This window comes from Ensifer sp. NM-2 (genome assembly GCF_003024455.1).
In the GTDB taxonomy this organism is placed as follows: domain Bacteria; phylum Pseudomonadota; class Alphaproteobacteria; order Rhizobiales; family Rhizobiaceae; genus Ensifer; species Ensifer canadensis.
Genome location: NZ_PVZR01000022.1, coordinates 1 through 113,442 on the forward strand (window position 1 = coordinate 1; position 113,442 = coordinate 113,442).

A 113,442-nucleotide genomic window follows, 5' to 3' on the forward strand; every position below is an offset into this window, starting at 1 on the left:
TTACGCTATCTTCTTTCATGGTTCGCCCTCGCTAAGCGTGGGGCTCGGCTCCGGCCTATCCAGAGCAACCCCCGAATTCAGCTTACCGCGGGGGCGGCCACCTTCACCCCACGAACATACGGTCTAGGGGGACCTCGTAACGAGCGGGGTCCATCAAGCCGGCCGAGGTCAGCCTAGAACCAGACACCTTTTCCCTCGTGGGCAGGGCCAGGCTGTAGCCGTCTTTGTCACCCTGCGCGAAGGGCCACCGGAAACCCGGGTGGAACCCGATTGCGTATGGCAGTGCATCTTCTCCCGTGTTGATCACGTCGAACGTGATCTGAAGACCTCCAGCCGCCAGGAAATAAGTGACCTTCAGAACGAAGCAGAATGGATAGGATCGCAGGCTCTCGTCATTCTCCGCCGTCACGAGGACGACCTGGTCAGACGCCCGTTTCTCGATTGTAAACTTTGCCTGTCTGGCGAAACCGTGCGGCGGCATGGGATATGGCTTCCCGGCAATCCGAACGACCCCATCGTTCACGCGACCGATGACAGGGAAAAGGATCGGGCTCGTGCCGCTCCAGGAGGCCGCGTCTGCCTCCCACAATAGCTCATGCCCGCCGAGACGTAAGGGCAGCAGTTCCGCGCCGAGGAGCGCGATTTCCGCCCGCATGGCGCCAGAAGTGATTGTAACGGTGTCATCCATTGATCCGACTCCTCAAGACGCCGCGTGTTGAAAGATTGCCTGTGCGCCCTTGATGGCCATGTCCCGGCCGGCAGAGACGAGCCTGGCGCCGAAGGCTTCGACAACCACCTCGTAGACATCGACCAGATGGTCATCACCGACGACCGCGATCGGGTCGCCGGGGGAAAACCAGTTCTGCTCGCGCGCTTCCCTGAATTCCCAGCCGACGACCAGTCCCCAGAGGCGGCTGCGCATGTCCTGCTGCTCCAGCTCCCCGGCAAGCCAGGCAGTGCGCAATGAAAACAGACGGGTCAGCAGTCCGCCGGCCCTGCCGCTGTCGTCCATCGCGAGCTTCACGCCATCAAGAAATGCCTGCCCGGTCGCGCTCGCCTCTCCCTTTGCCGCTTTCATCAAAAAGGAATGGTGGGCGACCGTGTTGAACACCTCACTCGTGACGAAGGTGCGGAACCGATGAATTTGGCCGCCGCGCAGCTCCGCCCATTTGGTATGTGTGCCGGGCAGGACGACGACGATGTCGCGCTCCAGTCCAAAACCAACCAGCTGCGTCTCCTCGCCTCGCATGACGTCAGAATGGGGATGGGCCGTGCGGTCGGTCAGGCCGGGCAGCAGGGTGAGTGTGTCGCCATGCGGCAGTTCGATCGTCCGTGCGGCCGCAGCCAGGTCCGCGGCGCTGGCCGGTGTCGGCACATAGGGCATCTCGATCCATCCGTTGCGACTACCGATCATTCCCGACGCGATGATCGACAGTCCGCCGCACCGCGCGCGCCAATCTGCCAGCTCACCGGACAGAACCTTTTGATGCTCGCCATTCGGGACCGATTGAATTCCCAAATCGCCCGTCTTCACCTCGCGAACGTCGCCGCTCTCGTCGAGCAGCGCGGCGGAAAATCCCGTCGTGCCCCAATCGAGGACGACCGTGTGCCGGTATGTCCGATCGCTCACAGCAAACTCCTTCCTACTTCATTGCCGATTGACACCGCTTAACATTTCCGCATAAGGTCCACAATGCAAATTATAAGTCTCACAATATGGACCAAAAGATGCGACTGAGTGGAATATTGCCGGTACTGCCCACACCCTTCGCCGACGATGGCGTCGATCTCGATGCGATGCGTCGGCTTGTACGATTTGCCTTGGAGGGGGGTGTCGACGGCGTCGTCTTTCCGGGCTTCGCAAGCGAGGTCGAGGCGCTGAGTGCAGAGGAGCGAGCAGCCCTCCTGGCAGCCGTGGTGGCTGAGGTCGCCGGCCGGATCCCCGTCGTCGCCGGCGCAAGCGGGGGCACCGTGGCGGAGGTCGTCGCCCATGCGCACCAGGCGGCGGCCCTCGGCATCGATTTGCTGATGATCCAGCCGCCGAAGTCGATTGGCGCGGGTGCCGAGGCCGTCGCGGCATTTCTCGGCGCGGTCGCAGCCCAGGTGCCGAACGCTGAGATCATCCTTCAGAATGCCCCGGCGCCACGCGGATCCGACCTCTCGCCGGAAGCCGTCGTTCACGTCGTCCGCTCGGTTCCGTCGGTGCGTTACGTGAAGGAAGAGACGCTGCCGGCGGGTCCGGCAATCACGGCCATCCTCGCCGAGGCGCCGGAGCACCTGCGCGGGGTCATCGGCGGGGGCGGTGCCCGCTACATTCTCGACGAATACGAGCGAGGTGCCTGTGCGGCCATGCCGGCTCTGGAAATCGCGGACCTGCATGTGTCGCTCGATCGCGCTTTCCGCGACGGCCGGAAAAGCGAAGCCCGTGCCCTCTATATCCGTTCGCTGCCGCTTCTTGTTCTGCAGGCCGTCTACCGTATGCGGTTGACCAAGCATATCCTGATGCTGCGTGGTGTCGCCGACAACCGCATCGTGCGCGCGCCGACCCCTGAAATCGACGCACTTGCCCTTCGAGACATCGACGCATCCTATGCGGAATGTGGGCTGGGACGTCCCGGCGAGGGAGAAAACGCATGATCGATCGGGTCAAGTCTGTCGAAACCTTCACGCTGACCATTCCGCGCGACCGCCCGTACCTTGGAAAGGCGCGCAGCGGAGAGGAGCCGAGCGCACGTGGCTATCTCGTGCGCAAGGGCAACAGGACGGTGTATCCCGTCTTCGATCGCAGCGTCCTGGTGCGCATCGAAACCGTGAATGGCGCAGTCGGCTGGGGGGAAACCTACGGGCTCGTCGCCCCGAAGGCGACGATGGAGATTATCGACGATCTCCTGGCAGACTTCACGATCGGCCGGGATGTCTTCGACGCTGCCGCAATTCACGATGACCTCTATGACCTCATGCGGGTGCGCGGTTATACCGGCGGCTTCTACCTGGATGCGCTGGCGGCCGTCGACATCGCGCTTTGGGATCTGGCGGGCAAGCTCGCGCAACTGCCGCTCTGCAAACTGCTCGGCGGCCAGCGACGCGAGCGCATCGACGCATATGTCTCCGGATTGCCGGAAGACACGCGCGAAAAGCGCGCCGAGCTGGCGCTTCATTGGCGCGAGAAGGGGTTTTCGTCCTTCAAGTTTGCAGCACCGGTGGCCGACGACGGCGTCGCCCGCGAAATTGAGACATTGAGAGCGCGGCTGGGGCCATCAGCGCGTATCGCCTGCGACATGCACTGGACGCATACGGCCAGCGAGGCGATCGCGCTGATCAAGGGAATGGAACCTCATGGCCTCTGGTTTGCTGAGGCGCCGGTTCGCACGGAGGACATCGATGGTCTGGCGCGCGTGGCAAATGCCGTCGCAAGCGCCATCGCCGTCGGCGAGGAATGGCGAACGGTCCATGACATGGTGCCGAGAGTCGCTGTCCGGGGGATGGCAATCGTCCAGCCCGAGATGGGGCACAAGGGTGTGACCGAGTTCATGCGCATCGGACAATACGCCCAGGCCCATCACATCAAGGTTATTCCGCATGCGACCATCGGCGCCGGCATTTTCCTGGCGGCAAGCCTTCAGGCGAGTGCTGCGCTTGCAATGGTGGATTGTCACGAATTTCAGCATTCGATCTTCGAGCCCAATCGCCGGCTGCTCGAAACGGACATGGATTGCGTGGCGGGAGAATACGTCCTGCCGACGGGAGCCGGCCTCGGGGTGGAGCTCTCACGAGAGGCTTTGTCGCTTCTGAAGAAGCAGTGAATGAACAACGGAGGAGTGGAGGAATGATGAAGAGGATCAAGGACCGGATCGCCGCGGCGACCGTTGCAGGCCTGCTGGCCGGATTTGCGCTGCCCCAGACGGCCGGCGCTGAAGCGCTCAAGTTCGTCTCCTGGCAGAAAGACGAACGGGGTATCGGGGACTGGTGGGGCACGGTCATCAAGGAATGGGAGGCGAAGCATCCGGGTGACACCATCGAATGGACGAAGGTGGAGCGAAATGCCTATGCCGATACGATGACAACCCTGTTTGCCGGCGGAACGCCGCCGGACATCGTCCATCTCGCCTCGTTCGAGTTCCAGACCTTCGCGAACAACGGCTGGCTGGAGGATCTCGGCCCCTGGATCGAGAAGGCCGGACTCGATCTGAACGGCTGGAGCGGGCAGAACACCTGCCAGTTCCAGGGCACGACCGTCTGCGTCATGATGCTCTATTACGGCGTTATCTTCGGATACAACGAAGACATGCTCAAGCAAGCGGGCGTGGCGGTACCGAAGAACTACGAAGAGTTCCTCGCCGCTGCACGCGCCACCACCAAGGACCTCAACGGCGACGGTATTCTCGACCAGTTCGGAACCGGCCACGAGACGAGAGGTGGCAGCGGCCAGTACCTGGCGGAAATGGCGAGCTACCTCTTCGATACTGGCGCACGTTTCACTGATGCCGAAGGCAACGTCACGATCGACACGCCCGAAATGGTCGAAGGCCTCAAGCGCTGGAAGACGGTCGTGACGGAAAACCTGACACCGCGCGACCTTTCCGCCGGCGAGGTGCGCAAACTCTTCGCGGACGGCAAGATCGCCCTCAAGATCGACGGCCCATGGATCTACCAGATCATGCAGGACGGGACAGCGAAGGATAAACTGAAGCTCGCTAGCGTGCCCTTCGATCCGCCTCTCGGCGGCTCCTCGAATGTCCTGGCGATGCCGAGCGAAATCCCGGACGAGAAGAAGCAACTGGTCTGGGACTTCATAGCCATAGCGACGTCGCACAAATTCCAGGGGAGTTTCGCGACGATGGCCGCCTCGACGCCGCCGGATCCGAATGCTGATCTGACGGAGGCGAAAGCCAAGCTGCCACACTTCGAACTCATGCTTGAATCGCAGCGGGCTGCGGCCAAGAACCGGATCGACCGCATTCCTGTCGGCCTCGAGGTCCAGTTCAACGAGTTTTCGAAGATGGTCCAGGAAGAGGCGCAGCGGATGATCATCGAGGATCTCGATCCGGCTGTCGTTGCGAAGACGATGCAGGAAAAGGCCGAAGCGCTCAACTAGCGCGAGCCTCTCGCCCTAGAGACACACGAACGTCCAGGCGCCCAACGGCGCTTGGCGCTCCCAACCTGAAAGCAACGCCATGAGCCTACGCTTCTTCGACCTGGCAAGGCCCAGCCGTCAGCATTATCTCGGCTATCTGCTACTGCTGCCGGCCGTCGCACTGGTCGCGCTGATTATCATCTATCCCCTGTTCGTCTCCCTGGATCTGTCGTTTCAGAAGGTCGGGATGGCGACGCTCAGCGCGCCGCGAAAGCCGTTTACTCTTCAGAACTACGAGAAGCTGTTCACATCGCCGGAGTTCTGGACAGCCTGCTGGGTGACGATCAAGCTCGTTGTCGTGGTGACGGTCGCCTGCTTTGCCGTGGGGCTTGCAACAGCCCTTCTGGTCAACAATCGCTTCAGGGGACGCAGCCTTGCGAGGCTCTTCGTCGCCTTGCCTTGGGCGGTTCCCGAGGTCATCGCGGTCGTCATCTTTTCCTGGATCTTCGATTCCTCCTTCGGTCTGATGAACTGGCTCCTCATCAAGCTCGGCCTGACCAGCGGCATGATCAACTGGTTCTCTGATCCGACAGCAGCCTTCTGGGTCGTCGCCGTCACGATGATCTGGAAGGGCTATCCGTTCGTCTCGATCATGACGCTCGCCGGTCTTCAGTCTATACCGGACGACTTCTACAATGCCGCGAAGGTCGACGGAGCCAACGCCTTCCAGCGCTTCCGCTACATCACCGTCCCCGTGCTCATGCCGGTACTGGGCGTGACGCTTGTGCTGGTCGTGCTGTGGGTGTTTCGCGATTTCTCCATCATCAAGGTGCTCACGGATGGCGGACCCCTGAAGTCCACGACGACGCTGTCGATCATGACGTACGACCAGGCCTTCGGCTTCTTCAACATGGGTTACGCATCGGCCATCGGCATCGTGACGCTCATCCTTTGCGTAGTGGTCAGCCTATTGATGCTCGGCCGCAAATCGCAAGCAATGTACTAGGGGGCCATCATGAAACGCACAGGGCTACAATCCCTTGCTCTCTATGCCGGTGTAATCGCCGTCTGTGGGATTCTGCTTTTTCCGATCTACTGGCTCTTCGTCACCGCCTTGTCGACGCTTTCCGAAATTCGGTCGTTGCCCCCGTCTTTCTGGCCGGCCGAGCCGCAGTGGAGCACGTTCGCCAAGGTGGCCACCGAGCGCCCGATCCTCTTGTGGCTGATGAACTCGACGCTGGCGGCCGCCGGCTCCGTAGCGCTATCGATGATCGTCTCGGTCTTTGCTGGCTACAGTCTTTCGCGCTTCAGCGTGAAGGGCAGCCGGCCCCTCGGCTTGTTCATCCTTACGGCGAAGATGCTGCCTGCAACGCTTCTTGTGATACCGCTGTTCGGGATCTTCCGGTCGATGGGGCTGATCGGCAGCCTTTGGTCGCTGGTTCTGGCACATTCGACGCTCATCATCCCCTTCACCACATGGATGCTGAAAGGCTATTTCGACACCATTCCGCGCGAACTTGAGCAGGCCGCCATGGTCGACGGCTGCTCGCCGCTCGGCGCGTTGTTCCGGGTCGTGCTTCCCGTGGCAACACCGGGCCTGGCGGCGACGGCACTCTATGCCTTCGTTCTTTCCTGGGCGGATTACGCCTACGCGCGGACGTTCCTGACCAACGCTCAGGGCAACTGGACGGCCAATCTCGGCATCACCACGATGAAGGGCGAATACGTCACGGATTGGAACGAAATCTCGGCCGCCGCCGTGTTTGTGGCCCTGCCCATCGTCGTCATCTACCTGTTCCTCGAACGTTACTTGGTCGGTGGGCTCACCGCCGGCGCGGAGAAGTGAAATGGCTGGAATAAGCATTCAAGGCGTGCACAAGAGCTACGGCGCGCTCAACGTATTGAAAGAATTCTCGCTCGAGATCACGGACGGCGAATTCGTTGTGTTGGTCGGCCCGTCCGGCTGCGGCAAGTCGACTATGCTCAAGATTCTCGCGGGGCTCGAGGCTGCAAGCGGAGGCAAGATCCTGATCGGCGACAGGGATGTCACCGATCTCGCACCGGGCGACCGCGATATCGCCATGGTCTTCCAGAACTACGCGCTCTATCCGCATCTGACCGTCGGACAGAACATCGGCTTCGGCCTCAAGATGCGCGGCATGGCAAAGACCGAGATCGACAAGCGCGTGCAGGAGGCAGCCCGAATCCTGGCGGTCGACCATCTGCTTGATCGCCGGCCGAAAGCCTTGTCGGGCGGCCAGCGGCAGCGCGTGGCGCTCGGGCGCGCCATTGTGCGCGAACCCCGCGCCTTTCTGATGGATGAACCGCTGTCGAACCTCGATGCCAAGCTGCGTGTTCACACCCGCGCCGAAATCAGCGCGCTCCACAAGCGCATTGGGGTCACCACCGTCTACGTCACTCATGACCAGATCGAAGCGATGACGATGGCGGATCGGGTGGTCATCATGCGCGACGGCCTCGTCCAGCAGATCGCCGACCCGGATACGCTGTTTCAGAAGCCGATAAATCTCTTCGTTGCCAGTTTCATCGGCTCCCCGGGCATGAATTTCCTTCGAACTCGCATCACGGGCGGACACATCGAGCTGTTCGGGCAGACCTTCGCCGCTCGGCCGGGGGTCGCTGACGGGGAGGTGATTGTCGGCATTCGTCCCGAGCACCTCTCGCTGGGGCAGGGCGGCGTAACCTTCCAGGTGAAGCCGGTGCTCGTCGAAAGCCTGGGATCCGAAAAATACGTCTACTTCGAACCAGGCCAGTACGCCTTCCACCAGGGCCGTGAGGACGAGCGCGGCAAGGGGTTGATCGCCCGCGTTCCCTATTCCGGCACGATCCGGGAGGGCGAAGAGCTCTCGCTGTCCTTCGACCCCTCTCACATCCACCTCTTTGACGCACAAACTGAAAAGGCAATCGACAGATGAAAGTGCTTGTAACTGGCTCGGCGGGCAGAGTCGGATCGTTCGTCATACGGGATTTGCTGGCCGCCGGCCATCGCGTCAGGGGGTTCGATCTGCGACCCGCCGGCATCGAGCAGGACGGCTTTGACGAAGTTGTCGGAGCCTTCGACGACGAAGAAGCGGCGCGCCGCGCTTGCTCGGACATGGACGCCGTATTGCACCTCGGCGCCTTCATGTCGTGGTTGCCGGATGACCGGGAGAAGCTGTTCCGCGCCAATGTGGAGGGCACGCGGGTCGTGCTGGAAGCAGCAGTGGCTGAAAAGGTCGGCCGGTTCGTTTTCGCGAGTTCCGGCGAGGTTTATCCGGAAAACAAGCCGGAGTTCCAGCCGATAACCGAGGCGAATGGCACAAACCCGTTGTCGCCCTACGGGCTGACCAAGCTGCTCGGCGAGGAACTGGTGCGGTTTCAGGATCGTGTCTCGTCCATGGAAACCGTGATCCTGCGTTTCTCGCACACGCAGAACGCCTCCGAACTCCTGGATGCGACGAGTTTCTTTTCAGGCCCGCGCTTCTTCCTGCAGCCGAAGATCCGCCAGCAGGAAGGTTTCGGCAACAGGGCGGCGGTCGAGGTGCTGCGGGCAGCGGACCCCGGCCGCCCCGCATTGATCCTGTCTCGGAACGAAAACGGGCGCCCCTTCCGCATGCACATCACGGACACGCGCGACATGGCCCAGGGCGTTCTACTAGCGTTGACGCATGAAAAGGCGCCGGGCGGCACGTTCAACCTCGGCTCCAGCGATCCCGTTGACTTTGCTGACGTTCTACCGGTAATGGCGCAAAGGACCGGTTTGCCACTCGTCACCGTGGACCTGCCCGGCCCCGGTGTGTGGTATCACACCTCCAACCAGCATATATGCGACACGCTTGGCTTCGCGCCGCAATGGCCGATCATGCGGATGCTAGATGAGGCGGTAGAAGCATGGAAGAAAATGCCAGCGTAGGCCTGGAGGATCGCGGGGCACCGGCGGGCGCTGCAGCGCTCGCCAAGGGCCTCGCCCTGCTCGACCTCATCGCGGAAGCCACGAAGCCGCTTCGGTTTGCCGATCTGCAAAGGCAGAGCGGCGTCCCGAAGCCGACCCTGGCGCGTATGCTCAAAACCCTGATGGTCTATCGCCTGGTTCGCCAGGATGATGAAAGCGGTGCCTATCTGCTGGGCAACCGCTTTCTCGAACTATCCCATCGCGTCTGGGACAAGTTCGACCTGTTGAGCGCCGCTCTGCCTGAGCTCCAACGGCTGTCCATCGATCTGGGAGAAACCGTCGCGCTATGCCGTCTCGATGGTTCGCGCGTCGTCTATCTGGAGGAGCGGTCGAGCGGCGGACTTGGCGTCCTGATCGAAGTCGGGCGCAGGGTTGCGATCCATTGCTCGGCGGCGGGCAAGGCACTCCTGGCGTTCCAGGAGCCGACGTTTGCACGCAGCCTGATGGCGCAGCTGTCCTACGACCGCTTCACCCCGAAAACGATAACCGATGCGCAGTCGCTCGAGGCGGATCTGGTGCTGACGCGGGCACGGGGATATGCCGTCTCTTACGAGGAGCATCTGGTCGGTGTGAATTCCGTTGCTGCGCCGATTGCCGGGCGGGACGGCGTACCCATCGGTGCTCTCGTCGTCCTCGCCCCGGCCTCGCGCCTCGACAGTTCCGGAATTCACCCGGTGGGCCGGGAGCTCATCGCCTCCGCCCGCCGCATCACCGGAACGGCCGGAACTGTCGCGATCAGTTCGGGCCCGCGGCCGCGAGAGCGGACGTCCACATCCAGTTTTGTGCACTGCGTGCTGCCGTGGGGCGCTCAGCTGGGCGAGGCACCCGTCTGGATCGAGCGGGAAAAGCGGCTGTACTGGGTCGATATTCTTCATCCCGCCGTCCACCGCTTCGACCCGGTGACCGGCAAGAACGAGACCTGCAACGTTTCCAAACTTGTCAGCGCCGTGCTGCCTGCTATCGATGGAAGGCTCGTCGTTGCATCCCAGGACGGAGTGGAGTTTCTGGATTTCGACCGCGGCACCTTCACCCTCTTTGCCGAACCCGAGCCCGGCATGCCGGAAAACCGCCTGAACGACGCAAAGACCGACGCGCGCGGGCGGCTTTGGGTCGGCTCCATGCGCCTCGATGTCAGCCGGCCGACCGGGAACCTCTACCGGATTTCCGGCAGCGGAGAGGTTCACCGGGCCGCGGCCGGATTGACAGTCGCAAACGGGCTTGCATGGAGCTCCGACGGCCGGATCTTCTACTTCGTCGATACAGTGCCGGGCATCATCTACGCGTATGAATTCGACATTGGGGAAGGCCTCATCGGCAATCGCCGGGTGTTCGCCCGAATCCCGGAATCCGAAGGCCGGCCCGATGGCCTGACGGTCGACGCTGAGGGCGGCGTCTGGTGCGCGATTTGGGACGGATGGCGCGTGGTGCGCTACCATCCCGACGGCAAGATCGATCGTGTCGTGGACCTGCCAGTGCCGCGTCCGACGAGTGTCGCCTTCGGCGGCGACGATCTAGCAACCCTTTTCATAACGAGCGCCCGCACGCGTCTGCCCGCTTCGACGCTCACCGAAGCACCGCTATCGGGGGGCATTTTCGCATGTACGCCTGGAGTGCGTGGCTTACCCGCAGACCTCTTTGGTGGATGAAAGGACTTTGATGACATACCAGGACATGTTCTCGATGAAGGGGCGGACGGCACTCGTCACCGGTTCCAGCCGCGGCATCGGTGCGGCAATCGCAAAAGGGTTTGCCGCCTATGGCGCCCGCGTCGTTGTCCATGGACAAACGGAAGGTGCAGCAGCCGACGTCGAGCGTTCCATTCGGGAGGCCGGGGGACAAGCCGTCCCCGTTTACTGTGATCTGTCTAGCAAACGGGCTGGACGCATGCTCATCGAGCGCGCCGAGGCTGCGGCTGGTCCCCTCGACATTTTGGTGATCAACGCGTCCGCACAGATCAATGGCACCTTTGAGGATGTCAAACCCGAGGACCTTGATCTGCAGATCGATGTAAATTTGCGGTCAACCGTCGACATGCTGCAAGCGGTGCTTCCGTCAATGGCGGAACGCGGCTGGGGTCGCGTCATCAACGTCGGTAGCATCAATCAGATACGGCCAAAGGCGATCGTCTCGATCTACGCCGCCACGAAGGCGGCTCAACACAATCTCGTCCAGAGCCTGGCGCGAGACTACGCCGGCAGGGGTGTGCTTCTCAACACACTGGCCCCGGGCTTGATCGATACCGACAGGAATGCGGACAGACGTGACTCGGATCCTGAAGCGTGGGCGGACTACGTCCGCAAGCTGAACTGGATGGGTCGGGCAGGACGACCTGACGAAATGGTTGGTGCGGCGCTATTTCTGGCGTCTGAGGCGAGCAGTTTTGTAACCGGCGAGACACTCATTCTTTCCGGTGGATATTGAGTTAAAGCGCCCTACGGCTAGGGTGACGTCGAGGCCCTAGACCGCCAGTTTGAGGCCGAGCGACCAAAGCAGACGATAGGGGCAGACTCCTTATCCAGCCGCCATCGAGAATGACTAGCCCAGCCAGTTCCATGCGCCATGTTCTGACCAGCCGTTGCATCATTCTGAGGTTCTTTTGCTTGAAGCGAGCTGGATCAATCTCTGCCAGGCGTTGCTGGCCTCTGCAGGAGTCCACTGCGGCGCTTTTCTATAGCTGTCGCCACGGATCGTGATGACATGGCTGTCCGGGATCGCCAAACACCGTTCCCTATTCTCCGACACTGCGGTTGGAGGTGACGAGCATTGGCACCCATTTCATAGCGCCGGACACGAGCTGGAAGAGCAGATGGGTTGCATTGAGTTTGAACGGAAGATAGCCAAGCTCGTCGATGATGAGCAGCTTGGGAATTGAGATTGCCAGCCGAGCCGGCATTCGCCGACTGACGGCGCTTGTGAAAAAAAGGCGAGGGGCAAAGGCCCCTCGCCGCCAGGATAGAGTTCTGCCGGTCTGTTTACCAGCAGACTGTCCCGCTTAACGCGCGGTTGACACGACGCCGCCGCTTTCGCTGCCGCCGCCGCTTTCAGTGCCGCCGCCGCTTTCAGTGCCGCCGCCGCTTTCGCTGCCGCCGCCGCTTTCGCTGCCGCCGCCGCTTTCGCTGCCGCCGCCGCTTTCGCTGCCGCCGCCGCTTTCAGTGCCGCCGCCGCTTTCACTGCCGCCGCCGCTTTCACTGCCACCGCCGCTTTCGCTGCCGCCGCCGCTTTCGCTGCCGCCACCGCTTTCACTGCCGCCGCTGCCGCCGTCTCCACCGCCGCTGCTGCCGTTGTCTCCACCGCCGCCGCTGCCGCTGTCTCCACCACCGCCGCTGCCGCTATCAGCGCCCGTTCCGCTCGCACCGTCGCTTTTGCCGCCAATTTCGCCGGCTCCGCCGATTTTGCCGCCGTCAGCGAATGCTGGCGCCGTGTAACCCGCCGCAACGATGGCGCAGATAGCAACTGTTTGAAGATACTTTTTCATGCTGGTCTCCCAATGTTGATTCAAGTATTTGCCCAGCCGCCGAGCAATAACTCACTCCTCAACAACGAGGCTAGGCATGTCCTTCCGTGACCTCCACTAAGCATAGGTTGCGTGCACCGCATCCAGAGCCGGAGTTTTGCTGAGGCCGTAACAGAACAAATATCCCGGGACGAAGATAACCCCCTCCGGTGCCACGTTTTTTTCGGGGTCGTCGGAGCCGTCAATTAATCGCTTCGGAAAGCCAATGTTTTTTTCACATTTACTAATAAAATTGCGGGTGACATGACCAAAGCTGCACATTTGAAGCCGATTTCGAACCATAGCGTGTGCAAATAACCCCACCGACGGCGCTGATCCCTGCGAAGCTACAGCATCACCTGAGTGCGTTTCTCGCTTGGCGAAATCATGCGCGGCATTCCCCTGAAACAGGAATCGGATCCAAAAACTGTCGCGCACCTCACCGAATGGTTGTGCGGGCTGCGCCACGACTATGGCGACCGGATGCGTTGAGGGAGGGCACGGCATCGACACGCCATTGGAGCGACAAGGAACTGCAGGCAGCCGGGTGCTCCCGATCGGGTCAATTATCTTCCGGTAATTCATTGGATGCTCCCGTACGGGGCATGGCCAAAACCGGGCCAACGGAAAAGTACCGCCATGGGCCGGGGATTCCGGGCAGGTCGAGCTCCCCGCGTGGATCAAAGGAGAGGTTTGTACCGATGGCGAGATCGCGCACGGTGCGGGAGGCGATGATATCGCCCGGTCTCGCGCAGCCCGCAAGTCCCGCTGCAAGCTGCAGGACCGGGCCGGCATAGAGGCCGTGGTGTCTTCCGCACTCGCCGATGTGGATGGCTGCTTGCACATTCAGGCCGATTTGATTCAGGCGGCTCCGAAGATCGAATGCACAGGCGATCGCCTGGCTGGGTTGCCGGAACACGGCGACAAGCCCGAAATCGTGGAGGTCGATCGCCTCACCGTCGGCAGCATGGGCTGCTGGCCCGGGACACGGCAATGGTCTTCTGTAAGGCTCGGCTGGTGGAGAAGGGTATTCCACCTGAGCAGACATCGTAGTAAGTTGGACTTGGCAATGCGATTATGGCCTCTATTATGGGGGCCGTTTTTTTGACGGGTGCAGCCGCCCCACAGTTAAGCGCGTCGTGCTCGCGAAGCGAGCTGCTATCTGTGAGAAAAGTTTATTCCAGGCGGCCGACAGATGGAGGGAACGACCGCCTGGTCGTCTAGGGGCGCGTAGAGGAACTCTCGACTAGTGCCCACGATTAGATTTTCCCACTGCTCCGAGCTCGGCGACCTTTCGATCGAGGTCGATTTTGTATGGTCCGAATTTCTCGAACAGTTCACGTGCGACAAGGGGCATAAGCCGGTGCGCGCGGATGAACTCTTCCAGGTCGTACCGCTGATTCCAGCCGTGAACCACCTTGCTATACTGTTGTCTGGTGTCTTCGTGTTGCATGGCCGTATTCTCGACGTTGCCTGTTTCGCAGCGTGACCGGGCTGGCTTAATCAGCAAAAATCGCCTCTCGTGAAAAAAGTTCCAGAGATTCGTGATGTCACTGTGCGTCCTCGGCTATCGGCTTCAATGCATGGTGGCCGCACGCGGCGATTCATTCCAAATCGAGCGACTGCTTCAGTTCGTCGATCTTCTTGGATGCTTCCGCCTTGGTCAGATCCTCAGCATAGGCCTCGGGCTGATGCGCCTGCTCCGACAGGGTCTTCAGATAGGACCGCTGCGCACCGGTCATCGGCTCGTCGCCGCTGACCCAATCGTCGGGGTCTTTCTGTGTGTTGGAAGAAGGATCGGTTTTCGGATTGACAGTCATAACACCCTCCTGAATTCGTTCTCTAAACGTTCCAGGGCGCGTGCGGGTTCCAACCATCTGTCGATCGTCGCCTGTGTCGTCGGCCCTTCATTAGAAGTGAGCGCCGCACCCGGTAGAGAGCCCGTTCAGAGTATACCGGCGACCATTAGATGATCCGCACGCGGCGACCAGGTCCTGGGCTCCTCTCTCAGCCAAACGGTTCACGATCTGCAAGCGTGAACGATTTAGGCTGCCCGCCGTCCGGTATGGCAGTCGGAGATCGAAAGCCGGATCTCGACGGAAGTTGTCGTCCGCTCGCCACATCGATTTGCGGAATCGATCGCAGCGTTTCCGCCTGGCTTGGGTGGCAGGGAGGAGGGGCGTTAAAGGGACGGTCCTCAAATCAGCGCGATCGCCCATTTTGAGAGGCGGTTGATATCGGACCGAACGGAGGATGGCATTGCCGAGGCGGGCCCGCGCTGTATGAGCGGGTCGAGGGTCTGGGCAGTAACGTTTCTGGCGAGACCTGTGATCTCCACGAGTTGCGCAAGCGTGGTCGGCGATCCGGTGGCATGCAGCTTTTCGACCACAATCACGGTCATGGGGCAACCTGTTTGAGGCGATCGTGGTGAGCAGGGCAGGTTCAAGCTCCATCGAACGCTCCCTTGAATTCTGGGTCAGCATAAAAGGCGAGCTTTGCGGCGACGACTGGTCGCTGGCCTGCAAGAAACAGCAACTGAGCATGGCCGGGAAGGTTTCGTACCTCGTCTGGCGTGAGCAGTGGGCGGCCGTGTGCTGCTGGCTGTAGGAGATCCCCGACTTCTCGGAATCAAGCGCGCGGGCCATAGTCTGGAAGACGACAGTTTCCTGTCCGAGCAGATCAGAGACGAGGCGCGCGCTGTCGTGGTCGTTGACGCCGAACACCTGCAGCACGCCGGCATTCGAGAGGAAGGTTCCGGCGCGCTGTCCGTAGGTCGCACGAAGCTGGTGGAGATCCTGCAGGATCGGCCAGAGCTGGACACCGTAACCCGCCATCATCAGCCCTCAGCCACTGACGAGGTGCAGCGAAGCGGACAAGGTGTGGAGAGGCCGGCGGAAAAAGTTGAGCCGCTTGTGCCGGCGCTGACAAAACATTCTCGCACCATCGAGGACGTCGCTCGTTAGAAGGCGAAACCCGACCTCGAGCGGGCCATGGCAACGGTGCGTTCCGTAGGCTGCAATGTCTATGTCGATCCGGAGGGTGTCGCCTTTAAGGTCAAGGTCGCCTTAGTGGACAAGGGTATAGACGGTGAGGCTTTGGCGAGGTCGGTCGCTGAACGCCCGAAACGTTCGCGGAGCTGCGCGGCAAGGCTGGCTGTTCGGCGACAACAAGGAGCGCAAGGTCGCCCGCCATTACGCCAGGGCGCTCAGCCATCACGTCGCATCGGCCGGCCGTAGGTGGTGCCGGCGACTTGAAGCAGAGCGTCAGTCGGAGAGTTGGACGCGCGAGAAGCAGGATGTGATCGTGGTTCCCGGGGCGCGTCGCCGTTGCGCGCGCGCTGACAGGGGAAACTTGTTTTGACCTTAGATCGGCTGTCCCCGGTGTTCCTGTCGAACACCAACCGCGAGGGTGCGGCTCGATTAGCGTCATGATCCGCTCGATAGACATCGGCCGAAGCAGACTCCTCCTTATCCGGCCGGTCGAGAACATCGGTCCGTTCGACTGCCACTCAAGATCGCATAATCAATCGTGAGGGTACCAGCTTCGATTGTTGACGGTCCATTGCTGGATCATCCACTTGCGGCGGTGCTGGCGGAAAGGCTCAATCGGCGCAAGCGCGCCGTCACCGGCAGATGGGTGCTCTAATATCTCTGGCAACCTGCAATTTGTGTCATTGACCGAACCGATTGGTCGGCTGCCCACAAACACCTGCCCGCATCCCGAACACAGCTCCCTCGTACGGATTGTCGGCAAGGTGCGCGTCGGTCATCGTGAAGCGTGCTGAGGTAACGAACAGCGTTTCAAGTCCAGGCCCGCCAAAAGCACAGCTGGTTGGCCACGAACAGGGCAGATCGACAATGCGATCTATTATACCGCTCGGCGTGAAACGAACCACGCAACCGCCACCGGCGACGCGACAATTCCAGATGAAACCTTCCGCATCGACGCAAGATCCGTCTGGAAGACCACGACTGAAGCCAGAAAGGATCGTCCGCCGGTCATGAAGAGACCAGGATTTGTTATCCAAGGCGTAACTGTAGATCGTGTTGTCTTCGGTGTCGGCCGTAATGAGCCGATCGTCTTCAGTCCATATCAGTGTGTTGGTGATGCCAAAGTGGTCATCCGAAACCGAGCATAGCTCTCCGCCCGCATAACGATACAGCCTTCCCGTCTTTGCCGTTATCGCCTGCGGCGTGCCATCGAGACCGATATTGTCCTGCATGGTGCCAACCCAGAATGCGCCATCTGGCCCGACAACGCCTTCGTTCAGGCGATTTCGCGGAAGCTCCGATTCAACCTCTGCTATGGCGCGGAGTTGGCCGCCGAAGTCCCATAGCGCAATTGACTTCCTCAATCCGACAATGGCGCCTCCGTCCTTACGAAGGCCAATTGAAGTCACGAGATCATGGAAGTTCCACTTTTCGTGCTTGCCCGAGTTCGGGCGTAAGCGATGGATCGATTTCCCGACGATGTCGACCCAGCATAGCGCATGTTCTCGTTCGTCCCATACGGCACTTTCTCCGACGACGTTTTTCGCGGCGAGAACAACGTCAACCTCAACTCCCATGGAATTCCCCTTTTGGTCTTCGAATTCAATCTTGACATACAGCTTATGGGTAAACTATGAATCGGATTAAGTAAACCTGTCCGACAGGTTTTGGCATTTCGGGAGGCGATGTATGAATCTGCGGCCAGTTGAAGATGAGCAACATATAACCGGCAGCCTGGTTGGCACCGCGATCGGCGCGATCACCCAGCACATCCGGACAAATGAACTCGGCCCCGGCGATCGGTTGCCGAGTGAGGCAACGCTATCGAAGGAACTCAGCGTATCTCGATCGGTGGTCCGCGAGGCGTTCAGGTCGCTTGCCACGATGCGCTTGATTGATCTCAGTGCGGGCAGGCGCGCCACCGTGGCGCAGCTCGATCATGGGGCGATGTCCTTGATGATCGAGCACGGCGTACACACTGCCCAGATCAACATCAATCAAGTCTACGACGTACGCCGAACCATAGAGACCCGTATGGCGACGCTCGCCGCACTGAGGCGGACGGACGCGGAAGCGCGCACCATTCTCGAACTTGCGAGGGCAATGGAGGACAATTTTGTAGACGCGGAGAAAGTGATGGAGAGCGATCTCGCGTTTCATCTCGAGATCGCCCGCGCTTCAAAGAATCCGATCTTCTCGATGATTGTCGGCGCCTTCCAGGGCGTGTCGCGGCAGACTTGGCCGATCGGTTGGCGCAGCCGCGCCTCGGACGCAGAGCGGCACGCAATGAACGCAATCCATATCGAGTTGGCGCAAGCGATTGCTGCGGGCGATCCGCAAGCAGCCAGTCAGCTCATGGCCCGGCATTTCGACGAGAGCGTCAAGGCGCTTCTTGCCGCCGGCATCGCATAGGAAGCAGCCTTATGAAAATAACGAAACTGGAAACGGTCCGCGTCGCGGAGCGCCCGAACCTTCTCTGGCTCCTGGTCCATACGGATGAGGGGCTGACCGGGCTCGGGGAGACGTTCTTCGGCGCCGAGACCGTCGAAACCTATATTCATGAATATGTCGCGCCTCGGGTCATCGGCCGCGACCCCTTGCAGATCGACCTCCTCGCCGCCGATCTCGTGGGGTACCTCGGGTTTCGCTCCTCCGGAGCTGAAGTGCGAGGCAACTCGGCCTTTGACATCGCGCTGTGGGACATCTTCGGCAAGGCAACGAACCAGCCGATCGCCCAGTTGCTCGGCGGTTTCAGTCGCAGGGAAATCCGGACCTACAACACATGCGCGGGCACTGAGTACATCAAGAAGGCGACCGGCCAGACGACAGCAAACTATGATCTGTCCTCGTCGTCCGCGCGCAATTACGACGACCTCAATGGCTTCCTGAACAGCGCCGACGAACTTGCCCATTCCCTGCTTGAAGAGGGCATCACGGCGATGAAGATCTGGCCGTTCGATATCTCTGCGGAAAAGACGCGCGGCCAATATATCTCACTGCCCGATCTTAAGTCGGCGCTTAAGCCCTTCGAGAAGATCCGTTCGGCGGTCGGCGACCGGATGGATATCATGGTCGAGTTCCATTCGATGTGGCAGCTGTTGCCAGCAATGCAGATCGCAAAAGCACTCGCGCCATACCAAACATTCTGGCACGAGGATCCCATCAAAATGGACAGCCTCTCGAGCCTCAAGCGCTACGCGGCCGTCTCGCCGGCACCGATCTCAGCCTCGGAAACGTTGGGCTCGCGCTGGGCCTTTCGCGACCTTCTGGAAACCGACGCTGCCGGCGTGGTCATGCTCGACATCAGCTGGTGCGGCGGATTGTCGGAAGCACGCAAGATCGCCGCTATGGCGGAGGCATGGCACTTGCCCGTCGCGCCGCATGACTGCACTGGCCCGGTCGTCCTTTGCGCATCGACGCATCTGTCGCTAAACGCGCCCAATGCGCTGGTGCAGGAGAGCGTCCGCGCCTTCTACAAGACCTGGTACCGCGACCTCGTTACGGCGTTGCCCGAAGTCAAGAACGGCATGATCACGGTACCGCCAGGCGCCGGACTGGGCATGGAACTCAATCCGGACCTCGATAAGGCATTCACCGTATTTCGCCGCAGCTCGGATACGAACTGACACGGACCTTCAGCTGCAATCAAAATGAACCAAGGGAGGAGTAAGCATGAGAAGGTTTTTGACTGGGTGCGCTTTGAGCATAGCGCTTTTGGGCTCAACAGCGCTCGGGGCATCCGCGGAGCCGCTAAACATCGTCTTCACGCACCATTCGTCGGCGTCGAATACGTTTTGGCAGGCGGTGAAGAAGGGCTTTGACGACGCCTGCGAGAAGATCGCAGCCAACTGCCAGATGGTCTTTACGCAGAACGAAGGCTCCGTCGAGCAGCAGCTTTCAAACATGGAAGCGGCCCTGGCGCGCAAGCCTGATGCCCTTCTAACTTCGATCGTCGACGACAAGGCGTTCGACGACGTCATCGCCCGCGCCACGAAGGACAACGTCGTCGTGATCGGGGTCAACGTGGATGACAGTCAGGGCGCACAAGGAAACATGCGCGCTGCTTTTGTCGGCCAGGGATTCCGACCAGCCGGCCACTCGCTCGGTCAGGCCATGGCGGAGAATTTCCCGAAGGAGGGGCCGATCAAGGTGCTGGTCGGGGTTTCGGCTCCAGGCCAGAACTGGTCTGAGGCGCGCGGGCAGGGCGTCATGGATTTCCTGGAGGAATACAAGGCCGCCAATCCCAACCGAGAGGTTTCTTGGGAGCGAATCGATAGCGGCACTGATCTTGCGATTACGGCCGATCGTGTTGGCGCCTATCTTAATGCCCACCCCGACACCACGGCCTATTTCGACACTGGCTTTTGGCATGCTGCGGTCGCACGGGTGCTGAAGGATCGCGGCGTCGAGCCGGGCAAGGTGCTGCTAGGCGGCTTCGACCTCGTGCCGGAAGTCGTCCAGCAGATGCAGACCGGCTACGTCCAGGTTCAGGTCGATCAGCAGCCGTACATGCAGGGCTTCATGCCAGTCATGCAAGTCTATCTCGCCAAGACTTTCGGACTTGCCCCGTCCGACATTGACACGGGGCAGGGCATTGTTCGCCCGGCCGATGCCGAGACGATCATGGAGTTCTCCGCCAAGGGGCTTCGCTAACGCACGTCCCCGGGGGGCCGGAGCGAAGAGACAAACTAGCCTGTTCAGGGCGTTAGAGTGTGCTTTGCGCGTTAAGTTGAACGCGCAGAGCGCCAAATTTGGCCGAGAGGGTACGGCGAGCACATCGCCGCCCTCTTGCACTGGAGCCGCATGCAATGAAACGTTTTTTGAAAATCTACATGGATAAGCCCGAACTGGCCGCGCTTATCCTTCTCCTACTTCTAATGGGTATCTTCCAGAGCCAGTCCGAAGGCGTGTTCTTGAGTCTTGACAATTTGCGCGGCGTTTTGGGGATCCTGCCCGAGATGGCACTGGTCGCGATCGGTGTGACGGTTCTCATGATCTGCGGTGAATTCGACCTTTCAGTGGGAGCCGTATTCGCTCTGATGCCGATGTCGATGGCAGTGCTGATGGTTACAGGGATTTCGTTCCCACTGGCACTGATCGCCGGCCTTCTTGTGTGCGTCTTTATCGGCCTTCTGAACGGTTTTCTGACCATTCGCTTCGCGATACCAAGTTTCATCACCACGCTTGGCATGATGTTTGTCGCCAGATCCCTGACTGTCGTGATCTCGGGCGGATTTCCACCGCTTCTACCGGCCGATCTCCCCACGTGGCTCTTCACTAGCTTCGTCGGGCCGGGCGAACTGGTGAGAATGTCATTCATCTGGTTTGTGGCCATCGCTGGTCTCGTGTCGTTGCTCCTCAGCCGTACGAACTTTGGCAACTGGATCCGAGCAACCGGCGGATTCCTGCCGGCGGCAGCGGCACTCGGCATCCCGACAGCGCGCGTCAAGATCGCCTGTTTCATTCTCTGCTCGGTACTAAGCGGATTTGCCGGATTGATCCAGGTGCTGCGCCTCGGTTCGCCCCTGCCGTCAATCGGCGAGGGAATGGAGCTTCAGGCCGTGGCGGCGGCGGTCATCGGTGGCACTGCACTGACCGGCGGGGTCGGCGCCGTTTTGGGCGGCATCGTGGGCGTTGCGCTGATCCGCGTGATCGACAATGGTCTCGTTCTCAGCCAGGTCGACGCCAACTGGTTCAAGTTCGCCATCGGCTCGCTGACCATCTTTGCGGTGGTCGCCAATTCTTGGCTGCGCAAGCGCGCAAAGTCGATCAAAGTGGAGGTCTGAACCATGAAGGATACCATCGTTTCCGTCAAAAACCTGCACAAGTGGTATTCGGGCGTGCATGCGCTGAAAGGCGTCTCGGTCGATTTCGCCCGCAACGAAGCAGTGGGCCTCATCGGTGATAACGGTGCCGGCAAATCCACACTGATCAATATCCTCTCCGGTGTGCAGAAGCAGGATGAGGGTGACATCTATATCGAATCCGAGAAAGTCGCGATCTGCAGCCCGCGCGATTCCATGCGTCTCGGCATCGAGACGATCTACCAGTACAACTCCATGGTTCCAACAATGTCGATTGCGCGGAATTTGTTCATCGGTCGAGAGCCGCTGAAATACTCGGTGTTTGGCATCGGCGTTATGGATCTACGAAAAATGCGCGAGGAAAGTGTCCGGGCGATCGCAGATGTCGATCTGCATCTCCGCTCGCCTGATGCGCTGGTTGGTGAGCTTTCCGGGGGGCAGCGGCAGGGTGTCGCCATCGCCCGAGCCATGCACTTTAAATCCAAGGTGATGATCCTCGATGAGCCGACTAACCATCTTTCGGTCAAGGAGACCAACAAGGTCATCGGTTTCGTTCGTTCGCTGAAGGAGCAGAACGTCACGGGGATCTTCATTAGCCACAATATGCATCATGTCTTTGACTGCTGTGACCGTGTGGTCGCGATGGCGCGTGGACAGATCGTGCTCGACAAGCGTGTCGCCGACACGTCGATTGACGAAGTGCAGTCGGTGCTTTGAAGGGAACGCAAATGGAGACGCTTCAAGGAAAAGTGGCACTCGTCACCGGAGGCCTCGGCACGCTCGGTCGGGCGCAGGCGAGGAAGCTCAACAAGGAAGGCGCGACCGTCGTTATACTCGATCGTCCCGAGCTGGAGGATGCGCAAACGCTGGCACGAAGCCTCGGCGAAAACGTGCGCTTTCTTGGTTGTGATCTGAACGATCTCGCCACATCGGAAAGGGTCATTCGGGAGGAGGCGGAGGCCTCGGGTGGCATCGACATCCTGATCAACAACGCCGCGCTCATCATCAACAAGCCGTTTCAAGAATTCAGCCTGGAGGAGTACGAAGATCAGATCCGGGTCAACTCCTCAGCTGCCTTTGCTGCTGTCAGAGGCTGTGCGGATTTGATGAAGCGCAAGGGGGCCGGCAAGATTGTCAACTTTGCTTCCATCACGCTCAATGGCCAATGGGAAGGCTACGTACCATATGTGGCGTCAAAAGGTGCGATGGTCGGTCTCACGAAGTCGCTGGCCCGTGAGCTTGGTCCACATGGCATCAACGTCAATGCGGTTTCGCCAGGCGCGATTGTTTCCCAAGCGGAAGACCGGGTCTTTGCAGATAGGCTTCAGGAATACAACGATTGGATCCTGACGCGGCAATGCCTCAAAAAACGCATCCAGCCCGAGGATGTCGCCGAACTCGTTTTCTTCCTCGTCTCGCCGGCCTCCGACATGATTTCTGGGCAGATCTTCGCGATCGACGGCGGCTGGTAGATGGTGGCCGACCGGATTATCCTGGACAATGGCAACGCGCGCCTCGAACTCGTGCCGGCGCTCGGAGGGGGGATTGCGCGGCTTGATGTGCGACACCCGGACGGCGCGTTGCTTCCCGTGTTGAGGCCGTGGAACGGTCGGATGGAGGATGGACCCCTCGCACTCGGCTGCAATGTCCTTGTCCCGTTTTCCAATCGCATTTCCGGGGGCGGCTTCGAACATGATGGTGCGTTCCATCCTGTTCCTGCCAACTTTTGTGGCGAGCCATTGCCCATTCATGGGGACGGCTTTCAGCGGTGTTGGCGCACGCTTGCTCAGCGCTCAGAGTCCCTTGAAGTAGAATGTGACGGGGAGATCGGTCCATTCCGCTACCGGGCACGGCAAATCATCACGCTCGCCATGGGCAAATTGATCGTAGAGCTCGAAGTTGAAAACTTGTCGGGGCAAGCATTGCCGTTCGGCGTGGGGTTCCATCCGTGGTTTCCCAGAAATGTGGACACTCGGCTGCAATTTCGTGCCGCGGAGATATGGCTGGAGGACGAGCGTCATCTTCCCGCCGGGCGGCAAGAGATCGGTGACGCTTCAGACTGGAACTTCGATGGCGGGCGGATCTTGCCCGACGGCTGGATCAACAATGCCTTCGGCGAGTGGGGTGGAGAAGCCGTGATCACGCAAGGCGAGAGGGCCGTCTCTCTCAGGCTCTCCGCTTCGGATAACCTCGCATATGCGTTGGTCTTCTCGCCGGGGTCGAAGGCCGACTTCTTTTGTTTTGAGCCGGTCTCCCACCCCGTCGACGCGCATAATCTTGAGGGTCACCCCGGCCTTCAGGTGCTCGAACACCGTCAAAAACTGACTGCTTCAATGACGTTGGAATGGGATGAACGATATGGAACTCAGTAAGAACGGCACCTTCGTAGGTCGCGTTTGGCTGCCGCAAGAAGAGGGGCCGGCGCTGGTGGCTGTTAGGGCCGGCGTTCTCTTCGATATTACCTCGAAAGATGCGCCAACGATGCGCGATCTCGCCGAGATGGACGATCCAGTCGGGTTTGTTCGTGCCCAAGAGGGAAAAGCGATCTGCAATCTCGACGATGTTTTGTCCGGCAGGGCCGCTAACCCGAGCATGCCCCGGCTGCTCGCCCCATGCGATCTTCACGCGATCAAGGCCTGCGGAGTGACCTTTGCACGCTCGATGCTCGAGCGGGTGATCGAGGAGCGCGCGGCAGGAAATCCCGACCTCGCCTCCAAAATCCGCGAACGCGTGACGGCGGTCGTCGGAGACAGCCTGCGCAATCTCAAGGCCGGTTCGCTGGAAGCGGCGAAGGTCAAGGAGGCACTGATCGAGGAGGGCGTCTGGTCTCAATATCTCGAAGTCGGAATTGGTCCCGACGCCGAAGTCTTCACAAAGGGACAGATCATGTCAGCGGTCGGCTATGGGGACGAGGTGGGGCTCCACCCGATCTCGAGATGGAACAACCCTGAACCGGAGGTGGTGCTGGTTGTCGACAGCCAGGGCCGGGTGAAGGGGGCGACGCTCGGCAACGATGTGAACCTGCGCGATGTCGAAGGGCGCTCGGCGCTGTTGCTCGGCAAAGCCAAGGACAACAACGCCTCCTGCGCACTCGGTCCGTTCATTCGACTGTTCGACGAAAGCTATTCGATCGATGACGTTCGCGATGCCGAACTCGATCTGAGGATTGAGGGCGAAGATGGCTATGTCCTGATCGGCCGCAGCTCGATGAAGGAGATCAGCCGCGATCCACTCGACCTCGTGGCACAGACCATCGGTCCCCATCACCAATATCCCGATGGCTTGATGTTGTTCATGGGCACGCTGTTCGCTCCAGTCGAAGATCGCGACGTCCCCGGTCAGGGCTTCACACACAAGATCGGCGATGTCGTGACGATTTCCAACGCCAAGCTCGGCGCTCTCGTCAACACGGTGAGGTTATCTACCGAGTGCCCTCCCTGGACCTTCGGCGCGTCCCATCTCATGCGCAACCTCGCCGCACGCCAGCTGATCTAGGAACCCCATTATGGCTTTGCACCAGAACCTGATTGCCGGCGAATGGGTTGGCGGTGATGGCGTTGCCAATATCAATCCGTCCGACACCAACGACGTGATCGGGGAATATGCGCGCGCCTCGGCCGAGGATGCGAAGGCGGCGATCGCCGCGGCCAAGGCTGCGTTTCCGGCCTGGTCGCGCTCCGGCATTCTCGAGCCTCATGCAATCCTTCGAAAGACCGCCGACGAGCACGCAGTCGGATGCGCGCCGAGTCCAACTTAACGCCGCTGCCAAACAAATTTGCCAGCACCACGTGTTTACCATTTACTTACGATAGAATTACGCGGAAAATTAGCGTCGTGGGAGGAAGGCATTCGGCCCTCACGATCAGCGCGCCCGAACGGCTTCTGCCCCTTTCAAGGGAGGACCAGTCATGAGGCGTATTTTGTTGCACGCGGCAGCATCGGTCGCGGCGCTCTCGCTTGGCGTCTCGTATGCATCCGCGCAATCAGGCAGTGTCGAGAAGGCGGTCGGCGGCTACAGTTTCGAGGAGGCCGCAAAAGAGGCGCCCGGTACCAAGGACTTTCATTCGGCCGACGGCCACCTCACCTTTGGTATCGTGACGCACACCGCCGGGAACGGTTTTTTCGATCCCGTCTATGTTGGCGCCACTGTGGCTGGCAACATGATCGGCGCCAAGATCCTGCTGCTTGGCTCGGAATCGCCGGTGGATGATCCGGCCCGCGAGATCGAAATCCTTAATCAGATCGTTCAGGATCCGACGATCGACGGTATCATCATGACGACACCGCAGGTCGGCGCCTACAACGACATCGTCAAGGCCGCCGAGGCAAAGGGAATTCCCGTCGCTACGACAAATTCCTTTGACGGGACGCTGCTCAATCGCAGTAGCATCAGTCATACCGGCCAGGACGCATCCGCGGCTGCGATCGGCGGCGAAGCACTTGCCAAATGCGTGCTCGACAGCGGCAAGACGAGCGGCTCGATCCTGCTGCCGTCCTCGACCGCGATGGGCAATATCGAAGTGAACAACCGGGTGACCTCGGCCTTTAATGCGATCGTCAAGACACTGAAGGACGCCGGAAAGCTTGAAAACTTCAAGGTGGACGCCGGGCCGGAGAATGTCGGCATCGACACGAACCCGAACGACCCCGTGAACGCGCTCGTGTCGCTCTTCGAGTCGCGTGGTGACGTCGTCGGGGCCTTCACCGCAAACAACGTCTTCACACCGCCACTCGTAAAGGCAGTCGCGCAAATGGGATGGACCGGTAAGTTCTGTGCCTTCGGCTTCGATCTGGGGCCGGCGCAGCAAGAGGGCATCACCGCGGGCAACCTAACGGGCTCGCTGGGACAACAGCCGTTTCTGCAAGGCTTCTGGCCGGTCATGCAGCTCTACCTGCAGATCGACCGCGGCATTTCGGCCGCCAATCTCGACACACGGGCCCAGCTGGTGACGAAGGAGACCGTCGCCAATGTCGGCAAGCGCTTCGAGAACTGATTTCGCTCGAGGCGCCTGACATATACGGGCGGGAGGGCCGTTCCTGCCGCCTGCGCAAGTGCAAAGTTTTACCGGACAAACCCATGGCGCCTGTGGAGACGACATCGCTCGGCCGTGCGCCTCCGCAGCTCGCCGGCGGCTGGGAGGCCGGTCTCATACTGTTCCTAGTCCTGCTCTATGTCGGTGGCGTGTTCGCAAATCCGACCTTCTTCGCCTCGACGGACGCGCTTCACGCCCTGCTTCGCGATACCTCCCGCGTGGGGATCATCGCCGTGGGGATGACCTTCGTTATCGTCAACAAGGACCTCGATCTGTCGGTAGGGTCCACCTACGGCCTCGTCGCGGTGGCGTTCGCCCGGCTTTTTTCACCGAGCTTTCTCGATCTCGAAATCACGGCCTCAGTCATTCTTTGTCTGCTGCTGGGGACGGCGATCGGGTTACTCAACGGCGTGCTCGTGACCATCTTAAGGGCGCCGGCATTCATCGCGACTCTGACGATCCTTTTCATCGGCCGCGGTTTCGTGCTGGCGCTGACGCACGGCCAGGCGATCTATTATTCCGGCAAGGCGGATGAATTTCCGCTGTTCTTCAACCTCGGCGAAACCAATGTCCTCGGCTTCAACAACCAGATCATCGTCTTCGCCTGCGTTGTCGCGCTCGGAGCCGTTGTGCTTGCCAAAACCCGCTGGGGCTACGAGACACTCGCCACCGGTGGGAACGAACAGGCGGCAGTCTATGCCGGTATTCCCGCACGCTGGGTGCGCATCCGCGCCTACCTGATCTCGTCGCTCTGTGCGACCCTTGCGGCTCTCCTGTCGGCGGCACAGGATAAGGGCGTAACCCCCCTTTATGGTGTCAGCTGGGAACTCACCGTCATTGCATCCGTGGTCATCGGCGGCGCGTCGATCCTGGGCGGTCGCGGTCGCGTGATCGGCTCTTGCCTGGGAGCCGCGGTCGTCGTGCTGGTCGACAAGGTCTTGCGCGAAGGATGGCCAATCACGCGCATTGTCGTCATCGACGGCGAGAATATTGCGGTCAACGCCAGGTTCACCCTACCCGCGGGCGCGGTGCTGGTTTTCCTCGGCCTCCTTCTCGTCATTGCGGTGCTGATAGAGCCCTATCTCATCCGCCGCCAAGTCGCGGGCCGCTTCTGGGCCTGGCTGCGCGGCCGCCCGCCGCCACCCGCCTATGAGATGGGCGGCGTGGCTCTCGAGGGCGTCCAGACCAAGGGAGCGATGGCGAGCGACCGGGAGCTGACGGCTACCGGGTTCGGCAAGTTTCTCGCACGCCGCGACGCGCTTGCCATTATCCTGACAATCCTGTTGTGGCTGACGGGGCTCACCCTCAGGCCCGACTACTGGTGGAACCTCTCCAATACGTTCGCGATCCTGCTCAACTACACAGAACTTGCTCTCATCGCGGTCGGGCTCACCTATGTCATCGCAGCCGGCGATATCGATCTCTCCGTCGGGGCGGTACTTGCGCTTTCGGGCAGCACCGCGGCCTATTTTCTGAAGGTGCTGGGCGCCGACCCGATGACCGCCGTGGCGATGGGCCTGGTTGTCGGAATGGTCGCCGGACTCGTCAACGCCACCGTCACAGTCGGTTTCAAGCTGCCGGCCTTCATCGCTACGCTGGGAATGTTCTACATCGCCCGCGGTCTTGCCGCCTGGTTCGTTGCCGGCCAGCAACTGACGGGCTGGCCCGAAGGCTACAATCTGCTCGGCCGCAAGGCGAACGACGTCCTCCTGCATTTCGGCTTTTCGCTGCCGCCCGGCTTTCTTCGGACTGTCGCAGAAGTCGTCAGCGTGCAGACGATCTGGATGTTCTTTGTCGCCCTGGTGGCTGGCCTCGTGCTCGCTTACTCGCCGTTTGGACTGAAGGTCCTGTCCACCGGCGGCAACCTCCGCGCCTCGGCTTACGCGGGCATCAACACGAACCGCGTGCGTTTCCTCGCGCTCTTGTTGTCAGCGCTCTGCGCCTCCATGGCCGGGATCATCAACGTCGCCTACTTTCGCAGTTTCAACCCCGTCGCCGGCCAGTTCCGCGAACTGGACGCCATCGCCTCGGTCATCATCGGCGGCGGATCGATCTTCGGCGGTTACGGCACCATCATCGGCTCGCTTGCCGGGGCCGCGGCGATCACGCTCGTGCGGGCGCTGCTGCAATTGAACGTCCAGGGGTTCACCATGCCGCAGCACTGGATCAATGTCTTTATCGGCGTCATCCTTATCGTGGCCGTGCTCGTCGACATTTGGGTTCGCCAAGCCAATATCTTCGGACGCATGCGCTCCTTTTTGGCGCAACGCGGACAAAGATCGGAGACCAGTCATGGCCACTGATACCCAAGGTACACCGATCGTGGAAATGCGGAGCATCGAAAAGGTGTTCGGTGCGGTCCAGGCGCTACGCTCGGTCGACTTGGTGCTCCATCCCGGCGAGATCCTCGGTCTCGTTGGCGACAATTCCGCCGGCAAATCAACGCTAATGAAAATCCTGACCGGCGCCTACCAGCGCGATGCTGGCGAGATATTCGTCGCCGGACACCCGGTGCATTTCAGGAGCCCGCATGAGAGCCGCGACGTCGGTATCGAGATGATCTACCAGGATTTCGCGTTGTGCGGGAACATGGACGTCGGGCAGAACATATTTCTGGGCCGCTGGCCGCTCAAGGGCCCGTTCGTCGATCGGCGGAAGATGTATGCGGAAGCCGACAAGGTGTTGAAACGGCTCAAGGTCGACGTCAACTCTGTCTACCAGAAGGTTGAAAGCCTGTCGGGCGGCCGCCAGCAATCGGTGGCGATTGCCCGCGCCATCTCGTTCGAGCCGCAGGTCGTAATCCTCGATGAGCCGACCGCCAATCTTTCGGTGATGGCGACCGAACGCCTGCTTGAAACGATGCTGGAATTGAAGAGACAGGGTGTAGCCCAGATTATCATTTCTCATCGGCTGGTAGATATCTTTGCCGTCGGCGATCGCGTGATGGTGCTGAAGCGCGGCGAGTATGTCGGCGACCGCTATATCAAGCACACTGACGAACACGAGATTCTTGAGATCATTGTTTCCGGAACCCGCGAACGGGCACTCACGGCGGAGCAGGCGGTGCGTTGACCGGGCACCGGCAAAATCCGCAGTACCATCGGCATCCGACGAGCCCGCGGGACGAGAAATCCGGCACTCGACACCTTGATCGTGCAGATTGAAAAAGAGATCAGCCGCCATGGAGGTCCAACGTTGGCGAGTTAATTCCCCAGAGGGACGACAGGGAAACGTGGGTCACGTCGCGAATTTAGGTTATTTCGGGACTGTCCGATCAGGATGGACGCCCCGAATTGAGACCTACCATCGCTCCTCGGCTGGTATCTGGTAGGGTGCGTCCGCCGTGCTCAGCATCAAATGCAAAAGCAGCGAACCGGTCGCTGTGCTCGGGCGAAGGGGGCGGCCTCCGTATGGTTTTGCGCGTTTAGGATCGCATACTATATCGACGGGAACTCACGACCTAGCACCCGCGATGAGGTGCAAGGCAGAGTTGCCCTGTGCCCGCTGCTACTGTTTGCTTGCGCCCGGATCGATCAACGCGATCAGGAGATTAACGCCGAGCAGGAAAGTCACGGCAGTTCGTCACGCAAGGCGTTGACGATTTCGAGGGCAACTGGCGGGGTATCCGGTCGTGACGTCAGAAGAGGAATTCCATTGCGCTCGTTACCGCTGCGGGGCCGGCGCAAAGAACGCCTTGCCAGCTCGGAAATGACCTCGCCAAGGCTCCGATGCTGCTGGGCTGCCATGGCCTTGGCTGCAATCAGGACATCGTCATCGATCGCAAGTGTCGTTCTCAAATCTGCCTCATCGCGCATCAGTCATCACACATCATATAGGGCAAGAGGTTGAATTTCCCAAGACTGATACAGAAGAGCGTCGCAGCCGTTCAGCCTGCCTCCCGCCGGAGGGCGGCCAGGATGACGTCGACTTGCGCCCCAACGTTGCGGCACACCGCCGCATAGATGAACGATAGGAGTCGCCGTGTCTTCTCCCAACGAATATCAAATGATTGATCCGATATCCGTTCAAGTGGTCCAGTACCGAACCGACTGGTCTGATATTGGATCAGTTCGTGTCGAGGCCGATCCACAGGCCGTTGAGAATGATGTCGCTGTGCTGGCGCGCAAGATTGCCTTACGGGCAATATCTGCCGCCGCTAATTCAATGTATAAAGCTGGTGAGCGGCGATATCCCGCGGCAGAGGTCACTTTGGCGGGCCCAATCTTCACGACGCCCCAACTGATCTTCGCTGGCACGGTCTCCGTCTCGGCGTATCGACATCCAATTTTTGCACGCCGGAGCACAGTAGGAGCGCGCGTCCAAGTCCGAATATCTTTTGAATTCAAGACTTGGACGAGGCGCGCAGTGCCGAGGCGGGATAGCGCAAGGTCGGATCGAACGGGTTGAGTTTGTTGCTGATCGCCTGCGCTTCCGATTTCAGCAGATCGGTGATCGTGCCGCTGCGCATTTCGGTCAGCCTCGATGCCAGGGTCCCGATGCTTAAGGAGGCGACGGCAATGCCGTTTCGATCGAGAACCGGAACGCCCAAGCCGGCCATGCCTTCAATCATCTCGAAATTCATCTGCGCCGCGCCGATACGGCGCACCTCCTCGATCTTGATGCGCAGATCAACTTCATCGATTGCCGCACGATCCATGATGCGGGGCATGTTGAACTTGATGATGGCCTCGCGCTCCTCCTCCGGCAGGTAAGAGAGAATGGCGATGCTGCCCTGGCCGATGCCCAATGGCACCTTGCCGCCGATGTCGCCGGTAAACGAGCGGATGGGGAACGGCCCCTCGACGCGGTCGAGGCAAATTGCATCGAAGTTGCTGCGCACCAGCAGAAACACTGTGTCGTTGAAGGTCGCCGAAAGTCGCAGCAGGGATGGGCGGGCGATATCGAGGATGCCCTCGCGCCGCCTCGCCTGCGAGGCGATGGAAAAGAACTCCAGCGACAGACGGTAGGATTTGCTGTCCGGCATCTGCTCAACCATGTCCTCGGCGATAAGGGTCTTCAGCAGACGATGTGCCGACGGTTGGCTCAGATTCAACCTGCGCGCAAGGTCGATCAACCGCACACCTTCCACCGACTGCGCCCCCAGATCTTTCAGGATGTGGATTGCCTTCGAGAGGCTGGAGTTGCCAACGGCTTCGGATTCCGAAATCTGCACCATAAATTTATAGATCCCCTATCAATATTCCGAATTATGGACTTTTTTCATAAAAAATTTCAACATAGAAAATTCGGTTTGTGTTTTTTGTCAAACTCCGGAAATTAACCGGCGAGCCCTTCTCAAGGTGGCGGATGGAAAACGTGGACGGACTACCGTTCGTCCCGGCCGGGAAAACTGTGCGGTCCGGTCGTGACGGCCGCAGTTGCTGACTTCGGCATCTGTCTGAGCGGGCCCAATGGATTTTGACGACGTGTCGTTGCCGCATGGATCGCTGACAAGAAAATCAGGGCAGGCGATCTCTCCAGGCAATTGAATGACGGGAGAGCGAGCATGAGTTTCCTCAGCCTAAAACAGGTTTCCAGATTCTACGGATCGGTTGCCGCTGTTCACAATTTCGACCTTGGTGTGGAGAAGGGCGAGTTCATCTCGCTTCTGGGACCATCCGGTTGCGGCAAGACGACAACGCTGCAAATGATCGCGGGTCTCGTGCGCCCCTCCTCGGGCACGATCATGATGGGCGGCCGCGACATCACCTACATGCCGCCGCCGCAACGGCAGCTCGGCGTGGTCTTTCAAAGCTACGCGCTCTTCCCGCACATGACGGTTGCGCAAAATGTCAGCTTCGGCCTCGAGATGCGCAAGGTTGCGAAGGCCGAGCGCGAAACGCGCATCAAGGACATTCTTGTTCTTGTCCACCTCTCGGCGCTCGCCGATCGATATCCGCGCGAGATGTCCGGCGGCCAGCGCCAGCGTGTGGCGATCGCCCGTGCGCTGGTCATCAATCCGCCGGTTCTGCTGCTGGATGAGCCGCTGTCCAACCTCGATGCCCAGCTTCGCGAAGAAATGCAGTTCGAATTGCGTCGCATCCAACAGGCCGTCGGCATCACCACCATCATGGTTACGCACGACCAGGCCGAGGCGCTCTCCATCAGCGACCGCGTCGTGGTCATGGAGAAGGGCAAGATCACTCAGGTCGACACGCCCTACGAACTCTATGAACACCCGCGCAACGATTTCATTTCTTCCTTTGTCGGAAAGTCGAACTTCATGCCGGCGACTGCGGTCGCAAACGGTGCGGGCGCGACTGTCTGCATCGGCAACACCGACATCGTGTTCGAGACGGGCAGCAAGCCGGCAAGCAAGGATGTTTCCGTATTCATCCGCCCGGAAAAGTTGCGTCTGACGACACCATCCAACGGGCAGCTTCAGGGAACCGTGACCACCCGCTACTTCATGGGCAGCCAGTGGCTGGTCAGCGCTGCGACCCCGGCCGGCGTTCTGGCCGTCGCCGTTCCCAATCTTGGCGCACCGCCGCCGCTGGAAGGCGAAAATGTGGGCCTGTCCTGGCAGCATGGCGACTGTCGCGTTCTCGCTGCGGGAGCTACCGAGTGATGGGCGCGGCGACCCCCGCGGCGGCGCCGCGCGCCTTCGCCCCGTTGTTCCTTTCGGCTCCGGCAACGCTGTTTTTCATTGGGCTTGTTCTGCTGCCACTGGCGCTAACGATCATCCTGTCGTTCAACAGCTACGACTATACCGCCGGCATTCAGAATGACTTCTCGCTCGCAAACTATCTGACCGTTCTGCAGGACGAGTATTACCTCTCGACCTTCTGGCGTACGTTGCGCCTGGCGCTGCTGACCACTGTGATCGCCGTGCTGATCGGTGTTCCGGAAGCCTACATCCTCTCCAACATGCGCAAGCCCTGGCGGTCGATCTTCCTGCTCGTCATCATCGGCCCGTTGCTAGTCTCGGTGGTCGTGCGTACCTTTGGCTGGAGCATGCTGCTAGGCAAGAACGGGCTGGTGAACGGCGCGCTTGCCGCCGTCGGCCTCGAGCCGGTGCAACTGCTCTACACCGAAGCGGCGATCGTCATCGGCCTCGTCCACATCATGCTGCCGTTCATGGTCATCCCGGTTTGGACTGTGCTGCAGAAGCTGGATCCGACCGTCGAGGCGGCGGCGCTCACGCTCGGCGCATCCCGCTTTACCGCCCTGCGCCGGATAGTCTTTCCGCAGGCCGCCCTTGGCATTCTCTCCGGCAGCCTGATCGTCTTCGCGCTGTCGGCGAGTTCCTTCGCCATTCCCGGCCTTCTTGGTGGGAGGCGGCTGAAGATGGCAGCGACGCTCGTCTACGACGAGTTCCTGATCGAACTCAATTGGCCGCTCGGCGCCACCATCGCCATCATCGTCCTCGTCGCCAACCTCGTGATCATGCTCGCCTATAACAGGCTCATCGAGCAGCAGGCCAAACGGAAGCTGGGTTGAAATCATGCAGAGAAACGGTCCTGTCGCGCTGGTCTTTCACAGCCTCATCGTCGTGTTCATGCTGGCTCCCATGGTCGTGGTGTGCCTCGTGGCCTTCACCCCCGAAAACACTTTGGCCATGCCATGGAACGGCCTGTCGCTGCGCTGGTTCGAGGCAGTCTTCCGCCACAACGACTTCATGTCGTCATTCGGCAACAGCATTCGATTGGCCCTCCTTTCGGCAACGATTTCGACACTGCTTGCTGTCCCGGCCGCCCTTGCCATCACGCGCTACGAGTTCCGCGGCCGTGATGTGCTGAACGCATTGTTCCTGTCGCCGCTGATCATCCCACATCTGGTTCTTGGCGTTGCCTTTCTCCGGTTGTTTTCGCTGATGGGCATGACCGGCTCCTTCACCTGGCTGGTGGCCACGCATGCAATCATCGTCACGCCCTATACGCTGAGGCTCATCCTCGCGTCGTTGACGAGCATGGATCGCAACGCCGAGAACGCGGCCCGCACCCTTGGAGCGGCCGAGTGGACGGTGTTCAAGCGCATCACCTTGCCGTTGCTGCTGCCGGGGATCAGCGGCGGCTGGCTGCTTGCCTTCATCAACAGCTTCGATGAACTGACGATGTCTATCTTCGTCACATCGCCTTCGACCGTGACCTTGCCGGTTCGCATGTACATGTATGCCAGCGAATCCATCGATCCGATGATGGCCGCGGTTTCCACGCTGATGATCGCGCTTGCGACCGTGACCATGATCGTCCTCGACCGGATGTTTGGGCTCGATCGTCTTCTTGTCGGCAAAGGCTGAGAACGGCGATGTCGAGACAAGCCCTGTTCAAGCGCCGATATCGCCGGGACGAGGAAGCAATCCCGTTCCTGCTCAACGGCTTGCCCGAAATCGGACGACGTGGCGACACGGTCATGACGGCCATCCTTTCGCTCGGATCCAGCCTTCGCCGGGCGGAATTCACCGGCGAGAACCGCGCAGGCTTCTGCCTGATCGGCGCCTGCCAGGATTGCTTCGTGATGACGGCGGACGGTAGCCGCGTGCGTGCGTGCAGCACGGCACTGAAACCCGGCATGGCTTTTTTCACGACCACGATGGAGCGCGTCGAGCATGACTGATGCTCTGCCGATCGTGATCGTCGGTGCCGGTCCGGCCGGCATCCGCGCCGCCGAACAAATGGTCGAAGCCGGTATCCGGCCGATCGTTCTCGACGAGGGGTTGCGCGCCGGCGGGCAGATCTACCGGCGCCCGATGATCGACGACGGTCGTTCCTACCGCAACCGGTACGGCTCCGAGGCGAGAAAGGCCGAGCAGTTGCACGCGACCTTCGAGCGGCTCCGCCCGGCAATCGAGTATCGGCCGGAAACACTTGCCTGGAACGTCAGCGGCCAGGAGCGCGGCGGCCACCTCGATGTGATGACTGACGGCGTGCATAACCAGATTGCCTTTTCCAAGCTGCTTTTGTGCACCGGCGCCACGGACCGCGTGCTGCCATTTCCCGGTTGGACGAAGCCGGGCGTATTCACGCTCGGTGCCGCCCAGACGGCTTTGAAGGCGCAAGGTTGCACGGTCGGCGACCGACTGGTTTTCATGGGGTCCGGCCCGCTGCTTTATCTTGTTGCGTGGCAATACATGAAGGCGGGAGCGACAGTGGCCGCCGTGCTCGATACGGCGCCGTTGCGATCGAAAATCCATCTGGTGTCGCTGTTCGCCCGAGCGCCGCGCATCGTCGCGCTCGGCCTGTTCTATGGCGCTCAGCTCCAACTCTCGGGCGTCAAGATCCGATATGGTGTTCGGCCTGAAACGGTCATCGGCGCAGACCGGGTCGAGGGCATCCGCTTTCAGGCGAGTGGCTGCACACAAGAGCTCGAATGCGACGCGATTGCCTACGGGTTTGCGCTGCGCCCGGAAACGCAGCTGGCCGACCTCGCCGGATGTGGCTTCCGCTTCCAGGATCGCGACCGGGCATGGTTGCCGGAACGCGACGCCCTGGGCCGCACGAGCCGGAAGGATGTCTACGTCTCCGGCGACGGCAGCGGTATTGCTGGTGCCGATGCCGCCGAAATCGACGGCCAGCTGGCCGCATTGGCGATCCTCAATGATATGGGCAAGACAGTCGAGGGCGATCGTCTCCGGCAATTGATGGCTGCCCGGGCAGGGATCCTGCGCCAGCGCGAAATTCTCGAAAACGCGTTTCCCTTCCCGCGCGACTGGTTCGAGACGGTGCCGGCCAAGACGACGCTTTGCCGGTGCGAGGAAATCAGCATCGGCGAGATCCGCCGCGCGGTCGAGGCCGGGAACATCGGCGAGATCAATCGGATGAAGGCTTTGAGCCGCGTCGGCATGGGGCGTTGCCAGGGGCGGATGTGTTCGGCCGCCGCAACTGAGGTGCTTCGCAGCATCCGCAATGTCGAGCCGCAGGAAACCGGCCGTCTGCGGGCGCAGGCGCCGGTGAAGCCAATTCCGCTCGGCTTCGGCGGTCCGCTCGACAGGGAGGCAGGCCGATGATCCAGCGCATTTCGGCGGATGTGACCATCATCGGCGGCGGGCTTGTCGGCAGTTCAGCAGCGCTGGCGATGCGCAAGGCCGGACTTGCCGTTGTGCTGATCGATAAGGGCTTCTGCGGCGCCCAGGCCAGCGGTGTCAACTATGGCGGCGTGCGCCGGCAAGGACGGCCTCCCGAGCAATTGCCGCTGTCCCAGCGGGCACACGGCATCTGGCCACGACTGAAGGCACTGGTCGGCATTGACGGAGAATACGTGCCGTCCGGCCATCTGAAGCTAGCGCGCACTGAGGCGGATTTTGCCAAGCTGGAAGCCTATGCCGAGATAGCCAAGCCCTACGGGCTCGATCTCGAGCTGGTTGGGGCTGCCGCATTGAAGACGCGTTTCCCGTGGTTGTCGGCGGCAGGCGCAGGCGCATCGCTTTGCCCAGGCGACGGTCATGCCAATCCCAGGCTGGTCTCGCCCGCCTTCGCGCGTGCGGCGGAACGGGCGGGCGTGAAGGTCTTCGAACAGACCCCTGTGCATGATGTGCGCGCGACCGGCAGCGGATTTGCCGTGCTTGCGGGAGAGAATGTCGAAATTCGCAGCCGTCAGATTGTCAACAGCGCCGGTGCCTGGTCCGATATGTTTGCCGCGCAGTTCGGCGAACGCGTTCCACTGACCCGCATCTATCCCTCGATGGTCGTCACCGAGCCGTTGCCGATGCGATTGCCGGTCAGCATGGGCGAGCAGGGCGGCAGTTTTTACGGACGGCAGGTTGCGCGCGGTAACTATGTGATGGGTGGCGGGCGCGGAGCAGCACTTGCCGATCCCGATTTCTCGCGGCCGTCGGTAACGGCGGCTTCATCGGTCATGCAGCGCGCCATAGCGCTCTTTCCGCATCTGGCCACTGCCCAGGTCATCCGGTTCTGGTCCGGTACGGAAGCGGAGATGCCTGACGGCAATCCGGTCATCGGCGCAAGCCAGACGACGCCCGGCCTCTTCCACGCCTTCGGGTTCTGCGGCGCCGGGTTCCAGATCGCGCCTGCCGTCGGCGAAGTGCTCTTGGAGCTCGTCGCCACCGGGCAAAGCACCACGCCTATCGATGCCTTTTCCATCGGCCGCTTCAGTCAAGTAGCGGCTCAAACTGCAGTCTCGTTGTAAACAGAAAGGGGAATACCATGATTGACCAACGCCTTATGAGAACTTCGGCCCTCGCGCTGCTCGCGTTCGCCGTTCAGCAGACCACCGCCCAGGCGGAAACCAAGACGCTTTACATCGGCATGAATGGCGGCAATTTCGAGCGCGCCTACACCGAGCACGTGTTGCCTCCCTTCGAGAACGCCAATGACGTCAAAGTCGTCATCGTTCCCGGCACCTCAGCCGACATTCTCGCCAAGGCCACGGCTGCCAAGGACAATCCGCAGATGCATGTCATGCTGCTCGACGACGGCGTCATGGTGCGCGCCATTGGCGCCGGGCTTTGCCAGAAGATCGCCGACGATCCTGTGCTTGCTGAAATCCAGCCGGCTGCGCGCCTAAAGGATGACATGGCAATCGGCGTCGACATGGGCATGACGGGCCTTGCCTACAACAAGAAGCTCTTTGACGAAAAGGGCTGGCCGGCACCGAGCTCCTGGATGGATATGGCCGATCCGAAGTTCGAAAATGCGGTGGTGTTCCAGTCCGCTTCCGCCTCCAGTTTCGGCCTGCATGCCTTCCTGATGTTCAACCGCATCCAGGGCGGCGACGAGACCAATGTCGAACCCGGTTTCGAGAAGTTTTCCGATATGATCGGCAAGAACGTCATCGAGTTCATTCCAAGCTCTGCCAAGATCTCGGAGATGGTCCAGACCGGCGAAGCGGCGATCTTCCCGCTGACGCCGACGGCGGTAAACAACCTGAAGGACAAGGGTATACCGGTGGAATACGCCCAGCCGAAGGAAGGCTCAGTCGTTCTCGCCGTAACCGAATGCGTCATCGCCAACAACAGCGAGCCGGAACTCAGCCAGAAGCTTGCCCATTACCTGCTGTCGGCAGAGGCTCAGAGCCTGGCGCTGGACAATGGCAACATCATTCCGTCCAACAGGAACGCCAAGGCCGGTACGGCTGCGGCCAATGAGAAGCTGGCGACCTTCAAGACCAACATGGAAACCGCGAAGGTTCTGGATTGGGATGCAATCAACAAGAGCCGTCAGGACTGGAACAAGCGCTGGAACCGCATGATCGAGCGCTAATGCGCTGAAAATCTCTCCTCGCCAGTTCGGCCTGACATCAAGCGCCCTCCGCTCCCCGGCGGAGGGCGCAGCCGTATCCGGGACTGCTAGCGCACCACGCCTGATATTAGGGCGCTTCATGCCTTGGCCTGACCAATTGTGTTTGCATGAGCATGCTTTAGAACACAGGGATGATCGCTCTCACGAAGATACGCGAGTTAGATATTTCACCGGCCGACACCGGGGTCGGGCGTTTGCATCTAAGTGCTGCAAGCGGGCTCGTGTGCCTGGATTCGATCATCTGCGTCATTGCAGATGATGAGCTTCACCTAGGCGTGTTTTCCTTGACCAGCGGGAAGCCCGGTCATCTGATCCGCCTGTTTGATGGCGTGTTGCCCCAGGCCAAGGCTGCTCGCAAGCGACAAAAACCCGATCTCGAGGCGCTCGCACGCCTTCCCACCTTCCGGGAGTTTCCTCATGGCGCGCTATTGGCATTTGGCTCAGGCTCCAGACCCAACCGCCGCAGGGGGGTTCTGCTTGGATTAGGTCCCAATGCCGACGTGCTGATGCCGCCTCGAACCGTGGATCTTTCACCCATTCTTGTTCCGCTCAACGAAGAATTCTCCGAGGTCAATATTGAAGGCGCGGTCGTGGTTGGCGATGAACTGCGCTTGTTCCAGCGTGGCAACAAGAACCAAGCCGACAACGCGATCATCCGGTTCCCGCTTTCAACAGTACTGGATGCATTGCAGGCCGGGTCTGTCGAAGCCATCAAGCCATCTTCTATCCGTCGGCTAGACTTGGGGGTTCTCCACGGTGTGCCATTCTCCTTCACGGACGCGGCCGTTTTGAGCAACGGCGATATGGTTTTCAGCGCCGTTGCAGAAGATACCGAAGATGCATTCCGTGATGGACCCTGCATCGGCGCCGCAATTGGAATAGCTGACAATAATGGTAACTTGCGTTCGGTGCGTCGCCTTGAGCGACCACACAAGATAGAGGGTATCCACGCTCGATCGGATGGAAGCCGTCTGGACCTCCTGCTTGTCACTGACGCGGACAACCCAGAGATACCGTCAGTGCTTTTCTCCACCACGATGGAAATCTAAGATCCTAAAAATAGGAAGAGAGCCGGGCGGTGCGAAGACCCGACAAGGACGCTGGATCTGCCGGGTTTTGCGTTCACGGTCGCATAATGTATCGTCGGGAGGCGCGATCCATCTCCGCATCGTGCAGGTTCTTGAAATGATCATGAGCAGTTCTAGCGGAGCAATGTGTCTTCAGGGTCGGTACCGATCGCCTTGCAGGCCGCAACTTGCGGTTTGGCGCAGGGCAACCCCGCCCTAGTATGGAGGTTCCCAGTGCCTCTTTTCATCGTGCACCATCAGCATTCGCCCCAAACCTGCCCCGCACGCGATCCGGCCAAGGGCGCGATGCTGCTGAACCATTTGAGCCGGCCTAGCGCCGCTCGCCATGGCGTGGTCATCAAGGGCGAAGCCGTCGTTCGCGGTTCCCATTCACTGTTCTTCATTGCCGAAGCGGCGGATGAGACCGTCCTCCAAGCGTTCTTGACGCCGTTCCTTCAAGCCGGCGAGGTCGAAGTGATGGCGGCGTCGACCTGCGCCGGGGTCGTGGCGAGCGGCGGCTGCGATGCACGCCCGGCCGACGTTTCCGCCGCGGTGCTCGACCCGGCGGACGCTTGCCAGGACGCCGTCGAGGCGGGGCTCCTAATTCATAGCGTCTATCCGCTGAACGGCGAGACGTCGGTGCAGGACCTCGCGGGCGGGGCAGTCGTGCCCAATGGTCGGTTCTACTTGCGCAATCACTTCGATATTCCGAACCTCGATGGCGAGAGCTATCGGCTCTCCGTCAACGGGCTGGTCGAAAGGTCTTTGAGTCTGAGCATGAGGGACCTTCACAATCTCTACGCTGAGAGCCTCGTGGTAACCCTCGAATGCGCTGGCAACGGCCGCAGCCTGTTCGATCCGGCCGTGCCCGGCGAAGCCTGGGGCCTGGGCGCCGTCAGCACCGCCGAATGGACCGGCGTTCCCTTGAGCAAGGTGATCGAACGGGCAGGCCTGCGGTCCGGCGCGACGGAACTTACGTTCCGCGGTGCGGACGGCGGGCTCGTCGAGGGTCACGATGCGCCGGTTCGTTTCGAGCGTGGCCTCAGCTTCGACCAGATTCGCGAAACGGACGCGCTTCTCGCCTACGAGATGAACGGCGAGCCGCTGTCGTCAACTCATGGCTATCCGCTGCGGCTGATCGTGCCCGGTTGGTATGCGGTGGCGTCCGTCAAGTGGCTGACCGAGATCGTCGTTACCGACAAGCCCTGCGAGACCCACTATCAAGCGGAGAAGTACTGGTACCAGTGGGTGCGGAACGGGCGCGACGAGCGCGCGCCGGTGACGCTCATGAGTGTGCGGGCGCTGATCTCTTCGCCCGATCAGGGGGAGAGCCTACCGCGCGGCGAGACCGCGATCCGTGGCGTCGCGTGGTCTGGCGCCGGGAGCATATCCAGGGTCGATGTCAGCCTAAACGACGGCCCGTGGCGCGAGGCGCGGCTCGTCGGCGAACCGCGGCGCTCTGCCTGGCAATGGTGGGAGCTGATCACGCGAATTGAGCAGACGGGGCCGCTCGCCGTGCGGGCGCGCGCCACCGACATGGCCGGCCGGACTCAGCCTGAGCGCGCCGAGTGGAACCGTCTGGGCTACGGTAACAACTCGATCCACTCTGTGACCGCACAGGTGATCTGAAGCTCAGAGCGAGTGCTCGACGAGACGTCTGGTCAGCAAAATGTCGCCGCGGCGGATGCGGTCGGATGGCCAAGTGCATTTGCAGCGATCCTACAGCGCCGCGCTACTTCTGCGCCTGCCCCGCCGGCATCGGCTTGACTGGCGCGCCGGGGAAGATCTTCTGCAGATTTCCGGCGATCACCTGGTCGCCTTCCGAAACACCCGAGGCCAACCCAATGAGATCGCCGCTGGTCGGGCCGAGGGTGACGAGCCGCTGCTCGACCGTATCGTCCTTGCCGACGACATAGACATATTTGCCGAGCTGGCTCGATCCGAGCGCTGTCTCCGGCACCATCATCACGTTCGGTTCATCCCTGATCTTCAGGCGCACGCGGACATACTGGCCGGGAAGCAGGGTCAGATCGGCATTGTCGATCGTGGCGCGCGCTACCACCGTTCCGGTATTGCCCTCGACCGTGTTGTTTATGAAGCTGAGGTCGCCGCGGTAACGCGGTTCCTTGTCGCCGGGCAGAAGCACCTCTGCCTCCACTTTGCCCTTTGTCCGGGCCTTCCGGATGTCGGCGAGTTCGGTTTCGCTCGGGTTGAACGAGACATAGATCGGCGAAAGCTGCACAAGGTTGTTGAGCGGGGTTCCGGTCGTGCTGCTGACCAGTGTTCCCTCCGGCGCCAGGTTGCGCCCAAGCTGCCCGGCAAAGGGGGCGCGGATTTCGGTGTAGTCGAGGTTGATCTCAGCGGTGCGAACTGCCGCCCGCGACATGGCAAGTGCAGCCTCCGCCTGACGCACTGCGCTCTGACGCTGGTCGAAACTGTCCTTGTCCAGATATCCTGTCGTGGCAAGCTCGTTGCCGCGCGTGAGATTGGATCGGAGATAGGCGAGTGACGCTTCGTCCCTTTCGACCTGGGCCTTTGCCTGATCCAGTTCCGCCCGATAGTCGCGTGCGTCGATCCGATAGAGGAGATCGCCGCCCTGAACATCCGAACCGTCCGCAACCGCCTGTGACTCGATATAGCCGGTGATCTTGGCGCGAAGCGTCACGTTGCGGATCGCCTCGGTCCGTGCGGAATAGTCAAGATAGATGGGGATCGTTTTCTTGACGACAGCCGCGACGGGAACGGGCATGGCCTGTTGCGCTGGAGCCGGGGCGGCCCCGGCATCGCCGCCTTTGATCTCGAACCCGCCATTCCTGTAGTGGTAGGCCGCAGCGAGGGCGGCGATTATGACCACTGCGGCAAGAACCAGTCTCGAACCACGCATGTTAGGCTCCAATCCTTATTCCACCGCCTCCGGCTCGTGGCTCTGGCCAACGGGCTTTGAGGAAAGTCCCTCCCGCCATTGTTCGATGACCGCGTAGAAGACCGGGACGAAAATGAGTGTGAGAACGGTCGCCGCGAGCATGCCGCCGAACACGGTGGTGCCGATCGACTGGCGGCTGGCAGCACCGGCGCCCTTGGCGTACATCAGCGGCAGCACGCCGAGGATGAAGGCAAAGGCTGTCATCAGAATCGGGCGCAAGCGCAGGCGCGCCGCTTCCGCTGCTGCTGCCACCACATCCAGCCCTTCCTCGCGCCGGCGGCGCGCGAACTCGACGATCAGGATGGCGTTCTTGGCGGCAAGTCCAACCAGCATCACGAAACCGATCTGCGAATAGACGTCGATCTGCATTCCGCGAAGCCACAGTGCCGACAGCGCGCCCAGAAGCGCGAGCGGTACCGAGAGCAGCACCATGAACGGCATCGACCAGCTTTCGTACTGGGCGGCCAGGATCAGGAAGCAGAAAACGAGCGCGAGCGCAAAGACGAGCGCGGCGATCGAACCTGCTCGGATCTCCTGATAAGTAATGCCGGTCCATTCGAATGTGTAGTCCCGCGGCAGCGTCGTACGGGCGACCCGCTCCATTGCCGCTGCCGCCTGGCTTGAACTGAAGCCGGGTGCTGCCGCGCCGTTGATCAGCGCAGAGGGATAGTTGTTGTAGTGGGTGATGGTCTCTGGTCCGACCGTCGACTTGAACGAGCCGAGCGTGTTGAGCGGCACCATTTCGCCCTGGCTGTTGCGCACATAGAACCGTGAAAGATCGGTGGCCGAGGCCCGCGCAGCCTGATCGGCCTGCAGCGTCACGCGGAAGGTGCGACCGAACAGGTTGAAGTCGTTGACATAGAGCGAGCCGAAATAGATCTGCAGCGTGCTGAAGATATCCGGCAGGTTGAGGCCGAGCAGTTTCGCCTTGTCACGGTCGAGATCGTAGTCGAATTGCGGGCTCGACGTGCTGAAGGTGGTGAAGAGCTGGTAGGGATTGATCTCCGGCTGTTTGCGTGCCTCGGCAATCAGCGCCTGGGTTGTGTCGCTGAGCGCCTGTGCACTGCGCCCGGCGAGATCTTCGACCTGAAACTCGAAGCCACCGGTCGCGCCGAGCCCTTGGATCGACGGGGGATCAAAGGCGAGCACAAGCGCGTCCGGGATCTGCAGCAATTGCGGCTGCACCGCCTCGCGCAGCGCCGAAGCGCCTTGTGCCGCGGGACGTTCATCCCATGGCTTCAGAACCGCGAATTGCACGGCGGAATTCGACTGGGCGGCGAAGGACAGGAAATTGAAGCCGACGACGGAGCCGACGAAATCGACACCTGCCGTGCCGCGAAGGATCTCCTCGGATCGCCGCGCGACGGCCTGGGTGCGTTCGAGCGAGGCGCCGTCGGGAAGCTGGATGACGACGAAGAAGTAACCCTGGTCTTCGACCGGCAGGAAGGTCGACGGCGTGCGCTGCCACAGCGCGTAGGTCGAGCCGATGGCGATGAGGAAGAGCGCAAACAGCGCCCAGCGCCAGCGCACGAGCCCGGCTATGCTACGTGCATAACCATCCGACAGTGCGTGAAAGCCGGTGTTGAACCAACGGAAGAGCGCAAAGCGCGGCTCGCCGCGATAACGCAGGAAGGCGGCGCTGAGCGCCGGGCTGAGGGTCAGCGAGTTGAAGGCGGAAAAGGCGACCGAGATCGCGACCGTCAGGGCGAACTGGTTGTAAAGGCTGCCCGCAACGCCCGGGATGAAGGCGACCGGAATGAAGACCGCAAGCAAAACTGCGGTGGTCGCGATGATCGGGCCTGTCACTTCCTGCATCGCCTTGCGCGTAGCGGCAAGTGGCGGCAGGCCGGCCTCAAGCTGACGTTCGACGTTCTCGACGACGACGATCGCGTCGTCGACCACGAGGCCGATGGCGAGCACCATGCCGAGCAGGCTCAGCATGTTCAGCGAAAAGCCGAACAGATACATGACGACCAGCGTTGCGATCAGCGACACCGGGATGGCGATCGTCGGAATGATCGTGGTGCGCAGGTTCTGCAGGAAGATGAAGACGACGAAGACGACGAGGGCGAGCGCCTCGAGCAACGTAAACACCACATCCTCCATCGCCGCCGAGACGAAGCGGGTGGTGTCGTAAAACATGTGGTAGGCGATGCCTGCGGGGAAGCGCTGCGACAGTTCATCCATTTTGGCCTGGACGCGGCTTTGCAGGTCGAGCGCATTGGAACCGGGCGCCTGGAATACGGCGAGTACGACACTTTCCTTGCCGTTGAAGGTGACCGACGACGAATAGAGCAGTGCCCCGAGTTCGATGCGCGCCACATCGCGCAGCCGCGTCGTCGCCCCGGTCGTCTGGTCGGCCCGAAGCACGATATCGCCGAACTGCGCCGGATCGCTCAACCGACCGAGCGCGTTGATCTGCATCTCGAAGGGTGTCCCGGCTGGTGCCGGCGATTGCCCGATCTTGCCGCCTGCGACCTGGATGTTCTGTTCGGCGATGACGTTCTGCACGTCGACGGCGGTGATGCCGAGATTGGCCAGACGGTCGGGATCGAGCCAGACGCGCATCGAATAGCGACGCTCGCCGAAGAGCTGGACGTCGCCGACGCCAGGCAGGCGCTTCAATGGATCGAGGATCTGCAGGTAGGCGTAGTTGCTGACGGAGGCGAAATCGACCGAATTGTCAGGCGAATCCAGGCTCACCAGCACGGTGAAGTTCGGGATTTGCTTGGCAATGGTCACGCCGGTCTGGTTGACGAGCGCGGGAAGCGAGGATGCTGCCTGCGAAACTCGGTTCTGGACGTCGAGTGCGGCGACGTCGATCGGATAGCCCACTTCGAAGGAAATGATGATCCGCGACGAGCCGTCATTCGAACTCGTCGAGGTCATATAGAGCATGCCCGGCACGCCGTTGATCTGCTGTTCGAGCGGCGTCGTCACCGTATCGGCGACCACCTGGGCGCTGGCACCTGGATAGTTGGCTGCAACGACGATCTGTGGCGGCGTCACATCGGGAAACTGCGAGATCGGCAGCAGGAAATAGCAGATGCCGCCGGCAAGCGTCATGATGATCGCGATTGCCGATGCGAAGATCGGCCGGTGAATGAAGAAGTCGATCATGGCGGGATCGATCCTTGCAAGGCGCCATCGTGAAGGGTCCACGGGGCGTCATTTTGGTAAAGTGCCCCGCGATTGGAGCGTTCGGAGGGCAGAATGTTTGCGGCAGCGATGCAGGCGGCATTTCGGGAGATCCCGAAAACGGGCAGGCAGACGTCTGCCACGCGGACCTTGCGGTCAGCGGTGCGGTTCTTCGCCTTCGGCCCATCCAGCATGCGCATCGTAAGGCTCCAGCACGAGATCACGATGGGCCGGAGCGACCCAAATCTTGAACGTGATCGAAACTTATAAGTCTGTGCGGTGTGCACTCTGGCTAAAAGACGCCCGACGACCGCGCCCACCGACATTACGCTAGAAATTTTTCTGCAGTTACCGCTGTGTCCCGGAAGCCCTCGCGACAAACGGCATTCCTCGATGCGCCGCTGGCGAAAATGTTACTGGTCGGTAACATCGTCGCATGTTATCTGTCGCCAACGGGTCGTCAAGGGGCAAGTTTTTCCATGCCGACGACGTCGGGCCGAATGCGATGACCACGGATTCCCGCAAGCAACCACGTCTTTCGCCGCGCGATCGCCTCGTCAAGGCGGCCCGCCAGCTGTTCCGCAGGCACGGCATTCGCGGGATCGGTGTCGACGCCATCGCCGATGCCGCCAGCAGCAACAAGATGACGCTCTATCGTCACTTCAATTCGAAGGACGAACTCATCGTCGAATGTCTTCAGCGCGCGGGAATGGAGATGGACGGCTTCTGGCGGGAGCTGGAGGACGCCCACCCCGGCGACGGGCTGGCGCAGCTCAGGGCCTGGGTCCGGCGGATCGCCGAGCACCTCGGCGACGACGATTGCCACTGCGAAATGATGAGCGCCGCCGTCCAGCTGACGGACGAGGACCATCCCGGCAGGTCGGTGATCCGGAAGTTCAAGGATGCGCAACGCGATCGCGTTGTGGAGCTTTGCCGCAAGGCCGGTGTCGCCAATGCGGAACTGCTCTGCGACACGTTGCTGTTGTTGATCGAGGGCGCGCGTGTCGCCCAGCAAAGCAGCGGGGTGCAGGGGCCGAGTGCCCGCTTTGCGGAAATCGCCGACGCGGCGATCTTGTCGCTTTCCGGGAGCGGTGCCGTCCGCAGATAGCGGCGCGTTGCCTACCACTCCCCAGGCTATTCGGGATGGTGGCTGTCGATCACGAAGACGTGCTCGCTGTCGATGCGCGCAGCTCCGGCGATGTGAGGGGGGTCGCTCCGAGCCAGCCTGTACGCGGATAGGTGATCAGCCAGCAGACATGCGGCAAGGCGAACTGCCGCGGCAAAGAGCGCCGGCCTGTCTTCCGCATGTGAAGAGTGACGCAGTCATAACTTCCCGAACGCCACGCCTCTCCAACCCCAGCCGGTCCGATGAGCGGCTTCAATTAGGGGCGTCTTTATTTCGGTGGTATTGAAGCGATATTCGTAAACCTTGCCGTAGGACAAATCTTCCTTGAAGGCGAAGGCCATGTCGAAGCTTTTTTCCCACTTTCGACCGCGAAACGCATTAGCGCTCAAAGTAAGCGTGGGCACGCCAGCGCGCCATTCGACGGACCATTCCTGATCGACGGCGCGAACTTCGCAATTGGCAGCATCGAATTTCATCAGCACCTTGAACACCCTTTGCAGCCCAGCTTTGGCAAATAGTTCGTACCAGCGGGCATCAACGATCTTCCATTCGGCGACGAGATCGACGCCTTCCGGCTTGCCGTCACGAATGATGAACGGCGCAGTCTTTCTATTGATGGCGAGAAGATCATTGCGAAGCGCTGTCGTGGACTGGCGGTTCACCCCATCCGGCGCCGGTTTATATCCTGTCAGCCAGTCGAACAATTTCACGGGAGGTTCCTCAATCAGGCACTGTGGACAATCTCTACAGTGAGACACATTAAAAATTGAGATCATTTCCGATCAACTCTGTTTGCCAGGCCCGCTAGGAGAACAGATGAACAAAGTGCACGGCATTTGCACGCCCCACTAACGAGAAGGCATGATGCAGGGAGTTCGATCTGTCGGCGGCTTGCAACGTTTCATCTCGGTCTTCTCGGCAGACCAGAAACACTCAGCCCCAGCCACCCACGTTCATCGGATCCGCACAATGGCGCGCAGTGGAAAGCCGTGACGCGCGCAAGTCATAGACAAACGCTTTGTCGGGCGTTGATGAAACAACGTGACATTGCCGGGGAACGTGCTCCGGCAGGGTTACCTCGTGAACGATCAGGCCACCGAAGATCGGAAAGGAGCTTGACCCCAATGCCCGATTAGAGAAGCGGTCTTTCATCCGATCTCGCTGGCGAAAAACATCTGTGAATGTGGGAAAATGCGCGCATATTAGCCCAACGATAACGATATCGTGCGCCGCAGGAGCGTTCACCGCTGTGGATCGAAAGCTTGCAGCCATCCTTTCAGCCGATGTTGCCGGCTTCAGCCGCCTCACGGCGCTGGACGAGGAGGGTACAGTTCGCGCACTCGATCTATGCCGCGGTCGGATTGACGAAATGGTTAGCGAGCATGGTGGCCGTATCTTCGGTCGCGCAGGCGACGGCCTTGTCGCCGAGTTCCCAAGCGCTGTTCAGGCCGTCCGGTGCTCAGTAGAAATCCAGCGCCGTCTCTTCAGTCTCACAGAAGCCCTCCCACCCGATCGCCGCTTGGAATTCCGCATCGGCGTCAATCTGGGTGACGTCGTTGTGTCGGGCGACGATCTACTCGGTGACGGCGTCAATATCGCGGCACGCGTGCAGGAGATCGCCGCTCCGTCAGGCATCTGCATTTCCGCATCGGTGCGCGAACATCTTGACGGCAAGGTGCCGTTCGCGCTGACCAGCCTCGGCGAGCGGAGCTTGAAGAATATCCCCCGGCCAATCTTCGTCTTCCGGGTCGATTGGCAGCAAGATATGCCTGTCGGAGGCAGCATCGCGTCCGCGCCATTACTTGCGGCCCGCCGTGGCAAGGACCAGCCGTCAATCGTCGTCATGCCCTTCGACAACCTCAGCGGCCAGGGCGACGAATACTTCGTGGACGGCGTTGTAGAGGAGATCACCGCTGCGCTCTCGCGCGTTCGGGATTTCTTTGTAATCGCGCGACAGTCCGCATTCACCTACAAGGGACGCTTCGTCGACGTGCGTGAAGTCGGCAGGGAACTCGGCGTCAATTATGTGGTCGAAGGCACCGTCCGCCGGGGCGGCGACCGACTGCGCATTTCCGTGCAACTGGTCGATGCGGAGACAAGGACCCAGTTCTGGTCTGATCGTTATGAGGGCGCAATCGAAGATATTTTCGAGTTCCAGGATCGGATCGCGGCGCAGGTGGCAGGCGCCATTCATCCGGTCATCCGCAATGCAGAGATCGAGCTGGCCAAGCGCAAGCCGCCGACCAGCCTGCGGGCCTATGATCTCGTTATGCGCGCCTACCCGTACCTTTGGGGCCGCCGCAAGGATACCAACAACCAGGCGATCGAACTGCTTCAGCAAGCGATCGCCGTCGATCGGAGCTATGGTCGCGCGCATGCACTTTTGGCGTGGTGCCACGCCTCAAACGCCTCCTACCTATGGACAGAACAACCGAAACCTGATCTGGAAAAGGCGCGCGCAGCGGTCGAAGCTGCAGGCTCGATCGGCGATGATCCAACCGCGCTGACTGCCGCCGGCGCGGCAATGAGCATCTGCGGCGACCAGCAGCGCGCCACCATCTTTATCGAAAAGGCGCTTGCGCTTGATCCAAACAATGCCTGGGCATGGGCGCGCCTGGGCTGGATCGCGATCTACAAGGGCGAAGCCACTCGCGCGCCGGAACGCTTCCAGCGTGGGATGACCCTGAGCCCAAGAGATCCGCTCACATTCAACATGAGATTAGGGATGGCCTTTTCTTTGGCCATGGAAGGTTCTCTATCACAGGCCATCGCGATAGCCCAGGAGGTCATCAACAGCTATCCTGACGTGACCTGGTCCTATCGCCATCTCGCCGCCTGGTCGGCGATGAGCGGAGACCTGGAGACCGCCCGATGGGCCGCGCAGAAGCTATTGGCGGCCGAGCCAGGCTTTACAATCGAGTGGTATCGAGCGCTGCCCTGGTTTCAAAACATACCGCATTGGGAAGAGAAGATGGCCGAGGGTTTGCGGCAAGCAGGTTTGCCCGAACGCTGATCGCCGATCGAGGACATGCGCGGTCCGTTCTCGGCGGTGGATTTACTCTTTTGGCGGAGCCGGCCAATGTCTTGGAAAGGGCGAGAGCGGCTAAGGTCTGGTTCTGGCGCGTTTGAGGCGATGAGCGCATCAGCCGCTCAGCATGACTGCTGCATCTATCCTTAAATCCTATTCGATTTAAGATGCAGCAATTCAAAGTGCTGCAGCGAGCTTTGCATTCAGTTCTAGTTTCGCGCGTCGACAGGCGTGTGCAGTGAAGCCCCCATCTTTTCGGCCGCTGCCCGCAGACGCTTGTCTCTGGTCCATAAGGCCGCACGCTGATCAAGGAGAACCGAGGCCAGCAAATGGGCCTCAGTGTAGCCAATGCCCATGCTGAAAATGTCGTGGCGATCGATCATCGTCATGACTTCGTCGTGTGTTGCGACGAACGCTTCGCGCTGAGCGGCCAGGAAAGGTATCACGCTCCCGCGATCCCGAAGCCTGCCAAGCGCCAGTTCGCCAATCACAGCCGGATGGCAGAGTAGGCCATCGTCCTCAATAATCCTACGCAGCTCTATATCGACATGGCGGAAATGATCAATCCAGATAGAAGTGTCTGCAAGTATCACTTGGCCGCTGTGCTCCGGCGGCGTGGGGCTGCCTCCGCATCGGGCATAGTTCCTCCGAGCGCGATGAGGCGTTTTCCCGACTCCACACGAACAAACGTCTCCAACGCTTGGCGGACTAAAGCGGCGATTTCTTTTGTACCGGTGAGGGATCTGGCTCTTTCCATGAGAGCGTCGTCGAGGTCGATAGTCGATCGCATTATCTGGTTTCCTAATTCTGGCATTATAAATAGCACCATTTGGTGCTGAATCTACGCCTGGTTCCCACTCTGATACGCCCGGCGCAGGCCATCAACTTAGCTCACGTGCGCACGAGACCCACGGCCGCCAACGCGCAGCAGCTTGCACGCATTTCTGGGTTCCACCCACCTTCGTCGCTGAGGAAGTATGTAGCCTACGGCGTTCACGGGCGGTGTGCGGTGTCGGAAACCCTGAATTCAGCTTCGACATCTCTCGCACTTGGCACTGGCAGTCCGACCCGTCGAAGCGCTGCGATGATGCGCATGCTTTCCTTCTGCGGCAGGTTTCTCTTCCGGTTCTCGGCCACGATGTTGGGCAGATAGTCGGGGCGCATGTTCATGAACACCTCGCCCTCACGCTTTGCGTCTGCCAACAGCCCGGCCTCAGAGTAGATGACCGCCGCAACGCCATGGAAGAGCGGAAATTTCTTCAGGTCGGCCTTGCGGATCAGCCGCACCGCCTTCTCATGATCCTTGAGCATGCAGGCGATCAGAGCGCGCGTCCCGAAGTAATATCCGGCTCCGCCTGGATTGAGCTTGATCGCACGATCCAGCAGTTCCGCACCACGCTCCCATTGCCCCGAGAACGCGACGCGCGTTCCGAGCTCTCCAAGGAACTCCGTGTCGTTCGGGTTGGCGGCGAGCGCCTCCTCGCCGACCTCGAACGCCTCCTTCGGCTCGTTGTTGAAGAAGAGGGCCGTCATGAGCGCCTGCAGGGCGCGCGTGTTGTCAGGTTCGAGTGAGACCGCCCGCCGCGCCGAACCTAGCGCGCGCTCCATCGCGGGAACCTTGTCACTCTGCGGGTTGAACTGGAATCTGCCCTCGTCGAGTTGGACAATCGAGAGCATCGACCAAGCTGTGGCGTAGGCCGGGAAACGCGCCACGGCGCTCTCTAGGCAGTCGCGCGCGGCCAGGTGTTCTTCCGGGGCAAGCTTCTCGCGGTAGGCGTAGAAACGCAGCATACAGTCATGGACGCCCACATCGTCCGGCGGCGGGTTCGCCGCCAATGATTTCGCGATGATGCCGTAAGGCTGGGCTATGGCGGTAGCCACTTTGCTGGCGACATCGGACTGGATGGCGAAGAGTTCGTGGGTGTCCAGATCCTCGTCGTAGTCCTGCGACCACAGGATCGATCCGTTGGAGGTTTCGACCAGGCGCACTGTTACGCGAACCTTGTCCCCCGCAACACGGACCCCACCTGCGAGAAGGTAGTGCGCGCCCAGTCCATCGCGAACCTTCGATGTCTCGATATCGGGAGGCAGTGTCTTCGATGTCTCGCGGCCGAAGACCACAATCTCCTTGAAGCGGGGAAGGGCGGTGAGAAGCTCCTCGGTCAGTCCGACGGCATAGCGTGCAGCCTGCGGGCCATCGCCCAGGTCCGCGAAGGGTGCGATCACGAGTGTCGGCTCGTCCGGAATGTGCCCGACGGAACGACTGGAGGCTGTCCCCGTCAGACCGCCTGCGTAATAGCCAAGTCCCGCGCAAACGAATGCTACAAACACGGCCAGCACGGGCCAGCCGAGATGCCGCCATGTGAAGGCCCGGCGTCCGCCGCCGTCTTCGCTCAGTTCATCGTCGGCCGCCTCTGCCGGCGCCGGCGCGTCATTCCATGTAAAGGTTGGCACGTAGCCACCCTTGGGGATGTCAATGCGGATAGGATCGTGTTGGCCTGCAGTAAGATAGTAGCGTTCGATGACCCGGCGCAAACGTCCGGCCTCGATCCGCACGATGGGATCGTCCTGAGAGAAGTCCGCGCTGCGGTTGAACACCTCGATGGCAACCGAATACGCCTTGAGACGGTGCGCCCGGCCTGCAAGCGCTTCCTCGGTAACATACTTCAGGAAGGCAGCGCCGCGTCCACCACTAGGAAATTCGCGGCTGGACATAATCCGCACAAGTTGCGCCCTGACCTCCTCATGGGTCGGGTAGGGGCGCTCTGCCCGATCAACCGGCGACGACACCGAGGTCTGCATGCATTCTCCTCACCGGTCACAGAACGCGAGCAGTTTTTGCTTGTATTGGAATCCCTTATGCAACCTACCTCCCGAAGGGCATCTCGTCCACACTTGAAAGAGGTTTCGCAGCCGTAAAGTGTGGCGCTGTCGAGACAGAACCACCGGGAGAAATATAGGGTGGTGAACAGTGTACGATATTGCACATCCTCTCGCTCCGCAGCCAACCACAGCACGGCGAGCTTCGGCCGGAGTCGGCATGGTGCGGTCGCCATCATCGGTAGGGCCGCAGCCGCGGCGGTGTTCTGAACGTGCTTAACGAGCTTCATGAGTTCCGTCCTGGTTGAGGGCGTAGGCGAAACTTCGCCTGGCCGACTCCTGACAGGGCGCATCACGCGACATCGTCGCGATTTCCTCGGCATGTTGCTGTAGGTTACGGTGTGGCGGTGGCGGCCGGGGAGGGCACTCCGACGCGGATTGCCTTCGAGAAGTCGGGCGACAATCCATCCGCCCGCGCCCGCTCATCGATTTTGGAAATCTCTCGCAACTGGGCAAGCGGCATCGACGTGTCGATGGCTCCCCGGTCATAGGCGTAGTCGGGAAGATAACCGTTGACGATCAGCCGCCAGTCGAACGGGACCTTGTCTCCGGCGACGCGCATCAGCTTGGCGACGGTCGTCGTGCAGTTCGTCGTAATCGAATTGTAGAACTGCGGAGTCCGGGCGAGAGCGTTGGCCTCGGCCACGTATTCGAGTAGCAGATTTCGTGCCTGCTCTGGACTGGCCCTCAGCCGATAGACTTGGACGTCCTCGCCACGCACGTTGGAGCGGACGCCGACAACGTCGCGTTCGTCCGCGGCAAGGATCACCAGAGGGTCGTTCTTGAAGAGATCGGCAAGAGGAGAAAACGCGCCACCGACCTTGTGGCGTACCTCGATCGACCAGGCGAGTTGCTCTCCGTCTTCGAAGCCGAAGCTGAAGATGACATGTGCGATCTTCGGCCCCGCCCAGTATGACATGAACAGGTCGACGGTCTTCACTTTGCTCACATCGTAGGTCCGTGTCGTCCAGCGCTCCGTGAAGTCGGAATTGCTTCGCCACCCGAAGTCCCGGACATCAGTCAAGGTCAGCGAATTTCCGTCAATGCTACCCGTGACCTGCCGGGCGACATCCGGTGCCCATGCTGCGTTCGCTTCCGGCTTGATCGAGCTCCACCAGAAGAGAACAAGGGCGAAGACGCCAGCGAACGAAAGGATGGCCCTCACGCGCAGCCGGCTGGCAAGCGCCGCTACAGTGAAGAGACCGAAGACGAGGAAGACGCCAGCGCCAATTGCCCGTCCGGCATCAGGCAGGGAAAGGCGAAACCAGAGGGCCAGGGAACCCCAGGCTGTCAAAGCCGCCACGATCAGCGCGATCGCGAAGATGAGGATGATCGCCATCAAACGAGGCATGTTGTTCCTTTTCTGTAGCCGCTGCTGTGCCGCGATGATGCGGAGATCGCGCGTTCAACGGGCGGCAGGGAATGGCACGACCTTGTCAAGATCCAGCATGGTGTGGATTTCCTTGCCAAGGCCATCTATGAGTTCAAGCGCCTCGGCGTACCGCTCGTCTCGCTCCGGAGCCGTGGACGACTCCCAGTCCCGCACGAGTTGGTCCGCGATGGAAAAATCGTTGCACAGTTCTCGAAAGCTTTCATTGCGGGAGGCAAGCGCGTCGATCTCGCGCGCCTGCCCGGGAAATCTGCGCTTGGCGAACGCCGTATCGTATTCCATTGCATCGCCCCCGGACAGGCGACGTGAGGGGTTCCCTCACATCCGCGCAGTCGTCATGAAGATGGCACAGAATCCGGACGACGCCATGTAGGTTACCGTAACATACGGCGAGTTTCTTGCGGTTGGCAGCGGATGTGTGGTCCAAATCGGACATCGGCCCTTGGTGGGCCCAGCCATGCGAGGACGTTGCCGTGAAACCCATCCTGATCTCCGTCACAGCGCTACTAATGTCGACCGGACTGGCGAGCGCAGCCGACCCGATCGTCGGAAACTGGAAGACGACGCTCGGCGACACCGCCGCGATCGAGCCGTGCGGCGGCGGCTTCTGCATTACGCTGAAGAGCGGCAAACATGCAGGCGAGAAGATCGGCACGTTTGAAGGAGATAGCGGCAGCTATTCTGGCAAGATCACCGATCCTGACGCGAAGAAGACCTACAACGGAACCATCAGCGTCTCTGGCGACACGGTCACCCTCAAGGGCTGCGTGATGAAGATAGTCTGCGAGTCGCAGAAATGGTCACGCCTTTAGTCCGCGGGACCAGATGATACGGTAACATACCGGCGTTTCTGTCGGGACCTGCGGTTCTCGCACCGGGATTAAATTCCGGTGATCGGCCGGGCAAGTGGATCGGGCACAGCGGCTTGACAGGGCCTCGAAAGGGATATCTCGCGCTACAGCGCCGCGCGCCTTATTAGACGCGAAAAGGTCGCTGTCGCACTTTGACTTGCTGCATGCAGCTCTCGCAGGGGCAGCTCCTTCGGCTGCGGCCGACATCTCGGGGCCGGGACCGACCGTCATTGACAACGTCTGGAATAGGTCACGTTAGACGGGGCCGGCGGGCATGGCGACATCGGCGTGCGCGGCCTCCGCGTCAGGCGCGGTTGAGATCTCGCCTCTGGACGTGGTCGAGGATCAGGACGGTGCGATTGCGGGATCCTTTCAAGCGGTCGGTCGAATTTAATCTGATGCTGAGCGTAGCGCCGCAAGTCCGGCGGGTCCAAGAACGTCTTCACTGCGTGTGGAGCGGCGAAAGTTGTCGAAGTAGAGCGACCATTCGCCTTGGGCTGCCGAGCGGTACGGGCCGAACTTGAAATACTGCCGAGAGCCAAGCCCATGTTCTTCATGCCCGATATGGCCTCGGACCGTCACGATCCAGCGGTCGTTGGCGAAGAGTTCGATATGCCCTGTTCCATCCGGTCCCGGCCGGGTCATCACCGCAAAGTCAATCCATCCGCTATGCGGCGTCGGCAGCTCATTACCCCGGTGGATGACGGTGATGCGATCACTGTAGGCCGTGAACAGGCGCCCGTCCTGTGGCTTCCAGCCAGGATCGGTGGCAACCAGCGCACGCATCTGCCGCTTTTCCGGCCGCAGAAAAACCGGGGTGAGGGCCGATGCGCCGGTCGACAAAGAAGGGCGCCGCGAGATCACCGGAAAAGTGGTCTCAACGGTCGCAAAAAGTCGGCCTCGAACGAGACGAAGCGCCAGGAACGGACTGAAGTCACCCCTCGCCTCCGGACCGATCTCGCGCTTCCATTGGGCGATCACATGGCGGTGGTCCCCTTGCGGGATGGGATCGGCAAACCTGACGGAAAAGCCGTACCAGACCGCCTTGTCATATGGTACGCGCAGTGTCGTGCGTTCCCACACCTCCGCCCGCTCGCTTCGATCGTCTTCGCCCTCCCAGAGCGGTCGGACGCTTAGCTTCAACGCGCCGGCACTACCAAAGGTGACGTCGCGCTGAAACTCGACTGAGCCTGCGCGTTGCTCGACATTGTCGCGGTAATAGAGCCCACCCATAGGCGAGAAGCTGTCGCCTTCGAAGCCGTCAACAAGGTTGGCTTCCCAGGACAACGGCGTCGCGGCGTCGCCATTCCCGTCAGGTGCGTTGCCAGCGGTATCCAATTCGACCTCCTCCATACCATCCATACTCGCAAGGCATTTCGTGCTTAAAGCTCCGTTCCTATCTTGCGACAGTCCATTGCGAGCCTCCGGTCAGCGATGTGGTCGTTGCACCGGGTTAGGTAGCAGCCGTTGTTTGACTTCAATCGACCGGCCCCACCGCAGACGTCACACGTGTGGTAGGATCGCTCCGCAATCTCGTGGTAGATCACACCAAGCGCGGCGGCTACTTCTGCTGACGGCCGATAGCCATTCGTCGGACTGAGATAGCAGCGAAGGCCACCCCATTTTTCCTCTATTTGCCGAATGTAGAGCTTGGAAAGCAGCCCGTGTTTGGCGAGGAAGACTTCGACACGCCGCACATACTCTTCGATTAATTCGTTCCAGCCCGTGTTCGCAGTTAGGAAAAGGGACCAAGCCTCCTCGCTCGTGCTTGGATCGAAGAGGCCGGCATAAGTTTGGCGAAGATACACGAGGAACTCCGCATGTGTCATGCAGCGGCTCCTTTCGTATGAACCCGGGTTGGGAGGGACGGTCAGCTGCTGAGACATCCCGACAACCTCACCTCGCATAATATTCATGACGATCCCTCCAAAAAGATCCAATTTTGTCACGAAATGAAACTAACTCAGTCGATGTTGCCCACGAGGTAACGGCCGGCACGAGTTTGGTCGTAAACGCCCACAGCATCGCCACGCGATGGCGCGGCGATGCTGGTTCTGACGCAACCGGCAGGGACAGCGAGACCCTGACTACAAGATGAAAAACCAATCACTCATGTTACTTCACGAGACCGAGGTTCACGAGCTGAACGCGCCGATTGTCGGCAGCCTTCGGGTTCGCCGGATCTACTGGCCATTCCTCGCCGACGCCGATCGCGAACAGACGGTCCGGCGCGACAGCGAATGTCGTCGATAGGGCCTCCGTAATCGCATTCGCCCGTTTCTGGCTGAGATCCAGATTGTGCTTGGCATCGCCCGTTGAGCTCGTGTGTCCGACGACAAGGAATTTGTAGCGCCGCAGGTTCGGATGATGCAGGGCGTCGGCGATCAGGCCGACGGTACGATAGGATTTCGGTTCGATGGCGACGGAATCGTTCTCGAAGTCGATCTCGACGATGAGCTGCGACAGCTGCGAAAGTTTCTGCCAGTTAGGAAGGGCGGCGACGCCCTTGCCTGCACTCGCAGCCGCTTCTTCCACAAGCAACGCGATGTCGACGGCGGGAGCGGCTCCCGCCAGTCTGTCGAGCGTGCGCACGACCTGCGGGCCGCTCAGGTCCTGCGAGAATGGGTGGCCGGGTGCCAGCAGCAGTCCGGCGGCAAACATCGTTGCAAGTCGAAAGCTCTTCATGATTCTGTGTCCCTTCAACATTGTTCACCGCCATCCGGCATCGGTGATAGCCTGGCCGCACTGGCCTTCCTTCACGCGTGTCGCCTTGTTCAGGCAGGCAAGAATGTTGCCCTCGCCTTTCACGTCGCCGCAGTACTGAGCGACGTAATGCTTGCAGATCGTCGTGAACGACTGCTGGGCGGCAAGGCGCTGCTCGATCGAGGCAGTGACGCCCACCAGTGTCGCCGTGCAGGTGGGCGAGACCTTCGCGGCATGCTCCACCAAGCAGTTCTGGATGCGGCCGTTTCCGAGGTTCAGGCCCTTGCAGAACTTCTTGATGTCGGATCCGCAGTCGCTGGCGAGCGTGCTCACCGCATCGGCGAAGCTGATGGTGTCGGCACGGGCCGCGCCCGTCAGCGCGAGGAACGCGACCAGCGCCCCTCCTAACAGTCTGGTTCTCATCGACATGCTACCCCCATAGTGAACGGTTGATCGCCGGAGAAACTCCCCGCACACATCTGTTGCGCTACCGGGGGCGCGAGGGGAAGTATGTTACGGTTACATTGACCGTAGGATACGGCTTCAACGAGCCGCAACCGAGCTCCGGCTAGAACGTCACGGCCAGTCGCGTGAATGTCCACGAACCGTTTGTCGTTGATGCCACCATGCATGGCAAGGAGACGACCGGCTCAGCCTAGCTTTGCCAACCGCAACGGTCGAACGCCCGGGAACAATGCTAAAATGCGCACGAAATCGAATTGCGTGGGCTGCTGAAGACTTGGTCGCCGGAGCGCCACCGGAACGCAAATGGTTCGTGACACTTGGCGCGGCTTTCAAAGCGGTCTCGGGTGGTCGTTGAGCAGTGCTCAGACGGAGCTGTGTTCGCCCATGACGTCATCAACGTCATTCGCCGCAGCTCCTAATCTGCAACTGTTCGCTGGACAGCCCATCGACATACCCGGTCGCGACATGCCCGCGATCTTAATTCTGCTGCAATGCAACACAAACATTAGCGCTTACTGTTTGGCCGGGACTGTGGGGGTCAAGAACAAGGTTTTGTCATCAAAACCTCGTCGCCATTTAAGGATATCAGATGTTCGACACACCCAAATCCAAATCGAACGACCTGGAAACCATAGCCCGCAGCGGCGGGGCGTTCCGCCGCATGGCTGCACGCGTACCTACCTATCTAACGGACGTACGAGAGAATCCCGCCTGGCTGCCGATGTTCCTGCTGGCGCGGACAATGCCGTTCCGCAAGGCCCACTGGCTGACCGCCAAACGCGTGCGCTCCACTGTCGACAGTGCGCCTTCGATGTTCGGCAACCTTCAGGCGGAGGCAATTGCGGCCGAACTCAGGCGAACTGGCATCTTTGCCGGTCTGACGCTGCCTGCGCCGATCAGGGAGGAAATCGCCCGGTTCGGCCGCGAAACGCCGTGTTTTGGCAACTTCGAGCGCAAGGTGGAGTTTCTCGCCGATGAGCACGCGGACGCCGAGCGGCGTTTTGGCCGCACGATACTGAGTGGCCATCATTTCGAGCGGGTTCTGCAGTGCGATGCCGCTTTGGCCGTGCAGCGGGACCCATTACTCCTCAACGTGGCAAGGCACTATCTCGGCGGCCAAGCCAAACTCATCACGACGCGAACTTGGTGGAGCTTTCCGACGAAGTCTGCTTCAGAGGCCGATCTCAGCCGCGCCTCGTTCAAGTTCCATTTCGATCTCGACGATTGGCGGATGTTGAAGTTCTTCTTCTACCTCACCGACGTCGATGCGGACGCCGGGCCGCATGTTTATGTGCGGGGCAGCCACAACCGCCGACGTGTCAAGCATCAACTGACGCTACTTGTCGGGCATCCGGCAGATGAGGTGCTGGGCTTCTACGGTGAGGACAGTGCCATTACCATGATCGGAAACGCGGGTACGGGTTTTGTGGAGGATCCTTTTGGCTTTCATATGGGAACATTGGCAAAACAGTCGCCGCGCCTGATGATGGAAGTTGGATTCGGCGTGTCGAAGCCGTCAAGCCGCCGCTATCATGGTGAACCCGTCGTGCGGTGAACCGAAGACGCCAGATTGGCTACGGTTGGCGCACTCCTGCCGGGACCTTCGTCTCGTTCTGACCCCTAAGAGAAACGACCTTCCAAGCTTGATTGGGAAGCTGTCAGGCCACCTCGAGGTGAGAGCCTGTCGCCCGACGCGAGATCGCGGGCGCCGGCTTTTGCACGTGGGATGCGTTAAGTCGGCGCGCCACGATGTCGTGATTGAGCCACTGGACGGGACCGGAGGGATCTGAGGTTTCGCCAAAAATCAGCTGCCCGGTCGCCTCCACCACGAGGGCACTCAGGTGGTCGCTGATCATCGCCTTGCCGTCACGATGCATCTGCGTGATCTCGTTGGACGTGCCGATGGTCAGATCGGATTGTGCCTGGCTGTTTGCCATGGGCCACGCCGAGAAATCATAGAACGGACGCATGACCTCGTTGGCCTGCATATTGGTAATTTTCTGGATGACATCCGTCATCGTGAAGCCGTCCGCCAGAAGCCGCTCACATGCCTGCCACTGTTCTTCGGCCCATTGGCCACCGTTCTCTTTCTTCAAGGCGAGCAGCAGCGGTATCAGGGGAAGCTCGATACCCGTGAAGACGTCGGAGGAATTGGTCCGGATTTCAGGGCAGTTATAAACGGTTGCCTTGATACCCGCCGCCCAGGCTTCCTGCGCGATGCCTTCTAGCCGCATCTTGGCGTAGCCTTGGGTGTAGTTGGTGTAAGTCTGCCAGCGATAGCTGCCGTCGATCAGGACCGCCGTTCCATGGTAGCCGTAGGCCGTGTACCGGACCTGACCGCCCGATGCCTCCACACGTGCGCGGATCGCCGCGCTGAAGTCGATGAGATGTCGAAAGGTGATTGCGGAGACTTCGTCGAAATTCTGCAGGATGAGCTTGCCCATGTCGCTGTCAAGCAGGGCTTGAGACGACATGTGGCGGGGACCACGCCCCTTGTAGATCCGATTGGCAACGACCAGGAATACCTTCGCTTTCGGGATGCCTCCGGCCATCGTATGGGCGAAAATGACATTGCGGCCGTCGGCAATCATTCCGTCGAGAACGGCCATGACCTGTGAAAGCGAATTCGTGAAGCGCGAAGTGGCAATGTCCCGGCACTGCTGGATGTAGTCCCAGTCGAGCCTGTCCTGTTCCCAGCTCTCCAGCGTCATATTGGCCAGGAGATCAGTCGGAGTGGGGCCACCTGCCGGAGCGTCGAGATCGAAGCCGGCCATAAGGGGGATGTTGATGATCCTGCCGCCCAGTCGCTCTTCGGCGGCAGAGAGTTCCTCGGCGTCCAGAGGTCGCAGTGCGTTGTTCTCGTCGCGGCGCCCGACCGTGATTCCCACGATCTCCATGCCTGCCTGTCGGGCTTGGTCGAGCAAGCCAGTTGCGTATCCGCGGCCGAACAGTTCGCCGAAAAGGACGAAAACATCACCTTTGCGAAAGACGTTGTTCTCGGCAAGGCGATTCAATGCGATCGGATTTTCCATACTGTCAGCTCTTTGGTCCGTTCGTCGTCGAGCGGTGAGTCGGACGACCTTCAATCGTTACATGACCGGACTGACCCGTAATGGGAAGTCATATTAAGTGACCGTTCATTTCAAAACGTGATGTGCCGCCGGGATCGCTGGGCGTGGAGCTTCGGCATCCAAGGAGGTCCGGCAACGGTTTGGGAACCTGTGATTGCCTGTTGTCGCCAGCCGGTGACCGGCCTAGCAGCTTCCTTTCACGTGGCGGCATCCATTTGCCTTTGCCTGCTCAGTCCAGCCTCGCGCACGATGTCGGCGATCCGAGCGAACTGCGTCGACAGTGGATTGGTCTTTCGCCAGACCATCCCGATCCTTCGGGTCGGGCGGGGGCCGGCAAGCCGGGACACGCAGACCGATGAGGACCGCGTTTCGGTCTCTATGGCCATCTGCGGGATAAGCGTTACACCTATGCCCGCGCCGACCATCTGCACGAGTGTCGAAAGCGAACTCCCCTCCATCACATCGCGCGTCGACGCGGTCGTGATGTTGCAGACGGACAGGGCCTGGTCGCGGAAGCAATGTCCCTCCTCCAGCAGGAGCAGGCGCATTTCATGCAGTCTTTCCGAAGCCGGCACTGGCTTGCCCGCATCCTCCAGGGGCCGTACCAGCACGAATTCCTCGTCAAAGAGCGGGATTTCCTCCAGGGCTGGCTCCGAAATCGGTAGCGCGACGATGGCGATGTCCAGTTTCGCCTCCGCCAAGTCCTCGATCAATCTTTGTGTGATCGCCTCGCGCGGCCGCGGATCGAGCCCCGGATAGAGCTGTGCGAGCGACTTTATGATGGTTGGCAAGAGATAGGGCGCGACCGTCGGAATGATTCCAAGACGAAGGCGGCCCGCGAGCGGCCCATGGGCCGCCCGCCCGAGATCTGCCAGTTCGTCGACAGCGCGAAGGATGGCGCGGGTGCGGCCGACGAACTCCTCGCCGAGACCCGTCAGCCGTATGCGGCGCCCGCCTCTTTCCACGAGCGGCGCGCCAAGCAGTTCCTCCAGTTCCCTTATCTGCACGGATAGCGCGGGCTGCGAGATGGCGCAGCTCTCCGCGGCGCGGCCGAAATGGCCGATCCGGGCAAGGGCGTCAAAATAGCGGAGATGTTTCATGGTCAGGCCATTCATAACCTCAGCATATCGCTGCCTTTAGAATATACAATTGGAATTTATGAAGTGGGCTTGTTACTCATTGGCCACTCGGAAGGCACTTCCCGGTAGCGCTGACCCAAGAGGTGTGCCCGCGAAGCCCTTCCAGTGTCCGTAGATTGAAGAAAACCCGTTGGAGGACCAAATGGATACGAAGACAACCACGGCCGGCAAGTGTCCGGTCATGCACGGCGGCGCCACGGCTCTCGGCAACTCCGTCATGGAATGGTGGCCCAACGCACTCAACCTCGACATCCTGCACCAGCATGACAGCAAGACCAATCCGCTGGGCAAGGGGTTTAACTATCGCGAAGAGCTCAAGAAGCTGGACGTGGAAGCGCTGAAGGCGGACCTGCGCGCCCTGATGACGGACAGCCAGGAATGGTGGCCGGCCGACTGGGGTAGCTATGTCGGCATGATGGCGCGCGTCACGTGGCACGCGGCCGGCTCCTACCGCGCCGCCGACGGCCGCGGCGGTGCCAACACCGGCAACCAGCGCTTCGCCCCGCTCAATTCCTGGCCGGACAATGTCAACACCGACAAGGGTCGCCGCCTGCTTTGGCCGATTAAGAAGAAATACGGCAACAAGATTTCCTGGGCCGACCTGATCGCGCTTGCCGGCACCATCGCCTACGATGTTGCCGGCCTGAAGACCTTCGGCTTCGCCTTCGGCCGGGAGGACATCTGGGCGCCGGAAAAGGACGTCTACTGGGGTGACGAGAAGCAGTGGCTCGCCCCGAGCGACGGCCGCTACGGCGACGTCTCCAAGCCAGAGACGCTGGAAAACCCGCTCGCTGCCGTGCAGATGGGCCTCATCTACGTCAACCCGGAAGGCGTGAACGGGAAATCCGATCCGCTGGCGACCGCCGCGCAGATGCGCGAGACCTTCGCGCGCATGGGAATGGACGATGAGGAAACCGTGGCGCTTACCGCCGGCGGCCACACCATCGGCAAGTCCCACGGCAACGGCAACCCGGGTGACCTCAGCCCCGATCCAGAAGCCGCAGGCCCGGAATTCCAAGGCCTCGGCTGGATGAATACCAAGGGTCGCGGCATCGGCCGTAACACGGTCGTCTCGGGCATCGAGGGCGCCTGGACCGCCGAGCCGACGAAGTGGGACAACGGCTTCTTCGAGATGCTGTTCAACCATGAATGGACGCTGACGCACAGCCCTGCGGGCGCCTCTCAATGGGCACCGATCACCATCGCAGAGGAAGACAAGCCAGTCGACGTCGAGGATCCCTCGATCCGCACCATTCCGATGATGACCGATGCGGATATGGCGCTGAAGGTGGACCCAATCTATCGCGAAATCTCGCTTCGCTTCAGGAATGACTTCACGGCCTTTTCGGATGCCTTCGCCCGCGCCTGGTTCAAGCTGACGCACCGCGACATGGGTCCGAAGTCCCGCTATCTCGGCCCTGATGTGCCGGCCGAAGACCTCGTCTGGCAGGATCCGATCCCGGCCGGCCGCAAGGACTACGATATCGGGGGCGTCAAGGCGAAGGTCGCGGCATCAGGTCTTTCCATCGCGGATCTGGTTGCCACGGCATGGGACAGCGCCCGCACCTTCCGCGGTTCGGATTTCCGTGGCGGCGCAAACGGCGCCCGCATCCGCCTTGCCCCGCAGAAGGACTGGGAGGGCAATGAGCCGGCACGTCTGGCCCGTGTTCTTTCCGTTCTCGAACCGATTGCCGCGGCATCGGGTGCCAGCCTTGCCGACGTGATCGTGCTCGCCGGCAACTACGGCGTCGAGCAGGCGGCCAAAGCCGCAGGCTTCGATATCGAAGTGCCCTTCGCCGCAGGGCGCGGCGATGCGACCGCCGAGCAGACGGACGCCGACGGCTTCGCTCCGCTCGAGCCGCTCGCCGACGGCTTCCGCAACTGGCAGAAGAAGGACTATGTGGTGAGCCCGGAAGAGCTGCTGCTCGATCGCGCCCAGCTCATGGGCCTGACCGCGCCCGAGATGACAGCGCTCGTCGGTGGTCTCCGCGTCATCGGCACGAACCATGCCGGCACCGCACACGGCGTCTTCACGAGCCACGTCGGTGCATTGACGACGGACTTCTTCGCCACGCTGACTGACATGGGCTATTCCTGGGTTCCGACCGGCAGCAACCTGTATGAAATCCGCGACCGAAAGACCGGCGCGACCAAGTACACGGCGACCCGCGTCGACCTCGTCTTCGGCTCGAACTCCGTACTTCGCGCCTATGCGGAGGTCTATGCCCAGGATGACAACAGGGAGAAGTTCGTCAAGGACTTCGTTGCGGCCTGGACTAAGGTCATGAATGCGGATCGTTTCGATCTGGCTGCATGACCCCTGGGATCACCCAGTTAACTCCTTCCCCCGTCAAACGGGGGGAGGCTTTCGGATCCGCCGTCTCTGGACATCCGCATTCATGCTCGAACGCTAGGAACGGCTTGCCGGTTTCTTCGCAGGCTTCTCGGATTTGGCACTCCGGCCTGACGGCATCTTTCCAGCCGCCTCCCGCGCGTGGGCTTCCGGGCCGGCGACGATCGTGCCAGGTTTGGAACTATCGCGGCGATCGTTTTCTTTCGATTTGTGCGCTTCAGCTTCTTTTTCCATGGTTGCCGTTCCTCCGTTGCAAGACGCAACCTTAACGGCGCCGCGGAAGTCTGGTTCCGTGCCATCGCAGAAAACGCGGATATTCCCGTTCGAGCAGGAGCTGTCAGCCACATGGCGGTTGGTGCCGAGACGTCCTTTTTGGGGAAGAAAAGGCCGACCGCGCTGCGCCCTTCTAATTGCTAGCGGAGCGTGAGCAGCTCTGTTGGCAGGCTTCGCGCACATTGAAGCAGATCGGGTCGCTTGATCGGAGCGACGGGCTCTTGCACGTCACTCCGCCTTTTCCCGACAGGTTTCGAACCACTATCAGCGACCTTTTAGCAGGGCGGATAGGGGTAATATCCACACTGGTTGTAGTTGTTGTTGTAGTAGGGGTTGGCATAACCGTAGCCGTAGCGGTAGGGCGCGGTGGCGGCTGCGCCAATGGCGGCCCCCGTCGCAAGCCCGGCGCCGGCATACCAAGCGCCATGATAATCTGGAGCGTGCCAATAGTTGGCGTGGACATCGTTCACATGAACGTCGGCCCCCATTCGATCGCCACCGGCGAAACCTCCGTGGAAGCCCCCGCCGCCAAAGCCGCCGCCACCAAAGTCACGGCCACCACCGCCAAAGCCACCACCACCGCCAAAGCCACCGCCGCCAAAGCCGCCACGGTCGATGAACAGTGCTGCAGGGCCGCTTCCGCCCGAAAGACTTCCTTCAAGAACCGCCACTTCGAACGTCAGGTTCCCACCCGAGAGCTTTGGCTTCATAATCGTCACTACAGCATCTTCGACCTTCGACCCGTTCCCGCCAAGGACCGAAATCGTGGCATTGGGCGGATCTGTGGAAAAACTGCCTTTGCCTTCGTCCCATTGCATGACGAACTGCTCGGTCGTGAGATGACCGGCCGCACGAATTGGCCGATCGGCGAAGACGATTGAATTCATCGAAACGCCCGTCATTGTGAGCGTGGTTCCCTCCAATTTTGCGCCCGTAGAGTTGAGGACGAAAAGCGATGGAACCGGCCCTGTCGGTGATACCTGGCCGATCGTTTTGGCAAGCGGGACGTGCGGCTTGACATCGGCGTCCTGCGCCAAAACCGAGCCGGGGACGAGAAATTGGCTTGTGGCAAGGAATACGGAAAGAAAGACAGCAGTTCTGGGTTTCATAACTACCTCCTGCGTTTCAGGGCATTTGAAATGCGAATGAGCAGGCGAAGCTGCTCGGTCAGTCCGCGAACACTCGTCTCCAGTCGTTTTTCATGCTGATGACGATCCAGCCGTCCTTGATGGCTTCGTCGTAAAGTTCCTGCGTGAAAGTGCCGACCTTGGTCTCAGGCAAACCATTTGCCGGGCCATAGGCATATTCTCGTTCTGCGTCGTCATGCAGCACGAGAACGGAAAGCCGGGGGCCGTCCCCCGCTTCGGTATATTCGAGCATCTCCTTGTCGCCCGTTGAATTGCCGAAAGCGATGATCGGTTGTTTCCCAATCATCAGATGGATTCCCTCCGGTTTTCCGGCATTGTTGTCATTGAGGAGAAGCTTGGGATCCTTGGTCAGGACGGGCTTTCCGTCCTTTCCATATCCATAGGTCGTTCCTCCGGCTGTCCCCACCACCTGTTCAGGAGGGATCCCGTATGTGCTCTCGGAGTAGACACGCACGAAGTCCTGGCCGCCGCCTGTGACGATGTAGGTCTTAAAGCCATTGTCGCGCAGATAGCCAAGAACCTCCTTCATGGGCTGGTAGGTGAGTTCGGTAAAGGGGCGCTTCCATCGCGGATCCTTTGCCGATGCGATCCACTTGCTGACCTCGGCCTCGAATTGGTCCACCGTCATGCCGGTAAGCGTGGCAGCAAGGATCTTTTCGAGATCCGCCATGGGGAGCTTGGCGACCGCTTCCCTGTCGCCGGTCAGCACGGTCTTGAAAGGCTCGATGTCCTTCAGCTCCGGTTTTTCCTTCACCAGAGCCGGAACCCGCTCCAGGCAGTATATCACCTGGCTGTACATCGGGTGTTCGACCCAAAGCGTACCATCCTGATCGAAGGTTGCGATCCTTTCTTCGGGCGGCACGAAAGTGGGCTTTGTATTGTCGGTGGTCGCCTGCACGAACTCGACGATTGCCTGCTTGGCCACGTTGTCGTTCCACGAGGGCAGGGGATCGGATTGAGCTTGAGCCGCAGTGGCCGCGAGGAGCGCATACAGCCAGAGATAAATTACAGTCAGGTGACCCGAACGCATGTCGAACCCTCCCTCCGGGATAAACAAGAATGCGGACGCCCCGAAGAGCGTCCGTTGTGATGTCGCTATTCGACAGCGTTTCAGTCGTGACCTGTCTTCATTTCCTTAACTTGCTGCATGACCTGCTCAAGATTATAACTTGCAGGGTCCTGCAGCGGCGGAAAGTTGATGTAACTCTCGAGATGCTTCAGCCACAGCTGCTGCCCGATGGGCAGGATGTTCCAGTCATAGACATAGGCCGTCGAAGGCGAGGCGATCGCGCCCCCCATGCCGAAGAGTGTCTTGATCTGCTGACCGACCGAAGTTTCGAACGGATCACGCTTGATGTTGACGACCTGTGTCCAGGAATAGGGCTGCACGCCGGAAATGAAGCCCGCAGGGTCATCGGACACCATCGCGAAATACATCTTCCAGTTTTTGAAGCGGACCGCCGACGGCTCTTTGCCGGAATAGTACAAGAAAGAGTCGCGTGCGGATGGTGCCTTACCTTCCAGGAAGTCGCGCTGATCGATCCCGTCGAGAGTGGTTTTGACAACTTTCGGATACTTGCCCGCTTCGATCTCCTTCTTGAGCCCATCACCCTTCGGGCCGCCAGCAATGTTCACCAATGTCGGCAGCCAATCGAGTGATGCGAAGATCTCGTTCTTGACCGTTCCCGGTTCGATATGGCCCGGCCAGCGCACGACTAGCGGAGCGCGCATGCCACCTTCCCAGGTGCTGAGCTTTCCGCCCTTGAACGGAGTGGTGCCGCCGTCGGGAAAGGTAATCGTCTCGGCACCGTTGTCGGTGGTAAAGACGACGATGGTGTTGTCGAGTTCTCCCATCTCCTCGAGCTTCTTCAGCACGTAGCCGATGTTGTCGTCCATTTGCTTCATACCGGCTTCGTTAACGCCCCAGTCCTTTCCGCCCGGCTCGCCAACCATGTTCAGGTACTTGTCCGGCAGCACGGTGGTGATGTGCATGCGTGCCGGATTGTACCAGACGAAGAAGGGCTTCTTGGTTTTCTCGGGGTCGTTCCTGTCGAGGAAGTCGATGACCTTGCCGGAGATTTCTTCGTCAATCGTCTTGGAGCGCTCGAGTGTCAGCGGCCCTTCGTCCTTGCAAGATTGATTTTCAGGGGTTCCGTCGGAGGATGCGCACGCTAGCATGGGACGCGGTGGTGTCAGGCACGTTGTTGTCTTCGGATCGACCGCCGCAGGATTCTCGGTCAGCCCGGGGATTGGCGTATTCCTGCAAGGAGGTGCGATCCCCTGCTCTGTCGGCGTCTTGTTGATGTCGGGGAAGCTCACGCCCTGCATTGCGTCGAGGTGATAGAGATAGCCCCAGAACTCCTGAAAACCATGGGCAGTCGGCAGGGACTCGGTGGTATCCCCGAGATGGTTCTTGCCGAACTCGCCTGTCGAATAGCCGAGATCGTTCAGGAACCGGGCAAGGTGAGGCGTGCCTGCCCGCAGGTAGGACGGGCTTCCGGGAATTTCCGGCAGGACCATGCCGACACGCACCGGCTGCATGCCGGTTATGAACGCGGTACGACCAGCCGTACAGCTTTGTTCAGCGTAGTAGGTCATGAATTTCGCACCCTCATTGCCGATGCGATCGATGTTGGGCGTTTCACCTACCATCAGGCCCTGGTGATAGATGCTTGGCTGCATCCAGCCGATATCATCGCCCATGATAAACAGGATGTTGGGCTTGGTTTCCTGCGCCTGCACGATAGCGGTGCCGGCCCAAAGGCTACTCACTGCAGTTAATGCTGCTGCGATGCACGTCGTTCTTATACGAGGCATTTCACGTCCCTCCCTCAGAGAACCTTGCAAGGTTCATTCACTAGATTTCATGCGCGAGAAGAGTTGAATGCGAAGGCGTGGGTGCTGCGATTGCGACGCAGTTGAGAGGGTGCAGCGCCACGATGCACAGCTGCTACCCAATTCTTAAAAACGAACACGGCTCAGAACAAATGGCCAGTTTGGCCGGATCTGCATAGCATCAGGTCGAACAGCTTCCACCTAAACAGTTTCGGTGGATCTGGTCGTAACGCATAAGATATGCCCATGAATGCGCCGAGAAATCGCTCGTGCACGCACATGATCATGGTGCAGGGCGTGGGTCATTTCAAGACTTGCACTCTCAATAAGAACACGTTGCAGTCGAAAATATGCACTTTCGATACTTGGACGTTCAAAGAATAATGCCAATGGCTTACTCAACGTGGCCTCGGCTGCCTTTTTAACGCGCACCTGTTCCTCTAGAAGCTGAAGTCCAGGGCCGCATGGTGCCGGTTATGCCACCGCAATGGATGGAAAATGGCACCTCCGCAGAAACAGGGTTTTTACGAGTTTTACGGAATTCCTCCCACCGACACCTGGGACGCGTTTGGGATGATTGCCAGGGCAGGCCACCTGGAGGGAGACGCGATCGTCGGAAAAATGTTTGATACGTTGAATGAGCTGGGAATTGGTGGAAAACACAATTGTGGTCTTCGCTCAGACAATGGGCCGGACGGCCCAGAGGCACCGCACGTTCGGTGGAGACATGCCAGTCATGGGAATGCGAAGCAGCAGTAAAGTCGGTCCAACTCACGCAGACGAATTTTCCAAACGAAGCCTTCGCCGACATGCGGCCTGGCGCTTAAACCTCCTTGAGCCGAGGGTCGCTGGATGAGCGCATGACCCATCCGGTTGCCAAAAAGCCACAATTGCTTCACCTAGATCGTGCAGTGACACTCGGCATCAAGAATTGGATCGATCAGAATGCGCATATCATACGTTTTCCTTGGTGCATTTCTGGCAATCGTACAGTCCGCATTTGCTGAAGTCGCCTCACCGCCTGTTTTGGAGCCGCTTAAGCAACAGGCACAAGCCGCTCAGTTGAGTGCAGAATTTCTCACGCGCTTCAGCTATAAGCCCGTTCCACTCGACGACGCCTTGTCGGCCAGGATCATGGATCGGTTCATCCAATCACTTGATCCAGACCATGCGCTCTTTCTGCAAGCGGACATCGACAGGTTCATGTCGGACCGCAACGAGATCGACGACGCCATCGAACGGAAAAACTTGAACATCCCATTTGCGATCTTCAACGTTTATGGGAAACGCGTCGTCGACCGAATGAACTACGCGCGCAACTTGCTTAAGCAGGACCTCGATTTCGGTGCGCAGGAGAGCTTTTCCGTTCTGCGCGATAAAGCGCCCTGGCCGCAGTCGGAGGCCGAGAGCAATGAACTTTGGCGCAAACGCGTAAAAAGCGACTGGTTGCGGTTGAAACTGGGCGGCAAGACCGACGCGGCCATTCGCGAAACACTCGACAAGCGATATGCAAACGCTTTGCAGCGAGCTTACAAGTATAAAAGCGATGACGTTTTCCAGTCGTTCATGAACGCCTACACAACGTCGACCGACCCGCACACGGACTACTTCGGCGCGACCGCTTCGGCCGATTTCAATATCGCAATGAAACTTTCACTCGTTGGTATCGGTGCGTCACTGCAGGAACGCGACGACTACACGACGATCCGTGAACTCGTGCCTGGCGGACCGGCTCAGTTGTCGGGCAAGCTCTCGGTCGGAGACCGCATTACTGGCGTGGGTCAAGGCAAGGATGGGGCGATAAAGGAAGTGGTTGGCACGCGCCTTGATGAGGTCGTGCAACTGATACGAGGGAAAAAGGGCACCGTCGTGCGCCTGGATATCCTGCCGGCGGATGCCGGAGCCGATGCCACCCACCGGATCATCAGCCTGGTGCGCGATAAAATCAGCCTCGAAAAGCAGGCTGCCCAGAAGACCGTGCTGTCTGTGAAAGTGGGCGAAGCCACGCGTAAAATCGGGGTGATTACTCTGCCGGCATTCTACGAGGATTTTGAAGCCCGGCGCAAAGGAGACAAGGACTATAGAAGCGCGAGCCGCGATGTCCGAAAGCTTCTCGATGAACTGAAGCAGGAAAAAGTCGACAGCGTTCTCATTGACATGCGCAGCAATGGCGGCGGTTCACTGAAGGAGGCGATTGATTTGACCGGCCTGTTCATCGGCAGTGGCCCGGTCGTTCAGCAACGCGATAGCGACGGTAAGGTCGCGGTATCAAGCGCTGATTTTCCAGCGCCTGTCTGGACCGGCCCTGTGGGTGTCCTCATCAATCGCGGGTCGGCATCGGCTTCGGAGATTTTCGCCGCGGCAATCCAAGATTACGGTCGGGGCGTTATCGTTGGCGAACCGAGTTTCGGTAAGGGCACCGTTCAAACTGTCGTGAATCTTGACGAGGTGGTTCGCAACAGCACACCCGAATTCGGTGACCTGAAAGTCACGATTGCGCAGTTTTTCCGGATCAACGGCGGCACGACGCAGTTGCACGGTGTGACGCCTGATATCAGCTTGCCGAGTTTTTCGGATCCGGCTCGCTTTGGCGAGACCAGTTATGACAATGCCCTGCCGTGGGCTCAGATCAAACCGGCGACCTATAAGCCCATCGGCACCATAACGGCGTTGTTGCCGACACTTCAACGCCGCCATGAAGCTCGGGTTGAGAGCAATCCGGATTTCCAACGCCTGTTAGAAGACATTGCGGACGTGGAAGCGCAGCGCAACAAAGGGGTTGTCTCCCTCAATGAAGCCGAACGTCGTAGGGAATTGACGGCTCGAGAAATTCGAATGAAGTCTCGGGCGCAAGCAGGCGATGGCGCAAATGCTGGCGAAGATGATGGCCTGCGTGCAAACGAGCGTAGCCTGAGTGCTGATATTGCCATTGAGAATGCCCGCAAGAACGCAAAAGATGTTTTGCTGGACGAGGCCGCGGCCATTCTTGCCGATGAGGCGGATTTGCAGGAAGGGGTGGTGAAGGCGGCCACAGGACAATCGGAAAATACGGAGGGAAAATAATCGTACCCGGCCGGCGCAACAGTATGGGCCGCTTGCGATCTATTCTTCGCAGCGGCATGATTACAGGGGAAGTACGGCGTACCACGCCATGGTCCAGTCGTAAGCGCGGATGCTGAACTGAGTTAGATCCCTTCACATCAGGCATGACTGCGTTTGGCGGTCCGAAGAGTTTCTTCTAGACTCCGGCATTTCCGCGATCTACCTTGGGTGCTTGGTGATCCTGAAATTGTATCAGGTTTCAGCCTCTTTGCATCGCCTACCGCAATGGAATTGCGGTTCGGGCCTGCGCTTCAGCCCTTAATCCAACGTAATCTCACCGCGCAAGCGGGAGGAGTTTCCATGGCCAATGCCCAATGCGCCTGTGGCGCTCTTAAACTGATGCTTCGCGAACCGCCACAATTGACTGCGCTGTGTCACTGTTTCGCATGCCAGCGAAGAACTGGTGCACCGTTCAGCGCTAATGCTTTCTACTCGATTGACTGTGTCGAAATATCTGGAACGTCTGCAGAATTCATTCGTACTGCCGAGAGCGGTCGCAAGGTCCGAATGCATTTTTGCCCAAGTTGCGGCTCGACCGTCTATTGGAAGGCCGATGTCTCGCCGTCCTGGATCGGGGTGGCTGTAGGTTCATTTGCCGACCCGGCGTTCGCGCCACCTGCCATATCAGTATTCGAGCAATCGAAACATAAGTGGGTGAAGGTCGCCGACACGGTAGAGCCTTTCCAAGGCCTCCCAATCGGCCAACATTAGGATGAATCGGCAGGTGACTGCGTGGCCGAATCACTGGCCATATGCTTGGAAACATAGTGAGGATGCTGACCGCCATGATGCAATTTCACGCAGGCAACTGCCCGAGCTGTCAGAACGGCCGGCTTTTTCTCTTTCGTGAGAGCGAAACCGGAGATGTCTACGCACACTGCGAGGAGTGCGAGCAGGGTTATCGATCGCCAGAAGAAGTCGAGGGCAAGAGTGACCGAGGATGAAATCTCTCGAAGTGTCTGGGCGAACCATCAAATTTTCGAGGCATACCTCACCAGTTACGAAGGCGCGTCCACCCAATGACCGCCGTCTCGCGCGATACTCGGCGTCGGTCGCGTGCTCACAGTAGTCTCGTCGGTATACCCTATTGAGCTGGCGCAGTCGTTGAAGGCTGGGTCGTTGAAGGCTGGGTCGTCGAGGGCTGAGTCGTCGAGGGCTGAGTCGTCGGCTCAGTCGTAGTCGCCGGGGGTGTCGCTGTTTCCGTTGTGGTCGTCTTGCCAGGGAGTAGGAAGACAACGGCAAGGATGATTACGACGACGGCGACAATGACGCCAATAACGGTGTTTCTGCTCATAACTGCTCCTCCTGAGCGTGTTTACCCGTACTTTATAAACTGGAGCAGCTGGGTTCGTTTTCAATTCTGAAGTCGGCGGATAGCAGCCCGGTAGCTCGTCCGCCTCTAACCAGAAGGTCGCAGTTGCGAATGCTGCCATTTCAGCCGTCGGAAGCGGACGTCGTTGCCAATTTTTGCCATGCGGCTATGCTCGTTCCTATGCGCACAATGAACATTTCCCTGCCGGACTATCTGAAGAGCTTCGTAGATGAGCAAGTCGCTGGGCGGGACTATGGGTCGAGCAGTGAGTATATCCGAGAATTGATCCGTCGAGATGACGACCGGCTCACGTTACGCAGGCTGTTGCTTGACGGAGCCTCCTCTGCGCAGACTGAACCGCCCGACGCCGCTTATTTCAGCGGGTTGCGCGATCGAGTTCGTGGTCGGAAGAGCAAGTGACGAACAAACCGATTATTCCACGTGAATTGGCGCGCAGTGATGTCGAAGTGACCGTAGATTATTACGCACGCGAGGCCGCAAATTGATGTCGCGCTGGGCTTCATCGACAGGCCGGCTGCATCGACGTGTGGAGTGTGCTTCATGCCAAGCGCGATATCCCGCAGTGGATGCAGGGGTCGGATAGTCGCTGACTGCGCGGAGATTTGCACGGCTGTATCCGCTGTGCCCCACCACCCTATGCACGACCTCTGGCCAAGGTCACTTGCGCCGGCGTCGGGGGACTGACGAAGCAGATAGCTGGGAAGACTTTAGGGACGTCATGCGCAACTTCGAAGATCCTGGTCGGTCGCTGGCCGTCGCCCGTCACGGGATGGCGGCAACCTCACATCCGGCCTCAACCCTGACGGCCATCGAGATCCTGAAGGCAGGAGGGAACGCCATCGATGCGGCGGTGGCGGCCGTCGCGGTTCAATCAGTAGTCGAGGCAGGTTCGACTGGTGTTGGCGGGGATTGTTTCGCAATGATCGCGGTGGAAGGATCCACCGACATTCGCGCCTACAACGGCTCGGGCCTGACGCCAGTAGCACTGAGCCACGATGCGCTGCGTGCCGACGGTGTGACAGCAATCGAGCGCTCTTCTCCTCACGCGGTCACGGTTCCTGGAGCGGTCGATGCCTGGTGCCGCCTCTTAAGCGACTTCGGCCGGATGTCGATGGCCGAAGTGCTTCAGCCTGCAATTGCGATGTCCCGCGACGGCTATGCGCTGACGCCCCGTGTCGCCGCCGACCTGGGCATGCAGCGCGATCTCCTGGCTGCCGACCCAACCACCCGTGCCACTTTCCTGGTCGCGGGAGAGGCCCCGGCGGTCGGCAGCGTCCAGCGCCAGCCCTTGCTTGCGGATACACTCGACGCGATCGCACGCGGCGGCCGGGACGCCTTCTATCGCGGCGCCATCGCCGAGGACATGGTGGACTATCTGCGCGGCCTCGGCGGCTATCACTCCCTGGACGATTTCGCCAGCGCTGTAGGAGACTACGTTACACCCATCTCCACGACCTATCGCGGCCGCACCATCTACGAATGCCCGCCGAATGGCCAAGGCGTCGTCGCCCTCCTGATCCTGAACATCCTCTCGCGTTTCTCGCTGTCCAACGACCCGTTCGACCCCGATGATCTGCATCTCCTCCTCGAGGCAACACGGCTCGCCTACGCCGCGCGCGACGCGATGGTCGCCGATCCGTCTTTGTCGGATGGGGCCGTCGAGCGCATGCTGTCGAGCACACTTGCTGATCGCCTTGCCCAAAGCATCTCCCTCGATCGGGTCACCGAACCGCTGCCCTCGTTCGACACCGTCGAGCACAAGGATACCGTCTATGTTTGCGTGGTGGATCGCGACCGCAACGCGGTCAGCTTCATCAATTCGATATTCAGTTCCTATGGCAGTGGGCTGATGGCGCCACGCTCAGGCGTATTGTTCCACAACCGCGGTCAGAGCTTTTCGCTTGCGGCAGGTCACCCCAACGAAATCGCGGCCCGCAAGCGTCCGATGCATACGATAATCCCGGGAATGGTCGCCGAGGGCGGGCGTATCGTGATGCCGTTCGGTGTGATGGGCGGCCACTACCAGGCCATGGGCCATGCTCATCTGTTGTCCCGGCTCTACGATTGCGGTGTCGATCTTCAAACCGCCATTGACCTGCCGCGCCTCTTTCCTCTGCCCGCTACAGCGACGGTCGAAGCAGAGGAAGCCATCCGCACCAGCATCGGCTCCGAACTGGAACGGCGTGGCTTCAAGGTTCAGCCGTCCCTCCGCGCGATCGGCGGAGCGCAAGCCATCCGGATTGACTGGGAGCGTGGCATTCTGATCGGAGGGTCGGACGCCCGTAAGGACGGGATGGCGCTGGGCTACTAACTTTGCCTCACAGGTGGAGTGATGAGATGGACGGTTCTCCCAAATGTCTCTCTACGGCGACCTAGGCAATGATTGGCTGGGGGGAGGAACATGGAAGTCCGTATTGGCAACGAAACCTTCGTAGGCGGTGAGGGGAGCGGCGCCGCGGGTTAAGTGTCCCGGACTCATCGTGTCGTCGGTTCCATGTGTAGGGTTCGGTTTGCGGCCATCCCGCCGACGAGCCTTCCCAGAGTTCCTGGCGACCATACGATCAGAGCGTTCAATCGCGCATCACCCGGCCGCTGCAGAAATATCGGAACGCAGGCAGCGGATATAGGCGCAGAACATGTCGGACATGGCATTCGCGTATGCTGCGATTTCCGCGTCGGTCTTCGGCTCGGCGGAGAACTCCTTCCCGACCGTGGTCATGGTCGTCATGACGAGGTCGCCGGCCGTGGCCCGGACCGCCGCGGAGGCATCCGGAAGAAGCTCGGACATGAACGCTTCGATGACCATGTCATCTGCCGCCCGCGCCTCCTGCGCTTCCGGCGCATCCCGGTAAAGAGGGGCGGCATCGTTAAGTGCCACCCGAACGGCAGCTTCCTCGCATTCCGAACGGATGAAAGCCTGCACGAGGCTACGGAGCCGCTCGAGCGGCGGTCGGGACCGGTCCGTCAGGATGTCGCCCAAGAGTTCCGATGTCGCCCGCCACTCGTCGCTCTGCAGTCGGAACAGGATAGCCGCCTTGTTGGGGAAATACTGGTAGAGAGATCCGACGCTGACACCTGCCCGTTCCGCCACCCGCGCCGTCGTAAAACGCTGCGCACCCTCCTGCGCCAAAACCTGAATAGCCGCCTGAAGAATGGCGGCGACAAGCTCGTTCGAACGCGACTGCTTGGGCTGCTTTCGTGTGGAAATACGGGGACTTGCGCGATCAGTCATCGGGACCTTTTGCAATGCGATTAGCAAACGCGACGAATTATTCGTATTTTTTATTTCGAAAGCAAGTCATCGCAACGAACCAAGGATTTTCCGATGAACACCCTCAAGGACATACGCCTTGCATCTCTTCTCGACCGCCTCTTCGACGAAGCGGATGCCGCCACCAGCCCGGCCTTGGCAGAACTCTCCCACGCGGAGCGCGACCGCCTCATGCACAGCAAGACGGAGTATCTCGACTTCTACAGCCGCATGAAGGATCTTTGGCTTCCCGTGTCCCGCCAGACCGGCGAACTGCTCTATATGCTGGCCCGAAGCAGCGGCGCAAGGACGATCGTCGAGTTCGGCACGTCGTTCGGCCTCTCGACGCTCTACCTCGCAGCAGCGCTCCGGGACAATGGCGGGGGGCAGCTGATCACCAGCGAGTTCGAGCCGTCGAAGATTGCAAGGGCGCGACAGAACCTGGCTGACGCGGGCCTCATCGATCTCGTCGAAATTCGCGAGGGCGATGCGCTGACGACGCTGAGTATGGATCTTCCCGAAAGCATAGATCTGCTCCTGCTCGATGGCGCGAAGCCGCTCTACCCGGAAGTCCTTTCACTGGTCGAGAGCCGTCTGCGGACCGGAGCACTTGTCGTTGCCGACGATGCGGATCATTGCCCGGACTATCTCGATCGCGTCCGCTCGACTTCGGGCGGCTATCTGTCGACACCGTTCGCCGACGACATCGAGCTGTCGATGCGCCTGGCCTGAAGCCTGCCAACGTTCAACTGCCACCAACCCAAACCGAACATACAACGAAAGGCCCGTCCCAATGGCACGGGCCCCTCAATGGAGAATTGTCATGCATGTATTCGTAACAGGCGCAACCGGCTGGGTCGGCTTCGCCGTCGTCGAGGACCTGATCCGCTCAGGACATAAGGTCAGTGGCCTTGTCCGTTCGGCGGGGAAGGCATCAGCCCTTGCAGCCATCGGTGCGAAGGTTGTCGAAGGTTCGCTGGACGACCTCGACATCCTGCGGGCTGCCGCTTCAGCCGCCGACGCCGTGATTCACACCGCCTTCAACCACGACTTCTCGACGTTCGCCAAGAACGCGGCACAGGACGAACGGGCGATCGAGGCACTGGGAGGCGCACTCAAATGGTCGGACCGCCCATTGCTCGTCACCTCCGGCCTCTTGGGTCTGCCACGCGGCGCAACCGAAGCAGACCTTCCCAATCCGGCGTCGCCGCGCAAGTCGGAAGCTGCCGCAAGGGCGGTGGCGGAACAGGGCGTGCGCGCAGCGACGGTGCGTCTTGCGCCATCCGTTCATGGGGTGGGCGACCATGGTTTCATCCCGATCGTCGCGGGCCTCGCGCGCGAAACCGGCGTGTCCGCCTATGTCGATGACGGCTTGAACTGCTGGTCCGGGGTTCACCGTCTGGATGCGGCGCAGGTCTACCGCATGGCCCTTGAAGCCGGCGTGACGGAGAGCGTCTACCATGCGGTTGCCGTCGAAACGGTTCCGTTCAGGGAAATCGCCGAAGTGATCGGGCGCCAACTCGGCCTGCCGGTCGAACCGCGGTCGCGAGAGCACTTCGGCTGGTTTGCCAACTTTGCAGCGGCGAACATGGCGGCGTCCAGCGCCAGGACCCGCTCGCTTCTAGGCTGGCAGCCGACTGGTCCGGGCCTGATCGCCGATCTCGATCAGCCCGCCTACTTCCCGCGCTGATCGTGAGACGAGCTCTAACTGCCGCGCTGATGCCGAGCCCTAGGCGTTACTGAAACTGCACGCCAAACACTCGCCTCACGTTTTGCGATCTCAATGCGCGCGCAGGAAGCGAAATAGATCCTCTGTGAACTCTTGCGGGTTCTGCAAATGGGAAAAGTGGCTGACTTCTGGCTGTATTAGCAGACCGGCACCGGGAATGTTTTCGGCGATGAACAGCGTATCGGTACGCCTGACAATTTCGTCGTGGTCGCCGGCTGCAACCCAGATAGGGTGTTCAAGGTTGCGAAGCTCACTTTTCGTTATGTTTGGTTGCGAGCCCCACATTTTTTCCATTTGCTCAAGGAAGTCGTCGTATTCGACGGGTGTGGGAGACAACTTTTCGTACTCTTCGCGCGTCCGCTGAGAATAGTTCTCAAACATCCTGCTATCGGATAGATCGTAGATCCCGGATGGGTCACTATTAGCCGCAAATGCGAACAGGCGGCTAACTCGGCCAGGATTGGCGATCACTAGCTTGAGGCCGATGATTGCGCCGTCGCTCCAGCCTATGACCGCAGCCTTGGACACCCTTAAATCATCCATCAATGCGATGACGTCGGAGGCCATGCGGTCGTAGCTGAAGGGGTCCGCATTCCGAGTGCTGCGGCCGTGGCCGCGGCTGTCCATAACGATGACCTGATAGGACTTAGCGAGTTCCGGAACCTGATGGCCCCAGTAATTGGAATTGGCGAGACCGCCATGGAGCATAATCACGGGCTCACCGGAACCGTAGACAGCATACCAAATCTTGATGCCGTCGACCGCGACATACCCTTTGCGGGTCGTCGCGGGCAACTCGGGAGTTACGGGAAGAGTTCGCCACCTTGGTTCTGCCATAGTAGCCTCCATCAACCCTTAGTTTGCGGCCTTCGAAGATCGCGGCAATCGTTGTCCGTGTAAGTTGCAATATACGTGATCTTCTCGCGGTTGCCAGTCACCCGGTTGGGTGACTGGGGCGTTGGTTGCCACAGACGGTTCTGAGCCATGCGGCTGTTTGCGTGTACGACAAGTCTACGTGTGAAGGTGACGAGGAAAACGTTGGGCGGTTTTCAGCCTGAGGTGACGTATTTTCTCCAGCCATGCTCGCTGCGAAAACCCAAAATGTCACGCGCCTTCCAGTTCGACAGCAACGTCTCGAACTCGCCGAGTTCCCGCTTGAGCGGTACACCTGGATAGAACCGGTCTATGAGTTCGCGGGTAGGCAGATCGGAAGAGGTGTCGTCGTTTGCGGCATTGAAGATCTGGAAACCAAGCCCGTCCTTCTCTATTGCGCGAAGCGTGATCTGGCCGAGGTCGCGCGCATCGATGTAGCTCCACGCGATGCGTTTTCGAAAGCCCGGATTTGCGAACCATCCAGGAAACAGTTTGTACTCGCTCGGCTCAATGACGTTGCCGATGCGCAGGGCATAGATGTCGAAGCCGCTGCGCAGGGCAAAGGCGCGTGCCGTCTGCTCATTGACAACTTTCGACAAGGCATAGCTGTCCATGGGGTCGACGTCGTACTCCTCGTCGAGCGGAAAGTAGCGCGGACTGCGGGGCTCGTTGGCAAAGACGAGGCCGTAGGTCGTCTCGCTGGATGCTATGATGACCTTGCGAATACCGAGTTTCACAGCAGCTTCGATGACGTTGTAGGTGCCGAGCGCGTTCACGCGGAAAAGTTCGTTGTCAGGAGCGATCATGATGCGCGGGATGGCGGCAAAATGCACGACGGCGTCGATCGGCTGTGGCCTCAAGGATGGGTCGAACTCGTGCAGTCCGGTGTAACTCGACAAGGCGTTGAAGACTTGCCCGCTATCGGTGATGTCCGTGATGAGCGTCCTGACCTTCGGATTGTCGAGAGGCCGGGTATCGAGATTGAGGACCTGGTGACCCTGCTCGATGAGATACTGCACGACATGGCGGCCGGCTTTGCCGCTGCCGCCGGTGAAGATGATCCTCTTTGCCATTCTGCTCTCCACAATCTGACGCGGATCTCGCTCGCCAATGCGACGCCACGGATCAATTGGTTCCGATGCTGGCGATGCATGTCACTCGCGTCAATGGGGATGCCTTGCCCCCGCCTGCGCTGGCAAGGCTTCGGTCGGCGATTTGTCCGGGCGCCCGCGAACGGGGCCCGGACGAGACCGTCACTTCTGGATGCACGTGTCGACTGTGTCCTTGGTGCATTCATCAAGACCGGTGAACACCGGATCTTCTACTGGCTTGCCAGCGATCAGATCCATCATGACAGACGGTGCCTTGTAGCCCATCTCGAACGGACGTTGCCCGACGAGTGCCGTCACCAGCCCTTCACGCGCAATGGCAACTTCGTCGCCGATGGTATCGGCGGCGCCGATGACGAATTCGTTGCTGGCAATCTTGTCTGCGATCGGCTTGAACAGGTCGCGATAGGGCTGCGGTGCGCCGAATAGTGGCCAGCCACCCATGATACCAAAGGCATCAAGGTCCGGATTGGCGGCGAGAATATCCGTCATGGCCTGCACGCCTTTTGCCCCGTCGTCATTGGTAAAGACTGGGCAGCCTGCGACTTCCGTCCAGCCTCCCTCACCCTTCAGTTCCGTCAGTCCCTCCTTACCGGTCAGGGTGTCGCGCATGCCTTGGGCTCGGCGCAAAATGTTGTCCGCCCCCGGATTGCCCTCGATCGTGCAGATCTTGCCGCCATCCGGCTTGGCCTTCTTGATGTACTCGCCAATCCGGGCACCCATCAGGTAGTTGTCGGTACCGAGATAAGTCTTGCGCAGGGCCGAGTCCTCTTTGGCTAGATCGGCGTCGAGCGTCATGACGGGGATCGTCGGGTTCGCGGTCTTCAGCGTTTGAGCGATCAGTTTGGCATTAGACGGCGAAATGGCGATTGCTGCCGTGTCGGCTTTGCCGAGCATGTCCTGAACGATCTGTGCTTCGCCGGCCTCGTCGGATGTCGAGGCTGGTCCAGTGTAGAAGCACTCATACTCGGAATCCGGGTTTTCCTTGTTCCATTTCTGGCAGCCCTGATTGATCGCTTCGAAGAAGGGGTTGTCGAGTCCCTTCACGACGATGACGAGCTGCTTCTTGGCTAGAGCCTGGCCGGCACAGAGCGCCAGGACAGCGACGGCGGCCAGCAATACTGTCTTTCTCATTCTATCCTCCCATTGAACAAGCGGACGTTGTCTGTCCGCGGCACAAATCAACCCGGATAAAAGACGACACGAGGATCGTTCGACTGACGCTCGTATTGCCAGGCCGAGTCGATAAGCTTTTCGAGATCGTAGTCAGGGCGCCAATCCAGAAGGTATTTGGCCTTGCTGTTATCCATCCAGTTCGAGTGGAAGCCGCTGGGGACGTCAACCGAGCCGAGGCCGCGCGTACGTGCGAGGTAGCCTGCGACTTCGCCATAGTCGACTGGACGGTCCATGGAGACGTTGAACAACTGCCGTGCGGCGCGGGGATTGTCGATCGCTGCCAGGATCGCCGAGACCAGGTCGCTGACGTGTACGAAATTGCGTTTGAGCGGCCGGCCATCTGCGTCGCGAAGGAGCGGCACGGTTCCGGCCTCGGCGTATCGCCTTGCTTCTGCAGGCGCAAAGAAGGTCTTCCAGTCTGGCCCGCCAAACACATCGTCGCCGAACGACAACGTCTGTTTGAAGTCGTCCTTCTCCATGATCCACGGCGCGCGAAGGCAGCAACCGTTCGTGCCGTATTGAATTGCGTACTGATCGAGCATCACTTCCTCGATGACCTTCGATAGCGCGTAGCAACCGGGATAAGCGCGGTGCGGCGTCTTCTCAGTCACGGGACCATCGTGGCGATAAAAGAAATGGCCGACCGACGCGTCCCCACCGACGAGGATAAACTGGCGTGCGGAAGGGCTGACCCGGAAGGCCTCGAGTAGCCAGAACAATCCTTTAACCGTGATGTCCATGACCGCGTCTGGCGTTTCCTTGCAGGTGGCGAGGTGCACCACATGGGTGACGCTTTTCATTGCCGCATCTGCGACGTCGCGGTCGGCGATCGTCCCACGCACCATGTCGATTCGATCGCACGGCTCGAGCAGGCGATTGTGGCAGAGCGCACGGATCTCCGCCTGCGAAAAACGCGGTTGGTCAAGCAGCCCCGCGATGAGGTTCCGCCCGACCTTGCCCGTTGCACCGGTGACAAGGATAAGCATTTTTGTCTCCCACTGATGGCTAATATACAGGGCAACGTGTATTTGTCATACAAAACAGTTTCTAGGCATAGGACGTCATTGACGCCTTCATAAGGATTTGCGTAAATAAAGATGTAGACCGCTGGGTGAAGACTGAGGAACGATCGCGCCCGTTGGCGTGCCGGCGCGCTTCGGGAGGCGAGACGACTGGTGGCGACACTCGAGATCACCAACATTTCCAAGCATTTCGGCGCCATTCAGGCGGTCAACGACGTTTCGCTCTCGCTGGAAGCAGGCCAGGTTGTCGGTCTCATGGGAGATAACGGCGCCGGCAAGTCGACGCTGGTCAAAATGATTGCCGGCAATCATCGCCCGAGCCAGGGAACGATACGGCTCGACGGCAACGAGATCGTTCTGCATCGACCGATAGAGGCAAGACAGCACGGCATCGAGATCGTTCATCAGGACCTGGCGCTGTGCAATAATCTCTCGGCGGCGGCAAATGTGTTCCTTGGACGCGAACTCAGGCGCGGCTTTGGCCCGCTGCGGGTCCTTGACTACAAGGCAATGTACCGTCGCGCGGGAGAGATCTTTAGCGAGCTTCGATCCGAAACTCGCCCCCGCGATCTCGTCAGGCAAATGTCCGGAGGGCAGCGGCAGGCGGTCGCGATCGCGCGAACGATGATCTCCGAGGCAAAGATCGTCCTTATGGACGAGCCGACGGCGGCCATTTCGGTGCGCCAGGTCGCCGAGGTGCTGCATCTGATTCGTGGGTTGCGCGATCGCGGCATCGCGGTCGTGCTCATCAGCCATCGTATGCCGGATGTTTTTGATGTCGCAGATCGCGTCATCGTCATGCGGCGCGGCCGAAAGGTCGCCGACAAGCCTATTGCGCAGACGTCGCCTGAAGAAGTGACAGGATTGATTACGGGCGCCATCGAAAGAGGATGAGCGCTGCAGGTGCCGCATCGGAGGAATGCGTAAGAAAATGGCAACAATGCTCGACCAGACGATCGCTCACAAACAACGCACGTTGGGCGCTGCGATCCTCGCCAACCAGACGTTCTGGGTGTTCGTCGCTGTCGTTCTGGCATGCATCTTCCTTTCCTTCGCAACGGATTCGTTTGCCACAGCGAAGAACCTCTACAACATCACCCGCAACGCCACCTTCGTCGCTATCATTGCCCTCGGCATGACGCTGGTTATCATCACCGGCGGGATCGACTTGTCGGTTGGGTCGGTGCTTTGCCTATGCAGCATGGTCTTGGCGGTCGTCATGCATTCCGGCTATAGCATCGAAGTCGGGATTGTCGCCTCGGTGGCAACGGCGCTTTTCATCGGCGCGTTCAACGGTGTGCTCATCGCCTATGTCGGATTTCCTCCTTTTGTGGTGACACTCGGCATGCTTTCGATCGCACGAAGCCTGGCGATGGTAGCGTCCAACAACACGGTTGTTTTCCAGTTCGGACCGGACCACGACAAACTGCTCGCTCTTGGCGGGGGGGCCTGGCTGTTCGGCATCGCCAACCCGGTGATCTACATGATTGTGCTGACGCTGCTGACGGGTTTCGTTCTGCGATGGACGAGGCTGGGCCGCTATATCTACGCCATCGGCGGCAACGAGCACGCCGCGACTGCTACCGGTATACCTGTGCGTCCGATCAAGGTCGGTGTGTATATGATTTCTGCCCTCTCCGCCGGTGTCGCCGGCATCATCCAGACTGGCTGGCTCGGAGCGGTAACAACGAATATCGGCGCTGGCATGGAACTTCAGGTCATCGCAGCGGCGGTGATTGGCGGCGCCAACCTGGCCGGCGGCGTTGGCACGGCCTTAGGCGCACTGGTCGGTGCGGCGCTCATCGAGGTAATCCGCAATAGCCTCGGGCTGCTCGGCATCAACGCGTTCTGGCAGGGAACGTTCATTGGCGGCGCGACCATCCTTGCAGTACTCTTCGACCGCATCCGCAATTTCCGGCAGACCGAGTAGCTGCGAGATTTCGTCGCCCAAACCGCTCGATGAATTGTTCTGCGAGTTGGAATCTACGCCGGCGCGGCCGAGATGGAACGAGATGAGAAGGATGGCGGCGAGTGCACAGGTAGCTCGCCCAATGGGCTAACGCACCATGCGCGGGCTTACACCTGCCAACATCTTGATGATGTCGTCCTCTAGCTTCTGACAGAGATCCTCATACTCCTCCCTCACCGTGGGATCTGGCATCAGTTGCTCCCGTAACTCATCACGCTTCATGGCGGCGACGCCGTAAGCTTCGAGCAGATCGTTGATCGCAAGGAAGTTGGCATCGGAAATCTGTTTCCGGTGTCGTGGCAGCCGCATCATCATTCGGGTTCGCCCGACCTTCTCGAAATTCATTATCCGCTCCTCGGTCTGTCGGCCGAGAAGATTGTCCACCACGAAAATGAAAGTAGCAACATGACTTTTAGCCGACGCATCAACGGCGCGCAAAGATCGCTGTAGCGTTTTGAATTGCTGCATGTTTCTATCCTTAGATCGAATGGGATTTAAGGAAACATGCAGTAGTCATGATCTCAATGCCGTAAAGCGGCATGCGTGGTCATGCCGGTCTATCTCAAAGCGGCACGATTGTGCGTCGGATTTCTCATGGCGCAACTCTCAGAGTTCGGGATCCCTCAGGGGAAGAAAGCCTTGGGGGAGGGGCTACCGGGCTTTGCCGCTCTTCTCTCGTTCTAAGCTGTCGCGAAGCGCTGACATGATATCGACGACGTTGTCTTTCGCCGGTGTAGCCCTGCGCTTGGCCTTCGGCTTCAACGTCTTCTTCTTCTCGGCGATCAGTTCGAGCATGCGATCCTGAATGGGGTCGGTGATCGGCGCCCACTTTTTCGTTTGCTGCTTGATCAATTGCTTCATGAGCGGAGCAAGGCCGCCCTCGGGCTTTGCCTTGATGTTCGAGAAATACTCTTCTTCAGGTCTCACCTCGTCACCATAGCGCAACGTCCATAGAACGATGCCTTCGCCGCGCGGCTCAAGCATCACCGCGCGCTCTCTCTGGCCGAAGACGAGACGGGAAATCCCAACGACGTTCTCTGCGCGCATGGCGTCGCGGATCACGGCGAACGCATCTTCACCAACCTTGTCGTTCGGCACCAGGTAGTGCGGCTTCTCGAGCCAGATCCATTCGATGGAATCGCGCGGCGTGAACATGTCGATCTCAATCGTCCGGACGCTTTCGAGCGCCACCGCATCGAGTTCTTCTTCCTCGAGAATGATGTAATCGCCTTCGCCGCGCTCGTAGCCCTTCACCTGGTCTTCTGTATTGACTTCCTTGCCGGTCACGCCGTCGACGTATCGTGAAGCCACGCGGTTGCCGGTGGCGCGGTTCATGGTGTGAAACCGGATCTTCTCGGTGTCGCTGGTGGCCGGCGACAGGGCGACGGGGCAGGTGACCAGTGAAAGCTTGAGGTAACCTTTCCAGTAAGGTTTGACGGCGGCCATGACTTTAGCCTGCCTTCTTGCGCGCTGCCGGCCGTGGCGTCGGGACGGCTCGCGCAGCTGCTGCAGTGCGGGGCTTCGATGCGCGCGCCGATCCGAAACCGGCGCTCATGCGCAGCGCCTCCATCAGGTTCGTCGACGGCCCGACCTTCGGCTGTTTCTTCGCCTTGACCGTCCGGCCTTCCATCTTCGCCTTCACGAGTTCAGCAAGCGCCGCGTCGTATCTATCGTCGAAGGTCCGCGGATCGAACAGGCCGGCCTTGGTCTTGATGATGTGCTTTGCAAGGTCAAGCATTTCACCTTCGATCTTGAGGTTCGGAATGTCGGCGAACGCTTCCTTGGCGGAGCGAACCTGATAGTCGAAATTGAGGGTGGTGGCGATGAGCCCGTCACCGTGGGCGCGAATGAGAACTGTCCGCAGCCGGCGGAAAAGCACAGCTTGGGCGAGGGCGCCGACCTTGGACTCACGCATTGCATCCCGGATCAGGACGAAGGTCTCTTCGCCCAGCCGATCGGGGAGCAGGTAATAGGGTTTGTCGAAATAGAGATCATCGATTTCGCCGAACGGCACATAGGATTGTATGCGCAAGGTCTTGTCGCTTGGAGGAACCGCCGCGGCCAGTTCCTCGGGTTCAAACAGCACGTAGCGGCCGTCATCGACCTCATAGCCTTTGATCTGATCTTCGCGCTCGACCACCTTCCATGTGTCGATATCGACATACTCCCGCTTCACGCGATTTCCGGTTTTTCGGTTCAAGGTGTTGAAGCTCACGCGCTCGGACGTCGACGCAGCGCTGTGAAGCGCCACGGGGCAACTGATCTCGGCAAACTTCAAAAAGCCCTTCCAAAGAGCACGTCCGGCCATATCGATTTCTCCCGGTAGCCCGGATTCAACGGAGGCAGATTACGTTTGTTCCGGCTAAGACGCGAATCAATTGTGGCGTTTAGTGGGCTGTCGATAGTAGGATGAACCTATCCACGAGTATTGCGTTTGGGAGTCTGTTGCACAGTCCAGGAGTGAGGGAGGCGGTGCTATGAACACGAAGCTCCATATCGACGGGTCATTTGAGGCTATGCACCGGGCCCTCGACGAAGCCAATCGCGCCTTTGAAAGTGGCGGCGCCGATCGACATCGCGACGCTCTGCAGCGCCTCGGCCGCGCGGTGATGAACTCCCTTGCCGAGATCATCGAGACCGACGGCGGAACGGACGGCTACCTCTACGACGCCGACGGAATCGCCCATGATATCGAGGCTTGTTATCACAAGCTGGTCGAGGAAGAGGAAGCGGCCGAGCCGCACCAGGCGCCGCAGCAAGCCAGCCATGGAACGCTCAACGTTCGTCAACAGGGAGTAGGGCGATGATCACCGGCACAGATCTGCTGCAGATTTCACTTGCGCGTGTGAACATGGAGCGGTCCGACCTCGAGGCGGCCGGCGTGATCGATCCCGGACAAGCGGGCGACAAGGCCTGGTCAAACTTCGGACGGGACATGGACACCTTCATATTGAAGCTGCCGGAATGGCGCCGTGCAGCGCTCGCCGCTGTGATCAGAGCGAGAGCGGGCAGCACCAGTGAGGTGTCCCATTAACGCGCTCAAATCTATGTTTTCGGGCCCAATGTGACGTATAGCTGCGAGAAATGCCTCCGAGTACCTGCTCCCCGTTCACGCACGCATGCCAGACTTTCTCAGACCGCTGCTTTATCTGCTTGTTCTCTTTTTTAGCATCACCGCTGTAGCGGCGGGAACTTTTTTCATCGATTGCCGCTCGACCAGCGCTTGATGGAACTCGCCAATTGGCGCCGATCCCGCATCGAATTCCGGCGCCGTTTCGTGGAGTTTTACGGCTCGTTCGGTGTCTTTGGCCTGTATCCAGATCATTTACGGGCGCTGCCACCGTTCAAATATCAATGGCGTCTGGAATCTCGCGTTTCTGGCTCCGGCAGAACGCTGCAAAGTCCTTGAGGAATTTCTCCGCCCCGGGACGATTAGTCGAAGTCATGAGGCTTCCCCTGATTGCGTCAGGCGCCTGTTTCATCACCGGAAACCGAAAGAAAATCCTCTCGGAGAAATTCGAGCTTACAGTCGAAAGTACCGTTCGCAGCACCGCCAGCATGTCCTCGCCTCGGTGCGAAGCATGGGCGAGGGCTATTGGTTTTCCGATCACCGCCTCACCGGAGACAAGCCAGTCGATCGCGTTTTTGAGGCCACCGGGAATGCTGCGAACATATTCGGGGCTCGAAATGATCAGCCCATCACTCGCGGAAATTTTTTCGATGAACCGGATGACGCTTTCTGGGGTATTCGAGCCCTCAAGGTCAGGAGAAAAGACCGGCAACTCACCGATCCGGTCAAAGACATCGATTGCGACATCGGCCGGTGCCAAGGCTTGGAAAGCCCTTAACAAGGCCGTGTTGGTGGATAGCTGACGTGTGCTGCCCGAAATCGCCAATATCTTCATGCTCAAAAGATAATGGAATATCCTTATCCGGCAAGCGGTCCACACCAGCGAGTTGCGCCCGAGTCGATAGGTGAGGAAGTAGTTCAATTCGACTCAAGAACTGAGATTCAATCGTCTACTGAGTCCAGGCCGACGACTTCGCTTTGATCAGTCTTTGGTCGTGGCGGCGCGCGTGCCACGAGTTCATGCGGTTGACGCATCGATCCTATCCCTCCGGCAGCAAGGCTGACGGTCCTTTTTCCGGCTCGGATGCAGGCGGGTCTGCCCCGCATAAGCGCAAGGCCGGCCATCGCAAAATTTGATGTTACATGCCCAACCGGACGAGCTTGTTTGCGGGGTCAGGGGAAGCCCCGGCTAGCGCTGTCTACTTGAACAGGACCACCCATCCGGCATGAACGCCACTCTGTCGGGTTCATGCCGGTCACGCGCCGGAATTCACGATTGAAATTGGATTTCGTCAGAAAGCCTACGTCGTAGACGATCGTGGTGACGGCGATATCGGCTTTTTCGAGGAGCCGGCAGGCCTCCGCGATCCGGAAATCGTTGACATACTGCGAGAGGTTCTTGCCGCAAACGATGTTGACGGCCTTCGACAGGTGACGGGCGGGAATGCCTGCCCTGCGCGCCAGCCGGCTAAGGTTGAGCTCATGGTCGCGATAGAGCCCTTGCGTCTGCATCAGTTGCGCCAGGCGCGCAACAATATGGGTGTCGTCGTCGGATGCCGGCGCCGGCTGCACGGCTTCGGGCTCGCGCGGGATCGGAGCTCGGGATGCGATCGCAGCCCCGGCCCCGAGCAAAAGCACGAGGGGGATCGTCGCAACGGTGACGATCGTGGAGGCATACGAACCGTCGAACACGCGCAGGTCCAATGCGATCAAGCTGTCCGCGATGACCGCAAGCAACAGCGTCGCAGCCATGATCTGCAGCGACCGATGAACGAGAGGGGCATCGTCGAAACGCGCAAGGTCGAGCGCGTCCGAGCCCCCCGATGCGAGACGTCCAAGGGCGACCGCATAACAAGCGAAGATGGCGATGAGGGTCAGATCGAGGCATTGTGGTGAGGCGACGGCAAGGAGTGTCACCAGCAGCGACGGCAAAATGTGCGGCCAGAAACGATAGGAGGATGTGTTGCCCGGCTCGGCGACGAAGGTCGCGAAACAGACCCAGGCCATGGGGCCGACGGCAGAGGCAAGAATGGCCTGGGCCGGCAAGACAGGTTCGATCCCATAGCCCCAGCGCACGCCGATGACCGTCGCAAGAACGCAAAGCAACAGGACCAATATCCGGAAATGCCGGCTGGCAGCCTGCTCACGAAGGCTCATCTGTACCAAAAGAATGAGCAGCAGCAGCGCCGCGACGAACGGCAACGGAACGAAGAGCATCGAGTCGGTCCTGTTTTGCGGCCACTATTGACCAGATCGTGATCGGAGACGACCTCGAACATGATCTTGGTCTCTATTGCGCAACCGTCATGTCAATGTCCTCGGCGTCATTTCAATCGGGCCAAGTCCATGATCTCGTTCAGACCGTTTTTCCTGCTTCTTCTTCAGGTTACACTTCTCATATCTTCGGCCGCCTGTGCGAGCGTCGGCTTCCAGGAGGTTGAAGTTTCTGATCCTCTCGATCGTCCTATCCATGCAGCGATCTGGTATCCATCGAACGAAGCGCCTCGGTTGCAGGCACTCGGCGATTATTCCCAGACCGTTGCCGCCGACGGTCCCGTCAGTGGCAAGCGACTACCCCTGGTGGTCCTCTCGCACGGCACGGGTGGCAGCGCCTACGGCCATCACGATACGGCCTTCGCGCTGGCCGAAGCCGGGTTTGTCGTTGTCGCCCTTTCGCATTCCGGCGACAACTATGCGGACATGCGCCACTACGCCACCCGCAGACAGCTGACCGAGCGGCCGCGGCATATATCGCTGATCATCGACTGCATGCTGCAGACCTGGTCGCAGCGTGCTGCAATCGATCCGGATCGTGTCGGCATTTTTGGGTTCTCCATTGGCGGCTTCACGTCGCTCGTCGCCCTGGGTGGCAAACCTGAGCTTTCCGGTCTGATCGACCAATGTGTGGCGTTTCCGCAAAGATGGGTCTGCCGCGAGTTCGGCGGGGCAGACAGTATCGCCCGGAGCTTCGGCGCTGCGCCGCTGGACGTCGTTCGCGATGAACGGCTGAAGGCGGCCTTCGTCGCCGCCCCGGCGATGCCGGCGCTGTTCCTGCCTGACGGTCTGCGCGAAGTGCAAAAGCCGGTGGCACTCTGGGCGGCGGAGCTGGATCACATCGTGCCAGCGGAGCCGGACTTCGCAATCGTGAAGGGCGGGTTGCCGGTCACGCCAATATCTCATATCGAGCCTGGCGCCGGACATTACTCATTCCTCGCGCCTTGCACAAAGAGCCAGCTGGCGGCGTTGCACGAAATCTGCACCGATACACTCGGCTTCGATCGGGCAGAATTTCATGTGCGCCTGAATGCAGCCGTCGTCGCCTTCTTCCGCCGAAATCTCTAGCTCGGGCCGCGTCTACGCGCCGGATGCAGTCATTCAAAGTGCTACAGCGACCTTTGCGCGTCTAATAAGACGCGCGGCGCTGTAGTCCCTCCAGGTGATTTTTGCGGACAGGCGCCAACGGCGGCATCATCCAGCCTCGCGATAATTGGTGACAATGGCTCATGCGGGTGTGCTCGTTGCCCGAGGCAAGATTCGTCGCCATTCGTTTTGAAACGGCAGCCCGAACAGATTAATCAGCGCCTCCTCGGTTGCCACTGCATCCAGCCAACGACGTTCGACCTGTCCATTGCGATGGCGGATCGTCAACCTGTTCCCGAGCAGTACGTTTCGTGCTTCTGTCGTCGTCAAGGCCACAAGCAGTTGCTGGCGGAAATGGGAGTGCGGATGGGTCGACGCTCCGACGTTTGCGGTGTCGTATTCTTCGTCAGCGCAGATCCTCGTCGAAACCTCGTAGACCGGTGACCACTTTGCGGCGAGTAGTACCTTGAGCAAAAAGCCCTCCGGTGTGGCGGTCAAACGAAACATCTCATGCGTCGTCGGTTGTGGCGCCGCGACGTCAAAGCGCAAGGGAAGCGTTGGAACGCAGCTGCCGAAGCCGACGTCGACGAGATAGGCTACTCCGTCAATAACGACGCGGAGCGCCATATGCGACCAGGCCGGCGGCGGAGCGGTTCTTTCCCGCATCCAAAGGACGCGGGCAATCAGCGGCTCTGCCACGTAGCCGAGCGATAACAGGACCCTTTGAAACAGTCCGTTGTGCTCGAAACAGTATCCGCCGCGCCGGCGCGCGATCAGTTTGACATCGACGGCTGCGGGCGACAGATCGATCCTGTGTCCCAGAAGGACGTCTATGGCTTCGAAGGGGATCGTTGCGACATGGTGCGCAATAATCGCCCGAAGGTTCGCAAGATCCGGTGAGCGCGGCCCGCCGTAGCCAATGCGCGCGAAGTATTGGTCGAGGTCGACGGGAACAGCAGATCTCGGCATGTCAAAGGCTCCGGTATAGTGCATCGCGTAGGTCGGTCGTAAAGCGGCCGATCATGCCTTCGAACGCGGTGTTGGTGAGCGCAACGATGGAAAGGCGTCGATCCGGATCGATGAACCATTTGTGCCCATAGGCTCCGTCCCATTGCAGCGTGCCCGGATTTTGGGGACTTCCGGCGTCTTCAGGAGAGGCAAGGATCGCGCCTCCAAAGCCGAACTCCCAGCCCCGTCCGGCGGCTGCGCCTGCGGTCTTCGCCTGCATTTCAAACATTGAACGGGCGGTCTCGCGTTTCAAGATGGGCGTACCACCCGTTCTGAGACATTCGAGAAGGCGCAGGATGTCGCCGGCCGTGCCGGCCATGCCGGCGCCGCTTGACGGAAAAGCTTGGGTGTTGAAAATTCGCACGGGGGAGAACCTGACCGGATTGCCGAAGAACGGAATGGTATCGTCATCCGCCAATCGCCGTGGTCGCGGTGTCCCGTCGCCGTAGTGTGTAACAAGCCGGCTGCGATCGACAACCGAGAATGCCGTATCCTCCATCTGCAGCGGACTGGTCACCAGCGTCGCCACCGCGTCTGAAAGGGTACGTTCCGTCGCACGCTCGATGACGGCACCGAGAACGTCGAGGCTCATCGAGTAGCCCCAGCCCTCTCCGGGCCGATAGGCGAGCGGGGCGGCGTTCAATTTCCGAATGAGGTCGGAAAGATCGTCATTGGTGTTGTCGAGCCCGGTGCTGATGGCGAGCCTCCGATAGGGGCCGTCACCTCGTTCCATGAAGGCGTAGCTGAGCCCGGCGCTGTGCGTCAGCAGATGGCGCAGGGTAACGCGCGGCAGACTTCCGTCCGGCAGGCGCGGCGAGAAGTCGGGCAACCATGTCGATACCGCATCGTCGAGATGCATCACGCCTTTGTCGATCAATGCCAGGGCGGCGGCCGTTACGATCGGCTTTGTGACGGATGAGAGCAGGAAGATGCTCTCGAGTTGCATCCGGCGCCCCGCCTCACGATCGGCAAAGCCGGCGGCGCGCTGGTAGGTGAGGCTGCCGTCGATGGAAACCAGGACGACGGTGCCGACGATCCGCTCTTGCATCAAAGCGTCGTCGATCGCCTTATCAATCGCGGACCGCAATTGCGGCAGCGGCGTTCGTTTCAGTTCGGTTGACGTCAGTCCGCCCATTAATTTTCTCCCGTCAGCGCGCCGGTCTTTGCCGACAGGGCCTCGCATCGATGGAAACGGCTCGGCGTGGACGAGTCGATTGCCTGCCTGCGTATGGGAAGCATACGCCGCTACAGGAGGACGCGGTCGCAAGCGTAGGCTACACAACCACCACAGTTTCAGCGTGGAGGTCGGTCGATGAATGCACTTGAACAGAGATATTCCGGAAAGGTCGCGCTGGTCGCCGGCGCAAGTAAGGGCATAGGCGCGGCCACCGTCAGGGCATTTGCGAAGGAAGGCGCGGCCGTCGTGCTGCTTGCCCGCTCGAAACAGGCGATCGATGAAGTCGCAGGTTCGATCCGCGAGCGGGGCGGGGAGGCGTTGGCGATCCAGGCGGATGTCGGTGACGAGAGCGCGATGAAACGCGCCCTGGACAGCGCCCTTGAGCGGTATGGACGACTGGACGCTGCCTTTAACAATGCGACCGACGGCGGGATGCCGGCGCCCCTTGCCGATCTCGATATCGAGGCATTCGATCGCAGCATGCGAACCAATATTCGTGGCACCTTCATTGGTATGCGCCACCAGATCGCAGCCATGTTACACAATGGCGGTGGCGCGATCGCCAACATGGCCTCGGTTGCCGGGGTGAACGGGACATCAGGTCTTTCGGCCTATGTCGCGGGAAAGGCCGGCATTATCGGCCTTACGAAGGCTGCGGCGCTCGACTACGCCGATCAGGGGATCCGCATAAACGTCGTCGCCCCAGGGCCGATCCTGACCCATCATCTCGAAGCCGCAGGCGCACAGGTACAGCAGCAAGCCGCCCTTTCGACGCCGATGGGCCGTCTTGGCACGGTCGAGGAGGTTGCGGCGGCAGTGCTCTGGCTTTGTTCCGAGCAGGCAAGTTACATCACCGGCGCGGTGCTTCCCATCGACGGGGGAATGACGGCAGGCACCAAGCTGTCTATGAATTATCGCCGGGATCAGCCACCTCGCCTGGCGGTGGATTGACGGATCTTGCGGCGTCGGCTTCGGGTCCGTCGTAGCGTCCAGGCGCAAATTTGGGATGGAGATGGCCGTATGGACTGGGAAGAACTGCGTCTTGTTCAGGTGCTCGCCCGCCACGGCTCCCTAAGTGCGGCGGCCCGCAGCCTTGGCACCACGCAGCCGACGCTCAGTCGTCGCCTTGACGCCTTCGAGACAAAATGCGGCCATAAGCTCTTCGAAAGGCATTCGAACGGGCTGATGCCGACTGTCGCATGCCAGTCCATCCTGTCGATTCTCGAGCAGATGGAGGCGAGTGCCCTGGCAGTAGAGCGCCGCTTTGCGGCGCAGGAGGAAGGGCTGCAGGGAACAGTTACCGTGACTACCCTCGACTGGCTGGGCGACTATGTCATCGCGCCCATTCTGGCGAAGTTCGCCGCCGACCTTCCGGGCATCACCATCAATCTCATCAACGATAGCAGGCGCTTCAACCTGTCCCGGCGAGACGCTGATATCGCCTTCCGGTTTGGCGGCTTCGACCAGAAGGACATCGTTGACTGGAAGGTGGCGGAGATTCGCTATGGGTTGTTCGCATCGCGCGACTACATCGAGCGTTTCGGAAAGCCGGCAGCCGGGGATAGCACGGCGCATTCCATCGTCGAACTCGCCGAGGCGCCCGTACGCGTATCGCTCTCCACGTGGCTGAAGGAGATCCTTCCGGACGCAAGGGTGATCCTGCGGACAAATTCGATACGCTCACAACTGAGTGCGGTGGAAGCGGGTGTAGCGGTTGCCACGCTTCCGTTCTTTCTGGCCGCCGATCGACTGGGATTGCTTGCCGTGGATACAGGGAACTCTCCACCGACATTGCCACTCGTGATCGGCGTTCATAGCGACATGCGCCGCATACCTCGTATCCGAAAACTCATTGACTTTGCTGTCTCCGAGTTCGTCGGCCTTCGATCACGGCTCAGTCCTGCAAGGCCATAGCTATGGACAGCGGCGGGGCGACAGCGACAGTGGAGCAAATGAATACATGGCCTCGCTTCTCGTTTGCGAGAGGTTCATCGGCTCAAGCTACACTTGGCGCTGACGAATACCGGGGTCGAACTCAAATTTGATTTTGGAGGGTTGTGATGGCGGTCGATTTCCAGGGCAGCTACATTGATAGAGCGGCCCTCGTCATTATGCACTATCAAGTCGACGTGTTCGCAATCCTTTTCGGGGAGCAACCATCGCCGTTGTTGGGGCAGTGTAACGCACTGATCCGGCGCTGGCGCGCCACTGGTCGACCGTTGCTATTTCCCAACTTTTCGCTAGGCGAAGGGTATGAACATGCACCGCCGGCGGAAAACCGCCAAATCTCACCGTATCTACCGACCGGACGATTTCGTACTGGTCACCCCGTCGAAGGTCTTGCGGTCGAACGGGGTGACCTTTTCTATGCATGTCCGCGAGCCAGCGTCTTCTATGGCACATCGCTTGACGCCGACCTTCGGACGCGCGGCGTAAGCACGCTGGTAATGGCTGGGATAAGCACCACCGGTGTTGTTCTTTCAAGCGTCTCCTGGGCCAGTGATGCGGACTACGCCGTGCACCTAGTCCGGGACTGCTGCTATGACCCGGATCAGGATGCGCACGAAGCTTTGTTCCGTTCCGGGTTCGGCGGGCGCGTACAAGTCGTGTGACGCGGGATGCGGGTCAGTGACAGTCTAGCGGAATGGGCGCACGAACAGAAGCGCCCGCGGCGTTATCGCACCAACAGCGCGTCAACGTGATAGGGATCGGATCAATCGGACAACATCAGGGCGGGCGGTAACAACGTGCCGCATAAACAGGCCGGAGACATGACTGCACCCGTCCCGCAAAGCTCAAGCAGTAGCCATCCGGCGAAGGCCGCTATGATCTCGCCTGATGGAATGCCCACGTTTAGCGAACGCGCTGTTGAGCCGGATCGGCGGATTTGGGTGGGAAGCAGCTTGTCCGCCGCTCTGGACGGGAACGGACAAGCCGCCATTAAGGGTCGCTATTTAAGGGGCAGGAAGAGCTCTGCCATCGCCGCATGTTCAGGTGCTTCCGGAAAGAAGGTGAGGCGCTGGCAATACAGGGGGAAATCCCTCGCTTCCTCGCCACTGGCCGGCAGCCAATCGCGGTAGAGGTAAAGCGCGGCAGGCTCCAGATCATCAGTATTGCCGACGACTTTCAACACGGCGCAACGGCCGCCGGGGATTATGCCCGCTTCAATCTGCTCTCCGTTCGTCTTGATCGGCTGATCAGTGCTGACACAAAGGTCCAGCCGATACTCGTCCGCCGACGTCACGCGCGGATCGGAATGGAAGATGTTGAAAGTCAGACTGGTCTTCGGATTCAGGCCAGTGGCTTTGCGCCATGCTATAAAGCGTTTGATCGTGTCGCCGATCCTTACCGGATCACCTTGATGTTTCATGATCGCGACAGAGGTCGGAGACACCTCGCGTATTTCGACGTCATTGGCTGCAAATGTCCTTTGCATGAGCTTGCTCCTTGCTTGGTTGAGAGGCCCGAGGGCGGCAAGCCATGGTCCCCAATCGGGAGATTTCCTGAACTGCGAAGGCGACTGGGTGAACCGTTGCCGAAATGCGCGAGCAAAGGCGTCAGGAGCTTCGTAGCCGGCATCCATCGCTATCTCGGTCACGCTGTCTGCGTCCCTGTAGGCCAGCCTGTAGGATGCTCGCTTCATGCGGACGAGTTGGATATAGCGATGCACGGACAGCCCAAAGGCCGCCGCGAACTGCCGATGGAAATGATACTTGGAGAAGGCGGCCACGCGGCTCAACTCATCCAGGTCCAGATTGCAGTCAAGATGCTGATCGATGTGATCTAGGACCCGTTGCATCCGTGCATGGTAGTTTCGAAGCGTAGTCGTCATCTTCCTGTCCTTACCGTGGCACGACCAAATAACCCCACACAAGTGCTGTGCGCTCGACCGATCTTGCGGATTATCAGGCTCGGCTGCTCGGTAACAACGTTGGCCTATGAGGTAGCCATCCGCCTGAGCGGTCAGCGCCGTCGGCGTCCCGGAGGTTAATGCTCCAACCTGCTGATTGGCATGTCAGCGATGTGAGCAAGCACATCGGCCAGCCAAGCCTGCGGATCGATGTCGTTGAACTTGGCAGTCATGATCAAGGTGGCCATGAAGGGCCCGCAATCGGGACGGCAAAGAGCCGCGACTTTCGGCCAAGCCGCGCAATGCCCGCTCGGCGGCGCGACCCCTATGATTTTGATCATCAATGCGGCCCTTTTTCCCGTACTCCGATCAACCTGATGGGCCGTTCGGTTGTTTCATGCTTTTGGACAGTGGACTCGCTGTTCAGATAGGGTGCGAAGATGGCTGGCCGATGCTATTGTTAGTAAGCAGCGCCTTGATTCGCTCGGCGTCAGCGCCTGTGAGATGGATAAGTAGTGAAGGCAGCCAATTTCGGGAACAAACCCGGGCCTAATTTCGTTGAAATTGAAGTGGTCGTAGCAGAAGCGTAGGACTTCGGGCGACCGCAGGAGGCTTCCATGAGAGCCAATGACGGCGATGTTTTCGACCTCTTTTCGCAGACTTACGCAAGCGGAGTGCAAGAGAAGTTAAGTCTGCAGGAATATCTCCTCGCCTGTCGCGACGACAGGAGCATGTATGCCACGGCGCCGGAGCGCATGGTGGCTGCCATCGGCGAGCCGCAGTTGATAGACACGAGCGCGGACGAGCGCCTCGGCCGTATCTTCGCCAACCGCACCATCAAGATCTACCCCTCCTTTGCGGACTTCTATGGAATGGAGGATACGATCGAGCGGATCGTCGGATATTTCCGATATGCCGCGCAGGGGCTCGAGGAACGCAAGCAGATCCTTTACCTCTTGGGGCCGGTGGGTGGCGGCAAGTCGTCGCTTGCCGAACGTCTCAAGAAGCTGATGGAGCAGCAGCCGATCTACACGCTGGCCATCGACGGTAAGATAAGTCCCGTCTTTGAGTCGCCCCTCGGCCTGTTCGACCGTGATCGCATGGGGGATCTGCTCGAAGACAAATACGGAATTGCCAAGAGGCGGCTCACCGACTTGGTATCGCCTTGGGCAACCAAGCGGCTGGACGAAATCGGCGGCGACATTTCGAAGTTCAGCGTCGTCAAACTCACGCCCTCGCGGCTGCGCCAGATCGCCATCGCCAAGACGGAACCGGGCGACGAGAACAACCAGGATATTTCCGCGCTCGTCGGCAAGGTCGATATCCGCCAGCTCGAGAATTTCAGCCAGGCCGATCCCGACGCCTATTCCTATAGCGGCGGGCTCAACAGGACCACGCAAGGGCTGCTCGAATTCGTCGAAATGTTCAAGGCGCCGATCAAGGTTCTGCATCCGCTGCTGACCGCCACGCAGGAAGGAAGCTACAACGGCACGGAGAACTTCGGCGCCTTCCCCTACCAGGGCGTCGTGCTTGCCCATTCCAACGAGTCCGAATGGCTGCAATTCAAGCACAACAAGAACAACGAGGCCTTTCTCGACCGGATTCTGGTCGTCAAGGTTCCCTATTGCCTGCGCGTCACGGAGGAACGGCTGATCTATGAAAAGCTGCTTCGCGAGAGCGAGTTGTCCGAGAGCCCATGTGCGCCCGAGGTGCTGGAGAACCTTAGCCGCTTCACGGTGGCGACGCGCCTCGCTCTACACGAGAACTCGCCGTCCTACACGAAGATGCGGGTCTATGACGGCGAAAACCTGAAGGATACCGATCCCAAGGCGAAGTCCCTGCAGGAATATCGCGATGCCGCGGGCGTCGATGAGGGCATGACCGGCGTCAGTACCCGCTTTGCCTTCAAGGTGCTGTCGGAGACCTTCAACTACGACACCAAGGAAGTCGCGGCCGATCCGGTTCATCTGATGTATATCCTGGAACAGGCCATCCGGCGGGAGCAGTTTCCCAAGGAGACTGAAGCGAACTATCTCGATTTCATCCGCTCGGAGCTCGCCGCTCGTTATGCCGAGTTCATCGGTCACGAAATCCAGAAGGCTTATCTCGAATCCTATAGCGAATATGGTCAGAACCTGTTCGACCGCTATATCTCTTACGCGGATGCCTGGCTCGAAGATCAGGACTTCAAGGATCCTGATACGGGTCAGATCCTAAATCGCAACGTTCTCGACGGCGAGCTGTCGCAGATCGAAAAGCCTGCAGGGATCGCAAACCCCAAGGATTTCCGCAACGAAGTCGTAAAGTTTACCCTGCGCGCCCGCGCCAGAAACAACGGGCGCAACCCCGCTTGGACAAGCTACGAAAAGCTCCGGGAAGTGATCGAGAAGCGCATGTTCGGCCAGGTCGAGGACCTTTTGCCGGTCATCAGCTTCGGCTCGAAGAAGGACAGCGTGACCGAGAAGCAGCACGCTGAATTCGTGGAACGCATGACCGAACGCGGCTACACCGAGCGTCAGGTGCGGCGGCTCGTCGACTGGTATATGCGCGTCAACAAGGCCGGTTGACGATGCGTAAGCGGGGGATGGGCACATGCCGAATTTCATCGATCGCCGGCTGAACCCCAAGGACAGGAGTCTCGGCAACAGGCAGCGCTTTTTAAAGCGGGTCCATGAGGAATTGAAGCGCACGATAAGGGATCAGGTAAAGTCGGACAGGATCATCGATGTGGACGCCGCCCACGGCGTTCCGATCCCGAAGCGTGGTGCGGACGAGCCCAGCTTCCAGCATTCGCGCGGCAGCGGCGAGCGGCACTATGTCCTGCCCGGAAACGAGACCTTCTCGCCCGGAGACCGACTTAGGAAGCCGGAATCAGGCGGCGGTGGAGGGGTCGGCGGCCCCGGACGGGGCGAAAACACGGACGACTTTCTTTTCGTGCTGTCGCGCGAGGAAGTGCTCGATCTTTTCTTCGAAGATCTGGAGCTTCCGGACATGGTGAAGCTGAACCTGCGGGAAACCGTCAGCTACAAGTCCCATCGCGTCGGTTTCTCGACGGTGGGCACGCCCAGCAATATCAATGTCGGGCGAACGATGCGCAACAGCTTCGGGCGGCGCATGGCCCTGCGTCGCCCGAGCGAGAGGGAGTTGCAGGCGCTTGCCGACGAGATCGCGGCACTGGAACGGGAGGAGCAACCGCCCCCGCAGCAGCGCCACAGGCTCTGGCATCTGCGCGAAGAACTGGAAGTGCTCGAACGGCGGCGGCGGCGTATCGCCTATGTCGATCCCGTCGACGTGCGGTTCAACCGTTTCGAACGTCAGCCTTTGCCGAATGCCAGTGCGGTGATGTTCTGTCTGATGGACGTCTCCGCCTCGATGGGGGAGCGCGAGAAGGATCTTGCCAAGCGCTTCTTCGTTCTCTTGCATCTGTTTCTCAAGCGTCGTTACGAGCGGATCGACATCGTATTCATCCGCCACACGGATGAGGCGCGGGAAGTTGACGAGGAGACGTTCTTTTTCAGCAAGCAGAGCGGCGGCACGGTCGTTTCGACGGCGCTTGAGGAAATGCTCCGGGTCATCGAGGAGCGCTATCCCTCGAATCTCTGGAATATATATGCGGCCCAAGCCTCCGACGGCGACAATGCCAACGGCGACTCGGAGCGGTGCGCCGAACTTCTGCGGGAATCGCTCATGCGTCTGTGCCAGTATTACGCCTATGTCGAGATCATAGACGAGCGCGAAAGCGGAATATTCGGGTCGACGGACAACGGCACCTCACTCTGGCGCGCCTACCGCACGGTCGACAGCGCGGTACCCAATTTCCAGATGACGCGCGTTGCAATGCCCGCCGACATCTACCCCGTCTTCCGCAAACTCTTTGCCCGGCATCAACCTGTTCAACTGCGCAGGTGAGGGGACGATCGAATGGCAAGACGGCCAGCCTCCACTCTGCTGTTCGACGGTTCGGAATGGAACTTCGCGACGCTTTCGCGGGCCTATGAGGCGATCGAGGCGATTGCGATCGGCGAGATGGGACTGGACGTCTATCCGAACCAGATCGAGATCATCTCCTCTGAACAGATGCTCGACGCCTATTCGTCCGTCGGCATGCCGCTGATGTATCAACACTGGTCGTTTGGCAAGCGCTTCGTTTTTGAAAGTCAACTCTATCAAAAAGGCTATCGCGGGTTGGCCTATGAACTCGTGATCAACTCCAATCCCTGCATCACCTATCTCATGGAAGAAAACACGATGCCGATGCAGGCGCTGGTCACCGCGCATGCGGCCTTCGGCCACAATCACTTCTTCAAGAACAACTATCTGTTCCGCCAGTGGACGGATGCCGGCGCGATCCTCGGCTACATGGACTTCGCCAAGAAGTACATCGCCAAATGCGAGGAGCGGCACGGTCTCAGTGCGGTGGAGGAGATACTCGATTCGGCGCATGCCCTGATGGATCACGGCGTATTCCACTATCGCCGCCCCCCCCGGCTCTCATCGGAAAAGGAGACGGCGCGGGCCCGGGAGCGCCTGGAATATGAAGAGCAGACCTATAGCGATTTATGGCGGACGCTGCCGACGGCAAGCGGAACATCCGGCATCGAGGAGGCGGAGCGCGAGGCTTCGGAACGGAAGAAGGCGCTTAACCTTCCCGAGGAGAATCTGCTCTACTTCCTCGAGAAGCACAGCCTGATCCTTGAGCCCTGGCAGCGGGAAATCTTGCGGATTGTTCGCGTTATCGCGCAATACTTCTATCCGCAAAGTCAGACCAAGGTGATGAACGAAGGATGCGCGACCTTCGTCCACTATTCCATTATCAATAGACTGTTCGACCAGGGCAGGGTCAGTGAAGGCGCAATGTTGGAGTTGCTGGCAAGCCACGCCAATGTGGTGTTTCAGCCGGGCTTCGACGATTCCCGCTTCTCGGGTATCAACCCTTACGCGCTGGGCTTTGCTATGATGCAGGATATCGAACGCATCTGCACCATGCCGACGCAAGAGGATCGGGACTGGTTTCCCACCATATCCGGCAACGGTGACCCATTGGGCACGCTGATCGGCGCGTGGGAGAACCACCGCGACGAGTCCTTCATTCTGCAATATCTGAGCCCGGCGCTGATCCGCAAATTCCGCCTGTTTCGTCTCTCTGACCGCGCGACCAACAAATTTTGTGAAGTCACTTCCATCCATAACGAGCAGGGGTACGCTGCCGTGCGTGCCGGGCTCGCTCGGAACTATGACCCGGTGGCCAATAGACCGGACATACAAGTGGTCGATGTCGATCTGTTGGGAGATCGGCAGCTTCGACTGAAGCACGTCATCAAGAACGGCATTCTGCTGGAGGAAAGCAATCGGGACGCGACACTCGCGCATATAAGCCGGCTTTGGGGATATGAAGTGAGCCTGGCAGGCATCGATGCGTCGACCAGTAAGGTCCTGTTTGAGTGCTCTTCCACAGGAACGTGACCGCAAGCGAGCGGCGCCAGCGTGGGACCTTTCACTCTACCGGCCGGTACTTGTTGTTGAAGCTGAAGTGACTGATTACGCCCAAGAAAAATTATAGCTCCCAAGAAGGGCGATCCTGAAGAACAGGCTGTCCGCCATCCCACCCACCAGGAAGGGGCGCCGGAGCTTGACGGTCACAAAAATCCGCCTCGAGATACAAGTGAGGCGCCGACGCCGGACCCAAACGGCGAGCTGTCCACATGCAGCAATTCAAAGTGCCACAGCGACCTTTGCGCGTCTAATAGGACGCGCGGGGCTGTAGCGGCCGCGGCCCTATGCCACAGGGAACGATTTACTCTTGCGGATTGTTGCACGGGTTATTGGGGACTTTCCGCCGCGCGCCAAAAACGGCGAAGTTAACACCAACCGCCAGGAGAAGTCCGCACGTTGGAAATGACTCGCGTTCTCCCCAGCTTGAGCGTTAACTGTGTTGTTCTGGGGGAGGAGGCAATCCATGGCCATGTATCTCACGCGCTTCAGCTACACGCCCGAGACTTGGGCGCGCATGATCGAAAACCCTGAGGATCGTCGCGAGGCGGCACGCACCTACATTGAGTCCGTCGGCGGAAAGCTCCATGGGTTCTGGTACGCCTTCGGCGAGCGAGATGGTTGGAATCTGTGGGAGGCCCCTGATAACGTATCGATGGCGGCTGTCGCGCTTGCGATCGGTGCAGGCGGCGCGCTCAGCTCTATGGAGACCACTGTCCTCCTCAGCGTCGAGGATACGCTGGACGCTTTGGAAAAGGCAAAGTCGATTCGGTATCGTCCACCGGCAGCGTAGGTGCCGGTCCACGGCTTCCGATCCATGTTGAAGAACGTGGTTCGGCTGGCTGTGCTTTCGCCGCCGCAGGCGCGACATGCATTTCGAAGAGACTGGTGAGTTGATCGGCTGTGAGGAAATTATGGCAGATCGGGCGGTTACCCCCATGCTTGCCGACGAACTCCGCGCAGCTGTCGCGAAGGCCGCACGCTACTATGCAACGCTGGGCTATGGCAGCTTTGCGCCGGGCAATGCCGACGGAGGCCTGACGACGATCGAGGAAAAGTCGATGGGCGCTTATGCAAAGTCCGGCGCGTCACCGATCGTTGGCCTGATCAAACCAGGCGATATCCCTCCGCATGGGGGCTTGTATCTAATGGACGTGGTGCCCGACGGAGAGGTGCGCTTCGGCTTTCCCAACATTTCGGACAATGCTGAGATCGTCGAAATGATTGCCTCAGGGTGTCATGCCGTCTTCTTCATCACCGGGCGCGGCTCTGTCTCGGGATCTGCGATCTCGCCCGTGATCAAAATCTGCGCCAATCCGGACACCTATCGTCGGCTCGAAGATGACATGGACGTCGATGCGGGCCGGATTCTGGAGGGGAGGGCGAACCTTGACGATGTCGGGCAAGAAATTCTCGCACTCCTTAAGGATGTAGCAAGTGGCAAACCGACGAAGTCCGAGGGGCTCGGGCATCAGGAGTTTATCCTGACCTACAAGTCCTTCGGGCCGATCGGCCCGGCTTGTCTACCGGTCTAGTCCCACCCATGGACTGGCAATTAAAAGCGGTTGTCTGACCTAAATTAGCCTGCCCTAATTCTCTGCGCCTATTAACACCGCCCGCCTATGCTATAATTATTTAGGGGAATTTTGCGTCCATACACGCGAAGCGGCAGGAGTGGCGAATGCTGCGCGAAAGTCGGGTCAACGGACTACGACAACCGACGAAAGCTTCGCGTCACAAGGCGCGCGCCTCCCTGTATGGTGGCGAGCGGCGGATCATCACCGCCCTCTGTTATGATCTTGTCGGGTCGACCAGGCTTCTTTCCCTGCTGGATATAGAGGATTACCAGGAACTGATCGCAGCGTTTCAGAATGCGGCGAAACAGGCGATAATCTCCCATTCCGGCGTCATGCAACTTGAGGCCGGAGATGGAGGCGTGGCGCTCTTCCCTATCGAGGTCGGTGAGAAGGATGCGGCATCGCTCGCCATTCGCGCAGGCCTCGGGATCGTCGAAGGTTGCGCGCGCGTCGGCCGGGAAGCTGGGCGCGAAGACTTGCACGTTCGCGTCGGGATTGCCACATCCATCGCCCTGATCCAGGAGACGGACGAGGGGAAGGGGCAACCGGTTACGAGTGCGGCACTGGCCATAGCCACCCGTCTGGAAGAGATCGCCGCACCAGACAGCGTTCTTGTTTCTGAGGACACGCGCAACCTGGCCGGCAGGTCGCATGCCTTCGTGTTCGAAGGCGTCAAGACGCTCAAGGGCTTTACCGTGCCGGAGAAGGTTTGGCGTGCACTTGGGCACAAGATCGAGGTCGATAGGTTCTACGCGTTCGGAAGCCTTGGCGGCCCGTTCATTGGTCGCGAAAGCGAGCTGAGCATGATCGCCGCCTGTTGGGAAAGGATTCCCGCCGAGGGGGGCGAAGTACTCCTGATCGAGGGAGACGCGGGCATCGGAAAGTCGCGCCTTCTGCGCGAAATCCGCAAGAAGACTCGCGACCGGCGATCAGGGCTGTTCTTCTTCCAGTGCCTGCCCGGAGGGCATCGCTCGACGCTGCATCCCCTGTTGAACAGCTTTATGGGCGTCATGTCAGGACAGGACGGTCAGGGGGGGCTGACGGCTTCCGCTGTGGCAGCGCTTTTTGAACGTAACGGCATACGCGACGCAGAAACGATCGAAACGTTCGCATACTTGCTGGGTGCGCTGGGACGAAATCAACGGCTTGCCGACAACGGTCCCAAAGCCATCCGGGAAAAAGCTCTGCGCGCAGTGTTTCGCGCACTCGAGGCGTTGTGCGCAAATGGGCCGGTCGTCCTGGCCATCGAAGACATTCATTGGATCGATCCGACCTCCCAGGATCTGCTGGCGGAGGCCGCGCGAGTTGCGCGCCAACTTCCGATTCTCCTGGTCGTGACCTCGCGTCTCGGTTTTGCGGCGGATTGGCTGGATGCAGCCAACCCCACGCGTCTGACGCTGCTCCCCCTTGATCGTGACGAAACACGACTGGCCATAGAAGCAAGGTGGCCGGAGCACAGGCAGGCTATGCTTCCTGAACTCTATGACATCACCGAGAGGATATCCGGCGGCGTACCGCTCTTCATCGAGGAAATCTGCCAATGGGTTTCGCAGAACGTTGCGACGGATACGATGAGCCTATCGGAAAACGTTGGACCCACCCATGTATCCGCATTCGAGGGTATACTCGATGCACGCGTCAAGCACCTGGGCCCGGCCAGAGATGTGGCGCGAGCGGGCGCAATTGCCGGCACTTGGTTTACCCTATCGCTGCTTCGAGCGCTGCTGCCGGGTTTTGGCAAGAAGTCTTTGGCCAAGGCCGCTGATACTCTGTGCGACACGGGGTTCTTGATGAGGATCAGGGCGCCGGGACATACGACCTATGGTTTCCGGCACGTTTTGATTCAGGAAACGATCTACAACGGGCTGCTGCGACGGCAGCGGCAGGCATTGCATCGCCGGCTGTTCGGCGCTGTCAGCCAAAATCGCCAAATGGCGCCCTGGATCGACACCGGAACATTGGCCGAGCATGCGGAACGGGCCGGGTTCATGGAAAGCGCAATCGATCTGTACATTTCGGCGGGCAAGGAAAGTTCGAGCCGGTCGGCGATGGTCGAGGCGCGCAACTATCTGGAGCACGCTTTGGCGGTTTGCGACCAAATGAGCCAAGGGCATGCGGTCGAACCCCTGCAGCTATCGGCGCTGACTTCGCTCGGTCCAATTCTGACCGGCCTTCTGGGACTGAACGCGCCGTCGGCACGCAAGCTCTATGAAGATGGCGTGGCCATCGCTCGCCGACAGCCCATGGAAGATCAATCCAAGTGGTTTCCGATCTATTGGGGCTGGTGGCTCACTGGATCGGATTTTCGCGTCATGCGAGATCGCGCACGGCAGGTGCAGGCCATGCTGGCGGAAGCCGAAGACCCGGAAATACAGCTCCAGGTCAACCACTGCATCTGGGCGATCGATTTTAACCTCGGCCATCATCGGGAAACCCAGGATGCGGTCAAGGCGGGCCTTGCCCTTTACGATGAGCAGTCGGCGAAAACCAGCCGAATGTTGTTTGGCGGCCATGACGCCAAGGTTTGCGGTCTCGGGCAACTCGCACTTTCGCTGTGGCTGACGGGACAATCGAAAGCATCAAACGCGGCTCTGACGAAGATGGTCGCTTTCGTTGATCGGATATCCCACGTGCCGAGCAAGGCGCATTCACTTGATACGGAAGCGGTGTCCGCCTTTTACCGGGACGACTATGGGCGTCTCATCGAAATTTCCGAAAGAATGGCGAATTTCGCGAAGACCCATGAGATGCAGTCGCTGTCTGGTCTGTCGCTGCTCTTCGGTGGGTGGGCTCGCGCTCATGGCGAGAGCCTCACGAGCGGGCACACGATGTTTCGCGAGGGGCTGTCGCTCTTGCAAAACCTTGGCGCCGTCGCAGATCTGCCGATTTATCTCTACATGCACGCCACTCTGCTCGGGCTTGCGGACAAATATGTGTCGGCGATCGAGGTCACGAATGACGCGATCGAAAAGGCCAGGGAAACCGGTCATGCCTATTGGCTTGCCGAGCTTTACCGACGACGCGCTGTCCTTCATGCGCGGGGCAACACCACCACGGAACCAATTGTCGCCGACCTGCGCTCGGCGGTGGAAATTGCCGAGAGCCAGGGAGCAACGGCGCTTCTGAGGCGGGCGAGGCATTCAATTCAGGAGCTTGGCGTTGTCGTTGAGCTTTGAACCGACAGGCCGGAACACGGATTCGTCAAACCCCAGAGGGATGCTCGCAATCTTTCGCGGCCATATCATTGCCGACCTCGGCAAACCCCTGTCGCAGCTCGCAGGTCCCGAAGTGGACGATCGATGCCTGCGTGCAATTCTGCCGCTCTGTCGGCGCGCGCGCATAACCCGCCTCGGTGATCTGACCGGGCTTGACCGGATCGGGCTGCCGGTGGTGCAGACCGTTCGACCCGCCGCCCTGTCTGAAGTCACTTCGCTCGGGCGAGGTCTTGCCACGGCAAGCGCGGCAGTGGGGGCGATCATGGAATCGCTGGAGCGCTTCTACGCTGAAGCCATCCCGCCGGAGCGGGTGTTTCTCGCCACGGCCGATGAGCTCAAGATCGTCGGGGGCCTGTTTGAAAATCTTCTGGTGCCTGGCCGCCGGGGGACCTGGCGGGAAACGACGATACCGTGGATCACCGGCATCGATGTGGCGACAGGTCGGACGCAGCCGGTTCCCCTGGAACTTGTTCACACCTGCTACACGGATCCGCCGCCCGCCCACGATGGCTTGTTCACGCGTACGACCACGGGTCTTGCCTGTCACATGACCGTCGTCGGCGCGTTTCTGCATGGACTGTTCGAATGCATCGAACGCGACGCCGTCGCGCGCGCTTTCGCCACCCACGGCTTCTTCGATCGAATGCGAATTTCGCCATTCGGGCTGGGTGACAGCGTTGATCACATACTGTCCGTCGCCGGCAAGCACGGCATATCCATTGGCCTTTGGCTTGCCCATTCGCCGGCAAAAGTTCCAGTCGTCTGGTGCCAGACGATCGAGACGGGCCGGGGCGAGCCCATCCTTGCTCTTCCAACTGAGGGCTACGCGGCGGGGCCGAGCGTCGAGGCGGCGGCGTCAAGCGCAATGCTCGAAGCCTTGTCAGCACGCGCAGGGGCAATATCGGGTGCACGCGATGATCAAACCCGGGCGCATTATAGACGAAGCACCGATGCTGTCGTTGAGAAGGCACGTCAGCTCATTCTTGGTGGCGCATTCGTGACGCCACCCTCGGCAATCGAAGCGCCCGAAATCTCCGATCTCGGATCGCTTGTCGACGTGGTCACATCCGCCGGGCTGGGGCCTATATTGGTAGTGCCCGTCGGAGCGGACGCTGAAACGGGAGTTCAGTGCATAAGGGCCATCCTTCCCGGAGCTCTTCCTTTTTCGATTTTGCGTTGAGTGTTCAGATGGTCGATGCGAGCGAGGAAAGTCCGATCCTGGTGTTTCTTGGTCCGACTCTTCGGTTGGCCGAGGCGGAACCAGTTCTCGACGCCATCTACCTGCAGCCCGTCGCGCAAGGCGACATTCTGCTCGCCGCCCACGCATTCCGCCCGCGTGCAATGGTCTTGATCGACGGCCAATTCGAAGACAGGCCGGCTGTCCGACACAAGGAAATCCTCTGGGCGATGGCGCAGGGGATCGTCGTGATCGGCGCTGCGAGCATGGGCGCACTCAGAGCGGCGGAACTCGACGAATTCGGAATGATCGGCGTGGGCCTGATCTACAGGTGGTATCGGCGTTGGCGGCTCGCTCCCGATGATGCGGTCGCCGTTCATTCGGGGCCGCCGGAGCTTGGCTTCCTTCCATTGACGGACTCATTGGTAGATCTGCAGCGGACGTTCGCCAGCTTGATGCGCGGGAATTTCATAACGGCTGCCGAGCGCGATGTGCTGACAACAATCGCGCGAAACATGAACTTTCGAGAGCGTAAGTTGGAAGCGATCTTGCGTGCTGCGGGGTGTCAGGCGGAGAGGCTCAAAGAGCTGCGGAATGAGATGGTGAGACAAAAAAGACTGGACGCGCTGCTTGCGCTGCGAAGCGCGCGAGCCATCGCGGTGAAACGAGATGCGGCGCGTGTAAGCACCTCGTGGGTTGCCACGAACACCTTTGTTCGAGACCTTGAGGCGGGCGGCATTGACTCAAAATTAGTAAACACTTATAAATTGAATCCTTAATTGCCGGATTTTCAATCGAGGGGGGCAATTGTGCGATGCGTCTGCTTCGGGACGATGCCCTCGACGCTGCAAATGCGCGCCTCGGCACGCGTTTCTGGATTTATCCCCAGCCGCCTTTCATTCCCGGATACGAACAGCCCGATCGTGTGTGGCTGTCGATACCGCGTGACGAAATCGGCGAGGGCCCCAGCGACCTTTCCATGTATGTCGCTGATCCGCTCTATGAGAAGCAGCCCTACGGTCTAGCGGGTTTGCCGCCATTCGACGGGGCAAGGCGTGCGCCGGTGAGGCCGGGGCCGGACCGTCACTTCGACAACATCGATCCGACCTCCCGGCCATTTCTCGCCGTCCACGCCTACGCCTGCGTACGTTTCGTTCTCGACATCTGGCAGAGTTATCTCGGGCGGCCGATCGATTGGTTCTTCGATCAAACTTTTCCGAGGCTTGAAATCGTTCCATTTGTCGATTGGGACAATGCGCAGGCGGGCTATGGCTTTCTGGAACTCGGCTGGTCCGACGTCGACGGCGTACTGCGACCCTATGCGTTGAATTTTGACACGATCGCGCACGAAGTCGGGCACCTCATAATGCTGTCGGAGACAGACGTGCCAACCGCGATATCGCCCGACGGCGACTTCTTTTCGTTCTCCGAAGCTTTTTCCGACTGTGTTTCGCTGATCTCGTTCCTGCATTTCGATTCTGCGATTGACCGGCTTCTGCGGCGAACGAGAGGCAATCTGCTGCTCTACAACGAACTGAACCGCTTTGCGGAAACCAGCCCCGAGAGGCAGATCCGCCTGGCGACCAATTTCCGGCAAATGTCCGCAGTGACCCACGAAGTGCACGACCGCGCGCTGCCGTTCGTCGGCGCCATCTTCGATAGTATCGTTGCGATTTACCATCGGGACCTGGTTGCAAATGGCTGCGCCGACAGCCGGCTTCTGGTTGTTGATATCCGGGAACTGGCGCGGGACGAATTCGATACGTTTCGTCAGGCGACGGCGGACGCATTCAGCATCAAGCCGCTGTATTTCAAGCTGGCACTGACCGCTGCACGCGACGCTGTGGGCGCGGCGCTTGCTACCGCATTGAGAACGCTTGATCCGAACACGCTGCGCCTTGACCAAGCGGCAAACGCCGTCATTGCCGCAGCGGACGGGGCGGTTGCCGAACTGCTGGAAGAGAATTTTGCGTGGCGTGAAATCATCGGTTCAAGGTGAGCCATAGGAGGGAAAGATGAGTGATTGCTATGTTAATCCTGTTGTTGGAGATGCAAAAGACCTGGAAGATCTAAAAGATATAATTGAATATAAGGCCTACCGCCCAGGAGATATTAGATTATATGGACGACCGGCGAAATTTTATGATAAACAAAGTAAAGATGAAAATATAAGAGGAATGCTATCTGAAATAGATGGCAAGATAAGAAGTATTGGCGATACGTCAATAAGTGATGATATAGCAAGACTAATTGAGCAGATTATTGAGTATATAATGAAAAGCTCCGGGGTGGTCGGTGATGGAGTAACGATAGCCGTATTTGACGGAAAATCTTATAGTTTCCTTCCTGTTAGTTTGAGTGGTGATGTAGATTATATAAATAGCATTGGCGTGATTTATGGTTATGCGTATGAGGGGCATTGCTACAAGCTGCCAAAACCGCAGATCATGTGCCTATCTGAAAGACCGACGAAAATCGCCAAAGGCGATTGCGGCTGCGATTGTGGATTTGACCCGAAATTCGGTTACGCCGTTTGGTCGATCGACAAGCTCGAACGTGCCATATCTCTCGACATCCGCGCCGACGATCTCAAAACGCTGGTGCTGGACGAAAACCTGCCGGGCAACCGCTCGCCGCTCGCCTATGCGCAGACGATGGCGTTGGCTCCACAACGGCAACGGGACTATTAATTGGCGGCGGAGCCCCTACAAGGATGGAGACACCACTTTGTATGTGTGCGGCTCGACGCCGCTGCAAGGCCGATTGGGCGGGATAAATTCAGCGTGATGGAATGCCTCGCGCAAAATTCGTTGCGCCCAATTGCAAGCCGTTGGTTGGCATGGGTGCGGCTGGCATTGGCTGCTCTCACGATGGATCAGTGCGATGCCGGCTCTTGCACCTGGCCCGCCATGCTGGAGTCCTGGGACAACGATTTCGGCTCGACCGGATCGTGGGAGTGCAACGCCGGTAAGATGCCGTCAAGATCGAGCGGTCGCAGTGCCCCTTAGAAACAAATCCGCGCACATCCGCGCGCGCGCGGCAATCTCTTCGATGCGGGGCGCCGGTTTCTGACGCAGCATGGCGGCCCGCTGGGGTTCCATGACCATCATCCCGCGAAGCATCCCGCAAGCTGCGTGCGGATCTGCAAGCGTAAGGGCGCCGCGATCGGCCTGCTTGCGCAACCAATCCTCCATCAAGTTGTTGGTCTTGACGATCGCCTGCTCATAAAATGAGGTTGCGATCTCCGGGAAGCGGTCGGACTCGCCGATGACAAGGCGCGTGATGGTGATGGTATCGTCGGAGAGCGTCAGCATGCCATAGGCCGTCAGCATTCGCTCGAGACCCTGTCGCAGGTCCGTCGTTGCAAGCGTGCTCACATCCAGCGCCAGCAGGAAGCGGGCGATACGATCGGAAATCAGGTCCGAAAAGACGTCGGCCTTCGTCGGGAAAAGCCTGTAGAGCGTTTTGGTCGAGACGCCCGCCTCTTGCGCGATCGCCGCAATGCTGGCTGCTGCGTATCCGTTCTCGTGGAACTGCTTGTTTGCGGCCTCGATGATGACATTCCTGGTGTCCTCGTCGCACCGCACCTGGGGCCGGCCTCGCGATCTCTTCTCGATTTTGTGATTTTGGACCATCGTGAGTTTCCAAATTTCCGTTGACTTCGATTTTATAGCGCGTATTTTGGAAAATATCAAATTTCCAATTAACCAGAGGCCGTAGCCTTGGCGACCTGTTCCGGAGAATAACAATGCCTAGCAATAAGCTGCATGCCCTGAATAACAACGTCCCCTCCGCCGCTCATGCGGTTGCGGAAGCGGTGCCTGCAACGCTCGATGCCGGCAAGCCGCCACGCGTCGCAGAGCTGGCCGGGTCGGCCGCTGAAGCAAGGGCGGCCCGCAAGCGCTCGGGCCGCTCTGTGCTCATCGGGGCAACTGCGCTCGCGTTGATGGCCGCCGGCGGCTATTTTGGTCATGACTATTGGACGGTTGGCCGCTTCCACGTGTCAACGGATGACGCCTATGTGAAGGCCGACTCCAGCACGATCGCTCCGAAGGTGTCCGGCCATATTATCGAAGTGCTTGTCAGCGACAACCAAACGGTCATCGCTGGTCAACCGCTTGCAAGAATCGACGATCGCGATTTCAGATCCGCGCTCGACCAGGCGAAGGCTGATGTCGCTGCCGCCGAGGCTACGCTTTCTGCCAAGGAAGCCGCCCTCGACATCCAGCAATCGACGATCGCCGCAGCACGCGCGACCGTCGACGTCGACAAGGCCAATGAGACCTTCGCGCAACAGAACGACAAGCGCTATTCGAATCTTGCGACTACAGGATATGGCCCGGTGCGGACCGCTGAGCAGGCAGCCTCGCAGATCGGGGTAGCCAGGGCCGCCGTCGCGCGCGACAGCGCCATTCTCGACGCCGCGATCAAGCAGGTTGATCTTCTGAACGCCGAGGTTGCCCAGGCAAAGGCCGCTCTTGCCCGTGGCCTGGCCCTTCAACGCCAGGCCGAACTCGATCTTTCCTATGCGACAATCCTCGCGCCTGTTGACGGCTCGGTGGGCAACCGCACGCTAAGGGTCGGCCAATATGTCCAGGCCGGCACGCAGCTGATGTCGATCGTGCCAACCACTGCGGTCTATGTGATTGCCAATTACAAGGAAACACAGTTGACCGACGTGCATGCTGGTCAAACTGTCGATCTCGAAGTCGATATGTTCCCCGGCCGCACCTATCATGGCCGTGTCGACAGCATCGCGCCGGCAAGTGGCCAGGAGTTTGCTCTGCTTCCGCCTGATAACGCCACGGGCAACTTCACAAAGGTCGTCCAGCGTATCCCGGTCAAAATCATTCTTGACGGCAAGAGCGCTGCTTCCGGCGATCTTCGCCCCGGCATGTCGGTGCAGCCGAGTATCGACACCAAGGCTGCCGCTCAGGGCAACCGGGTCTGATGGGAAAGGTGAGGAGATTGCAGCCATGTCCTCCGAGATTTCAACCACCACAGTCGCCTCGCAGCCGCGGG

Annotated in this window: 104 protein-coding genes and 6 pseudogenes (1 of these 110 only partly in view); 65 read left to right on the forward strand and 45 right to left on the reverse strand. The window is 59.9% G+C overall.

Translation table 11 applies throughout. From position 1 onward, the window contains the following. Positions 1-103: 103 nt before the first annotated feature. Entirely contained in the window at positions 104-688 is a 585-nt protein-coding gene (locus tag C6558_RS30635; RefSeq protein ID WP_107028057.1) for a hypothetical protein, read from the reverse strand. A gap of 12 nt (positions 689-700) precedes the next feature. Beyond that, on the reverse strand, positions 701-1,630 hold the full coding sequence (locus C6558_RS30640; protein ID WP_107028058.1) for a 2-dehydro-3-deoxygalactonokinase: 930 nt from the start codon (positions 1,628-1,630) through the stop codon (positions 701-703). 86 nt (positions 1,631-1,716) lie between these two features. Between C6558_RS30640 and C6558_RS30645 the strand changes: the two genes are divergently transcribed. The 9 genes from C6558_RS30645 (at position 1,717) to C6558_RS30685 (ending at position 11,447) form a co-directional block, all read left to right on the forward strand. Continuing rightward, positions 1,717-2,637, forward strand: coding sequence for a dihydrodipicolinate synthase family protein (locus C6558_RS30645; RefSeq protein WP_107028059.1), 921 nt, complete (start codon positions 1,717-1,719; stop codon positions 2,635-2,637). Then, the gene (locus tag C6558_RS30650; protein ID WP_107028060.1) at positions 2,634-3,803 is read left to right on the forward strand and encodes a mandelate racemase/muconate lactonizing enzyme family protein; all 1,170 of its coding nucleotides are present in this window, start codon (positions 2,634-2,636) and stop codon (positions 3,801-3,803) included. Before C6558_RS30645 ends, C6558_RS30650 begins: the two co-directional genes overlap by 4 nt. Before the next feature lie 26 nt (positions 3,804-3,829). After that, the gene (locus C6558_RS30655) at positions 3,830-5,095 is read left to right on the forward strand and encodes an ABC transporter substrate-binding protein (protein WP_107028101.1); all 1,266 of its coding nucleotides are present in this window, start codon (positions 3,830-3,832) and stop codon (positions 5,093-5,095) included. A 79-nt stretch (positions 5,096-5,174) separates the two neighbouring features. After that, entirely contained in the window at positions 5,175-6,080 is a 906-nt protein-coding gene (locus tag C6558_RS30660) for a carbohydrate ABC transporter permease (protein WP_107028061.1), read from the forward strand. Between the two features lie 9 nt (positions 6,081-6,089). Beyond that, positions 6,090-6,920 (forward strand): carbohydrate ABC transporter permease, encoded by an 831-nt coding sequence (locus C6558_RS30665; protein ID WP_107028062.1) that lies wholly within the window; start codon positions 6,090-6,092, stop codon positions 6,918-6,920. Between the two features lies 1 nt (position 6,921). Next, positions 6,922-8,010, forward strand: coding sequence for an ABC transporter ATP-binding protein (locus C6558_RS30670; protein ID WP_107028063.1), 1,089 nt, complete (start codon positions 6,922-6,924; stop codon positions 8,008-8,010). After that, entirely contained in the window at positions 8,007-8,987 is a 981-nt protein-coding gene (locus tag C6558_RS30675; protein WP_107028064.1) for an NAD(P)-dependent oxidoreductase, read from the forward strand. Before C6558_RS30670 ends, C6558_RS30675 begins: the two co-directional genes overlap by 4 nt. Beyond that, positions 8,966-10,672, forward strand: a complete 1,707-nt coding sequence (locus tag C6558_RS30680; protein WP_107028065.1) for an SMP-30/gluconolactonase/LRE family protein — start codon at positions 8,966-8,968, stop codon at positions 10,670-10,672. The genes C6558_RS30675 and C6558_RS30680 overlap by 22 nt, the downstream gene beginning before the upstream one ends. A gap of 10 nt (positions 10,673-10,682) precedes the next feature. Further along, a complete protein-coding gene (locus tag C6558_RS30685) occupies positions 10,683-11,447 on the forward strand; it encodes an SDR family NAD(P)-dependent oxidoreductase (RefSeq protein ID WP_107028066.1) in 765 nt (254 codons plus the stop codon). A gap of 307 nt (positions 11,448-11,754) precedes the next feature. Here C6558_RS30685 and C6558_RS41775 read toward each other — a convergent pair whose 3' ends face one another. Beyond that, complete coding sequence (locus C6558_RS41775; protein WP_371412314.1) at positions 11,755-11,919, reverse strand: ATP-binding protein; 165 nt, start codon at positions 11,917-11,919, stop codon at positions 11,755-11,757. Between the two features lie 99 nt (positions 11,920-12,018). After that, complete coding sequence (locus tag C6558_RS40410) at positions 12,019-12,501, reverse strand: hypothetical protein (protein ID WP_199197068.1); 483 nt, start codon at positions 12,499-12,501, stop codon at positions 12,019-12,021. Between the two features lie 390 nt (positions 12,502-12,891). On the opposite strand from C6558_RS40410, the pseudogene C6558_RS41100 reads away from it, so the two are divergent. Then, positions 12,892-13,005 (forward strand): annotated as a pseudogene (locus tag C6558_RS41100) (type II toxin-antitoxin system VapC family toxin); the annotation flags it as partial. Between the two features lie 76 nt (positions 13,006-13,081). Here C6558_RS41100 and C6558_RS30710 read toward each other — a convergent pair. Next, positions 13,082-13,555, reverse strand: coding sequence for a hypothetical protein (locus C6558_RS30710; protein WP_146160923.1), 474 nt, complete (start codon positions 13,553-13,555; stop codon positions 13,082-13,084). 213 nt (positions 13,556-13,768) lie between these two features. On the opposite strand from C6558_RS30710, the gene C6558_RS39765 reads away from it, so the two are divergent. Then, positions 13,769-14,008, forward strand: coding sequence for a hypothetical protein (locus C6558_RS39765; RefSeq protein WP_113567802.1), 240 nt, complete (start codon positions 13,769-13,771; stop codon positions 14,006-14,008). 115 nt (positions 14,009-14,123) lie between these two features. Here the strand turns inward: C6558_RS39765 and C6558_RS30720 are convergent, their stop codons facing one another. From C6558_RS30720 to C6558_RS30735, 4 genes and pseudogenes are all read right to left on the reverse strand, one after another. After that, on the reverse strand, positions 14,124-14,339 hold the full coding sequence (locus C6558_RS30720) for a DUF3072 domain-containing protein (RefSeq protein ID WP_057206695.1): 216 nt from the start codon (positions 14,337-14,339) through the stop codon (positions 14,124-14,126). 377 nt (positions 14,340-14,716) lie between these two features. Beyond that, a complete protein-coding gene (locus tag C6558_RS30725) occupies positions 14,717-14,920 on the reverse strand; it encodes a hypothetical protein (RefSeq protein ID WP_057206701.1) in 204 nt (67 codons plus the stop codon). A gap of 41 nt (positions 14,921-14,961) precedes the next feature. Continuing rightward, positions 14,962-15,356: pseudogene (locus C6558_RS30730) on the reverse strand (type IV secretory system conjugative DNA transfer family protein); the annotation flags it as partial. Positions 15,357-16,189: 833 nt separating this feature from the next. Continuing rightward, on the reverse strand, positions 16,190-17,086 hold the full coding sequence (locus C6558_RS30735) for an SMP-30/gluconolactonase/LRE family protein (RefSeq protein ID WP_057216428.1): 897 nt from the start codon (positions 17,084-17,086) through the stop codon (positions 16,190-16,192). A 112-nt stretch (positions 17,087-17,198) separates the two neighbouring features. Here C6558_RS30735 and C6558_RS30740 point away from each other — a divergent pair, with 112 nt between their 5' ends. The 12 genes and pseudogenes from C6558_RS30740 to C6558_RS30795 all read left to right on the forward strand — a co-directional run bounded on the left by C6558_RS30740 (position 17,199) and on the right by C6558_RS30795 (position 29,418). Further along, positions 17,199-17,921, forward strand: a complete 723-nt coding sequence (locus C6558_RS30740) for a FadR/GntR family transcriptional regulator (RefSeq protein ID WP_107028068.1) — start codon at positions 17,199-17,201, stop codon at positions 17,919-17,921. Positions 17,922-17,932: 11 nt separating this feature from the next. Further along, the gene (locus tag C6558_RS30745) at positions 17,933-19,135 is read left to right on the forward strand and encodes a mandelate racemase/muconate lactonizing enzyme family protein (protein WP_107028069.1); all 1,203 of its coding nucleotides are present in this window, start codon (positions 17,933-17,935) and stop codon (positions 19,133-19,135) included. Between the two features lie 46 nt (positions 19,136-19,181). Further along, entirely contained in the window at positions 19,182-20,162 is a 981-nt protein-coding gene (locus C6558_RS30750; RefSeq protein ID WP_107028070.1) for a sugar ABC transporter substrate-binding protein, read from the forward strand. A 155-nt stretch (positions 20,163-20,317) separates the two neighbouring features. Next, complete coding sequence (locus tag C6558_RS30755; protein ID WP_025430662.1) at positions 20,318-21,295, forward strand: ABC transporter permease; 978 nt, start codon at positions 20,318-20,320, stop codon at positions 21,293-21,295. Positions 21,296-21,298: 3 nt separating this feature from the next. Further along, positions 21,299-22,030, forward strand: a complete 732-nt coding sequence (locus C6558_RS30760; protein ID WP_057206714.1) for an ATP-binding cassette domain-containing protein — start codon at positions 21,299-21,301, stop codon at positions 22,028-22,030. 11 nt (positions 22,031-22,041) lie between these two features. Continuing rightward, positions 22,042-22,785 (forward strand): SDR family oxidoreductase, encoded by a 744-nt coding sequence (locus tag C6558_RS30765; RefSeq protein WP_057221246.1) that lies wholly within the window; start codon positions 22,042-22,044, stop codon positions 22,783-22,785. Further along, positions 22,786-23,685 (forward strand): aldose 1-epimerase, encoded by a 900-nt coding sequence (locus tag C6558_RS30770; protein WP_057206718.1) that lies wholly within the window; start codon positions 22,786-22,788, stop codon positions 23,683-23,685. Then, positions 23,672-24,808: a fumarylacetoacetate hydrolase family protein gene (locus C6558_RS30775; protein ID WP_107028071.1), complete on the forward strand. Its 1,137-nt coding sequence runs from the start codon at positions 23,672-23,674 to the stop codon at positions 24,806-24,808. The genes C6558_RS30770 and C6558_RS30775 overlap by 14 nt, the downstream gene beginning before the upstream one ends. 10 nt (positions 24,809-24,818) lie before the next feature. Beyond that, positions 24,819-25,037: pseudogene (locus tag C6558_RS30780) on the forward strand (aldehyde dehydrogenase family protein); the annotation flags it as partial. A 184-nt stretch (positions 25,038-25,221) separates the two neighbouring features. Then, a complete protein-coding gene (locus C6558_RS30785; RefSeq protein ID WP_057206724.1) occupies positions 25,222-26,307 on the forward strand; it encodes a substrate-binding domain-containing protein in 1,086 nt (361 codons plus the stop codon). 83 nt (positions 26,308-26,390) lie between these two features. Then, a complete protein-coding gene (locus C6558_RS30790) occupies positions 26,391-28,649 on the forward strand; it encodes an ABC transporter permease (RefSeq protein ID WP_107028072.1) in 2,259 nt (752 codons plus the stop codon). Beyond that, entirely contained in the window at positions 28,639-29,418 is a 780-nt protein-coding gene (locus tag C6558_RS30795) for an ATP-binding cassette domain-containing protein (RefSeq protein WP_057221242.1), read from the forward strand. The genes C6558_RS30790 and C6558_RS30795 overlap by 11 nt, the downstream gene beginning before the upstream one ends. Before the next feature lie 497 nt (positions 29,419-29,915). Here C6558_RS30795 and C6558_RS30805 read toward each other — a convergent pair whose 3' ends face one another. Together C6558_RS30805 and C6558_RS30810 are read right to left on the reverse strand one after the other, a co-directional pair. Then, positions 29,916-30,143: a CopG family transcriptional regulator gene (locus C6558_RS30805; protein ID WP_107028102.1), complete on the reverse strand. Its 228-nt coding sequence runs from the start codon at positions 30,141-30,143 to the stop codon at positions 29,916-29,918. Between the two features lie 545 nt (positions 30,144-30,688). Then, positions 30,689-31,522, reverse strand: coding sequence for an IclR family transcriptional regulator (locus C6558_RS30810; protein ID WP_107028073.1), 834 nt, complete (start codon positions 31,520-31,522; stop codon positions 30,689-30,691). Positions 31,523-31,852: 330 nt separating this feature from the next. On the opposite strand from C6558_RS30810, the gene C6558_RS30815 reads away from it, so the two are divergent. The 9 genes from C6558_RS30815 (at position 31,853) to C6558_RS30855 (ending at position 41,239) form a co-directional block, all read left to right on the forward strand. Next, entirely contained in the window at positions 31,853-32,914 is a 1,062-nt protein-coding gene (locus C6558_RS30815; RefSeq protein ID WP_107028074.1) for an ABC transporter ATP-binding protein, read from the forward strand. Continuing rightward, entirely contained in the window at positions 32,914-33,786 is an 873-nt protein-coding gene (locus C6558_RS30820) for an ABC transporter permease (protein WP_057206736.1), read from the forward strand. Before C6558_RS30815 ends, C6558_RS30820 begins: the two co-directional genes overlap by 1 nt. 4 nt (positions 33,787-33,790) lie before the next feature. After that, a complete protein-coding gene (locus tag C6558_RS30825; RefSeq protein WP_057221239.1) occupies positions 33,791-34,585 on the forward strand; it encodes an ABC transporter permease in 795 nt (264 codons plus the stop codon). A gap of 8 nt (positions 34,586-34,593) precedes the next feature. Further along, positions 34,594-34,902: a (2Fe-2S)-binding protein gene (locus C6558_RS30830; protein WP_107028075.1), complete on the forward strand. Its 309-nt coding sequence runs from the start codon at positions 34,594-34,596 to the stop codon at positions 34,900-34,902. Beyond that, positions 34,895-36,292 (forward strand): NAD(P)/FAD-dependent oxidoreductase, encoded by a 1,398-nt coding sequence (locus C6558_RS30835; RefSeq protein ID WP_107028076.1) that lies wholly within the window; start codon positions 34,895-34,897, stop codon positions 36,290-36,292. The genes C6558_RS30830 and C6558_RS30835 overlap by 8 nt, the downstream gene beginning before the upstream one ends. Further along, complete coding sequence (locus tag C6558_RS30840) at positions 36,289-37,431, forward strand: FAD-binding oxidoreductase (protein ID WP_057221236.1); 1,143 nt, start codon at positions 36,289-36,291, stop codon at positions 37,429-37,431. Before C6558_RS30835 ends, C6558_RS30840 begins: the two co-directional genes overlap by 4 nt. Before the next feature lie 17 nt (positions 37,432-37,448). Beyond that, complete coding sequence (locus tag C6558_RS30845) at positions 37,449-38,504, forward strand: ABC transporter substrate-binding protein (protein WP_107028077.1); 1,056 nt, start codon at positions 37,449-37,451, stop codon at positions 38,502-38,504. 170 nt (positions 38,505-38,674) lie between these two features. Further along, complete coding sequence (locus C6558_RS30850) at positions 38,675-39,592, forward strand: hypothetical protein (protein WP_057221234.1); 918 nt, start codon at positions 38,675-38,677, stop codon at positions 39,590-39,592. Between the two features lie 252 nt (positions 39,593-39,844). Further along, complete coding sequence (locus C6558_RS30855; RefSeq protein ID WP_162771122.1) at positions 39,845-41,239, forward strand: sulfite oxidase; 1,395 nt, start codon at positions 39,845-39,847, stop codon at positions 41,237-41,239. 103 nt (positions 41,240-41,342) lie between these two features. On the opposite strand, the gene C6558_RS30860 is transcribed toward C6558_RS30855, so the two are convergent. Genes C6558_RS30860 through C6558_RS30870 form a run of 3 tightly spaced genes read right to left on the reverse strand, consistent with a single transcriptional unit; the run spans position 41,343 to position 45,871 of the window. Then, positions 41,343-42,494 (reverse strand): efflux RND transporter periplasmic adaptor subunit, encoded by a 1,152-nt coding sequence (locus C6558_RS30860; protein WP_057216450.1) that lies wholly within the window; start codon positions 42,492-42,494, stop codon positions 41,343-41,345. Positions 42,495-42,509: 15 nt separating this feature from the next. After that, a complete protein-coding gene (locus C6558_RS30865; RefSeq protein WP_107028078.1) occupies positions 42,510-45,653 on the reverse strand; it encodes an efflux RND transporter permease subunit in 3,144 nt (1,047 codons plus the stop codon). Then, entirely contained in the window at positions 45,650-45,871 is a 222-nt protein-coding gene (locus tag C6558_RS30870) for a hypothetical protein (protein WP_057216456.1), read from the reverse strand. Before C6558_RS30870 ends, C6558_RS30865 begins: the two co-directional genes overlap by 4 nt. A 305-nt stretch (positions 45,872-46,176) precedes the next feature. Between C6558_RS30870 and C6558_RS30880 the strand changes: the two genes are divergently transcribed. After that, a complete protein-coding gene (locus tag C6558_RS30880) occupies positions 46,177-46,779 on the forward strand; it encodes a TetR/AcrR family transcriptional regulator (protein ID WP_107028105.1) in 603 nt (200 codons plus the stop codon). A 215-nt stretch (positions 46,780-46,994) separates the two neighbouring features. Here C6558_RS30880 and C6558_RS30885 read toward each other — a convergent pair whose 3' ends face one another. Beyond that, the gene (locus tag C6558_RS30885; RefSeq protein ID WP_107028079.1) at positions 46,995-47,507 is read right to left on the reverse strand and encodes a hypothetical protein; all 513 of its coding nucleotides are present in this window, start codon (positions 47,505-47,507) and stop codon (positions 46,995-46,997) included. A 142-nt stretch (positions 47,508-47,649) separates the two neighbouring features. On the opposite strand from C6558_RS30885, the pseudogene C6558_RS30890 reads away from it, so the two are divergent. Beyond that, positions 47,650-47,801, forward strand: a pseudogene (locus C6558_RS30890) (IS6 family transposase); the annotation flags it as partial. Positions 47,802-48,046: 245 nt separating this feature from the next. Beyond that, positions 48,047-49,810: an adenylate/guanylate cyclase domain-containing protein gene (locus C6558_RS30895; RefSeq protein WP_107028080.1), complete on the forward strand. Its 1,764-nt coding sequence runs from the start codon at positions 48,047-48,049 to the stop codon at positions 49,808-49,810. A gap of 224 nt (positions 49,811-50,034) precedes the next feature. Here C6558_RS30895 and C6558_RS30900 read toward each other — a convergent pair whose 3' ends face one another. The 5 genes from C6558_RS30900 to C6558_RS30920 form a co-directional block, all read right to left on the reverse strand. Next, entirely contained in the window at positions 50,035-50,418 is a 384-nt protein-coding gene (locus tag C6558_RS30900; protein WP_057216466.1) for a type II toxin-antitoxin system VapC family toxin, read from the reverse strand. Then, positions 50,415-50,615 carry a type II toxin-antitoxin system VapB family antitoxin gene (locus C6558_RS30905; RefSeq protein ID WP_057216469.1) on the reverse strand — a complete coding sequence of 67 codons (201 nt, stop codon included), beginning with the start codon at positions 50,613-50,615 and terminating at the stop codon, positions 50,415-50,417. Before C6558_RS30905 ends, C6558_RS30900 begins: the two co-directional genes overlap by 4 nt. Positions 50,616-50,818: 203 nt before the next feature. Further along, the gene (locus C6558_RS30910; protein ID WP_107028081.1) at positions 50,819-52,627 is read right to left on the reverse strand and encodes an adenylate cyclase; all 1,809 of its coding nucleotides are present in this window, start codon (positions 52,625-52,627) and stop codon (positions 50,819-50,821) included. Between the two features lie 412 nt (positions 52,628-53,039). Beyond that, on the reverse strand, positions 53,040-54,056 hold the full coding sequence (locus tag C6558_RS30915) for a DUF4105 domain-containing protein (RefSeq protein WP_107028082.1): 1,017 nt from the start codon (positions 54,054-54,056) through the stop codon (positions 53,040-53,042). 54 nt (positions 54,057-54,110) lie between these two features. Next, positions 54,111-54,377, reverse strand: coding sequence for a hypothetical protein (locus tag C6558_RS30920; RefSeq protein WP_057206766.1), 267 nt, complete (start codon positions 54,375-54,377; stop codon positions 54,111-54,113). A 227-nt stretch (positions 54,378-54,604) separates the two neighbouring features. Here C6558_RS30920 and C6558_RS30925 point away from each other — a divergent pair, with 227 nt between their 5' ends. Then, entirely contained in the window at positions 54,605-54,907 is a 303-nt protein-coding gene (locus C6558_RS30925) for a DUF2147 domain-containing protein (protein ID WP_057206768.1), read from the forward strand. A gap of 429 nt (positions 54,908-55,336) precedes the next feature. Here the strand turns inward: C6558_RS30925 and C6558_RS30930 are convergent, their stop codons facing one another. From C6558_RS30930 to C6558_RS30945, 4 genes are all read right to left on the reverse strand, one after another. Further along, positions 55,337-56,179: a polysaccharide lyase gene (locus C6558_RS30930; protein ID WP_234907785.1), complete on the reverse strand. Its 843-nt coding sequence runs from the start codon at positions 56,177-56,179 to the stop codon at positions 55,337-55,339. Between the two features lie 149 nt (positions 56,180-56,328). Next, positions 56,329-56,775: a hypothetical protein gene (locus C6558_RS30935; protein ID WP_146160924.1), complete on the reverse strand. Its 447-nt coding sequence runs from the start codon at positions 56,773-56,775 to the stop codon at positions 56,329-56,331. A gap of 286 nt (positions 56,776-57,061) precedes the next feature. Beyond that, a complete protein-coding gene (locus C6558_RS30940) occupies positions 57,062-57,631 on the reverse strand; it encodes an OmpA family protein (protein ID WP_057206772.1) in 570 nt (189 codons plus the stop codon). 24 nt (positions 57,632-57,655) lie between these two features. Beyond that, a complete protein-coding gene (locus C6558_RS30945; protein ID WP_057216480.1) occupies positions 57,656-58,078 on the reverse strand; it encodes a cysteine rich repeat-containing protein in 423 nt (140 codons plus the stop codon). Between the two features lie 625 nt (positions 58,079-58,703). On the opposite strand from C6558_RS30945, the gene C6558_RS30950 reads away from it, so the two are divergent. Next, on the forward strand, positions 58,704-59,669 hold the full coding sequence (locus C6558_RS30950; RefSeq protein WP_057221224.1) for a hypothetical protein: 966 nt from the start codon (positions 58,704-58,706) through the stop codon (positions 59,667-59,669). 103 nt (positions 59,670-59,772) lie between these two features. On the opposite strand, the gene C6558_RS30955 is transcribed toward C6558_RS30950, so the two are convergent. After that, entirely contained in the window at positions 59,773-61,146 is a 1,374-nt protein-coding gene (locus tag C6558_RS30955; protein ID WP_107028084.1) for a hypothetical protein, read from the reverse strand. A 236-nt stretch (positions 61,147-61,382) separates the two neighbouring features. Continuing rightward, positions 61,383-62,300 carry a hydrogen peroxide-inducible genes activator gene (locus C6558_RS30960; protein ID WP_057221222.1) on the reverse strand — a complete coding sequence of 306 codons (918 nt, stop codon included), beginning with the start codon at positions 62,298-62,300 and terminating at the stop codon, positions 61,383-61,385. 166 nt (positions 62,301-62,466) lie between these two features. Between C6558_RS30960 and katG the strand changes: the two genes are divergently transcribed. Further along, the gene (gene katG / locus C6558_RS30965) at positions 62,467-64,641 is read left to right on the forward strand and encodes a catalase/peroxidase HPI (protein ID WP_107028085.1); all 2,175 of its coding nucleotides are present in this window, start codon (positions 62,467-62,469) and stop codon (positions 64,639-64,641) included. Between the two features lie 584 nt (positions 64,642-65,225). Here the strand turns inward: katG and C6558_RS40085 are convergent. The 3 genes from C6558_RS40085 to C6558_RS30980 form a co-directional block, all read right to left on the reverse strand. Beyond that, the gene (locus C6558_RS40085) at positions 65,226-66,059 is read right to left on the reverse strand and encodes a hypothetical protein (protein ID WP_057221220.1); all 834 of its coding nucleotides are present in this window, start codon (positions 66,057-66,059) and stop codon (positions 65,226-65,228) included. Between the two features lie 58 nt (positions 66,060-66,117). Then, complete coding sequence (locus C6558_RS30975; RefSeq protein WP_107028086.1) at positions 66,118-67,128, reverse strand: HAD family phosphatase; 1,011 nt, start codon at positions 67,126-67,128, stop codon at positions 66,118-66,120. A gap of 80 nt (positions 67,129-67,208) precedes the next feature. Then, entirely contained in the window at positions 67,209-68,915 is a 1,707-nt protein-coding gene (locus C6558_RS30980) for an arylsulfatase (RefSeq protein ID WP_057221218.1), read from the reverse strand. Between the two features lie 963 nt (positions 68,916-69,878). Between C6558_RS30980 and C6558_RS30985 the strand changes: the two genes are divergently transcribed. The 5 genes and pseudogenes from C6558_RS30985 to C6558_RS31010 all read left to right on the forward strand — a co-directional run bounded on the left by C6558_RS30985 (position 69,879) and on the right by C6558_RS31010 (position 75,679). After that, the gene (locus C6558_RS30985; RefSeq protein ID WP_107028087.1) at positions 69,879-71,996 is read left to right on the forward strand and encodes a carboxy terminal-processing peptidase; all 2,118 of its coding nucleotides are present in this window, start codon (positions 69,879-69,881) and stop codon (positions 71,994-71,996) included. Between the two features lie 339 nt (positions 71,997-72,335). After that, positions 72,336-72,746, forward strand: a complete 411-nt coding sequence (locus tag C6558_RS30990; RefSeq protein WP_082555613.1) for a GFA family protein — start codon at positions 72,336-72,338, stop codon at positions 72,744-72,746. 781 nt (positions 72,747-73,527) lie between these two features. Then, positions 73,528-73,767: a type II toxin-antitoxin system ParD family antitoxin gene (locus C6558_RS31000; protein ID WP_057221273.1), complete on the forward strand. Its 240-nt coding sequence runs from the start codon at positions 73,528-73,530 to the stop codon at positions 73,765-73,767. Continuing rightward, a pseudogene (locus C6558_RS41105) lies at positions 73,764-73,958 on the forward strand (hypothetical protein). Before C6558_RS31000 ends, C6558_RS41105 begins: the two are co-directional and overlap by 4 nt. Positions 73,959-74,086: 128 nt before the next feature. After that, entirely contained in the window at positions 74,087-75,679 is a 1,593-nt protein-coding gene (locus C6558_RS31010) for a gamma-glutamyltransferase family protein (RefSeq protein WP_057221215.1), read from the forward strand. Between the two features lie 270 nt (positions 75,680-75,949). On the opposite strand, the gene C6558_RS31020 is transcribed toward C6558_RS31010, so the two are convergent. Beyond that, complete coding sequence (locus C6558_RS31020; RefSeq protein ID WP_057221214.1) at positions 75,950-76,600, reverse strand: TetR family transcriptional regulator; 651 nt, start codon at positions 76,598-76,600, stop codon at positions 75,950-75,952. Between the two features lie 93 nt (positions 76,601-76,693). Here C6558_RS31020 and C6558_RS31025 point away from each other — a divergent pair, with 93 nt between their 5' ends. Together C6558_RS31025 and C6558_RS31030 are read left to right on the forward strand one after the other, a co-directional pair. Further along, the gene (locus C6558_RS31025; RefSeq protein ID WP_057221213.1) at positions 76,694-77,350 is read left to right on the forward strand and encodes an O-methyltransferase; all 657 of its coding nucleotides are present in this window, start codon (positions 76,694-76,696) and stop codon (positions 77,348-77,350) included. Between the two features lie 91 nt (positions 77,351-77,441). Then, positions 77,442-78,308, forward strand: a complete 867-nt coding sequence (locus tag C6558_RS31030; protein ID WP_107028088.1) for an SDR family oxidoreductase — start codon at positions 77,442-77,444, stop codon at positions 78,306-78,308. A 90-nt stretch (positions 78,309-78,398) separates the two neighbouring features. Here C6558_RS31030 and C6558_RS31035 read toward each other — a convergent pair whose 3' ends face one another. The 4 genes from C6558_RS31035 to C6558_RS31050 form a co-directional block, all read right to left on the reverse strand. After that, positions 78,399-79,184 (reverse strand): alpha/beta fold hydrolase, encoded by a 786-nt coding sequence (locus C6558_RS31035; RefSeq protein ID WP_245449236.1) that lies wholly within the window; start codon positions 79,182-79,184, stop codon positions 78,399-78,401. Between the two features lie 212 nt (positions 79,185-79,396). Beyond that, the gene (locus C6558_RS31040; RefSeq protein ID WP_025430537.1) at positions 79,397-80,293 is read right to left on the reverse strand and encodes an NAD(P)-dependent oxidoreductase; all 897 of its coding nucleotides are present in this window, start codon (positions 80,291-80,293) and stop codon (positions 79,397-79,399) included. 180 nt (positions 80,294-80,473) lie between these two features. After that, positions 80,474-81,463, reverse strand: a complete 990-nt coding sequence (locus tag C6558_RS31045) for a sugar-binding protein (protein ID WP_057216559.1) — start codon at positions 81,461-81,463, stop codon at positions 80,474-80,476. Positions 81,464-81,510: 47 nt separating this feature from the next. Next, entirely contained in the window at positions 81,511-82,491 is a 981-nt protein-coding gene (locus C6558_RS31050; RefSeq protein ID WP_057221210.1) for an NAD(P)-dependent oxidoreductase, read from the reverse strand. A gap of 132 nt (positions 82,492-82,623) precedes the next feature. Here C6558_RS31050 and C6558_RS31055 point away from each other — a divergent pair, with 132 nt between their 5' ends. After that, positions 82,624-83,421, forward strand: coding sequence for an ATP-binding cassette domain-containing protein (locus C6558_RS31055; protein WP_057206850.1), 798 nt, complete (start codon positions 82,624-82,626; stop codon positions 83,419-83,421). A 37-nt stretch (positions 83,422-83,458) separates the two neighbouring features. Next, a complete protein-coding gene (locus C6558_RS31060; protein ID WP_057221209.1) occupies positions 83,459-84,457 on the forward strand; it encodes an ABC transporter permease in 999 nt (332 codons plus the stop codon). 126 nt (positions 84,458-84,583) lie between these two features. On the opposite strand, the gene C6558_RS31065 is transcribed toward C6558_RS31060, so the two are convergent. The 3 genes from C6558_RS31065 to C6558_RS31075 form a co-directional block, all read right to left on the reverse strand. Continuing rightward, positions 84,584-84,964, reverse strand: coding sequence for a hypothetical protein (locus tag C6558_RS31065; protein WP_057221208.1), 381 nt, complete (start codon positions 84,962-84,964; stop codon positions 84,584-84,586). Positions 84,965-85,147: 183 nt separating this feature from the next. After that, positions 85,148-85,942, reverse strand: coding sequence for a Ku protein (locus tag C6558_RS31070; RefSeq protein WP_057221207.1), 795 nt, complete (start codon positions 85,940-85,942; stop codon positions 85,148-85,150). Between the two features lie 4 nt (positions 85,943-85,946). After that, positions 85,947-86,804 carry a Ku protein gene (locus C6558_RS31075; RefSeq protein WP_057221206.1) on the reverse strand — a complete coding sequence of 286 codons (858 nt, stop codon included), beginning with the start codon at positions 86,802-86,804 and terminating at the stop codon, positions 85,947-85,949. Positions 86,805-86,973: 169 nt separating this feature from the next. Here C6558_RS31075 and C6558_RS39770 point away from each other — a divergent pair, with 169 nt between their 5' ends. Both C6558_RS39770 and C6558_RS31085 read left to right on the forward strand, forming a co-directional pair. Beyond that, positions 86,974-87,303, forward strand: coding sequence for a hypothetical protein (locus tag C6558_RS39770; RefSeq protein WP_146160925.1), 330 nt, complete (start codon positions 86,974-86,976; stop codon positions 87,301-87,303). Then, entirely contained in the window at positions 87,300-87,530 is a 231-nt protein-coding gene (locus C6558_RS31085; protein ID WP_057221205.1) for a hypothetical protein, read from the forward strand. The genes C6558_RS39770 and C6558_RS31085 overlap by 4 nt, the downstream gene beginning before the upstream one ends. A gap of 111 nt (positions 87,531-87,641) precedes the next feature. On the opposite strand, the gene C6558_RS31090 is transcribed toward C6558_RS31085, so the two are convergent. The 3 genes from C6558_RS31090 to C6558_RS31100 all read right to left on the reverse strand — a co-directional run bounded on the left by C6558_RS31090 (position 87,642) and on the right by C6558_RS31100 (position 89,783). Continuing rightward, positions 87,642-87,821 carry a hypothetical protein gene (locus C6558_RS31090; RefSeq protein WP_057221204.1) on the reverse strand — a complete coding sequence of 60 codons (180 nt, stop codon included), beginning with the start codon at positions 87,819-87,821 and terminating at the stop codon, positions 87,642-87,644. A gap of 19 nt (positions 87,822-87,840) precedes the next feature. Then, positions 87,841-88,401, reverse strand: coding sequence for an NADPH-dependent FMN reductase (locus C6558_RS31095; protein ID WP_057221203.1), 561 nt, complete (start codon positions 88,399-88,401; stop codon positions 87,841-87,843). Positions 88,402-88,739: 338 nt separating this feature from the next. After that, positions 88,740-89,783 (reverse strand): AraC family transcriptional regulator, encoded by a 1,044-nt coding sequence (locus C6558_RS31100; protein WP_107028090.1) that lies wholly within the window; start codon positions 89,781-89,783, stop codon positions 88,740-88,742. Between the two features lie 129 nt (positions 89,784-89,912). Between C6558_RS31100 and C6558_RS31105 the strand changes: the two genes are divergently transcribed. Then, on the forward strand, positions 89,913-90,908 hold the full coding sequence (locus C6558_RS31105) for a dienelactone hydrolase family protein (RefSeq protein ID WP_158268968.1): 996 nt from the start codon (positions 89,913-89,915) through the stop codon (positions 90,906-90,908). A gap of 159 nt (positions 90,909-91,067) precedes the next feature. Here the strand turns inward: C6558_RS31105 and C6558_RS31110 are convergent, their stop codons facing one another. Beyond that, entirely contained in the window at positions 91,068-91,895 is an 828-nt protein-coding gene (locus C6558_RS31110) for an arylamine N-acetyltransferase (protein ID WP_107028092.1), read from the reverse strand. A gap of 1 nt (position 91,896) precedes the next feature. Beyond that, positions 91,897-93,069: a serine hydrolase gene (locus C6558_RS31115; protein WP_107028093.1), complete on the reverse strand. Its 1,173-nt coding sequence runs from the start codon at positions 93,067-93,069 to the stop codon at positions 91,897-91,899. A 177-nt stretch (positions 93,070-93,246) separates the two neighbouring features. Here C6558_RS31115 and C6558_RS31120 point away from each other — a divergent pair, with 177 nt between their 5' ends. The 3 genes from C6558_RS31120 to C6558_RS31130 all read left to right on the forward strand — a co-directional run bounded on the left by C6558_RS31120 (position 93,247) and on the right by C6558_RS31130 (position 95,723). Next, positions 93,247-94,062 (forward strand): SDR family NAD(P)-dependent oxidoreductase, encoded by an 816-nt coding sequence (locus C6558_RS31120; RefSeq protein WP_057221200.1) that lies wholly within the window; start codon positions 93,247-93,249, stop codon positions 94,060-94,062. A gap of 69 nt (positions 94,063-94,131) precedes the next feature. After that, a complete protein-coding gene (locus tag C6558_RS31125) occupies positions 94,132-95,025 on the forward strand; it encodes a LysR family transcriptional regulator (protein WP_107028094.1) in 894 nt (297 codons plus the stop codon). Between the two features lie 146 nt (positions 95,026-95,171). Next, entirely contained in the window at positions 95,172-95,723 is a 552-nt protein-coding gene (locus C6558_RS31130; protein ID WP_082555611.1) for a cysteine hydrolase family protein, read from the forward strand. Positions 95,724-96,061: 338 nt separating this feature from the next. On the opposite strand, the gene C6558_RS31135 is transcribed toward C6558_RS31130, so the two are convergent. Together C6558_RS31135 and C6558_RS41780 are read right to left on the reverse strand one after the other, a co-directional pair. After that, positions 96,062-96,943 carry a GyrI-like domain-containing protein gene (locus tag C6558_RS31135; RefSeq protein WP_107028095.1) on the reverse strand — a complete coding sequence of 294 codons (882 nt, stop codon included), beginning with the start codon at positions 96,941-96,943 and terminating at the stop codon, positions 96,062-96,064. Positions 96,944-97,098: 155 nt separating this feature from the next. After that, positions 97,099-97,279: pseudogene (locus C6558_RS41780) on the reverse strand (transposase domain-containing protein); the annotation flags it as partial. 299 nt (positions 97,280-97,578) lie between these two features. On the opposite strand from C6558_RS41780, the gene C6558_RS31145 reads away from it, so the two are divergent. From C6558_RS31145 to C6558_RS31190, 10 genes are all read left to right on the forward strand, one after another. Then, the gene (locus C6558_RS31145) at positions 97,579-99,528 is read left to right on the forward strand and encodes a PrkA family serine protein kinase (RefSeq protein ID WP_057206879.1); all 1,950 of its coding nucleotides are present in this window, start codon (positions 97,579-97,581) and stop codon (positions 99,526-99,528) included. Positions 99,529-99,553: 25 nt separating this feature from the next. Next, complete coding sequence (locus C6558_RS31150; RefSeq protein ID WP_057216613.1) at positions 99,554-100,870, forward strand: YeaH/YhbH family protein; 1,317 nt, start codon at positions 99,554-99,556, stop codon at positions 100,868-100,870. A 12-nt stretch (positions 100,871-100,882) separates the two neighbouring features. After that, positions 100,883-102,424, forward strand: a complete 1,542-nt coding sequence (locus C6558_RS31155; RefSeq protein WP_057221197.1) for a SpoVR family protein — start codon at positions 100,883-100,885, stop codon at positions 102,422-102,424. 493 nt (positions 102,425-102,917) lie between these two features. Then, positions 102,918-103,244 carry a GYD domain-containing protein gene (locus C6558_RS31160; RefSeq protein ID WP_057206885.1) on the forward strand — a complete coding sequence of 109 codons (327 nt, stop codon included), beginning with the start codon at positions 102,918-102,920 and terminating at the stop codon, positions 103,242-103,244. Positions 103,245-103,320: 76 nt separating this feature from the next. Beyond that, positions 103,321-103,986 (forward strand): UxaA family hydrolase, encoded by a 666-nt coding sequence (locus tag C6558_RS31165; protein WP_244494274.1) that lies wholly within the window; start codon positions 103,321-103,323, stop codon positions 103,984-103,986. A 146-nt stretch (positions 103,987-104,132) separates the two neighbouring features. Further along, positions 104,133-107,204, forward strand: coding sequence for an AAA family ATPase (locus tag C6558_RS31170; protein ID WP_107028096.1), 3,072 nt, complete (start codon positions 104,133-104,135; stop codon positions 107,202-107,204). 40 nt (positions 107,205-107,244) lie between these two features. Then, complete coding sequence (locus C6558_RS31175) at positions 107,245-108,423, forward strand: YcaO-like family protein (RefSeq protein ID WP_082555610.1); 1,179 nt, start codon at positions 107,245-107,247, stop codon at positions 108,421-108,423. A gap of 8 nt (positions 108,424-108,431) precedes the next feature. Beyond that, the gene (locus tag C6558_RS31180) at positions 108,432-109,199 is read left to right on the forward strand and encodes a TfuA-like protein (protein WP_107028097.1); all 768 of its coding nucleotides are present in this window, start codon (positions 108,432-108,434) and stop codon (positions 109,197-109,199) included. Between the two features lie 35 nt (positions 109,200-109,234). After that, on the forward strand, positions 109,235-110,419 hold the full coding sequence (locus tag C6558_RS31185) for a hypothetical protein (protein WP_057221194.1): 1,185 nt from the start codon (positions 109,235-109,237) through the stop codon (positions 110,417-110,419). Between the two features lie 16 nt (positions 110,420-110,435). Further along, a complete protein-coding gene (locus C6558_RS31190) occupies positions 110,436-111,110 on the forward strand; it encodes a hypothetical protein (protein WP_057221193.1) in 675 nt (224 codons plus the stop codon). A 288-nt stretch (positions 111,111-111,398) separates the two neighbouring features. Here C6558_RS31190 and C6558_RS31195 read toward each other — a convergent pair whose 3' ends face one another. Next, complete coding sequence (locus C6558_RS31195) at positions 111,399-112,055, reverse strand: TetR/AcrR family transcriptional regulator (RefSeq protein ID WP_057206895.1); 657 nt, start codon at positions 112,053-112,055, stop codon at positions 111,399-111,401. A gap of 113 nt (positions 112,056-112,168) precedes the next feature. Here C6558_RS31195 and C6558_RS31200 point away from each other — a divergent pair, with 113 nt between their 5' ends. Together C6558_RS31200 and C6558_RS31205 are read left to right on the forward strand one after the other, a co-directional pair. Further along, complete coding sequence (locus C6558_RS31200; RefSeq protein WP_107028098.1) at positions 112,169-113,371, forward strand: HlyD family secretion protein; 1,203 nt, start codon at positions 112,169-112,171, stop codon at positions 113,369-113,371. Between the two features lie 25 nt (positions 113,372-113,396). Beyond that, positions 113,397-113,442: the beginning of a DHA2 family efflux MFS transporter permease subunit gene (locus C6558_RS31205; RefSeq protein WP_107028099.1), read on the forward strand. 1,538 nt of this gene lie beyond the right edge of the window; only the first 46 of its 1,584 coding nucleotides appear in the window; it begins with the start codon at positions 113,397-113,399; the stop codon falls past the right edge of the window.

Excerpts from the sequence above, each read along its gene's own strand:
- C6558_RS30635 (WP_107028057.1), bottom strand. The coding sequence starts at position 688 with ATGGATGACACCGTTACAATCACTTCTGGCGCCATGCGGGCGGAAATC.
- C6558_RS30645 (WP_107028059.1), top strand. The coding sequence starts at position 1,717 with ATGGACCAAAAGATGCGACTGAGTGGAATATTGCCGGTACTGCCCACA.
- C6558_RS30650 (WP_107028060.1), top strand. The coding sequence starts at position 2,634 with ATGATCGATCGGGTCAAGTCTGTCGAAACCTTCACGCTGACCATTCCG.
- C6558_RS30655 (WP_107028101.1), top strand. The coding sequence starts at position 3,830 with ATGAAGAGGATCAAGGACCGGATCGCCGCGGCGACCGTTGCAGGCCTG.
- C6558_RS30660 (WP_107028061.1), top strand. The coding sequence starts at position 5,175 with ATGAGCCTACGCTTCTTCGACCTGGCAAGGCCCAGCCGTCAGCATTAT.
- C6558_RS30665 (WP_107028062.1), top strand. The coding sequence starts at position 6,090 with ATGAAACGCACAGGGCTACAATCCCTTGCTCTCTATGCCGGTGTAATC.
- C6558_RS30670 (WP_107028063.1), top strand. The coding sequence starts at position 6,922 with ATGGCTGGAATAAGCATTCAAGGCGTGCACAAGAGCTACGGCGCGCTC.
- C6558_RS30675 (WP_107028064.1), top strand. The coding sequence starts at position 8,007 with ATGAAAGTGCTTGTAACTGGCTCGGCGGGCAGAGTCGGATCGTTCGTC.
- C6558_RS30680 (WP_107028065.1), top strand. The coding sequence starts at position 8,966 with ATGGAAGAAAATGCCAGCGTAGGCCTGGAGGATCGCGGGGCACCGGCG.
- C6558_RS30685 (WP_107028066.1), top strand. The coding sequence starts at position 10,683 with ATGACATACCAGGACATGTTCTCGATGAAGGGGCGGACGGCACTCGTC.
- C6558_RS41775 (WP_371412314.1), bottom strand. The coding sequence starts at position 11,919 with ATGCCGGCTCGGCTGGCAATCTCAATTCCCAAGCTGCTCATCATCGAC.
- C6558_RS40410 (WP_199197068.1), bottom strand. The coding sequence starts at position 12,501 with ATGAAAAAGTATCTTCAAACAGTTGCTATCTGCGCCATCGTTGCGGCG.
- C6558_RS30720 (WP_057206695.1), bottom strand. The coding sequence starts at position 14,339 with ATGACTGTCAATCCGAAAACCGATCCTTCTTCCAACACACAGAAAGAC.
- C6558_RS30725 (WP_057206701.1), bottom strand. The coding sequence starts at position 14,920 with ATGACCGTGATTGTGGTCGAAAAGCTGCATGCCACCGGATCGCCGACC.
- C6558_RS30735 (WP_057216428.1), bottom strand. The coding sequence starts at position 17,086 with ATGGGAGTTGAGGTTGACGTTGTTCTCGCCGCGAAAAACGTCGTCGGA.
- C6558_RS30740 (WP_107028068.1), top strand. The coding sequence starts at position 17,199 with ATGAATCTGCGGCCAGTTGAAGATGAGCAACATATAACCGGCAGCCTG.
- C6558_RS30745 (WP_107028069.1), top strand. The coding sequence starts at position 17,933 with ATGAAAATAACGAAACTGGAAACGGTCCGCGTCGCGGAGCGCCCGAAC.
- C6558_RS30750 (WP_107028070.1), top strand. The coding sequence starts at position 19,182 with ATGAGAAGGTTTTTGACTGGGTGCGCTTTGAGCATAGCGCTTTTGGGC.
- C6558_RS30755 (WP_025430662.1), top strand. The coding sequence starts at position 20,318 with ATGAAACGTTTTTTGAAAATCTACATGGATAAGCCCGAACTGGCCGCG.
- C6558_RS30760 (WP_057206714.1), top strand. The coding sequence starts at position 21,299 with ATGAAGGATACCATCGTTTCCGTCAAAAACCTGCACAAGTGGTATTCG.
- C6558_RS30765 (WP_057221246.1), top strand. The coding sequence starts at position 22,042 with ATGGAGACGCTTCAAGGAAAAGTGGCACTCGTCACCGGAGGCCTCGGC.
- C6558_RS30770 (WP_057206718.1), top strand. The coding sequence starts at position 22,786 with ATGGTGGCCGACCGGATTATCCTGGACAATGGCAACGCGCGCCTCGAA.
- C6558_RS30775 (WP_107028071.1), top strand. The coding sequence starts at position 23,672 with ATGGAACTCAGTAAGAACGGCACCTTCGTAGGTCGCGTTTGGCTGCCG.
- C6558_RS30785 (WP_057206724.1), top strand. The coding sequence starts at position 25,222 with ATGAGGCGTATTTTGTTGCACGCGGCAGCATCGGTCGCGGCGCTCTCG.
- C6558_RS30790 (WP_107028072.1), top strand. The coding sequence starts at position 26,391 with ATGGCGCCTGTGGAGACGACATCGCTCGGCCGTGCGCCTCCGCAGCTC.
- C6558_RS30795 (WP_057221242.1), top strand. The coding sequence starts at position 28,639 with ATGGCCACTGATACCCAAGGTACACCGATCGTGGAAATGCGGAGCATC.
- C6558_RS30810 (WP_107028073.1), bottom strand. The coding sequence starts at position 31,522 with ATGGTGCAGATTTCGGAATCCGAAGCCGTTGGCAACTCCAGCCTCTCG.
- C6558_RS30815 (WP_107028074.1), top strand. The coding sequence starts at position 31,853 with ATGAGTTTCCTCAGCCTAAAACAGGTTTCCAGATTCTACGGATCGGTT.
- C6558_RS30820 (WP_057206736.1), top strand. The coding sequence starts at position 32,914 with ATGGGCGCGGCGACCCCCGCGGCGGCGCCGCGCGCCTTCGCCCCGTTG.
- C6558_RS30825 (WP_057221239.1), top strand. The coding sequence starts at position 33,791 with ATGCAGAGAAACGGTCCTGTCGCGCTGGTCTTTCACAGCCTCATCGTC.
- C6558_RS30830 (WP_107028075.1), top strand. The coding sequence starts at position 34,594 with ATGTCGAGACAAGCCCTGTTCAAGCGCCGATATCGCCGGGACGAGGAA.
- C6558_RS30835 (WP_107028076.1), top strand. The coding sequence starts at position 34,895 with ATGACTGATGCTCTGCCGATCGTGATCGTCGGTGCCGGTCCGGCCGGC.
- C6558_RS30840 (WP_057221236.1), top strand. The coding sequence starts at position 36,289 with ATGATCCAGCGCATTTCGGCGGATGTGACCATCATCGGCGGCGGGCTT.
- C6558_RS30845 (WP_107028077.1), top strand. The coding sequence starts at position 37,449 with ATGATTGACCAACGCCTTATGAGAACTTCGGCCCTCGCGCTGCTCGCG.
- C6558_RS30850 (WP_057221234.1), top strand. The coding sequence starts at position 38,675 with ATGATCGCTCTCACGAAGATACGCGAGTTAGATATTTCACCGGCCGAC.
- C6558_RS30860 (WP_057216450.1), bottom strand. The coding sequence starts at position 42,494 with ATGCGTGGTTCGAGACTGGTTCTTGCCGCAGTGGTCATAATCGCCGCC.
- C6558_RS30865 (WP_107028078.1), bottom strand. The coding sequence starts at position 45,653 with ATGATCGACTTCTTCATTCACCGGCCGATCTTCGCATCGGCAATCGCG.
- C6558_RS30870 (WP_057216456.1), bottom strand. The coding sequence starts at position 45,871 with ATGCGCATGCTGGATGGGCCGAAGGCGAAGAACCGCACCGCTGACCGC.
- C6558_RS30880 (WP_107028105.1), top strand. The coding sequence starts at position 46,177 with ATGACCACGGATTCCCGCAAGCAACCACGTCTTTCGCCGCGCGATCGC.
- C6558_RS30905 (WP_057216469.1), bottom strand. The coding sequence starts at position 50,615 with ATGCGATCGACTATCGACCTCGACGACGCTCTCATGGAAAGAGCCAGA.
- C6558_RS30910 (WP_107028081.1), bottom strand. The coding sequence starts at position 52,627 with ATGCAGACCTCGGTGTCGTCGCCGGTTGATCGGGCAGAGCGCCCCTAC.
- C6558_RS30915 (WP_107028082.1), bottom strand. The coding sequence starts at position 54,056 with ATGCCTCGTTTGATGGCGATCATCCTCATCTTCGCGATCGCGCTGATC.
- C6558_RS30920 (WP_057206766.1), bottom strand. The coding sequence starts at position 54,377 with ATGGAATACGATACGGCGTTCGCCAAGCGCAGATTTCCCGGGCAGGCG.
- C6558_RS30925 (WP_057206768.1), top strand. The coding sequence starts at position 54,605 with ATGTCGACCGGACTGGCGAGCGCAGCCGACCCGATCGTCGGAAACTGG.
- C6558_RS30930 (WP_234907785.1), bottom strand. The coding sequence starts at position 56,179 with ATGGGTGGGCTCTATTACCGCGACAATGTCGAGCAACGCGCAGGCTCA.
- C6558_RS30935 (WP_146160924.1), bottom strand. The coding sequence starts at position 56,775 with ATGACACATGCGGAGTTCCTCGTGTATCTTCGCCAAACTTATGCCGGC.
- C6558_RS30940 (WP_057206772.1), bottom strand. The coding sequence starts at position 57,631 with ATGAAGAGCTTTCGACTTGCAACGATGTTTGCCGCCGGACTGCTGCTG.
- C6558_RS30945 (WP_057216480.1), bottom strand. The coding sequence starts at position 58,078 with ATGTCGATGAGAACCAGACTGTTAGGAGGGGCGCTGGTCGCGTTCCTC.
- C6558_RS30950 (WP_057221224.1), top strand. The coding sequence starts at position 58,704 with ATGTTCGACACACCCAAATCCAAATCGAACGACCTGGAAACCATAGCC.
- C6558_RS30955 (WP_107028084.1), bottom strand. The coding sequence starts at position 61,146 with ATGGAAAATCCGATCGCATTGAATCGCCTTGCCGAGAACAACGTCTTT.
- C6558_RS30960 (WP_057221222.1), bottom strand. The coding sequence starts at position 62,300 with ATGAATGGCCTGACCATGAAACATCTCCGCTATTTTGACGCCCTTGCC.
- katG (WP_107028085.1), top strand. The coding sequence starts at position 62,467 with ATGGATACGAAGACAACCACGGCCGGCAAGTGTCCGGTCATGCACGGC.
- C6558_RS40085 (WP_057221220.1), bottom strand. The coding sequence starts at position 66,059 with ATGAAACCCAGAACTGCTGTCTTTCTTTCCGTATTCCTTGCCACAAGC.
- C6558_RS30975 (WP_107028086.1), bottom strand. The coding sequence starts at position 67,128 with ATGCGTTCGGGTCACCTGACTGTAATTTATCTCTGGCTGTATGCGCTC.
- C6558_RS30980 (WP_057221218.1), bottom strand. The coding sequence starts at position 68,915 with ATGCCTCGTATAAGAACGACGTGCATCGCAGCAGCATTAACTGCAGTG.
- C6558_RS30985 (WP_107028087.1), top strand. The coding sequence starts at position 69,879 with ATGCGCATATCATACGTTTTCCTTGGTGCATTTCTGGCAATCGTACAG.
- C6558_RS30990 (WP_082555613.1), top strand. The coding sequence starts at position 72,336 with ATGGCCAATGCCCAATGCGCCTGTGGCGCTCTTAAACTGATGCTTCGC.
- C6558_RS31000 (WP_057221273.1), top strand. The coding sequence starts at position 73,528 with ATGCGCACAATGAACATTTCCCTGCCGGACTATCTGAAGAGCTTCGTA.
- C6558_RS31010 (WP_057221215.1), top strand. The coding sequence starts at position 74,087 with ATGCGCAACTTCGAAGATCCTGGTCGGTCGCTGGCCGTCGCCCGTCAC.
- C6558_RS31020 (WP_057221214.1), bottom strand. The coding sequence starts at position 76,600 with ATGACTGATCGCGCAAGTCCCCGTATTTCCACACGAAAGCAGCCCAAG.
- C6558_RS31025 (WP_057221213.1), top strand. The coding sequence starts at position 76,694 with ATGAACACCCTCAAGGACATACGCCTTGCATCTCTTCTCGACCGCCTC.
- C6558_RS31030 (WP_107028088.1), top strand. The coding sequence starts at position 77,442 with ATGCATGTATTCGTAACAGGCGCAACCGGCTGGGTCGGCTTCGCCGTC.
- C6558_RS31035 (WP_245449236.1), bottom strand. The coding sequence starts at position 79,184 with ATGGCAGAACCAAGGTGGCGAACTCTTCCCGTAACTCCCGAGTTGCCC.
- C6558_RS31040 (WP_025430537.1), bottom strand. The coding sequence starts at position 80,293 with ATGGCAAAGAGGATCATCTTCACCGGCGGCAGCGGCAAAGCCGGCCGC.
- C6558_RS31045 (WP_057216559.1), bottom strand. The coding sequence starts at position 81,463 with ATGAGAAAGACAGTATTGCTGGCCGCCGTCGCTGTCCTGGCGCTCTGT.
- C6558_RS31050 (WP_057221210.1), bottom strand. The coding sequence starts at position 82,491 with ATGCTTATCCTTGTCACCGGTGCAACGGGCAAGGTCGGGCGGAACCTC.
- C6558_RS31060 (WP_057221209.1), top strand. The coding sequence starts at position 83,459 with ATGGCAACAATGCTCGACCAGACGATCGCTCACAAACAACGCACGTTG.
- C6558_RS31065 (WP_057221208.1), bottom strand. The coding sequence starts at position 84,964 with ATGCAGCAATTCAAAACGCTACAGCGATCTTTGCGCGCCGTTGATGCG.
- C6558_RS31070 (WP_057221207.1), bottom strand. The coding sequence starts at position 85,942 with ATGGCCGCCGTCAAACCTTACTGGAAAGGTTACCTCAAGCTTTCACTG.
- C6558_RS31075 (WP_057221206.1), bottom strand. The coding sequence starts at position 86,804 with ATGGCCGGACGTGCTCTTTGGAAGGGCTTTTTGAAGTTTGCCGAGATC.
- C6558_RS39770 (WP_146160925.1), top strand. The coding sequence starts at position 86,974 with ATGAACACGAAGCTCCATATCGACGGGTCATTTGAGGCTATGCACCGG.
- C6558_RS31085 (WP_057221205.1), top strand. The coding sequence starts at position 87,300 with ATGATCACCGGCACAGATCTGCTGCAGATTTCACTTGCGCGTGTGAAC.
- C6558_RS31090 (WP_057221204.1), bottom strand. The coding sequence starts at position 87,821 with ATGATCTGGATACAGGCCAAAGACACCGAACGAGCCGTAAAACTCCAC.
- C6558_RS31095 (WP_057221203.1), bottom strand. The coding sequence starts at position 88,401 with ATGAAGATATTGGCGATTTCGGGCAGCACACGTCAGCTATCCACCAAC.
- C6558_RS31100 (WP_107028090.1), bottom strand. The coding sequence starts at position 89,783 with ATGCTCTTCGTTCCGTTGCCGTTCGTCGCGGCGCTGCTGCTGCTCATT.
- C6558_RS31105 (WP_158268968.1), top strand. The coding sequence starts at position 89,913 with ATGATCTCGTTCAGACCGTTTTTCCTGCTTCTTCTTCAGGTTACACTT.
- C6558_RS31110 (WP_107028092.1), bottom strand. The coding sequence starts at position 91,895 with ATGCCGAGATCTGCTGTTCCCGTCGACCTCGACCAATACTTCGCGCGC.
- C6558_RS31115 (WP_107028093.1), bottom strand. The coding sequence starts at position 93,069 with ATGGGCGGACTGACGTCAACCGAACTGAAACGAACGCCGCTGCCGCAA.
- C6558_RS31120 (WP_057221200.1), top strand. The coding sequence starts at position 93,247 with ATGAATGCACTTGAACAGAGATATTCCGGAAAGGTCGCGCTGGTCGCC.
- C6558_RS31125 (WP_107028094.1), top strand. The coding sequence starts at position 94,132 with ATGGACTGGGAAGAACTGCGTCTTGTTCAGGTGCTCGCCCGCCACGGC.
- C6558_RS31130 (WP_082555611.1), top strand. The coding sequence starts at position 95,172 with ATGGCGGTCGATTTCCAGGGCAGCTACATTGATAGAGCGGCCCTCGTC.
- C6558_RS31135 (WP_107028095.1), bottom strand. The coding sequence starts at position 96,943 with ATGACGACTACGCTTCGAAACTACCATGCACGGATGCAACGGGTCCTA.
- C6558_RS31145 (WP_057206879.1), top strand. The coding sequence starts at position 97,579 with ATGAGAGCCAATGACGGCGATGTTTTCGACCTCTTTTCGCAGACTTAC.
- C6558_RS31150 (WP_057216613.1), top strand. The coding sequence starts at position 99,554 with ATGCCGAATTTCATCGATCGCCGGCTGAACCCCAAGGACAGGAGTCTC.
- C6558_RS31155 (WP_057221197.1), top strand. The coding sequence starts at position 100,883 with ATGGCAAGACGGCCAGCCTCCACTCTGCTGTTCGACGGTTCGGAATGG.
- C6558_RS31160 (WP_057206885.1), top strand. The coding sequence starts at position 102,918 with ATGGCCATGTATCTCACGCGCTTCAGCTACACGCCCGAGACTTGGGCG.
- C6558_RS31165 (WP_244494274.1), top strand. The coding sequence starts at position 103,321 with ATGCATTTCGAAGAGACTGGTGAGTTGATCGGCTGTGAGGAAATTATG.
- C6558_RS31170 (WP_107028096.1), top strand. The coding sequence starts at position 104,133 with ATGCTGCGCGAAAGTCGGGTCAACGGACTACGACAACCGACGAAAGCT.
- C6558_RS31175 (WP_082555610.1), top strand. The coding sequence starts at position 107,245 with ATGCTCGCAATCTTTCGCGGCCATATCATTGCCGACCTCGGCAAACCC.
- C6558_RS31180 (WP_107028097.1), top strand. The coding sequence starts at position 108,432 with ATGGTCGATGCGAGCGAGGAAAGTCCGATCCTGGTGTTTCTTGGTCCG.
- C6558_RS31185 (WP_057221194.1), top strand. The coding sequence starts at position 109,235 with ATGCGTCTGCTTCGGGACGATGCCCTCGACGCTGCAAATGCGCGCCTC.
- C6558_RS31190 (WP_057221193.1), top strand. The coding sequence starts at position 110,436 with ATGAGTGATTGCTATGTTAATCCTGTTGTTGGAGATGCAAAAGACCTG.
- C6558_RS31195 (WP_057206895.1), bottom strand. The coding sequence starts at position 112,055 with ATGGTCCAAAATCACAAAATCGAGAAGAGATCGCGAGGCCGGCCCCAG.
- C6558_RS31200 (WP_107028098.1), top strand. The coding sequence starts at position 112,169 with ATGCCTAGCAATAAGCTGCATGCCCTGAATAACAACGTCCCCTCCGCC.